Raw genomic sequence first — 115,343 nt, 5'->3', positions numbered from 1 at the left:
GTGCAAGCTTCTCAACGTTGGTTACAATTTTAGAGGTAACTAAGCCAAACTCATCACTCAGTTGTTCTTGTGTCCCTTTAATTGTTAATTGTACGCGATCAGCATGATTTAAAATGGCTATGCGTTCATTGCTCAATTCTTTAATTAACGTGTGAATGCGTGATTCATTTTCAGCATAGGCTTGTTCTAGATTATGAACTTCTCCTTGTATGATTGCTTCAAGCTCAACAGCACGCCCAAGAGTGCGTTCAATTCCCTCATTCATGGCTGCGACTTCTTCACGAATGGTCTGACCTATAGCGACAGCTTGTTTTTCAGATATATGTTGTGGTTCACTAAGGCGCTGTGCAGCATTGGTCATAAGTAGAGCGATATTATGCAATTCATTTGAACGTTTTGTTAATTGAGCGATTCCCCAAGATATAAGGATAGGGATCGCTGTTCCAGCTGCTACCGCTAGTCCCATTGGTGATGTAATAAAGGTAGTGATATTCGATAAGGAGTTGAGTCCAGTAGGGGCCAGCTTATGAGCAACAAAGGCACCTCCTGTTGCCCATAGAGCACTGAGTGCTGTTGTACACCAATAGATTCGAGAGGTAGAGCGCTGCTTTAATAAGCTAAAATTTGCAGGAGTTGTTACGTCATCGTTAGCAGGAAGAAGTTGTTTAGACAGCAATGTATTATGAACAGTTCCACCTGAAATGTCATATTCAGGTTTCGGGGCAAAAAGCTGTTCAACAACGGATTCATCAATCACAGCGTTATCATGAATATTGGAGACAAAAGTTGAAGTGCTATTTTCAGAGAAAATTTCTTCTTCTGCCATTGCAATTTTTTGAATTAAATCATCTACATTAACAACATTTTCAGAATTATCAGATGAGATCGTTTCAATTGTTGCGTCATCAAAATTAAAGTTCATAGCCTTTGAGAGAGCTTCTTCAACTTCAATTTCAAATGTTTGTAACTTGGTTCTGCGTGCCATACTCGCCTCGTACTCTTACAGATGGATAAAGGGATACGTCCTCCTCCAGATACGCTAATATACTAGCTGTTAATTATTTAGAAAGGAATATGTTCTGGGCAAAATTTTGAAAACTTATCAAGATAAAGTTAACGTGGTTCCTTTAACCTGTTCTAAAATGATATAAAATACAATAAAAACAACATATTATTTTATTATAGCAAAAATAAGAATACTGTTTACAACTTTTTTATAGGGGGCATTATGTGCTTACTTTATTTGAGTAAGGCCAATTTAACGGTAGTTATGCACAATATGAAAGAAATCTGTAGTGTACCAATGCAACCTGTCATATTTTTATAAGATGATGATTCATGAGTTATGCTATTATGAATGAGAATCAAGGAGAGGAGTTAACCTATACTTTCGAGATCTGCACTGTTAAGAAGTATCTGCAATGTTTTAAGAATGTAAACTGAAATGTCATGAATTTTATAAGTGAGGGTGTAAAGTTTCATATTTTCTAGTGGGTTTCCGCAAATTATTGTGTTCATTGCTTTGAATCACGTTTTTTGGGTATTGTGTTATCTTTTGCTAATTTTTAAAGCTCCTACGTTGACAATTGGATATTTTTCAGTCGATATGCATGCACGAATGTTTTATGTAATTCGAGATAAAGGTGTAAGAATAATGGCAGAACGATCACAACACCTGCAAGATGTATTTTTAAATACGGTGCGCAAGCAAAAAATTTCTCTTACAATTTTTCTTGTAAATGGCGTTAAATTAACGGGTATCGTAACCTCGTTTGATAGTTTTTGTGTTCTTTTGCGTCGTGACGGACATGCGCAATTGGTTTATAAACATGCTATTTCTACAATTATGCCGGGACAACCTGTACAAATGTTTGAAGGTGAAAGTTCTGAATAAACAAATTACCTTAATTTTAGACCTCTGATCCCATTTTATAAAGTGCTTAGGTCACCATGATAAATGAAAATGAGAGATTTAGGGGATTTTCTTCACAGATTGAAAAACAAGTGCGCGCACTTGTTTTGATGCCGATTTTTCAAAAAAATAGTGAGAGTGATTCAAAAGGTGGATCATTATCCTCTCGAGTTGAAGAGGCATTGGGGTTAGTCCGTGCTATTAGGTTAAAAGTTATTCATTATGAAACACTTCCTCTCTTTACGCTCCGTCCTGCAACGTTGTTTGGAAAGGGTAAAGTAGATGCGCTTGCCCATTACATAGGTGAAGAGAATATTGAGCTTACAATTGTAGATCATTTTTTAACACCAGTGCAGCAGCGTAATTTAGAGAAATTATGGAATTGCAAAGTTATTGATAGAACGGCTTTGATTCTTGAAATTTTTGGGGATCGTGCGCGAACAAAAGAAGGGGTTTTGCAAGTCGAATTGGCGCATTTATCTTATCAAAAAAGCAGGCTTGTGCGGAGTTGGACACACTTGGAAAGACAACGTGGTGGAGGTGGTTTTCTAGGTGGTCCTGGTGAAACTCAAATTGAAGCGGATAGGCGTCTTTTGCAAGAAAAAATTATTCGTATCCGACGCGAATTGGAGACAGTGATTAAAACACGTACTCTTCATAGAGCAAAAAGAAAAAAAACGTCCCATCCTGTTGTTGCTTTAGTAGGATATACCAATACAGGAAAATCAACTCTTTTTAACCGTTTAAGCGGTGCAAATGTATTAGCAAAGGATATGTTGTTTGCAACACTTGATCCAACTTTACGCAAAGTTGTTCTTCCCCACGGAAAAACTATTCTTTTATCTGATACTGTAGGTTTTATTTCTAACTTACCAACGCACTTGATTGCAGCTTTTCGAGCAACTCTTGAAGAAGTGGTTGAGGCTGATCTCATTCTTCATGTAAGGGATATATCAGATATTGATCATCGTGTGCATGCTCAAGATGTTTTGGAAGTGCTTTCGAGTCTTGGTATCGATATTGATGAGAGAGAGCATATCTTAGAAGTTTGGAATAAGGTTGATTTGTTGGATGAGCACGCATTAAATGTTTTGCAAACAAGCGCGAAAACACGATTAAATCCTGCAGTAATGGTATCAGGGCTCATGAGTAATGGACTTGATCAATTGTTAACGACAATTGAAAAGCGAATTTTTGGAGAACTGCAAAATGTTGAATGTCTTTTACGACCTCATGAAATGTCACTTATTAATTGGTTTTATGCAAACTCTGGTGAAATAGTACAGGAAGGGCATGAGGATGGTTCAGTTACCATTAGAGCAGTCCTTACCTCTGAAGCGAAAAAGCAGCTAGATTATATCAAGCAAAGTATGAATTAAATTTTTTCGAGATATTTCTCTCTCTTTTTTATTAATTTTTATATTTTTCTTCTCTCAAAATAATATGACTTCAAGTTAAGAGGATAGTTACTACTTTCTCTTAATAAAAAAATAATGAAGTTTTTTATTGGTTGAAATAAAAATGAGTCTTAAGTGTAAGAAAAGACTGTTTATACACACGGTCCTGCGAAATTTTTTATTCGTTTTTCTGTTAGCAGGGTTGTGTGCATTTTTAATTTGGTTGTATTACTTTACTCAACCACGGATATATCGAGCAACTTTGACTTTTTCGTTATCTGATTCTGTCGGAAAGCCATTGCCAACTGAGAAACAAAACAATATCCTTGCATTCCTATTTTCAAAGCCCATGTTTTTAGGCGAGTCAAGTTTACAGAATTTTTCTTTAGATTCTTCTCAGAAGCAAGATTTTCATGAAAATATTCGTTTGTTTCGTAAAGGAGATTTTATTGATCTTACTTTTGAAGCAGGAACGGCTGAAGCTGCTCAATATGGGGTGGAAACTTGGTTTTCTGCGCTTTCACAAGCAATCATAGAACAGAAAAAAAAGTTGTTATTGACACAGATGCAGGCTAATCAACAATATGGTAGCGTTGAGATACCTACTATAGTGCAAGAATTTCGTTCATCTGTTGATTCTTTTATTTATCACAATGTAAAACAAACAGAGCTTCATGATCTTTCTGTGCAATTAACACAAGCAACTTTAAAGCGTATTCATTTAACGAGTTTAAATTCAACTATTAATATGATGCGTGAAAATGGACAATCTTTGTTATCTTTATCATTTATTGCAGGGAATTCAGTGGTTTCTGCATTAGAATCTAAGCGTGATCTTTTGGAAACACAAAGAGCGCATATGGTTGCACAATTAGGTTGGACACATCCTCAAATTAAAGCAATGACTGCAGAATTAGAGGTGATTTCTCATCAATTAGAGAATAAAATTTTACAGATCATTCATCAAGTTCATTCAGATGAGGTTATTGCAACGGAATTTGAAAAACAGCTCAAAAAAAGGATTAGCTTTTTTGTAAAAGATCAGTCCGATTCTTTGAATCAAATGTTTCATGAATTTGAAAATAAAATAACAGCAGTCGTAGATGCACAAAATAAAGAGATGAGCAGAGTTTCTCCTTTGTTGGAAAACACAAAGATTCACGTGATTGCGCCAATAAGGTTAGTTCCCATTTCTTTTATGGAACTTTATGGAAAAAGTGTTATTATCGGTCTGTTTGCGAGCTTAGTCACTTTGTTGGGAGGGATATTGCTTTTTTATCGATGCTTTGAAGTAAAAAAAGATCAATCAGAAAAAAATGAGCTAAAAAGCAATGAAAATACTTTTGTATCTAAGAAAATAAAAGACTTTGAATCTTTCATTACCATAGAGGAGTTAACCGATTTTTTGAAGTGTTGTACTTCAACGGTTATTTCAATCATTGGAACAGAAGCGGCACGAACGGCAGCAAAACTCTCTCTCCATCTTATAAAAGAACATAAAACAATCCTGCTGGTTGATCTTTCTGGTCAACAAATAGAGAAAGTTATTGGTCCTCATCGCGGAATGAGTGATGTTTTGACGGGGAATGCCCAGTTGCATGATGTTGTTTATCGCGATTATGATACGGGAGTTGATATTCTTCCTCAAGGGTTAACAAGTTCTGTTCGTGCACAGAATTTTTCAAATGAAATTCCTCATATCTTACAGGAATTTAAAAAGGAGTACGATTTTATCATCTTAGAAATGGCGAGTGAGCCAAAATATGGATTTGAGCAATTTGCAGAACTCACAGACTATTATATTTGTAGTCTTGCTCTTAACGAACAGGATTGGATGACACAAATGGTAAGCCAGTTTCCGAAAGCTGTTTACCGTGTGATTGCATCGTAAACGTCGTAGACTATTTACATTTTGTAATGCTACACTTGCCTTCTCATAAAGTTGTAGTACATATTAAAATAGCTAAGATTTATAAGTTTAAATTTTAAAATGAATTGGTGGATGGAGAGAGACGTGGGGCAATCGGAAATGACAGTACAAAGATTTGATGATAGCGCTTTAATATCATTACAAAAGAAAAATCGAAAACAAATTCAGCTGTGGCTTTACTCCATTTTATTACTTTGTTTAGCGATTGTTTTAGTGGGGGGAGCTACGCGCTTGACGGGATCAGGATTGTCTATAACAGAATGGAAGCCAATACACGGTGTCATTCCACCGATTGGTGTAGATCAATGGCAAGAAGAATTTTCAAAATATCAACAAATAGCGCAATATAAGCTCCTTAATCGTGATATGACATTAAGTGCGTTTAAGGTTATTTTCTGGTGGGAATGGGCACATCGTATTCTGGGACGTCTTGTTGGTCTTGTGGCTTTATTCGGTCTCTTTTGGTTTTGGATGACAAAACGTATTGAAAAAAATATTTTGTTTCAACTTGCCGTTGTGCCAATTCTTATTGCCCTTCAAGGGTTTATTGGTTGGTGGATGGTAGCTTCGGGCATTGGTGAGAGTAATTTGACAAGTGTAAGCCAGTATCGTTTGGCATTTCATCTTATAACAGCATGTTTTGTTATTATTTTTGTTACTTATTTAGCGCGAGGACTGGCAGAATATTCAGAAAAACCAGCAAATCAAAAGGTTCAATATTTTTCTGGTTGGCTCGTCATTCTTATCTTGATTGAGATTTATTTGGGTGCTTTGGTTGCAGGGCTTCATGCAGGGAAAGTTTATAATACATGGCCACTTATGGATGGTCAGATCATTCCTGATGGATTATTCCAGCATAATCCTGTTTGGCTCAATTTATTTGAAAATCCTTTGACTGTTCAATTTATTCACCGCTTTTTTGCTTATTTTTTATTTTCTGTAGCGATTATTCATGCTTTATATGTGCAGACGAATGTTCCACACTCAACCCATTCTCGTCGTGCATTTTTTCTCTGCATTATGATAGCCATTCAAGCAATCTTGGGTGTTCTCACATTGTTACATGAAGTGCCTATAAGTTTGGGTCTTGTGCACCAAAGTGTTGCTTTAGTCGTATTGTGTTTTTCAGTTGCACATTGGCGTGCAACAAAAGGGGCTTATCGTGTTGTTGAATAAAAATCTTTCTCCAGAGAAGTTTAATGCTCTGCAAGCATTAAGTCGAGATTTTGAATTGCAGCAGCGGCAGCACCTTTTCCTAAATTATCAAATATGGCACAGAGGTTGAAAATTCCTTCGTGCTCATTGCCAAATACAAACAGTTTCATTTCACCTTTATGTGCTAAGGATTCTGGATTGAGTTTAGTGAGAGCATCAGTTTCTTCTTGGGATGCAACTGATATGATATTTTGTCCACTGTAATGATTTTCAAGAATCTCACGCAGATCAGAACAGTTTGCTGATTTTGTAAAGAGATGGCGATGGAGAGGAATATTTACAATCATTCCTTGAGGAAAATGCCCAACACTTGGTATAAAAATAGGTGTTTGGTTCAGTTGTCCATAGATTTTAATTTCTGGCACATGTTTATGTTGAAGATTGAGACCATAGATAAAATAATTTTCCCTAACCTGATTTTGTCGAGATTGGTTTTCCATTTGTGCAATGAGTTGTTTTCCGCCACCCGTATAGCCGGATATTGCGTTAATTGATATAGGATAGTAAGAATCTAGTAAACCTGCTTCACGGAGTGGACGAATTAAGCTAATTGCACCGGTAGGGTAACATCCGGGATTGGTCACGTAGTGAGCTGCTTGGATACGTTCTTTTTGTCCTGCAGTCATTTCAGGAAAACCGTAGATCCAGTTTGGCGCGACACGGTGGGCTGTGGAACTATCAATAATTCTAATTTTTTTATTGTTTTTAAGCCAGTTAACAGTTTCACGCGCGACATCATCTGGAAGACATAAAATGGCAATGTCGGCTTGATCAAGATAATCTCGCCGAAGATCAATGTTATGTCGTTCTGTATGAGCAAGAGAGAGTAACTTAAAATCCAAACGTTCCGCTAATTGTTTTTGTATTTGTAATCCGGTGGTTCCATGCTCACCATCAATAAAAACTTTTGTTGCCATTCTCTTTGCCTTGAATTATCTTCTTTTAGCATATTTCGCTTTTCATATTATCAATATTTTAAATTATTACCCATTGAAATGATAGTCATTAAATTATTGAATTTTCTAAGATTATAGATCTTTTTATTTGTAAAATTATGATGAGTAGGAGTGCGAGGAAAAAAATTCATCCCCACGGAGCTTCTTTTTTGAGCATGATTTTTTTGTTTATAGGGCAAAGAAATTAGGTAAATATTTGTACCATTTTCGGATGAGAGTGATTGAAAATATTTGGTTTGTGCGGTTTGCTGTGTTATCGTTTAATCACTTTATTTTTTAATGTTAGGAATGTGTTTTATGACTCAACAAGAAAACGACATACAAAAGCGCTTTTTTAATGATGAATTACAGACTGTTGATGGTGCAATTTTTGAGGCAATTAGAGGAGAATTTGAACGTCAGCAACATGAAATTGAGCTGATTGCTTCAGAAAATATTGTTTCAAGAGCCGTTCTTGAAGCACAGGGGTCAGTTTTAACCAATAAATATGCAGAAGGTTATCCAAGAAAGCGTTACTATGGGGGGTGTCAGTTTGTTGATGTTGTTGAAGATTTAGCAATTGAACGGGCAAAGGAGCTTTTTGGTGCTGCTTTTGCAAATGTTCAGCCTAATTCTGGTAGTCAGATGAATCAAGCTGTTTTTTTAGCTTTACTCCAGCCTGGTGATACATTTATGGGATTAGATCTAAATGCTGGTGGTCATCTCACACATGGTTCATCGGTCAATATGTCAGGAAAATGGTTTGATGTTGTTTCCTATGGTGTGCGTCAAGAAGATCAGATTCTTGATATGGAGGAAGTTGAACGACTTGCAAAAGAACGTAAGCCAAAACTTATTATAGCAGGTGGCTCGTCTTATCCTCGCCTATGGGATTGGAAAAGATTCCGTGAAATTGCAGATGAGATTGGTGCTTATTTTCTCGTTGATATGTCTCATATTGCTGGTTTGGTTGCTGGTGGTGTTCATCCTTCTCCTGTTCCGCATGCACATATTGTAACAACGACAACACATAAATCGCTGAGAGGTCCTCGTGGTGGTTTGATATTGACAAATGATGAAGTATTAGCCAGGAAAATCAATTCAGCGATTTTCCCTGGTCTTCAAGGTGGTCCTTTAATGCATGTCATTGCAGCTAAGGCTGTTGCCTTTGAGGAGGCTCTACAACCCTCTTTTAAGAGCTACAGCGCTCATGTTGTTGCCAATGCAAAAACTTTAGCAAAAACATTACAGAGTAATGGTTTTAATATTGTTTCTGGCGGTACAGACAATCATTTACTATTGGTTGATTTACGTTCCAAAAAATTGACAGGAAAACGTGCTGAGTTGGCTTTGGGACGAGCGCATATTACTTGTAATAAAAATGGTATTCCTTTTGATCCTGAAACACCATCTATAACGTCAGGAATTCGTTTAGGATCACCTGCTGCGACGACACGTGGTTTTGCAGAAAAAGAGTTTATTCAAGTTGGTGAGTTGATTTCAGAAGTTCTTGATGGTCTTAAGGAAACACAAAGTGATGAAGATAATAATGCTGTGGAAATGGCTGTTAAGAAAAAGGTGAGAGATGTAACAAATAAATTTCCTCTTTACTCTTATCTTACCACTTTTTAAGGGCACACAAGAGATGCGTTGTCCTTACTGTCAATATGAGGATACACAAGTTAGAGATTCGCGTCCTGCGGAAGAGGGGGCTGTCATTCGCCGTCGCCGTGTATGTTCTGCTTGCGGTGGTCGCTTTACAACTTTTGAACGTGTTCAGTTGCGTGAGCTTTTGGTTTCTAAAAAAAGTGGTCGATGTGAGCTCTTTGATCGTGATAAGTTAATGCGATCAGTTGATATAGCTGTACGTAAACGCAACATTAATCCAGATTATATTGAACGGGCAATTTCTGGTATTGTTCGTCAACTTGAGAGTTTAGGAGAACCAGAAATTTCTTCGAAAAAAATTGGACATCTTGTGATGGAAGCATTAAAAAGCATTGATGATATTGCCTATATTCGCTTCGCTTCTGTATATCGAGATTTTCGTAATGCGAGCGATTTTCACGATGTTATAGATGAGTTATCAAAGGGTGTGACGGATACAGAATCTCATTTTGATGAATAAAAAAATACAAGATGAACGGTTTATGGCTGCCGCTATCCGTTTAGCCGAACGTCATGTTGGTCTTACAGGTGAGAATCCTTCGGTTGGTACGTTAATTGTGCGAAACGATGATGCTGTAGGGGCATTTATTGTAGGTTATGGTGTAACAGCTATCAATGGAAGGCCTCATGCTGAGGTGCAAGCTTTGCGTATGGCTGGGACTTTAGCTCATGGTGCTACGGCTTATGTGACTTTAGAGCCTTGTTCGCATTATGGAAAAACTTCGCCCTGTGTGAATGCACTCATTAATTCAGGTATTTCACGTGTTGTCATTGCTTTGACTGATTTAGATGAGAGAGTTGATGGTCGTGGGATTGCTCTTTTACGTGCTGCGGGTATTGAAGTGGTTGAAGGCGTTCTGGCTGAAGAAGCTTTTGAAGCATTGTGTACACATTGGTGTGTAAGGAAGTTACAACGCTGTACTGTTACTTTTAAAATGGCGATTTCTGCTGATAATGGTGTGGGGAAAAAGGGGCAAGGGGGAATAAAAATTAGTGGAATGATTTCTCATACCCATACGCATATTCTACGTGCTCAAAATAATGCTATCCTCGTTGGGATTGGCACGATACTAGCGGATGATCCACAATTGAGTTGTCGTTTGCCAGGGATGGAGATGCGTTCGCCTATACGTATTATTTTGGATGCAGATTTATGTATCCCCCTTGATGCAAAAGTTGTCCAAACGGCGAACAGAATTCCTACATGGATTATTTGTGATGCAAGTTTTTCAAAGAAAAACAAAAAAAATGCACTGGAGCAATGTGGTGTCTCTGTGTATTCAGTAGAAATGAATGATGGTTGTATGCAACCTTTTGCTCTTTTACAGATGCTTTATCAACGGGGAATCAATAGTGTTTTACTTGAAGGAGGTGTAAAGACAGGGGAAAAATTTTTAAATTCTGGTTGTGTGGATCATTTGGTATGTTTTTATGCTCCCGTTATTTTGGGTAAAAACCGTATTGAAGCTCCTCATTTTGGAAATTATCTCTCGCAATTTCATAAGGTTGAAACAAGAATGTTTGGAAATGACCGTTTTTATAAATGGAGGCGTAAAACGTTATGTTCACAGGGATTATAACGGATATCGGTTGTGTTGAAGATGTTCAATCTTTGAAGAAAGGGGTGCGGTTAAATGTTTCTACACACTATGCACTGGAGAGTTTAGAAATTGGCTCATCAATTGCCTGTTCAGGAATTTGTTTGACAATTGTTGAGCGAGGATCAAACAAAACGAATACTAATTGGTTTGTTGTGGAAGCGTGGGAAGAAGCATTGCGTTTAACTAATCTAGCACAGTGGACAAAAGGAACCTATATTAACTTAGAGCGTTCTCTCCGATTAGGTGATGAACTGGGGGGACATTTGGTTTCTGGTCATGTTGATGGTTTGGCTGAGATTATTGACCAAAAAAATGAAGGAGATGCAGTTCGTTTTTTCTTAAAAGTTTCAACAAGATTTATGCCCTTTATTGTAAGCAAGGGTTCTATTGCACTCAATGGAACATCTTTAACTGTTAACAGTGTTAAGGCTTGTATTTTTGATGTTCTTATTATTCGTCATACACTTGCAATGACAACTTGGGGACAAGCTAAAATTGGAGACCAAGTCAATTTAGAAATCGATCAGTTGGCTCGTTATGCTGCAAAGTTTTCTGGTTTAATGGGTAGATGCGTAATTTGAAAGTTGATTGTCGTTCTCAAAATTTCGTACCCTATAAAGCCTAATTTTTTTGTTAATTTTTCTTATGGAATTCTGTTATGGTAAAAGAGAGACATGAAAAATTGCATCTATTGATTGTTGAAGCGCGATTTTATGATGGGATTTCTGATGCACTTCTTGCAGGTGCAGTGGATGCTTTGCAAAAAGCTGAAGCAAGTTATGATATTGTAACAGTTCCAGGGGCATTAGAGATACCGGCTGCAATCGCTTTTGCCGAGAAAAGTAAAGCACTTTACAGTGGTTATGTTGCTCTTGGCTGTGTTATCCGCGGTGAAACGTATCATTTTGAAATTGTTGCGAATGATTCTTGTCGTGCATTAATGGATTTAACTGTTCATAAGAATTTGGCTATTGGAAATGGTATTTTAACTGTTGAAAATAAAGGACAAGCATGGGCACGTGCAAAACAGGAAGAAAAAAATAAAGGTGGTTTTGCTGCTAAAGCTGCTTTATGTATGATCGCTCTAAAAAAAAGATTTGGAGATAATCATTAAAGATGGCTGATATAAAAGGAAGGCATTCTCCGCGTTCGGCCAATAAACGTGGAGCAGCAAGACTTGCTGCAGTTCAAGCGCTTTATCAAATGGATATCGTTGGTTCTGGTGTAATGGAAACAGCAGCTGAATATGAGACTTATCGTTTAGGAAAAGATATTGATGGAGATCAGTATCTTGATGCTGATTTTCAATGGTTTTTAGCTATTATAACTGGTGTTGTAAAAGATCAAAAACAGTTAGATCCTATGCTTCATCAACAGCTTTCTGCAGAGTGGTCACTTTCACGGCTTGATTCCATCCTACGAGCAATTTTGCGAGCAGGTTTATGGGAGTTGATTAATCGTGAAGATGTTCCTATTGCGGTTGTTATGAGTGAATATGTTGATATAGCAAAGGCATTTTTTGAAGGTGATGAGCCAAAGCTTGTTAATGCGGTTCTTGATAATATGGCGAAAAAAATTCGCTCCTAAAAGAAGTGCTGTAAGCCCAATGTTATCAGGATTGGTAATTCCCAGTCCTGATATTATGAGAATTGTTTGTAGGCTTTTATAAGCTAGTTATGCGTTGGCAAATTCGCAGGGCCTTTAATAATCTGAATCAAGAAAGGCTGTTCTTTTGTAGCAGTTGGAGTTGTTTGTGCGATAAAATCGAATATTTGTCCGTTTTGTAGACCATAATTAGCTATTTTAGCAACCTGATTATTTTTATTGAAATAAATAGCTAAAACTTTACGATCAATAATTTTCGTTTTCATAAATTGCATCGCACGATAGCGTGTTTGAGAGATATAATAGAAAACCTCATTATCATATTTTGTTTTTAGAGAAGGGGTTCCTAAACTTAAAATCACTTGCTCTTGACTTGATCCAACAGAGACAGAACTGAGAGCATTTTTATCGAGAATGTAACCCTCTTGATATACCTGACTTGAACCTGAAGAATCAAGAACACTACACCCAGAAACCGCTACTATGTTTGCTATTGAAAGACCAATGAATAATTTACGCTTGATTAAATCCGCTATGTGGGGCATTTGAAACAATGATATCTCCTATACTTAGATATACAAAAAAGGCAACCTCAAGTTTTTCCTCATTTTAGCTTAATCTGCCATAGCTTACATTGAGCTTCCCTGTTATAAAGTAAGTTATGCCATACGGAACTTCTTTAGAAAAGAAAAAAATGAATGAAATGTACTTTGGCTAAATAAAATTGCAGTATATTCCACCTTACATTCGGGAGTCTTTAATGAATGTGCAAAATATTTCTCAAATGACATTTGCTTTGACTTATCCAATATCAGTACGTTCTCTCCCTTCTAAGGGGATAAAGGTTGATATTTGTGCAAATCAGCAAGAATGCGCTCATTTAGCTGAGAATCACGATTTGGTTGAAGTAAAGTTTTGTGAAGGAAAATTTCATATTTTTCCGTGGAAAAAGCGTGGAATACGCATAAAAGGTCTATTGCGGGCGCATATAATACAGTTATGTGTTGTCACACTAGAGCCATTAGAAAATTTTCTTCGTGAAAATATTGAGGTTGTTTTTCTTCCTGAAGATTCAAATTTGATGAAGCCAAAAATATCGGATGATACAAGAGAATTGTTTTTAGATGCCGAGGGGCTGGATACGCCAGAAATATTTTATGGCGATAAAGTTGATATTGGTGCTGTTATGGAAGAATTTTTTGAGTTGTCCATTAATCATTATCCGCGCAAAGAGGGGGTAGAGATGCGTATGATTGAAAATTTAGAAAAAGTTGAACAAAAGGTATCACCATTTTCTGTTTTGAAAAGTTGGAAGTGATTATAAAAACATAAAATTATCTATTGTATAGCATTATAAAAACAGTATTTTTTGCAAAGCTTTTTTGCACGATGTGTTTTGTGGTCGTTCGATAGTGAAAATCGTAATGTGCGTTTAAAAACGCAAATAATAAAGATGTAGGATATGCAAGCGTGATTAGAATTTCTGTGGATGTAATGGGCGGTGATTATGGTCCAGAAGCAACTATTGCAGGAGCAGCAATTGTACAAAAAAATTTGTCAAATATTTATTTTCTATTTTATGGGGTAGAGGAGGCTGTTATACCGGTTTTAAAAAAATACCCTTGTTTAGCTTCTGTGTCGCGTTTCTATCCTACAGAAAGTTATACACGCATGGATGAAAAGCCAAGCCAAGCACTCCGCAATGGGCGTGGTAAATCATCAATGTGGTATGCAATTGAAGCGGTAAAAAATGGTGATGCTGATGCGTGTATTTCTGCGGGCAATACAGGTGCACTCATGGCAATGTCTTATTTTTGTTTAAAAATGATGGCAGAGGCTGAACGTCCTGGAATCGCAGGTATTTGGCCAACACTTCGCAGTGAGAGTATTGTTTTAGATATTGGAGCAACGATTGGTGCCTCTGCTAGTCAGTTGGTTGATTTGGCCGTTATGGGGGCGGGAATGTTTCGTGCTCTCTATCATACTGAAAAGCCAAGTGTTGGGCTTTTAAATGTGGGTGTTGAAGAGGTTAAAGGCCTTTATGAAATTAAAAAGGCTGCAATGATATTGCGTGAAGTGCAATTAGAAGGATTAGAGTATAAAGGATTTGTTGAAGGGAATGACATTGGTAAAGGCACGGTAGATGTCGTTGTAACAGAAGGGTTTTCTGGTAATATTGCTTTAAAAACCGCTGAAGGGACTGCGCGGCAAATAGCCGAAATCCTGAATTCAGCTATGCGCAGCTCTTTTTTTACGTCCCTCGGTTATTTTTTATCGCGAAGTGCTTTTCGTACATTAAAGAATAAAATGGATCCTGATAGGGTCAATGGCGGGGTGTTGTTGGGATTAAATGGTGTTGTAATCAAAAGCCATGGGAGTGCGAATGCCAAGGGTTTTGCTTCTGCTATTCGCGTTGGTTATGAGATGGTTCATAATGGGCTTTTGAAAAAAATAACTGCTGATTTGCGACGGTTTCATGAAAATAAAGAAACACTTTCTGATCAAGAAAGTGAAACAATGATAAATGAGAAGAGATTATGATAAGCTTTTGTAGTATAAGTAAAAAATATATAAAAAAAGGTAAGGGCGAATGATTCGATCTGTTGTGCGTGGTGTAGGAAGTGCCTTGCCAAAAAAAAGCTTATCGAATGATGAGATTGCAAAGTTTATTGAAACATCAGATTCATGGATTGTGCAACGTACAGGTATACACCGACGCTATATTGCCAATGAAAATGAAACAACTGTTTCTTTAGGAGTTGAAGCTGCGCAAGCAGCGCTTATAAATGCTGGACTCACAATAAGAGATATTGATTGTATTATCCTCGCAACTTCTACACCAAATCATACCTTTCCAGCTTCTGCTGTTGAAATTCAGCATGCTTTAGGCATGAGCCATGGATTTGCTTTTGATGTTCAGGCTGTTTGCTCTGGTTTTATTTTTGCCTTAGTAACGGGGGATGCTTATTTACGCAGCGGGACAGCTAAAAGAATTTTGGTTATTGGATCTGATACCTTTTCTCGCATTTTAGATTGGAAAGATCGTACTACATGTGTTTTATTTGGTGATGGTGCAGGTGCTGCTATTTTGGAAGCACAAGAAAGTGATATCGCTCTTGAGTGTGGAGTTTTGGCTACAAAATTGCGCTCTAATGGTGCATATATGGATAAGCTATATGTTGATGGTGGTCCTTCGACAACGCAAACAACGGGCTATTTACGTATGGAAGGACGAGAAGTTTTTAAATATGCTGTTGGTATGATAACTGATGTGGTGGATGATTGTTTTGCAATGGCTGGTATAGATTCTTCACGATTAGATTGGTTTGTGCCTCATCAGGCTAATAAACGTATTATTGAAGCTTCAGCTAAAAAATTGGGAATTTCTATAGATAAAGTTGTGATTACTGTTGATCAGCACGGTAATACATCTGCCGCATCAGTGCCATTGGCATTAACAATGGCTGTTCAAGATGGGAAAATTAAAAAAGGAGATCTCATTATGTTAGAAGCTATGGGAGGCGGATTTACGTGGGGAGCAATTCTTATTCGTTGGTAAATTATAGTCGCTTGACCATATTTGAATAAAACGTATAAGTCATTTTGTAATTTTTATTTTTTTAATAGGTGGTTATAATGACAAGTAAGACGGTAACGCGTGCAGATTTAGCGAGCGTAGTTTGTAGAAGGGTAGGCTTGTCACACACTGAATCAGCAGCATTGGTTGAGTTGGTTTTGGATGAAATTTGTAATTCACTTGTAAAAGGTGAGGTGGTTAAACTCTCTTCTTTTGCAACTTTTCAAGTTCGTAGTAAAAATGAACGCGTTGGACGCAATCCGAAGACCGGTATTGAAGCGCCTATCCCGCCAAGACGTGTCGTGACATTTAAGGCTGCAAATGTACTTAAAAAGAGAGTTTTAGATTCGCATCGTGTAAGACAAAAAAATAATATTATATAAATAAATGCTATTACAATATTTGGTATTTGTTAAAAAAGTTGTGTAGATTGGGTTTTGCATTTTTTTTAATAAAAGGCTTTTTACTTTAAAGTATGGCCTTATTTTTGGCTAATCTTGTTGAGAAATTAAAATTAATGAGTCGTTGTTGAATCATTCGTAGTATTTTAGATAAGGTATTGCAAAATGGATAAGAGCTCGGATGCTTTTCGCACAATTAGCGAAGTAGCCGATTTATTGGAGCTTCCGCAGCATGTCTTGCGATTCTGGGAAACGCGTTTTAGGCAGATAAAGCCAATGAAACGTGGTGGAGGGAGACGCTATTATCGTCCAACAGATATTGATTTGCTTAATGGTATTAAGCAGTTATTGTACGATCAAGGTTATACAATAAAAGGTGTACAGCGCCTTTTGAAGGAGAATGGTGTTGCTTTTGTTACTGCATTTGGCAATGGTGATTTAGATACTATGGACGTCGTGATAGAGAAGAAACATGCAGGACAATCTTTTGAAACTTCTAGTAATAAACCTAAAAAGTCTTCTTTTGGGCTTTTAAGTTTCATGAGGAATGAGGGAGAAGCATCGGTTGGTTCTGTTAATGCTCGTAAAGATAAAACCGATAAAGCATTATTGCAGGAAATACTGTTTGAGTTAATTGAATGTAAACGGGTACTTGATAGAGTACGATAACATTGATTCTTTTTGCTTTATAGTTGCTTTTATTTTTTAGTATGTTTTTAGATATTTATTAAACGGCGCAAATCTGGCGGTGTCGCTTCATCCGTGAGCTGTTTAACTGCTTCTTCTATAGACAAGGGAATTTGTTCTGTGCTTCCCAAGCGGCGCATGTTTACGCTATTTGTCTCAGATTCACGTTTGCCACATACCAAAATTATGGGAACTTTTTGTAAAGAATGTTCACGTATTTTATAGTTAATTTTTTCATTACGGAGATCTAATGTCGCTGAAAGTCCAACAGCTTTAAGTTTTGCTGTTATTTTTTTTGCATATTCATTTGCTTCAGATGTAATTGTTGCTACAACGATTTGCTCAGGAGCAAGCCAAAGCGGCATATGCCCAGCAAAATTTTCGATTAATATACCAAGGAAACGCTCCATTGAACCAAAAATGGCTCGGTGAATCATAACTGGTTGACGTTTTTCTGAATCCTTATCAATATAAAATGCACCAAAACGTTCCGGAAGATTAAAGTCTATTTGTGTTGTTCCGCATTGCCATTCACGACCAATAGCATCTTTTAATGTGTATTCAAATTTTGGACCATAAAATGCACCTTCACCTGGGAGGATACTTGTTTTAATCTGTCCTGAAAATTTTGTTTCAATGGTTTTAAGAACGGATTTCATAATGTTTTCCGCATGATCCCATAATGCGTCAGATCCAACACGTTTTTTGGGACGTGTTGAAAGCTTAAGACTGATTTCTTTAAAACCAAAGTCAGCATAAGTTGATAAAATTAAATCATTAATATTGAGGCATTCATCTTCTAACTGCTCATCTGTACAGAAAATGTGTGCATCATCTTGCGTGAAGCTGCGTACACGCATAAGACCATGGAGAGAGCCTGAAGGTTCATATCGATGGACAAGGCCGAATTCAGCAAGTCTTATAGGCAAATCGCGGTAAGATTTTAAACCATGTTTAAAAATTTGCACGTGTCCAGGACAATTCATCGGTTTAAGAGCATAAACAGTTTCATTATCCCAATCCTCAGCTGCTGGAATTGCTTTGAACATATTCTCTTGATACCATCCCCAATGACCAGAGATTTCCCAAAGTGATCTATCGAGAACTTGCGGTGCATTAACTTCGGCATAGTGATGATCATCAAGACGTCTACGCATATAGTTGATCAAATTTTGGAACATTTTCCAGCCTTTTTTATGCCAAAAAATCATTCCTGGTCCTTCTTCTTGGAAATGAAATAAATCCATTTCACGTCCCAAGCGACGATGATCACGTTTTTCAGCTTCTTCTAACATGGTTAGGTAGGCTTTTAGATCATTTTCATTGGCAAATGCTGTACCATAAATCCTTGTGAGCATTGGATTATTGGAATCACCACGCCAATAAGCTCCTGCGACTTTCATTAGTTTGAAGGCGTTTCCAATTTGTCCAGTAGATTGCATGTGTGGTCCACGGCAAAGATCAAACCAATCACCTTGATAATAAATTTTTAAATCTTGATTTTCTGGGATGCTATCAATAAGCTCTACCTTATAAAGTTCGCCTTTTTTAGAAAAAATCTCTCTCGCTTTTTCTCGAGACCAAATTTCTTTTTTAAAAGATTTATTGCGTTGAATAATTTCACGCATTCTTTTTTCAATAATGGCGAGATCATCCAATGTAAAAGGTTGTTGGCGTGCAAAATCGTAATAGAAACCATTTTCAATGACAGGGCCAATAGTCACTTGTGTTTCAGGAAAGAGTTCTTGTACTGCTTCAGCTAGCACATGTGCACAATCATGACGTATGAGCTCGAGCGCGCGTGGATCTTCTCGGGTAATAATCTCTATTTGACCAGATTGCTCTAATGGATCTGATAGATCTCGAGTTTCTCCGTTAAGGTTATAGGCGACTGCTTTTTTTGCAAGTGATTTAGAAATAGATGCGGCTAATTCTAAGCCAGTTATTTTTTTAGGATAATCATGTTTTGAACCATCAGGAAAAGAAAGAGAAACAGAGCAAGACATAAAATACCCCTTTAATCCAATTCCGCTAACGATTGCGGATGGTTTCGTGAAAACTGAGTTATCTTTAATTTAAAGCTTACAGACTGTTTTTTATCAATAGGCATGAAAAAAGAAAAGAACTATTTATCGTGTTTTGTAGAAATTTTCCAGTAAGTCCAAGGTTTATAAAAACAACAACTCTTTTTAAGAGAAGTAGGGACTGGATCAAATCCATATGTTCCAAATGGACCACAACGTATGAGACGAAAAAATCCTATCCATGCACCAGCCCATAGTCCATGACGTGCAATTGCTTCATAAATATATTCTGAACAGGTTGGGGCATGACGACATTGATTCCCTATAAGGCTGGAAAGTGTTATTTGATAGAACCGTATCAAGAAAATACCAAATAATCGTCCGGGTGTTTTTCGCCAAGGCCCCACGTAATTTCGAGTTTGTCTGTTTTTTGTACGAGATTGTGGTTTGAGCATTTATTTTTTTTCAATTTGTTCAATACAATCTATAACTGCATCGAAAGGAAGCAGAGTAGATGTATGACGTTCTCTATAGTTTTTAATGGGCTGCAAGCAAGAAAATACTTCAAATGGAGCTTGGGGAGGGGACCCATCTTTTGTTAACATCTGATAAATGATTTCACGGAGCATTTTAAGATCTTGTATTGTTTGTCCTACGATATGAGATGCTAAAAGGGAAGCTGAAGCTTGTCCTAGCACACATGCACGCACTTCATGAGCGAAATCTGTAACGATATCATTTTTCACTTTTAAATCTACAGTGATTGTTGAACCGCAAAGGCGTGCATGTTTTTTTGATGTTGCATCCGGATTATCAAGACGTCCAATTCTACTTATGTGGGCGGCATATTCAAGTATTTTATCACTATAGATATCGTCAATCATGAGCTATTACCTGAAATTTCAAGAGTTTTGATTGCTTAAGCTTTTAATTCGCTTATATAGAGATTATACAAAATGAAATAGGTATGCAGCAAATGCTTTGTATAGGGTAAACTTGGAGTTTTCAAATGCATGATGGTGTTAAAGGAGGTTCGGTAGATTCACTTTTATCTGAGAAGCGTCCTAGTTTAGAAGAGATAGAACAAGCGATTCGTACATTGCTGTTATGGGTGGGGGAAAATCCAAATCGAGAAGGGCTTGTAGATACTCCAAGACGTGTAGCTAAAGCGTATCGCGAGCTTTTTATTGGTTATAGAAAATCGGTTGAAGAAATTTTAGATACGGTTTTTGAAGAGGTTTCAGGGTACAATGAATCGATAATCGTAAAAAATATTCCTTTTTATTCACATTGTGAGCATCATATGATCCCAATTGTTGGCAAAGCTCATATCGGGTATCTTCCTGATACAAAGATTGTTGGACTTTCAAAAATTGCTCGTGTTGTAGACATTTTTGCTCGTCGTTTACAGACACAAGAGGCTATGACAGCTCAAATAGCTGATGCTTTGGAAATACATTTAAAGCCTCGTGGTGTTGCGGTGTTGATTGAGGCTGAGCATATGTGCATGGCTATGAGAGGAATTCAAAAGCAAGGTTCTACAACGATTACAACAAGTTTTCGTGGTTGTTATGAAGAAGATCAAAATCTACGGGATAACTTTATGAAGATGGTTTAAAGATTATAATTAACTCGCGCTTCGTATATTCTATAGAGCTATAATCATTCCTATAAAATAAATCGCGTAGAAAAGTGAAAATGGGCTTGTACGTCGCTTTATGATTTGTTAAAGCCAAGAAATCAATATATTTTTCTTCACTCCGTGCGGTCGTGGCGGAATTGGTAGACGCGCAGCGTTGAGGTCGCTGTGGGGCAACCCGTGGAAGTTCGAGTCTTCTCGACCGCACCATTTCAATTCTCTGGAGTGGATAGAATCGTCTTTAAGAGATATGCTGTTTTGTCCATTGTGGTCGGGGCTTTCTTTGTGTGTTATTTATAGTATATTCTTGGAAATGAATTTGTTTCAGGAAGGGTAGAGATTTTGTTTTTCCCTGTAGATTTGAAATTTCGATCTTTGATGGTGTTGTCGTGAGAAAAGCAGTCTTTTTAAAGTATTTGATATTCTTTATGTGTGTTTCTTTATTGACGGCATGTAGCGCGTCGCGTGCTGTACTGTGGCATGGGGTTCATGCAACACCATCTATGATTGCCGTTCAAAAGGAAGTTGAGGATAAACCGATTCTTCCAAAGACAGTTGTTCCAGTGTATGTTGCAACAAGTCGTATGATGCAAAAGAGTTATTCTCAGCCTTATGGCGCAGAGCGATCAAATAAAGTGCACTATAATCGCGTTGACGTAGGAATACCTCAACAACATGTAAAAGGTTTCGTTGAAATAAACGCTTATAAACCTACTCATGATAAGTATTTTGCAGCAGTGGCATTACAAAAATACGATAATAAAGAACAGTTTAAGCAGCAATTAAATGCTGCTTTAGCAAAAAAGCCAAAAGGAAAAAGAGAAATTTTTCTTTTTATTCACGGTTATAATAATAACTTTGCTGATGGCACATTCCGTACAGCGCAGTTTACACACGACTATTCTTTGGATGTTGTTACTGTGCACTATTCTTGGCCGTCTGCCGGGTCAGTCCCTCTTTATATTTATGATCGTGATAGCGCCAATTTTGCACGTGATGGACTTATAGAGCTTTTGAAAGTCATCAGTGAGACCAATGCTGATCAGATTTCGGTTATTGCTCATTCTATGGGAAATTTTGTTATAATGGAGGCATTTAGAACTTTAGCATTACAGAAAAACTATAAACCTATTCATCGTATTACAAGTTTCTTGATGGCAGCGCCGGACATTGATGTTGACGTATTTGAACGCCAACTTAATGATATTAAAAAATTACCTCAGCCTACAGCTATTTTAGTCTCTCGTGCGGATAAAGCACTTGCTGTTTCGGGGCGTCTTACGGGAGGACATCATCGTGTGGGGGATGGTTCAGATATTGAAATGTTGCGTAAAAATGGAATAGCTGTCCTTGATTTTTCAAATGTTGATGGTGGAGCACATAATGTCTTTGCATCTTCACCAACCTTGATGGCTCTTTCTCGAGAAGGTTCGTTAGCTTCAACAATTATGCAAGGTACAGAATTATCGCCTAGTCAGGCACTTCTTGCTGATAGTAGTACTGTGTTGGAGAAAACAACTCATCTTATTCTTTATACGCCTGTACGTTTCTTAACCCCTACAGCTCGACATTAAGTGTGAGAAAATAAAATTTTTTATCAAAAATCAATGAATTGAAAATAATATTTTTTAGCACTTTCTTTAGAATGACTTTGTAAAGTGAAATAAATAGCGGAATGAATGTAAACAATCATTAGGTGAGTTTATGATGGTTGCACGAAAACGTTATGCCGATCCACCTACATTAGTTGATTATTTATCTTATTCCGCAGTTAAATTATCAGATATTCATACTATGCTTTTGAAGGTGAGAAAAGGTCATATGGGGGAAAAACCAAATTTATTGCGTCAAATTGATTCCACAAAAAAACAGCTGGATGAAATGTGCCATGCTCTTATCTTAGAATATCGCAAACGCCAAGAAAATGAGCGCTTTTTAAAACAAATTTTGGTATCGATTTTCGATCAACTTTTTTCACTTAATAATGGCTGCAAGGAAACCGGACGTCTTTTCTTTCAAGAGATTAGAATGCTTCAATCTCAGTTGCAATGTTTTTATGAGGGAAGGGAAAAGTGTAATGGATTGGATAACCAAGGATCTTTTCATTCTCCATCAAAAATTGATGAAGTTATTAAGCAGTTACAAAAAGCGCGAAAAAAACTTACTCTTGAAAGCCCACACCTTTTTGAAAAAGAATATTCAAGCTCAGAAAAAATTGAATAAAAAACGCTGATGAAAATATTTTTAATTTTATAGAAAACAGTACAATAAATATATGATTAATTCATTATGAAAGACTGTAAATCGTGTTAATTGATAAAAATAAATTCTCATACAAACAGCGCCACCTTTTAAAGAGAATGAAGCCTCTGTTTATTGTGCAATCTTTACAATAAAAAATTCTAATCTTTTTAATCGTAAAATATTAGTCATTCGCTAATAATGTAAATATTTTTTCACAGTAGGCTTTAGAAGCATTTAGAAATATTAGAAGTGATTAAAACAAGAGAAAAGCAAAAAAATGCTACTGTTGCAGAGGAATGTTAGAAAATTCTATTCCCTTGCTTCTATTTGCGAGTCCCTCATTTAATAAAACATATGGAGAATAAATCAGTTAACCTTAAAAGCATATGGTGCCCCCAGAGGGTTTCTTAATTTCCCTATAATCATATTATCATCAAACATTCCTAAGCAATTTTGAGATTTTCTATCATCAACGGTTCTTATTTCAGCAGAACAGTAAAGAGTGATAAATTACTTTAGAATGGAAGTGCAATCTCTTCCTCTTCAAGCGATTGAGTTATAATTTCGGAATAAAAAGGCAAGCCATTAAGAAAAATAGCTTTGTTATTTTTTTGTAAAACCTGCTTTTTGTAAGAGCTTTCAAAATTTTTTCTATTGATTGATCAATATCTGTTCCACCTTTTTTAGGAATACACCAGCTTTCATCTATAACTTTAGGAAGAACTACATCAGGAGATAGGAATACTAAAAACGCTTCCCCTTTTTCACTTGTTGATTTTCCACTAGCTGAAAGGACAGATTTATCAAAATAACCTTTCATCATGATGTAGCTATTATTAACAAGATGATAATTTATCCATTTAAAATCAAAAAGAAGTGATAAAGATTACATTTATAGATAATACGTTTACTTAGATCAACAAGCAGAATGATATAGAGACCACTTCCTAGAATTTTATTTAACCTACTTTAATATCGTGATCTCGATTTTTTTGACAGATTCTGTCTGCTTCATATCGCGGTTAAATGGAGGATTTTCTTTATCTTTAAGAAGTTTTTTGTAAATAAAACATCTTCAACTGTTATAGAATTTTCACCTGAAAAGCATACTTTTGGATTAAGAAAAAAGAAATTTCAGTTGCTTTCTATTTAATTCAAATTTTTCTGCAAAAAGTTTATAAAATATAAAAGCTTTATAACGGGAACGCACCATCATTCTTTCGAAAATAAGATAAAAAAACCATTCATCAGAAAAAAGTCCTTTGGGAATTATTCTAAAGCTTTGGATGACAAATGGATTTAATCCATAAAATGTTTCAACTCTATTATAAGTAATTTTACCTTTTTAGCTTACAGTAGGGGATGCATAAAGAAAATATTCAAATTTATCTAATAATTTTGGAATCTTAATGTATTGGAATGCTTTTTTCTATAAGATTCTATAGTTTAAAAGAAGAATTATAAAAGTAAATAAAAGTTTAAAGTAATAACAATTATAGCATAATAGAAAAAGTTACTTTGATTATATTATATTGCAATATTTATTTTTTTATGCAATCTTATCCTATACCATTGCTCTAAGTTATTGTATGAATACATTTCAATAAAAGATTAGTATCATAAAAAGGGGGATTTTGTATATGTGTGCATAAAAGTTTTATTTGTTATTTTTAGCTTTTTTCCAAATTTGACTTTTCTCTTTATATTGAAGTAAAGAGAACAAAATTTAGTGTCATTTCATTGGTTTAATTTAATACACTTGATTGAAATTATATTTAATATTCCTAATGTTGGGGTTATTCTAAAAGCGCGTTGAAAGGATTCACTTAATCATGTCGCATAAAAATATCTATTCTGTTATCTCAGTATTGGCTGGAGCTGCAGCCCTTTTTCTTGCAAGCCACACTTCTGCGGGTGCGCAAACTTTGTCTCAAGGTTGGTATAAGGTTTGTAGCAAGCAGCATGATGTTGAAGTTTGTAATACAATGAATACTGTTGTATCAAACACTGGACAACCTTTGACGGCTTTTAATCTCGTTGAAATAAAAGGGAAACAAAACGAGAAACGTATAGGCATTCAAGTTCCTACAGGGCGTTTTTTGCCAGAAGGTGTTCATATTCAAATAGGAGATAACTTTTCTAAAAAAGTTCCTTATATTATCTGTAATGGGCCAAGTTGTATTGCCAATGATGTTTTAGATGATAAGCTTATCACGGCTATGAAAAGCGGTTCAAAAATGGTTGTAACCACAATTAATTTCCGTGGTGCTGCTAATCCTATTGAATTTTCTCTTAATGGATTTACCGCCGCATATACAGGTCCTGGTATGGAAGAAAAAGATTTCCAACAAGAACAAATAAAATTACAGCAAGCTATTCAATCAAACCAAAAAGAAATTGAAGACCGTATGCGGGCAGAGCAAGAAAAAGCTAAACAAAAGTAATCGATGTAAAAAACATTTTTAAAATCTTTTTTCTATGTTTAACTCTTAAAAACGCCACAAAATTTTGTGGCGTTTTTTTATGCTTAACTTTTAGAAAGAGTTCTCCGTTTCCACCAACCAGTACGCTCAGTTTTTGGAGCATCATCAGGTGTTGATGATATAACAACGGGATGAATAACTTTTTCCTCAATTTTGAAGGGAGTCTGTTCGACAGATTCCTCACTTACAGTTTTTTGCTCTGATGTTTTTTTTTCTGATATTGATTTTTTATATGTTCTACGTGGAGATTTTTTAGCAGCTGCAGGAGTTTTTTTCGCTATATCATGAGTCGATTCATCTGTTTCTTTTGTTTTAGCTTTATGTATTGAGTTAGCTGCAGGCTTCTTTTCCAAAGGTTTTAATGTTTCTACATTTTGGTTATTCTCAATGATTTGCTGATTTTCTTCTGTTTTTGAAGAACGTGTTTTACGTTTTTTAGGTTTTGCAACTGTATCAATTTTTAAAGTTTCATTTTGTTGTATGCTTAAGTGTTGTATATCATTTTTTTCTTCTTCAGATTGTATCGATTTAGCGGCTGGAGTATGACGTTTGTGATACGTTGTCTTAATTTCCTCCAAAGCCTGTTTAGCAAAATCGCCTACTGGTTCTGCATAAGGAATACGAGACTGATAAAAGCCATTATCTTGATTGCGACGCCCGCCACGACGTCCACGACGGCGTCCTCTACGACGAGAATCATTATTTAGCGTATTGTCTTTTTTATGAACGCTGGAAAGAGAATTATCATTAATCTCACCTTGGCGATTTTTATGCCGATGTTTTTGTTTCGTTTCACTCGGTGTTTTATCTTCGATAGATGCATTATCTGTTAAGATTGTCTCCTCAACGTCTTCCTCATTGTCATCTTGAAGTATCAATGGTTGCTGAGAAACCGCTTCTGCTATTGTGCCTTTAGAAATAATGAGATGTTGTGTCCCAATGCTATCATCTGCTTCAACACTAATATTAAGTTTAAAGCGTTCCTCTAGATTAACAAGAATATTGCGCTTGTTGTTTAATACATAAAGAGCTGTTGCGACAGGTGTGCGCACAATAATGTTATATTGTGAATTATGAAGAAGATATTCCTCAATTGAGCGCATGACATGTAAAGCAATTGATGATTCAGAACGGATATTTCCTGTACCAGAACAATGCGGGCAGGGTTGTGTTGTACTTTCTAAGACTGATACGCGAATACGTTGACGGCTCATTTCCAAAAGACCGAAATGCGAAATGTGGCCAACTTGAATACGAGCACGATCGCTTTTTAAGCAATCTTTTAATTTTTTTTCGACATGCCTTACATTACGCTCTTCAAGCATATCAATAAAATCAATTACAATCAAACCAGCAAGATCACGTAAGCGTAATTGACGCGCTATTTCTTCTGCAGCTTCAAGATTGGTTTGTAATGCTGTTTTTTCGACAGAGAGTTCTTTGGTAGAGCGACCAGAGTTTACATCAATAGCAACAAGTGCTTCTGTTTGATTAATAACAAGATAGCCACCGGATTTTAAAGAAACTTGCGGGTGCAACATTTTATCAAGCTGAATTTCGATATTGTTCCGTGCAAAAATAGGGATAGGATCACGATAAGGTTGCACAACTTTTGCATGACTTGGCATGAGCATACGCATAAAATCTTTCGCTTCACGATAGCCTTGATCACCCGAAACGAGAATTTCATTGATATTTTTATTGTAAAGATCCCTTATAGAGCGCTTGATGAGATTGCTTTCTTCATGCACAAGGCATGGTGCTGTAGATTTGAGTGTTAAAGTGCGAACAGTATCCCATAGCCGCGTGAGATATTCATAATCACGTTTAATCTCAGCTTTTGTTCTATTCGCTCCAGCAGTTCTTAGAATAACTCCCATCCCCTTGGGTACAGCTAATTCTTTTACAATCTCTTTAAGACGCTTACGATCTTGTATATTTGTAATTTTTCGTGAAATACCGCCGCCACGTGCTGTATTAGGCATTAAAACAGAATAACGACCTGCTAAGGATAAATATGTTGTGAGTGCAGCACCTTTATTACCACGTTCTTCCTTAATGACTTGCACCAGCAAAATTTGACGTCGTTTAATCACTTCTTGAATTTTATATTGACGTCCTTGTTTTCGTTGATAGGTAGGAAGTTCTTCTCGTACATCCTCTGCACCAACCATTTCGATATCATCATGAGAAACACTTTCATCAAACGTTTCTTCTGTATCATCAAGTGTTATTGTTTCAGATATCATGGCATTTTCAACATTCGTTGCCATAGTACTGTTACGCTGATCTTTTTTTGTTTTTCTGGAGCGTTTTTTATTTGTGTTTGTTTCTTCAGGAAGATTATCTGCATAATTCTCTCCTAAAGCAGCTTTTTCTTCTTCTTCAAGAAGAGCAAGACGATCAGCAAGAGGAATTTGATAATAATCAGGATGAATTTCAGAAAACGTCAAAAAACCATGACGGTTGCCACCATATTCAACAAAAGCAGCTTGGAGAGACGGCTCTACACGCGTAATACGTGCGAGATAAATATTTCCTTTAAGTTGCTTTTTATGTTCTGATTCAAAATCAAGTTCTTCAATTTTGTTGCCGTGAACAACAACAACACGTGTTTCCTCCGGATGGGAGGCATCTATAAGCATTTTGTTTGACATAAGTTAAAATCCTAAAGGCGACACGCACAACTATATTAGCACGAACAGCATAACTGTTTGCAAACATAAGAAGCTGTCTGCCATAAAAGGGAGGGACCGGAAAAACAGAACGGAATACTACGTGTAAATGCGTGATTGCATTTACATCATTTTTAATCATCTTCTCCGTTTGTTTTGTATGACTCATAATTTTGTAAGTCTCCGATAAAACAATCTTTAAAATAGTTCGGATATCCGAACCCGCGAATCTTAAATAACGCAATTCCAGCTTTTATGACATAAAAGAATTTTCATCCACAAAAAGCCTAAATGTATAATAGCGACAATTTTTTTAAAGACAACTTAATATGGACTACAGATAATTTAGATGATTACTATCGGCTAGAAAGCGTAAATGCTCTTTTATGTTGATATCATAGTTTTGGCAAGCAACAATTAAATAGGTACTATGATAATATCTTTATTGCCTTAATCTAGCTTTGTAATTATTTAAAATAGGTGAGTTCATTATTTGTTGGAAAATATGAGGTAAATTTGATTCTTGCTTTTATAAAATTGAGATTAGTTATAATTAATTTAGAATATAGAGTACTTTGCTGATGATTAGAGGGGGCTTTATCAAAAAACTGAAAGCATTTTATTGGAATATTATTTGGTATGTACCATGCTATTTATTGTTTTTTTTAATACTCCAAACAAATATTCAAGCTGCTAATACCCTAAAACTTATCAATTTACGAACCATTGGTGATAGTACACACACGCGTATTGTTGCACTTTTTAATGCTGAACCAAATGTTCGGTTGCAGATTTTGGACAAGCCTGCGCGTTTGATTATCAATTTGCCTGTCGTTGATTTTTCAGCACAAAATAGGTCTTTAAAGAAGCAGAATACAATATCGAAGATGTTATCAGATGTGCGTTATGGTTTTTCTGATACACGAACTTCACGCATTATTTTAACAAGTAAAACTGTTTTTGTTGTTGAAAAAACTGTAGTACAAAAATTGGACAATGGTTTATGGCAACTGCTTGTTGATATTAGTAAAAGCACACAAGAAAAATTTGATAACAGCTTGAAACAGCAGGCAAAAGATAATCATAAAACAAAAACACTGCTAAGTTCAAAGCGTAACTTTCGCGTTGTTCTTGATCCTGGTCATGGTGGAATTGACGGTGGTGCACGGGGTGTTACTGGAATTTTAGAAAAAAACATAACGCTCGCTTTTGCACGCGCATTGCGAGATGAATTAAAAAAGGACACTCATATCACTGTTGCGTTAACACGTGATTCTGATGTTTTTTTAAGATTGAACGAAAGAGTCAAAAAAGCGCAGGAATTTGATGCTGATCTTTTCATATCTATTCATGCAGACACCATTAATATGCATTCGCTTCGTGGAGCTACAGTCTATACCATATCAGAGAAGGCTTCTGATGCAATCGCAAAATCCTTAGCTGAAAGTGAAAATAAAGTTGATTTGCTTGATGGATTGCCTGCAGAAGAATCTCTTGAAATTACCGACATTTTAATTGATCTTACACGACGTGAAACCCATGCATTTTCAGTTAATTTTGCTGATCGTGTTGTTTTAAATTTGTCAAAAAGTAATATCAATCTGATAAATAACCCTCATCGATATGCCAATTTTCAAGTTTTAAAAGCTCCAGATGTACCTTCTGTGTTAATAGAGATAGGTTATTTATCAAATAAAGAGGATGAGAAATTGTTAAACAATCCTCAATGGAGAAAACAAATAGCTGCTTCTATCACTCATTCCATTCGTCAGTTTGCCGAATATAGGCAGAAAGTTATGCAGCCTCTTTAAATTTGTAACGAAATAGAGTAGTAATGTGCATTTATAAGTAAAAGGTAGAAGATATTTTCTTTATCTCAAATTTAGTGATGACACTCGTTATGTGCTGGTGAGAGCGTGTGTTTTTTGATCAATTCTAAAGAAAGTGATAACCGTTTTGATGATGATTTTTTTAAGATATCTTCTTAGTTTTGTTATTACAATTGGGGTTGGAAGAGCAGCGATACAAGGAGCAATAGCAAAGGAGCAAACAAACGCACTCCCTGATTATGAAGTTCTTTCGCTTTATGAACCAGCTGTGATGACTCGTGTTCATGCTTCTGATGGTAGACTTATGGCGGAATTTGCGACGAAACATCGCCTCTATTTACCAATTCAGTCAATACCAAAACTCCTGAAAGATGCTTTTATTTCAGCTGAAGATAAAAATTTTTATCGTCATTTTGGTTTAGATCCTGAAGGACTTTCTAGAGCCTTGATCAATAATATCCGTAATATTGGTTCTGGAAAACGTCCAGAGGGAGCATCAACTATTACGCAACAAGTCGCTAAAAACTTTCTTTTAAGTTCAGACGCAACGTTGGAACGTAAGTTTAAAGAAGCTATTTTAGCTATGCGTATTGAGAAGACTTATTCAAAAGATCATATTCTTGAACTTTATCTCAACGAAATTTATCTTGGTCGTAGTACTTATGGTATCGCAGCAGCATCTTTAACCTATTTTAATAAATCCGTTAATGAGCTTACTTTAGAGCAATGCGCTTATTTGGCTTCTCTTCCGAAAGGACCAGCAAATTATGATCCTTTCAAAAATGCACAACGCGCTATTAGTCGACGTAATTGGGTGATCGACCGGATGGTTGCCAATGGATATGTAACGCGTGAACAAGGTGAAAGAGCTAAGAAAAAGCCTTTAGGCGTGACCGTGCGTGGTAGCGATAGCTATGTTTTTGCTGCTGACTATTTTACAGAAGAAGTACGTCGTCGTTTAATGCGTCGATATGGAGCGAAAACACTTTATGAAGGTGGACTTTCCATTCGTACAACACTTGATCCTCATCTGCAACTTATTGCTCGGCGTGCTTTGCACAATGGATTAATTAAATTTGATCATTCGCAAGGATGGCGTGGGGCTTATAAACATCTTGATAAAAGTGATGATTGGGGCACAGAGCTTGCAAATATTACAGGATTGAGTGATGTTCCTGAATGGCGTTTAGCTATTGTTCTTTCTACTAATGCTAATAAAATAGAGATTGGTTTGCAACCACAACGCGAGGCTTCAGGCTTATTGTCAACAAAGCGGGAAATAGCACTTTTATCTGAAGCTGATTCGAAGTGGGCATTAAGTGTTGTTAGAGAAAATGGCACTCGAAAAACTGTTCGGGATTTATCTCATGTTCTGCAAGTTGGAGATGTTGTCTTTGTCGAAAAAGCATCAAATACAGATAATATTTACCACTTACAACAAATTCCAAAGGTTGAAGGTGCAATTGTTGCTATGGAGCCTCATACTGGACGTGTTCTTGCTATGGTAGGAGGATTTTCTTTTGCAGCTTCTGAATTTAATCGTGCAACACAAGCCTATCGTCAGCCCGGTTCTGCTTTCAAACCTTTTGTCTATGCAGCGGCACTTGATAATGGATATACACCAGCATCGGTTGTTTTAGATGGTCCCATTGAAATTCGTCAATATAATGGTGAGGTTTGGCAACCTAAAAATTATGGTGGTACATTCGCAGGACCTTCAACGCTGCGTTATGGCATTGAACATTCTCGCAACCTTATGACAATACGGCTTGCCTATGATATGGGAATGCCTCTTGTCGCTGAATATGCAGAACGTTTTGGTATTGTAGATAAGTTGCAACCTTATCTCCCCATGGCCCTAGGAGCTGGTGAAACAACAGTTTTAAGAATGGTTACAGCTTATTCAGTTATTGCCAATGGAGGACGCTCTATTCATCCCTCTCTGATAGACAGAATTCAAGATCGTTATGGGAAAACAATTTACCGCCATGATGATCGTATTTGTGAAAATTGTAATGCTCAGTCGTGGGATAATCAAAGTGAACCTACATTGATTGATGAGCGAGACCAAGTTCTTGATCCTATGACGGCTTATCAAATTACATCAATGATGGAAGGGGTTGTTCGGCGTGGTACAGCTGCACGCTTGCAATATCTTAATCGACATATCGCTGCAAAAACAGGAACAACAAATGATTCTAAAGACGTATGGTTTATGGGGTTTACCCCTGATCTTGTTGTTGGTATTTTCATTGGTTACGATCAACCAGCACCATTAGGATATAAAGGGACGGGAAGTTCATTGGCGGCGCCTATTTTTGGTGAATTTATGGCAACGGCTTTGAAAGGAAAACCAGATGTGCCATTTAAAATGCCAGAAGGGATGATTTTAATGCCAATTAATCGTAAGACAGGTATGCTTGCCGAGGCTGGAGACCATGATGTTATTATAGAAGCATTTAAACCAGGAACTGGACCTGCTGATATATATCAAGTAATTGGTAGTACAAATTCTTTTCAAGAAGGGATTCCTGCAGCAACAACTTCTCCACAAGTCAACAAAGCTCTTGAAAGTGGTGCAGATGGATTGTATTGATTAAAAAAATTCTCTTGTCATATGACTGACAACAGATGAAAGGCATTTTTGTCTATTTTTTTTGTAATATAGCTATAGTAAAGAGGTTAGTAAGGCTATGCTATCCCCTTAACTACGATCATTCAATTTGTATAAAATGTTAAAAAACGGAATGAAAGAGATTGTTAAAAAATAAAAACTACGGTGTTAAATTATGCGAGCAGAAATAGAAGAATTAGTCGATGAAATTCAAAAGGCAATTAAATTGCTAAGGGGGCATCTTTGACTGGGATCAGTCACTAAAACGTCTCGAATATCTTAATCAAAAGGCAGAGGATCCAACACTTTGGGATAATGCGCAACAAGCCCAAGATATGATGCGTGAACGTCAGCGTCTTGACGATTCGATCAGTGGTATTTTGTCATTTACAAAAATACTCGAAGAGTGTCTCGAATTAATCGAGATGGGTGAAGAAGAAAGTGATATTGAAATTATCACTGAAGCGGAGAATTCAATACGTAATCTTAAAAACGAGATAGATAAGAGACAAATAGATGTGCTTCTTTCAGGAGAAGCAGATCAAAATGATACTTATTTAGAAGTTCATGCTGGAGCAGGAGGAACGGAAAGCCAAGATTGGGCTTCTATGCTATTACGCATGTATACGCGCTGGGCTGAACAACATAAAATGAAAGTTGATCTACTAGAAATTCACGATGGAGAAGAAGCGGGAATTAAATCAGCGACTATCCTCGTAAAAGGGCATAATGCTTATGGTATGTTGAAAACAGAATCAGGTGTTCATCGTTTGGTACGCATTTCACCGTTTGATTCAAATGCAAAGCGCCATACTTCTTTCGCAAGTATTTGGGTTTATCCAGTCATTGATGATAATATTGAAGTTGATGTATCAGAGGCCGATGTTCGTATTGATACATATCGTGCATCAGGAGCTGGAGGACAACATGTCAATACGACAGATTCTGCAGTGCGCATTACACATATAAAAACGGGTATTGTTGTCCAGTGTCAAACGGAACGTTCTCAGCATAAAAATCGAGCAACTGCGTGGTCTATGTTACGTGCAAGACTTTATGAAGAAGAGCTCAAAAAAAGAGAAGAAGAAGCAAATGCTATTGAATCTTCTAAAACAGAAATCGGGTGGGGGCATCAGATTAGATCTTATGTTCTTCAACCCTATCAACTTGTCAAAGATTTACGCACAGGTGTTGAAAACACCGATCCACAATCTGTACTCAATGGAAATTTAGACGCATTTATAGAAGCAACACTCGCTCAACGCATTTATGGAAGAGCCCAAGAAATTGAAGAGATTAATTAGCTAAATATAATATTTTTCAAAAAATTACAAATCTCTTTCTTGGCTTATCATTTTCAGCTTTTCGATCTCAATTCACTAAAGCCAATAGATGAAAAAATTCACTTCTTATAGGTGCTTGAATAACAAAGCTTACAAACCATCATGATGTAAAAGTGCAGCGGCTGCTAACACCTCATCCGCATGTCCAGGTACGCTAACTTTGCGCCATTCTTCTACTACTTTTCCAGTTTCATCAATCAAAAAAGTACTTCGTTCAACGCCCATATATTTTCGCCCATACATGCTTTTTTCGACCCAAACACCATAAGCCTCAAGCGTCGTTTTTTCTTCATCAGAAACAAGGATGATATCAAGCTCATGTTTTATTTTAAATTTATCATGTTTTTTAACATTATCTGGAGACATTCCGATAATAATAACTCCAATTTCATCAAATTTTGCTTTCAATCGCGTAAAGTCAATCGCTTCACTCGTGCACCCACTCGTATCATCCTTTGGATAAAAATATAAAACGACAACTTTTCCCTGAAGGTCAGAAAGACATAATTTTTTTCCACCATCGCATGGTAAATTAAAATCAGGAGCAAGAGTGCCTTTTATTGGTCTTGTCATTGTGTTGCTCTTTCTTTTCTGTACATTAAGTATAAAGCATGAGAATACATAAAAGAAGTAAAGACTGAATTCTACAGAATTCTTATTCTATCATAAGGATGAAATTGAGAAAAGGAGAGAAAAATTATAAATGGATCATAGTGTTTTTATTAAAACATGTTTTTTCTTACCAAAAGAAAGTTTAATTATTCCTTCTGCGTTGCTGTCTTCTTCAATAATAAGATGCGTTTCATCCTCAATGATTTGATCATTGACACGGACCCCTCCACCTTGAACATGTCGGCGTGCCTCACTGTTAGATTTGGCGAGGCCTGCTTTTACTAAAAGAGTTAGCAATCCAACACCTTTTTTTAATTGTGTAGCATTAATTTGAACAGTTGGAAGATTTGTTCCAAGTGTTTTTTCTTCAAAAGTTTTACGAGCCGTTTCGGCGGCTTCATCAGCAACATTGCGCCCATGCAACATTGCTGTAATTTCTGTTGCAAGAATTTTCTTTGCTTCGTTAATTTCAGTTCCTTGTAAAGCAGACAGCTTAAGAATCTCATCCATTGGCAAAGTCGTATAAAGCTTTAAAAATCTTGTAACATCAGCATCTTCTGTATTGCGCCAATATTGCCAAAATTGATAAGGTGAAAGCATATCTGTATTAAGCCATACTGCACCATTCAATGTCTTACCCATTTTAGCACCGGAAGAAGTTGTCAATAATGGTGAAGTTAATGCATATAACTGTGCTGTCCCTAGACGATGCCCTAATTCAATACCGTTGATAATATTACCCCATTGATCAGAACCACCCATTTGCATACGCAATCCATAACGCTTATGAAGTTCAACGAAATCATAAGCTTGTAAGATCATATAATTAAATTCAAGGAATGATAAAGAATGTTCGCGTTCAAGTCTTAATCTGACAGAATCAAATGATAACATACGGTTAACAGAAAAATGTTTTCCTACATCACGTAAAAATTCTAAATAATTCAAATTGCATAACCACTCAGCATTGTTAACAATGCATGCATCAGTTTTACTATCACCAAATGTCAAATAGTTAGCGAATACTTTTTTAATACCTATGATGTTTGCAGCAATATCATCTTGTGTAAGAAGTCGCCGTGCCTCATCTTTGAAGGAAGGATCACCGATTAGTCCTGTTCCTCCCCCCATTAAAGCAATGGGACGATGACCGGTTTTTTGCAACCAATAAAGCATCATAATTTGCAGAAGGCTTCCGGCATGTAAACTTGATGCTGTAGGATCAAATCCAGTATAGGCACTGACAACTTCTTTTGAAAAAAGATTATCCAAACCTCTTTCATCCGAAATTTGGTGGATAAAACCACGTTCGTTCATAATATGTAAAAATTCAGATTTAAAGGTAGGCACGTACTTTATTTCCTAATTTAATATTGTATTCGTTTATATCATGAAATTGCTAATGTGGTCTCTCTACCACACATGATGCAAACCTCACAAGAGAATCAGAAATATTAATAATAAAAACAAATACCTTCTTGCTATATACTTTAGGAAAACATTCTTTTTATTGAAAGAAAAGGCATTGTTTTTTATTTTAAAACTCAAGCGGATGTAAGAGAGCTAGAAGATAATGCGAAAAACAAAATCCCTCTTTGATTATCAGAATGAATTTTTTATATTTTTAGTGTTCTAAGTAAGGGACAACATTTCAGGGGGAGGAGCGAGAAATTCACCCGTAATATGATCATCCAAATATTGAGCGCATCGTTCAATAAGTTCTTTATTGCATCCACTAAAAAAGTGGTTAGCACCTTCTAAGGTTTCTTGTGTAATGGTGATACCTTTTTGTGTCTTTAGTTTATCTACAAGAGTTTGAATATCTTTTGGGGGAGCAACTTTATCGATATCGCCATGAATGATAAGCCCAGAGGAAGGGCAGGGAGCAAGAAATGAAAAATCATAAACATTAGGTTGAGGAGCAACGGATATAAACCCCTCAATTTCTGGTCGGCGCATTAAAAGCTGCATACCAATCCAAGCACCAAATGAATATCCAGCTACCCAACAGTTTTTAGAATCAGGATGCTGTGTTTGCACCCAATCGAGAGCAGCAGCAGCGTCTGAAAGTTCTCCTATTCCATAATCAAATTCGCCTTGGCTGCGGCCAATACCACGAAAATTAAAACGTAATGTAGTAAAGCCACGTTGTTGGAACATATAGAAGAGATCATAAACAATTCTATTGTTCATTGTGCCACCAAATTGGGGATGAGGATGTAAAATAATAGCAATTGGTGCATTTCTTTGTTGTGAAGGTTGATAACGTCCTTCAAGTCGACCTGCGGGACCATTAAAAATAATTTCTGGCATTAAATGCTCCTTAAATGCTATAAAGGCTCTTATTGACCTTAATCGACTTTTACCATAGAATCTCTATTTAATTACTAGATATTCTTTTTTAAGTGCATTTTTCAAGAAAATTGCACTATTTTTTTAAATCAATTCATAAGATTAATGGTTGCGATGTAAAATGGTTGTAAGACGCCGATATTTTGATCACAATGCGACAACACCGCTCAAGAAAATTGCACGGGTGGCATTATTAGAATCTCTAGAGATATTTGGTAATCCATCATCCGTTCATGCGGAAGGGCGTGCTGCTAAAGCCTTATTGGGAAAAGCGCGCCGACAAATCGCTGAAAGCCTTAATACACATTCAGACCACGTTGTATTTACATCTGGTGCGACTGAAGCAGCGATGACTTTATTGACACCTTTTTATAGTATGGGAAGCTCTAAAGTTCAATTTTCTCATCTATATCTTGGAGCTACTGAACACCCATCTCTTGCAGAAGGAGGACGTTTTTCTAAAGAATTCATCAGTACAGTTTCTGTTGATCAAGATGGTCTTATTCAACAAGATAAATTAATTTCTCTCTTAACTGTTCACGACAACACGAAAGGTCTTCCTCTTGTTGCCATTCAAGCTGCCAATGGTGAAACCGGTGTTATTCAACCAATAGAAGAAATAGCCGCTATTGTTCACAGTTTTGGAGGCATTCTTATTGTTGATTTGACACAATACGTAGACAAAAATTTTGTTGATATTCATCAAATGGGAGGGGATTTTTTCATACTGTCTGCGCATAAAATTGGTGGACCTAAAGGAATCGGAGCTTTTGTTTCATGTGGAAATCTTTTGATGCCATATCCTCTTATTATAGGAGGAGGGCAAGAGAAAGGTTCGCGTGGAGGAACTGAAGCCCTGCCGCTTATCGCAGCTTTTGGGGCAGCAATAACTGATTGTTTTACTCAAGAAGAGAGAGAACAGTTAATATATTTACGCAATAAATTAGAAGATGGAATACAGACAATATCTAATGATGTTGAAATTTTTGGTAAAAGAGTTCAACGTTTGCCAAACACAACTTATTTCACGGTGCGTGATATAAAAGCTGAAACTATGCAAATTGGTTTTGATTTAGCAGGATTTTCTGTATCAGCAGGTTCTGCTTGTTCTTCAGGAAAAGTAAAGCAAAGCAAGGTCTTGACAGCAATGGGGCATCATGTTCCTAATGGAGCGATACGCATTTCAATAGGACAGAGCACAACATCCCAAGATGTTGATGATTTTTTATTGTTTTTTTCTCAATTTATCAGTAAGAGGAAGAGGTAGAATTTAATCATTTACATTTAACGCTTCTAAATTAAAATTATTTTGAAAATTAAGTAAGCTTTTAAGCTTGATTGAAATTTTTCCACTTTCCATATAACCTAGAAAACGAATTGCTTACTTCAATTCTATGAAAAAACAAGACTTTTAGTTACCGGTTCTTGATGCCAAAAAATGGAGAAAGTTTATGTCGCCGGCAGTACAAGAAACAATACGCCAAGTACGGGAAATAGATGTTGATCAATATAAATATGGGTTTGAAACCAATATTGAAACAGATAAAGCCCCAAAAGGTTTAAACGAAGATATTATCAGATTTATTTCTGCTAAAAAACATGAACCTGAATGGATGCTGACATGGCGTTTGCAAGCTTTTCGTCGTTGGTTAACAATGCAAGAGCCTAATTGGGCGCGCATTAAATACCCCAAAATTGATTTTCAAGAGCTCTATTATTACGCTGCTCCTAAGAATCATACAGGACCAAAGTCTTTAGAGGAAGTGGATCCTGAGTTGTTGGCAACTTATGAAAAACTTGGTATTCCTCTCAAAGAACAAGAAATTTTGGCAGGGGTAAGAAAACAGTCTGATCCTTCTACTTTTGATGATAATATTTATGCATCAGGACAGGTCGCTGTCGATGCAGTCTTTGACTCTGTTTCTGTTGTAACAACATTTAAAAAAGAGTTGGCACGTGCTGGTGTTATTTTTTGTTCTATTTCAGAAGCAATTACTGAACATTCCGCTCTTATTAAGGAATATTTAGGAACCGTTGTGCCTGTCGGTGATAATTATTACGCTGCTTTAAATGCAGCTGTTTTTACAGATGGTTCATTTGTTTATATTCCTAAAGGCGTTCGTTGTCCTATGGAGCTTTCAACCTATTTTAGAATTAATGAACGCAATACAGGGCAGTTTGAACGAACATTAATTATTGCTGATGAAGATTCTTATGTTTCTTATCTTGAAGGGTGTACAGCCCCCCAACGTGATGAAAACCAACTTCATGCTGCTGTTGTTGAGCTTATTGCTCTTAAAAATGCAGAAATTAAATATTCTACAGTACAAAATTGGTATCCCGGTGATAAAGATGGTAAGGGCGGTATTTATAATTTTGTAACAAAACGTGGAGATTGCCGAGGCGATAACGCTAAAATTTCATGGACACAAGTTGAAACGGGTTCTGCAATTACTTGGAAATACCCATCTTGCTTACTCCGTGGCGACAACTCGCGTGGAGAGTTTTATTCTATTGCCGTTGCAAATGGCTATCAGCAAATTGATTCTGGTACAAAAATGATTCATTTGGGAAAAAATACATCAAGCCGTATTGTTTCTAAAGGTATTTCTGCTGGTTTTTCAAATAACACTTATCGGGGGCAGGTTACAGCACAGAGAAAGGCGCAGAATGCACGCAACTTTACGCAATGTGATAGTTTATTAATTGGGAATGATTGTGGTGCTCATACAGTCCCCTATATTGAAGCAAAGAATGCGACAGCTCAATTTGAACATGAAGCAACGACATCAAAAATTTCTGATGATCAGCTTTTCTATGTTATGCAACGAGGGATTCCTGAAGAGGAAGCTATCGCATTAATTGTGAATGGTTTTGTCAAAGAAGTCATTCAAAAACTTCCAATGGAATTTGCTGTTGAAGCACAAAAACTTATTGGTATCAGCCTTGAAGGTAGTGTGGGATAATTATTAAATAAAGAGCACACTTGATATAAAATAGCCAGAACAGGATTACATTATGTTGGAGATAAAAAATTTGCGTGCTCGTATTGTTGGGACCGATACAGAAGTTATTCGTGGTTTAAATTTGACCGTTCAAGATGGTGAAGTTGCGGCTATTATGGGACAAAATGGAGCTGGAAAATCAACTTTATCTTATTTACTTGCTGGTCGTGATGATTATGAAGTGATAGAAGGTGATATTCTTTATAATGGACAATCACTTTTAGAAATGGATCCAGCAGAACGTGCTACCTATGGTGTTTTTCTTGCGTTTCAATATCCAATGGAAATTCCTGGAGTAGCAACGATGGAATTTTTAAAAGTTGCAATGAATTCTCAACGTAAAGCGCGTGGTAATGAAGAACTTAAAATTCCTGAGTTTATAAAATATGTTAAGGAGATTTCTTCAAAACTTGAAATAGATATGGACATGTTAAAACGTCCATTAAATGTAGGTTTTTCAGGTGGAGAAAAAAAACGTGCTGAAATTTTACAAATGGCGCTTCTTGAACCTAAGCTTTGCATTTTAGATGAAACAGATTCCGGTTTAGATATTGATGCGTTAAAAATTGTTGCAGATGGTGTTAATAAACTTCGGGATTCAAAGCGTTCATTTTTAGTTATTACCCATTACCAACGCCTACTTAATTATATTATTCCTGATACGGTACATGTTCTTTATAAAGGACGAATTATTAAAAGTGGAGACAAATCATTAGCGCTTTATTTAGAACAAAATGGATATGCTGATCTCATTAGTGAAGCGGCTTAAGGTCATCAAATATGAAAGCACAGCAAAAGTTGTTACCAGTTGAAAAAGATATACTCAATAATTTCAACCAATGTATAAGCAATTTACCTGGCGATAGAGCTATACAGGCAGTTCGCAAAAAAGCTATTGAACTGTTTCAAAAAAAACAACTTCCTTCACGTAAAATTGAAAGTTGGCATTATACGAATTTGCGCACGTTATTGAAATCTGTTAGTCATTTTTCAGAAACAAACAATGAGGAATTCGTTGAATCATTACTTTCACAAAGTGCTATTTTTTCCATTTTTAATGGAAAAACAGTTACACAATCGAAGATAACAAATATTACAGTAAAACGTCTTGCAGATGCATTAAAAGAAAATTCTATAAAAATAGATCACATTATTTCTGATGAAGATTTTATTGGACAATTAAATACAGCTTTTGTTACCGATGGTTGGCTTTTTCATATTCCTGAAAATACAAAATTAAATGTTCCTATTGAATTACAGTATATTCAAATGGGAGGACAATCTCATGTTTTTTCAGAGATAAAGATTGAGAAAAACTGTCAAGCTGTATTTGTTGAACATCAGATTGGGAATGATAAAGAGGCCTTCGCCAGTTCGATATCTTCCTTAGATGTGTCCGCATATAGTGATGTTACATGGATTATTATTTGCGATCGCAGTTTTAATTCTACGCAGTTTAGCCGATTTCGCACCCTTCTTGGTCAAGGAGCAAAACTCTCGCTTTATATAATTAATATAGGCAGTCAACTTAATCGTCAGGAAATTGATATTGAGTTACAAGAAGAAGAATCTAACTTTCAATTGCGAGTTATAAATTTGTTATCAGGACAAACGCATAGCGACCTCACGATGACTGTTCGTCACATTGAAGAAAAATCAACCTCAACCGAAATTATACGCAATGTTGTCACGGATAAGGCAGTCGGTGTTTTTCAAGGAACAATACGTGTTGCTCAAAAAGCTCAAAAAACAGATGCACGCATGGCTTGTAATAGCCTCATACTTTCAGATACTGCCGAATTTAATGCAAAGCCTGAACTAGAAATTTTTGCTGATGATGTTGCATGTGGTCACGGTGCGACAGTTGCCAATATTAACCATAATCATCTTTTTTATCTCATGGCGCGCGGTATTCCTTTTAAAACTGCTCGCGGACTTTTAATTAAAGGATTTGTCTTTGAACTTATTGAAGACATCAAACAAGATGATATTCAAGCTATTTTGAAAAATATTATTAGCAGATGGTTAGAAAAAAATGTTTAAGGGAAATAAATGGAAAATGACGGACAGACATTAAGTTATGATGTAGAAAAAATTCGGCGTGATTTTCCTCTTTTACAGCAGAGTGTTTATGGAAAACGATTAGTCTATCTCGATAATGGCGCCTCTGCTCAAAAACCACAATCAGTGCTTAATGCTATGAATAATTTCTATCAATGCAACTATGCTAATGTGCATAGGGGAATATATTTTTTAGCAAATGCGGCAACACAATCTTATGAAAATGCTCGTGAAACGGTTCGTGCATTTTTAAATGCTCAAACTGTTGAAGAAATTATTTTTATGAAAAATGCAACAGAGGCCATTAATGCTGTTGCTTATGGTTGGGGTATGTCCAAATTAAAGGAAGGTGATGAAGTCGTTCTCACTATTATGGAACATCATTCAAATATTATTCCTTGGCATTTCCTTCGTGAACAAAAGGGTATTAAGCTCACTTTTGTTCCGATTGATGAAAATGGTATTTTACATATTGAGGATTTGCAAAAAGTTTTAAGTGAACGAACAAAACTGATTGCTATTACGCACATGTCCAATATATTAGGAACTATTCCTCCTGTTAAAGAGATTGTTCAGCTAGCACATCAAAATGCCATTCCAGTTCTTGTTGATGGTTCTCAAGGTGCTGTACATTTAACAGTTGACGTGCAAAATCTTGATTGTGATTGGTATGTTTTTACGGGTCATAAGCTTTATGGTCCTACAGGTGTTGGTGTTCTTTATGGTAAAAAACATCGGCTAGAGGAAATGCGTCCTTTTCAAGGAGGAGGGGAGATGGTCGAGGATGTAACACCTGATAAGGTTTCTTATAATGCTCTCCCCTATCGCTTTGAAGCGGGAACGCCTCCCATAGTTCAAGCTATTGGATTGGCTGCAGCCATTGATTATATGCAAAAAAAGGGTAGAAATGCTATTCATGTCCATGAAACAGCACTGTTAGCTTATGCACATGAAAGGCTTGAAACGGTTAAGTCATTGCGTATTTACGGACGTTCTCCTCATAAAGGAGCTATTGTATCTTTTGAGATGGAAGGTATCCACGCACATGATATTGCTATGTTTATTGATAGAAAAGGAGTTGCTATACGTGCGGGAACACATTGTGCACAGCCTTTATTACAACGCTTTGGTTTAACATCTATTTGTCGTGCATCATTTGCTATGTATAATACCCACGAAGATATTGACCAATTAGTAGAAGCATTAGAAAAAGCAAGGACGTTTTTTAATGGCTAAAACAATTGAAGAGCATCATTCTACAGGACCTGTTGAATCTGTAAGTGAAAATGGAAAATCTTATATATCAGCCATTCCAGCAGATGAAATTGATCGTATGACGAATGATATTATTTCTGCTCTCAAAACAGTTTATGATCCAGAGATTCCTGCTGATATTTATGAGCTAGGATTAATTTATCGTATTGATATTGAAGATGATCGTTCAGTAAAAATTGAAATGACACTCACGGCACCGGGATGTCCCGTCGCCGGTGAAATGCCTAGTTGGGTAGAAAATGCTGTAAGCGCAGTTGAAGGTGTTTCGCATGTTGAAGTCTCCATGACTTTTGATCCCCCATGGACGCCTGATTGTATGTCAGAAGAAGCACAAATTGCTGTCGGATGGTACTAAGATATTGTTAAACAACTCTAATTTAGCCATTCATGAATAAGGTGTTTACTTTTCGCAAGCGTTTAAATTTAAGGACGATCATATGAGTTATAATAAACAAAAATTGGAACTCACTTGGATTGGAAAAGAGAAACGCCCAAAACTAGAACCTCGTATTTTATTAGAAGATCTTGAAAAATCTTACCACGCTCCACATCAAGTATCTTCTCAAGATATTTTTGATAATAAACTTATCTTTGGTGATAATTTACTTGCGCTCAAAGCGCTTGAACAAGCATATACAGGTAAGGTGAAATGTATCTATATTGACCCACCTTATAATACGGGCAATGCATTCGAACATTATGAAGACGGTTTAGAACATTCCATATGGCTAAGCCTTATGAGAGATAGATTAGAATTGTTACATCGTTTGCTTGCAGATGATGGAAGTATTTGGATATCCATTGACGACGATGAACAAGCTTATCTTAAAGTTATGATGGACGAAATTTTTGGTCGAAAAAATTTTGTAAATAATGTCATTTGGCAAAAGAAATATGCTCCACAAAATGATACAAAATGGCTTTCAGATAACCATGATTTTGTAATGGTTTATGCCAAAGATAAAACTATTTGGCGTCCTAATTTGCTTCCTCGTTCAGCTGATATGGATGCACGCTATAAAAATCCTGATAATGATCCTCGTGGATTATGGCAATCAGATAATTTATCTGCGAAAAGAGTAACACCTAAAGATATTTATGAAATCATTACGCCTTCTGGGCGTAAGGTGATGCCTCCAGCTGGAGCGAGTTGGCGCGTTAGTAAACAAAAATTTGTTAAGCTACTAGAAGATAATCGTATATGGTTTGGGTCAGATAATGGCGGAGTACCACGTATTAAACGTTTTTTATCAGAGGTGAAAAATGGTATGGTTTCAATGACTATTTGGCTCTATACAGAAGTTGGACACAATCAAGATGCTAAAAAAGAAGTCAAGGTCTTTAATTCTGATAATGTATTTGCAACCCCAAAACCTGAACGTCTTATCGAACGCATTATTCAACTTGCCTCCAATCCTGGTGATCTTGTACTGGACTCCTTTGCCGGTTCTGGTACCACTGGAGCGGTTGCTCACAAAATGGGCCGTCAGTGGATTATGATTGAACTTGGGGAACATTGTCATACGCATATTATTCCTCGTTTAAAACAAGTGATTGATGGCACTGATCAAGGTGGCATTTCTAAAAATGTAAATTGGCAAGGTGGTGGAGGATTCCGCTATTATCGTCTTGCACCTTCTTTGTTGCAAAAAGATCCATGGGGACAGTGGATTATTAGTCGTGAATATAATGCTGCTATGCTTTCAGAAGCTATGTGCAAACATATGGGATTTATCTATGCCCCCGATGAAAACCATTATTGGATGCAAGGATACTCAACCGAAACGGATTATATTTATGTTACAACCAATGCAATGACACATGAACAACTACGCGTTATCAGTGAAGAAGTTGGTCCTCATCGTACTTTACTTATTTGTTGTGCAGCTTTTGATACGAAACCAGAATCTTTTGAGAATCTCACGCTTACAAAAATACCCCGTGCCGTATTAGAAAAGTGTGAATGGGGGAGGGATGATTACAGTCTAAATGTAGCAAATCTTGAACCAATGGTGGTAGTGAAAAAAACTCAAAAAGATAAAGATATTGCACAAGTAGAATTAGATCTATTCGGATAAATAGAAAAAGCGGAGTTTTTCATGAACACTATTGAAAAAAGGATTTCTGCTCGCTTGTCATTGCGTTATCCTCAACAGGAAGCTTTAAATATTTTAGTGAAAATCCTAGACAATATTGAACTTTCTAAAAACACTGATTTAGTTGCAAATTTAGAAGGGATAAAAAAACTCTATCCTTCTATACAAGATTTTGAACGCGATTTTCCTTCTTTTTGTTTTGCTTTGGCGACCGGAGTTGGGAAAACACGTTTGATGGGCGCTTTCATTAGCTATCTTTATTTAACAGGCCACAGTCGCCACTTTTTTATATTGGCGCCTAATTTGACTATTTATGAAAAGTTAAAACAGGATTTCAGTCCTCAAAGTCCCAAATATGTATTCACTGGAATGAATGAGTTTATTGCAAATAGACCGGTCATTATTACCGGGGATGATTATGAAAGTGGTAAAGGAATTCACTCTACTGAACCAAAATTTTATGGACAAAAGCGTTTGTTTGAGGATGGGGATACAATTTTCATCAATATTTTTAATATTTCCAAAATTAACACAACCGATCATAAAAAAGGAACTGCAAAATCAAATATTCCACGGATTAAACGCTTACAAGAAACTATTGGAGAAAGTTATTTTGATTATCTTGCAAATCTTCCTGATCTAGTGCTTCTAATGGATGAAGCGCATCGTTATCGAGCTTCTGCGGGTGTTTCGGCGATTAATGAGTTAAGACCTATTTTAGGTTTAGAACTTACAGCAACACCGAAAACAATAGGGGCAAAACCCGTGGATTTTAAAAACGTTGTTTATGGCTATTCACTTGCAGAGGCTATGAGAGATGGGTTTGTAAAAGAGCCAGCTGTTGCTACACGTAAAGACTTTCAACCCCAAAACTATACGCTTGAACAATTAGAGTATATTAAACTACAAGATGCAATTCATGCACACGAAAAAGTAAAAGCAGATTTAGTTATCTATGCTAACGATTACAAAAAGAAATTCGTTAAGCCTTTTGTTTTGGTTGTCGCTCAAGATACAGAGCATGCGCAGAAATTACGTGATTTATTAGAAGCAGATGATTTTTTTGCGGGGGCTTATAAGGGAAAGGTTATAGAAATTCATTCAAAACAATCGAATACAGAAGAAGATAAAAATATTCAAAAGTTGATTGCAATTGAAGACCCTCGTGAGCCAACGGAAATTGTTATTCATGTTAATAAATTGAAAGAGGGATGGGATGTCACCAATCTCTATACCATTGTGCCGTTGCGCGCATCTACTTCAGAGATTTTAACTGAACAAACAATAGGTCGTGGATTACGTTTGCCTTATGGGAGTAAAACCGGCATAGAATCTATTGATCGTTTAACAATCATTGCACATGATCGTTTCCAAGATATTATTGATCGTGCTAATGAGCCAAACTCAATTATTAAAAAGCATATTGAGATTGGAATAGGCGGAGATATATCAACTGAAAAAACAGATATACTTACAGTACCAAGTTGTGCAGAAATAGAATTAACCAAGAAAACGATGACACGTCGCTCCAATATAAATGGAGCAGTTGATTTACAAGATGTCGTGTTGCATAATACGAATCCATCTATCACTCCCGAAGAGAAAAAAATTGCTGATATCACGTGGAATATTATCAAAAGATATGAAAATTTACCGAGTTCTCAGGCACTTTGCTCCACTGTAATCCAAGAAAAAATTAGTAATGAAGTTATAGCAACCATGCACGCATCAAAGGATGCTCTTATTTCTGATAGCAGAAAGGCAGAAGTTGAAGCTTTGGTGCCAAAAGTGGTTGCAGACCTAACAGAAAATTCAGCAAAGCTTATAATAGATATTCCTAATATTGTGCTTATTCCCACGAGTGAGGTTACTTATGGTTTTTCTGACTTTGACTTGAAGAACTTAGAAAGTTTAAATTTACAACCTGTGAGTAAAGAACTTTTAATTCGAGAATTACGCACACATAAAAGCATTTTCCTTACCTCTGAACATGAGTATCTCAAAGAACCTCATCTTGAGAATTATATCATTCGTGGTTTAATTGATAATGACTTTATCGATTATGACAACCATACACCACTATTACGAAAATTAGCGGGTCAGTTGGTGCAACATTTTCGATCTTATTTATCAAATGATGCTGCTATTGAGAATGTATTGATTCACTATCAGCATCAACTTAACAGTTTTATAGTTGCTCAATTAAAGTCACACCAGTGGAAAACACAACTGGATTATGAGATTAAAATCACGCGGGGGTTTACAACCTTAACACCTATTCACTACGTTCTACCAAAGGGTACATTACCCCTTAATTTTCGTTGTATTCCTTCCAATAAAAGCGACATTAGAACATTTGTATTCGAAGGATTTGAAAAATGCTGTTATCCTGTACAAAAATTTGATTCAGTGGAGGGAGAATTGCGGTTTGCCCAAATATTAGAGGATGATGTAAAAGTGTTAAAATGGATGAAGCCCGCACGAGGTTTTTTCAAGATAGAATATGATAAAGGATTGACATATGAACCGGATTTTGTTGTAGAAACGAAAGACGCAAAATATCTTTGCGAACCTAAAAAAGCATCTGAAATGCAAAATCCTATTGTTTTGAAAAAGAGAAATGCAGCGGTTCAGTGGTGTTATCATGCAACGAATTATGCTGTTACGCATGATGGAAAACCATGGCATTATGTTCTTATTCCACATGATACTATTAAGGCCAATCGTAGTTTTGAAGGTTTGTGCGCAGAGTTCACAATTTCAAGAGCTGAACCTAACGCAGAATAGCTCTTTTTCCAAACAATAATAACCTTAATGCGAAAAAAGAAGTTTATTTAAAATAAAAAAATATCCGGATTTCATTTAGCAAATTGAGTGATGTAAAAGAAATAAGCTCTTCTCAAAAAAGATAAAACTGTTTATTGCTCTTTTTCTTGTAAAACCTGACTATAGTGATCTACCTATAATAGACTATAAAAATGGATGATTTGATGTATGATGCTTCTAGATTTAACGAAAACTACTTTTAGCTTTTTAAAGCAAAATCCGACAAAAAAATTTACAGCTAGAGAAATCGCTCAATGGATATTCGAAAATTACCCAAAGGAATGTCATAAAAAACAAAAGCGTTCAACAGCAACAGTTACCCCCCTTAACAGTGAGGCTGCTCTTATTCAGCAAATTGTTGCTGAAATAGGATCTAGGCGCCCTCAATTGCAAAAACGTTATCCAGAAATTAAAACCACTGAGGGTCGACCACGACAATATTATTTTACACAATTAACAGATAAAGATGAAATTGACGAAGTAGAAAAAAGTGTATTGCATACAGCTTCTGAGACAGGTAGTTTTTCTATTAGAGAGCATGAACTGTATCCATTATTATCTCAATTTTTATGGTCAGAGCTTGAAGTGTATAGCAAGCGTATTGACGAGAAACGTTCTCGTAACAAACAAGGGCTTGGTGGAAATAAATGGCTTTATCCAGATCTTGTGGGGTTGCAAGATTTAAGTAACAAATGGCATCGTGAAATCAAAGATTGTGTTTTGCAATATTTTGATAAAAAAACAAAGCTCTGGTCTTTTGAAGTAAAAATTCTTATCAACCGCTCAAATTTACGGCAAGTCTTTTTTCAAACAGTTAGCAACTCCTCATGGGCTAATTTTAGTTATTTAGTAGCCAGTGAAATTGAGGGTATTGATACTTTAAAAGAGCTTCGGATACTTTCAAGTTTACATGGAATTGGATTTATAAGACTTAATAAGGAGAATACATCCGAGAGTCAGATTATGATTCCTGCTAAAGAACGCAGTGAAATTGACTGGAATACTGCTAATAGATTGGTAGAAGAAAACAAGGATTTCCTTGATTATATTAAACTCATTCGTCAATTTTACCAGACTGGTGAAATTCGCCCATCTGATTGGAATCAGATAAATCCATGAGCATAGTGATAAAGATTACTATCACTCTAAAATTTTTTAGTTTATTTCTTTTATTGTTTTTAGCTATTTGTTATCAAGATAAAGTCATCAACTATATCTTGAAAAAATCCTTGTTTACATTCCCTTGAATTAAGAAATATTATTTTTGCGAGTATTTCTATCATAGAAACAATTAATGACATTCGTAATCAATAGAAAAACTAACATTATTTATTGCTATGATAAAGTAAGCGAATATAAAAATATTCATCCTAAAAAATATAGTGTTGATGAACTATGGAAATGTACATTTTTTCCATAGTTTATCGCGATTTTAAGCTTATTCTTCGATAATACCACATGCCAAACGCGCTCCACCTCCGCCAAGCGGTAATGGCTTGTCAGAGTGGTTGTCTCCTCCTAAATGAATGATTAATGAGTGCCCTTTTAGCTCAGAAAGCTTTTTAATTCTTGGGGCAATAACACTCATTGTTGATTGCCCTTTATCATCAACATACAGCGCAGGTAAATCACCTAAGTGACCATTAACATTATAAGGTCCAAGATGTTTATTGGTATGCTGTGGGTCATAATGTCCACCTGCAGCACCACCAATTATACCCTCTTTCATATCACATGAAGGATTTACATGGACATGAAAACCGTGCAAACCTTCCGGTAAGTTGAACAAATTGGGCACGAAAATTAAACCATATGTATTTTCTTCAATTTTAATTGTACCAATAGATTTTTTTGTATTGTTATTTTCTATCTCATAAATCTTTACCTGCATAGATTTTGCTAAGGTTGTAGAATAATTAAATAAAAACATTAGTAAGGTCAAAAGGAGAAAGAAAGATCTATTCATATAACACCTCTTTATAGTTATTTGAAATAAATTTTATTAAAAAAAATAGAATAAAAATCATAATGATAAAAAATATTTTTTATAATTCTATGTAATTCCGTACTTTATATACTTGATAAATCATATTTTTTGAAATAACTTGCTTTACACATTTTTAAGCATATCCTAAAATAATATCACCTCTTAAATTATTGCTTTTACAGGCAGTTTAGTTATATTTTTTTAGGAGATAACTCCTAAAGCAGATTTCATAATTTTATAAAAAATTTATGTTTCTAAGAAAGATTAATTTACAAAAGTGCTTATTTATCATTAAATTTAAGCTATTGTAATGTATATATATCCAACAAAAGCACAAAATGCACCGATAAAAACACCCATTATTGATCCTATCATTGCACCAATTATCGTTCCGGTAAAAAATGCCATACTGATACCCATTGCAATAATTGGACCAAATCCTGGCAGTGAAATATAACCATAAGTTGCAAGAATCGCCGCAATTGCTCCTGATACACTACCATTTAAACTTCCAATAAAAGCAGGTTCTTTAATAGAATGATAGATTTTTTCGAAAAAAGTTTTCTCACAACTATTAGAATCGCTTTTGCTCAAATTAATCATATTTTTTTCTTTCGCTTTGAATACCAACTGTTCCAGAGTAATCAACTGATACAAGAAAATGGTGTTTTTTAAATTCTACTAAAGCGCGCCAAATGCCTTTATCGTCTAAACGCAATCGTTTAATATCCATAAAACCATTTTGCATAAGACAGTTTTTAATTTGCGAAGCTGTAAATGAATTTTGCCCTTGTTTAGTGATATCTTTCGTGGAAGTATACGTGGAAGTTTGACAATAGGGAGCATAAAAAAGCTTACTTATTGAAGCTGTAACTATAGATGAAAGACAGATAATCGTCATAAAAAGAATACCTGATCTTAAAATTTTACTTAATCTCATCTCTTCATCACCTGTTAAAACAACACTTCATTAACATCTGTATTACTAACAGGTTCCTCAAAATATTTTATTTTTACTATTATACTTAACGAAGAAATTTTTTTAAATTTATGTTAATTAACCAAAATCGTTTGAATCTTCTTATAAGAAAAATGGACGTAAGTTTCTGTTTGTAATAATTTTTTATACTTCTGAAACAACTAATATAAATAGAAAAGATATATGATGATAGATTTTATGCATTTATATTGTTATATGGATTATCATGTAATATTTTTTTGATTACAACTTATTAAAAAATCTTACTACTGTGATGATCTAGAAATAATATGGTATTTAATTTTAAATGTTTGATAAAAATCTGAAAACCAAAAATACTTCTTTTACCAGCATAAATATTCAGCGATCCTGTTTGTTCTCTTAATTACTATATATTTTGATTTCACTAAAAAAATCAAATGGGCGTGTTTGGTAGATTTTTTAGGAATGTTTGCATAATTTTTTTGAATCCGTAACTAGGATACATTCCTTCTCGCATAAATAAATTCCGTAACGGTGAGCAATTACGTAACAATCCAAGTCCAACACTTCGCACAATATGAACAGGCAACATATCGGAAAGTAAAGCAGAGTTAAGCGTATGAACAGCTCCACTTCTGATAAGTATATCAGGTGTTCGACATTTGTTATAACGCACAATAATCATTTCAGCGTTAGAATCGGATATTTGGTTGGGTAAAATATCAATCAAAGTTTGGACATCACGAAATCCTAAATTTAATCCCTGTGCTCCAATAGGAGGAAAAACATGGGCTGCTTCGCCTACTAATATTGTTCGGTTGGCAGCAAAACGATGAGCAATAAGTCCTGAAAGTGGCCATGCTTGAATTGGTGTTTCTAATGTCAGTGTTCCAAGCATAGACTGCATTTGATCTTCCATTATTTTTTCAATTGTTTTTGACCCTATTGTTAACAATTTCTCAGCACGAGAAGGACTAACAACCCATACAAGACTGGATTTTTTTCCTAGTAATGGAACCTGTGTAAATGGACCATTTTCTGTATGAAATTCAGTTGATGTATTTTGATGAGAAAACTCATGAGAAAAATTGAGAACAAGTGCTTTTTGCGGATAATTCCACTGCTTAACACCTATACCTGCTGCCGTTCGTGTTGGAGAGTGACATCCATCAGCAGCAATAACAAGAGAGGTTTGAATATCTCTACCATCTTCAAGAGTAATAGAGACATGTTTTTTTTGATAATGAAAAAATTTTGCTAAAGAAATAAATCTTATGATATTAGGTGTATGTGCAATTTTAGAGACTAAAGCATTGTTTAACTCTATATTAGGGATATTATAACCGAAAGCCTCTTCACCAATTTCAGCAGAAGAAAAATTTACAGTAGGGGCACGAACGCTTCTAGAGGTTATGTCTATAATTCTCATGAATGATAAAGGGGCGGCATGTTGTTTAAGAATACACCAAATGTTGAGTTTTTGAAGCATACGTATTGCCGGCATCATAAGAGCAGTTGTCCGTAACTCATTTGCACGAGTAGGTGGACCAATAAGACAAACAGAGCAGCCCTTATGTGCAAGACTAAGCGCTGCTAGCATACCCACTGGTCCCGCACCAATGACAGCAATATCTTTATGCTTGTTTTTCAATGTCACAGCGGATTGAGCCTTTTTCCATTTACCAAATATTTTAATGTTTCTAAAAAAATAATCTCTTTTTATTGTATGAAGATCTTCTATTATATTATGTAATAATAATGCGATATAAAAAAGTAACCTTTTTATGATTTTTGTACGGTAAGTCATATCATAAGTAAAAATGGCGTATTGGTATATTGATGAAAATTTTTGAAGCAAGGATAAGAAAACTTTGAAACGTAAGTTAACAAAAAAGATTAAAAAGAATGCCGATCTATTGCGCCATAAAAAAGTAACGATGCCACAAGCAAAGGCTTTTTCTGTCCATTTATTAACAGCTTCAGGTTCATTTTTAGCATTTCTTTCTCTAATATCGGCATCTCAAAAAGAATGGACTGCTATGTTTTGTTGGCTTGGATTTGCACTTCTTGTTGATGGTATTGATGGGCCAATTGCGCGCAAACTTGATGTCAAATACATTCTACCAACTTGGTCCGGAGAACTTTTAGATAACATTATTGATTACGTAACTTATGTTTTAATTCCAGCTTTTGCACTTTATCAAAGTGGTTTAATGGAGTCAGAACTATCGTTTTTATTGAGTGCTATCATTGTCATTTCATCCGCTATTTATTATGCAGACACTGGAATGAAAACCAAAGAAAACTTTTTTAAAGGTTTTCCTGTGGTTTGGAATATGATGGTTTTCGTGCTTTTTGTAGTAAAACCAGGGGAGTGGGTTACTTTTATCATTATTGTTTTGTCAGCAATTATATCTTTTTTACCAATTTATTTTATTCATCCAGTAAGAGTTATTCGTTTGCGGTGGCTTAATTTTCCAATTTTTCTTTTATGGTGCTCTTTTGGCCTAGCCGCATTTTTTTACAAACTAGATGCTCCATATTGGGTTAAACTAGGAATTTCAGTAACAGGCATTTATATATATTGTATTGGTGCTATCATGCAGCTATTTCCTAAATTGGGTGAAAAAAAACAAAAATAGATACTTTGGGAAAGGTATGAGATGCAGATTGATTTTGGGGCGGGTAATGATATTCTTTTTAAAAAAGAGGGACATGCTGGCATTATAAAGCTCACGCGTCCTTTAGCGTTAAATGCTCTTAATCATCGAATGGTTTACGCCTTAAAAAAAGCTCTCAACACTTGGGCAACAGATGATGGTATTTCTTGCATCTTAGTTGAAGGAGAGGGACGTGCTTTTTGCGCTGGTGGAGATGTTGTAGAAATCTATCATACGGATTCTTCTTACCAATATTTTAGCGACGAGTATCGTTTAAATGCTTATATTAAGCGTTTTCCAAAACCCTACATTTCTTTTTTAAACGGTATTTGGATGGGAGGAGGGGTAGGTATTTCCATATACGGTTCACACCGAATTGTTACAGAAAATGCGCTCTTTGCTATGCCAGAATGTGCTATTGGATTTTTTCCAGATGTTGGTGCAAGTTTTTTCTTACCATCTCTTCCTGATCATTTTGGTATTTACCTTGCATTGACTGGCGCGCGCATAAAATGGGGTGATTGCTTAAATTTAGGGTTAGCAACACATGCTGTTCCTGAAATTGATTTAGAGTACATTAAAAAAACTATTATTGAACAAGGAGATCTTAAATTAGCTTTAGAAGAACGAGCAATAACGAAAGACTATGAAACAAGTCATGAAATACGCTGTATTATCAACGCTTGTTTTGGTGCCGATACGTTGGAAGAATGTCTCGAATTGCTTGATAGAAAAAGCAAAGAAGGCATTTTATTTGCCAAAAAATGTTATGATATTTTGCGATCACGCTCTCCAATAAGTTTAAAAGTGACTTGGAAACAAATGAAACGAAATCTATCTCAAACTTTAGAAGATTGTATAAAAATTGAAAATCGCATCGCACATCATATGATAAGTTCGCATGATTTCCGTGAAGGTGTGCGTGCAATGTTAATTGATAAAGACAAAATACCTAAATGGCAGCCAAACAAACTTTCGTCAGTAACAGATGAAATGATAGATGCTTATTTTCAACCTGTTGAAAAAGAATTATTATTTTGAAAAAAGATTCTCAAAAACAGATCGCAAAAATCAATTTAATTTATAAGTGTTATTTGCGTTTTTTAGCGCTCATTTGCTTAGCTTTAAGCGTTTTTTATTGGGTGCGTCTCGTTGGTGTTCTGCCAGGTATTCTATGGCGTTTTGATCTCATGCCATGGCAGTGGCAATTTGCATCAGCCATATTAGCTATTGTTTATCCTATCGCCTTAATCGGACTTTGGATGTATTCACTATGGGGTGTTGTTTTATGGTGCATTGCTGCATTTACTGAAACAGTAATGATATATTATTCTGCTTCTGTTTCTATCGTACTGTTACTTTATGGGATGTTATTTCTAGCCTTTGTGATAATACAGATTATCAAAATTAATGTTTTAAAAAAGAAATCGTGATCATGATTAAGTGGCAATTTAAGTTTTCGGGCCAGAATGAACTGACCCGATTTTTAATCTTAATTAAGTCTTCTTAAACAAATTAAACAAAAGGTACCCACCACAAATCGAAAACACTATTGTATTTTGTTGAAAATATCCATAATAATGTTGAAACTGTTCCCCAAATTGCCATTGCTGCCATGTAATTTATATCCTTTCATTTTTAAAAGTTCCATAATATATATTATGCGATAATGTTATGATGTAGAAAAAATAAAGAGCCTAATCTATACGAAAACAGAGCAACCCTTACTTTAGACACGTATTGTTCATATTTATGTCGCATAATTCATCTTTTAAACAAAATTATGGCAAAATTTTGACAAAAATATTTTAGACAGTAAATAACATATTAAAAACTTGGCTTTAAGTAATATGACTTAAAGCCAAAAAAAATACATATGGTATAATAATGCGAAATTATTGTGGTAGTTTACAACGTTTCATATACGCAAGGTCACTTAAAACAGCATTACGGTTATTTAGAGCAGCAATTTCGTTACTCTCACTTGATTTTACATCTAGAAAAAACAAAGCAGGAACAAAGACAACACTTGCTGCTGTTAAAGCTACGTTTTTATTTCTTGCCTTAGATCGCTCTGCAGCTGTGTCATTAATCTGACGTCTATTAGCAAAAAACTCTCGTTGAATATCACCACAGCTCATTGCGCCATCGTGTAATGTTGTAACTGAAATGTTTTTTTCTACACGTCCCCCACATGCTGATAAGAAAATCGCTAAAATCACAATACATGTTACCCGCTTAAAATAGCTATACATAGAAACCTCATTCTAATATAAAAAGTAGACATAAATAAGTTGAAAATAAAACAAAATAAAGGCTATAATTTAAAAGAATTTTTTAGTTAACAGGAAATATTTGGTTGCTAGATCGGTACATCTATTTCAAAAACAAGCCCTTGATATGCAGGTGTAACATATGATGGGACATAGTTTACAACTTTACTGTAATCAAGAGATCTATCCATATGAGTGAGTATAGCTTGTTTTGGTTTTAAATATTTTATCCATTGTATTGCTTGATCAACGGAAAGATGACTTGGATGAGCTTCAAATTGCAGCGCCTCAATAATTAAAACATCCAAATTCATTAATTTTGGTAATGTTTTTTCAGGAAATTTACTCACATCTGTACAGTAAGCAACATTACCAATACGAAAACCTAAAGATTGAATTTTCCCATGACATTGCAAATGTGTATTAACGATTATTGCTCCTCCCCGCCCCTGAATTATGAACTGGCTCTCTTCGTTGATAAGATGCTCTTTTAAAATGGGTGAATAAGATGAACCTTTTAGATTTTGAAAACAATATCCGAAAGCATTTTTCAAATGCCCTAATGTGCAAGTGTCTGCATAAATATCGATTAAGCATTTTTGTGCAAGCGCATAACTGCGCAAGTCATCAATACCGTGAATATGATCTGCGTGAAAATGCGTATAGAGTGCAGCATCAAGATGGTTTACACAAGCCTCAATCATTTGTGATCTAAAATCTGGACCAGTGTCAATAACGATAGTTGTTTTTTTTCCGGATGTATGAACGCGTTCAACTAATAAAGAACTTCTATAGCGTTTATTTTTAGGATTATTGGGATCACAAGCTCCCCAATCACCATTAGGGCGTGGAACTCCTGGAGAGGAACCACAGCCTAATATTGTAAATCGGTATTTATCAAACATACCTTTTACCTTATTTCATTTTGCTAAATAAACGAAAAGCATTGCAGGTTGTTATCTGAACTGTTTTTTCAATGCTTAAGCCAATTGTTTCAGCTAAAATAGCTGCTGTATGACAAACAAAAGATGGCTCATTTCTTTTTCCTCGATGAGGCATAGGCGCTAAAAATGGTGCATCTGTTTCCACCAATAAATGTTCATGAGGCACAATTTTTGCTATTTTGCGGATTTCAAGCGCATTTTTAAAAGTAAGAATGCCTGAAAAAGAAATATAACCACCAAGTTCAATGCCAGCACGAGCAAGTTGCATTCCAGATGAATAACAATGAAGAACGAATGGAAAAGCACCTTCTTTTATTTGTTCGCGTAATATTTTTTCCATATCCAAATCGGCATTGCGTGAATGTATGACAAGAGGAAGCTGTGTTTCTCGAGAAGCAATGATATGTTCTTGAAAAACTTTCTTTTGTTTTTCTGGTGAAGAATAATTATAATGATAATCAAGACCAGCTTCTCCAAACGCAACAATTTTAGGATGCTGTGAGTATTGAATAAGCTCTTCGGCTGTAATATTCTGTTCTTCATGGACATGATTGGGATGCGTGCCAACGGAACAAAAGACTTGCTGATAAGTCTGCGCAATTGCTAAAAGCTTATCCAACTTATGAACATGTGTTGAAATTGTTATCATACGTTCAACGTTAGCATCTAAAGCCCGCTGGATAATATCATCCAAATCTTGTGAAAAATCTTCAAAATCAAGATGACAATGTGTATCAATGAGCATACTAAGTCTCGTCTTTCTTTAAAATATAACGGGGGAAAATGGGTTCTGGTGGTGGAAGATCAAGGCCTTCTTGAATTTTTGAATGATTAATATGATGCAATAACCGCTTGTCTTCTGCTATCGCAAGGCTATCAAGAAGTTTGGTCGCTGACTGTGGTATGAAAGGTAAGAGCATAATTCCTATTCGCCGTAGAATTTCTACAGTTACGTAAAGAACTGTAGAAAATCTTTCTGGATTACTTTTCCGTAAACTCCAAGGTTGTTCGCTAGCAAAATAGCGATTAGCATCTGCTATAACTAAAAAAATAGCTGAAAGTGCTAAATGCATCCCATGGCAAGACATGGCTTGGCGTACAATTTTAAGTGCTTGAAGAGATTGTTCTAAAAGCTGTTGATCTTGAACTAAAAATGCAGCTGGTATAGGAACTTTTGCCTCACAATTTTTGGCAATCATAGACAAAGAGCGCTGTGCTAAGTTACCAAGATCATTAGCAAGATCTGCGTTAATGCGATTCACAAAACTATCATGGCTATAACTACCATCTTGTCCAAATGGTACTTCACGAAGAAGGAAGTAACGTACCTGATCAAGACCATAGTGATCAACCATTTCAAAAGGATCAACGACATTTCCAATGGATTTTGACATTTTTGTACCGCGGTTAAGTAAAAAACCATGAGCAAAAATATGCTTAGGAAATTCAATTCCAGCAGACATTAAAAATGCTGGCCAATAGATTGCATGAAAACGAATAATATCTTTACCAATAATATGAGTATTTGCAGGCCAAAAATCTCGTTTATTCGCATTTTCATCGAAAAAGTTAATTGCTGAAAGATAATTTGTCAGTGCATCAACCCAAACATACATCACATGTTTTGGATTATTTGGAACAGGAACTCCCCAATTAAAACTTACACGTGAAATGGAAATATCCTTTAATCCCGATTTGACAAAACTTATAACTTCATTACGTCTTTCAAGCGGAGCAATAAAATCAGGGTGCTTTTCATAATATTCAAGAAGAGCTTTTTGATAACGAGAAAGTCTAAAAAAATAACTTTCTTCTTCGTTCCATTCAACTGGAGATCCTAACTCCTTTTCGCGACGAATGTTATCTTCTCCAACTACAGTATCTTTTTCTTCATAATAGGCTTCCTGACGAACCGAATACCAACCAGTATAACGGCTAAGATAAATATCACCGTTTTCTTCCATCTTTTTCCAAATTTTTTGACAAGCCTGATAATGGCGCTCTTCTGTGGTTCGAATAAAATCGTCATTAGAACAATTTAATACTGCAAGCATTTTTTGAAATGCTGTGCTATTACGGTCTGCAAGCTGTTTAGGTGTTATACCTAACGCTTCTGCTGTCTGTTGCATCTTCAAGCCGTGTTCATCTGTACCAGAGAGAAAAAATACTTTTTTGCCCTCCAGTCGTTGAAAACGGGCTAAAACATCGCTTGCAATTGCACTATAGGCGTGCCCAATATGTGGGGTACCATTAGGATAAAAAATTGGAGTTGTTATGTAATATGTGTCGCGCATGTCAGACTCGTTGCAAAATACAATAAAAGCTACAATGACATAACGTCTGTTAATCACATTGTCACGGAAAAAGCTCAGTCTCACGAATGATCTTATGAACTTTAAAAAGCAGGCTAATAATGAATTGCTTTTTATCGAGATTAAATGATTGCAATTCTAATATCTCTTGATGAATTTCCTGCCATGTTTGCGCACATTTTTTTGAGAGAGCTAAATTTCCCCTTTCGGCGAGTATGATAGCTTTTTTTTGAATTTTATCAAGAATTTCATCGCAAAATTGTTGAAATTGAATTCCTGAAGAAAGAGATGAAAGTGTTTGTGCAATTGTATGTACAACAGTTGGATTACAAACGGATTGCTCCAAGAGAGTATCAATGGTTTTAATAATTTCAAAACCACCATCGCAAATAAGTAAAGCAGCTTTTCGAAGACTTCCTTTGGATCTTTTAATAATCATTTCAACAGTTTTTTCATCAGGTAAATTCTGATTGGAAAAAATATGTGTAATGGCTTTTTTCATCTCATCATCACGCAAGGAACGCAAGGAAATTTGCTGGCATCGTGAGCGAATTGTTGGGAGCAATTTTCCCAAAGAATGCGTGATAAGAATGAACAAAGTCTTTGTAGGAGGTTCCTCAAGTGTTTTAAGAATGGCATTAGCTGCACTCTTATTCATATCATCTGCAGGATTAATGATAACAATGCGCCACCCATTATCTTGCGATGTTTGATTTAAAAAATGCATAACATCGCGGATATCATCAATGAGTATACCTGTTTTAAATTTTTGTGTTTTTAAATCAAAACGACGTGAAATATGTAAAAGGTTAGGATGACTACCCTGCATAATTTGCTTCCATGTAATAGAATTATACTCTGGTTGCAAAAAATCGTCCCGTTGAGAGCTTAAAATATTCCAAGCAAGGTGAAACGCCAATGTGGACTTGCCAATTCCGTACTCTCCTTCAAATAATAAGGCATGATGTAAATGCCCTCCCTTAAGCATTTGTGCCAAAAAGTGGCGAGCATCTTCATGACCAAAGATCATATTATTCGATAAAGGGGATAAAACTGTCTCGATATCATCATATTGGCGTAAAAAATCTACATTACTCATGAAAGCTGATCCAACATTGCTTGATAACAAATATCTCTTATTTGATGCGCAATAACTTCCACTGTATCTGTGGCATCAATTACGCGAAACCGATGAGGCTCCTGTTTAGCTAATTGCAAAAAGGCTTGCCGCCTTTGTTCTTGTATCTCTAAATTATCTTTTTCAAAATAATCTATTGTTTTTGTTATTTTTTTTCTTCGCAAATTTGCACGCTCCATACCATATATTGCTGGTATATCTAACAAAAATGTTAAATGAGGCATTGCCCCATTAAGTGCAACACATTCTAAAACAGTAAGAGTAGAATAATTCACGCGATCATTGAGTCCTTGATAAACGCGTGTGGAATCAATAAAACGATCACATAAAACAATTTTTCCTTTTTGTAATGCAGGTATAATAACTTCACTAACATGATCAGCACGCGCTGCTGTAAACAAAAGCGCTTCCATTAAAGGTCCATAATGTTGAGCCTTACCAGACAATAGAATATAGCGGATTGCTTCTGCACCTTGTGTCCCTCCTGGTTCTCGCGTTGTAACAACGTCATAACCTTGGCCAGAAAGATATTGAGAAAGCAAAGAAATTTGCACTGTTTTCCCCGCTCCCTCCCCTCCTTCGAATGTAATAAAATAACCTGACACGTATAAACCTTAATCTTATCTAGCTCGTATTATAAATATTTTCGTAACCATCCAATTGTTATTTCATAGAATGCATTTTTTGCTTTTATCAAAAAGCTTCCTTCCTGAACATTGTTTCCAGCAAAAACCGTTTTTTCAAGAAGAACTTTTTTATCTTCTAAAATTTGTAGAACACCAACAGGTTGCCCTAAAACAATCGGTGCCTTTAAAGGACCATGATATTTAATTTTTGCCTTAATATTCATTTTTTTTTCATTCGAGAGCATAAAGCTTATCGGTTCTTTAACAATAAGAGAAACAGAATTTTTTATTCCACCATAAACAGAAGCATGGCCAACCGTCTCTCCCTTTTTGAAAATTGTTTTAAGATCAAAAGCTGTCATTCCCCATTGAAGAATGCGTTCTACTTCCGTTGTACGCCTTTTAGCATCTTGCAAACCATTTATTGCTAAAAAAAGACGTCGTTGATTTTCATAAATGGTAACAACCATTGAACCTCCATCCTTTTCGCTATAGCCAGAACTAAATCCTTCAACGCCAATTTCTTTAGAAATAAGAGGATTTTTGTTCCGTTGAAAAATATTATTCCAAGTAAAGTGAGGTTCACGGTAAATCATGTAGTAATCAGGATACTCATGAACAATATGACGCACTAATGTAATCATATCATGTAATGTTACAAATTGCCCCTCTTCAGGAAGCCCTGTTGCGTTAACAAAATGACTATGTGATAATCCAAGTGTTTTAGCTCGCTGATTCATCAGTTTAGCAAAATCAGCCTCACTTCCTGATATTCCTTCAGCGAGAATAATAGCCGCATCATTACCATTAACAATAATTAAACCACGCAGAAGGTCAGAGATACTAATTTCTGTTTTTACTTTTGCAAACATAGTGGTTGTACCAGAAGGTGCTCCACCTTTACGCCAAGCATTTTCACTGACCTTAAATTTCTGTGTAGTGCTTAACGCTCCTTTTTTTAATTGATGAAAAACGACTTCAGCCGTCATCAATTTTGCTAATGAAGCAGGAAAAAAAACAATATCACTTTGTTTTTCAAAAAGTATTGTATCTGTGTTATCATCCAATAACAGTAATGACGACGTAGGAAATTGAAAATTCTGTGCTTTGCCCCCCCCATTTAACGTCAACATCCAAAGTAAGGTAAATAAAACTCTTAATGCTGTATGCATAGCTGCTTCTCCCATATCTAAAGAATCAGCATAAAGAATCTCCTTGTGTAAGAAAAGATTTGTTTTCTGCAAACTGTCATTACAAACTTAGAATAGCTTTCTCTTTTTGCTTATGACTATCAAAATAAACAACACACTATACTCTATTTTTCATTTTTCTTGTAGAATTTATTTTTGATATTTTAATGTACTCGTAAAATGCAAAAATGATACCAAAGTGCATTACTTTTTTATAGTAACACACAATTTTATTTGTTTTATTTAAGATGAAACATTATTACAATTAACCATTTCTAATTATCTATAATTTGATAATTATATAAAGGTCAGAAAAAACTTGTTTTTTATATGCAACAGCTGTAGCTAATTGACTCTTAGCTTTTTGTTTAACTTATTTATAAAAGCCACTTGATCAAACAGCGGTGGCTTATCAATCAAAACAGGACCAATTTCTGGCAATCTTATAAAAACAGCCTTATTAGGTTGCTTTTGATTATCTGTACTGAATCTTCTTTCTAATGCGGCACTTTCTTTTTCTTTAGACAAATTTGCCAATACCAATGAGGATGAGGCGTAATTTCCTGATATATAAGAAGCCATTAAATAAGCACCATCATAATGTCCAACTGGTGCTTCAGAGATGTATTCCACTTTAACATTTGCCACACCTGCATTTGCATAACCAAGAATTTCAGCAGCTTGCTTTGATAAATCAATAATTCTATCTTTCATAAAAGGACCACGATCATTAACTCTAACAATGATAGAAGATCCATTTGCTAGATTCGTAACACGAGCATAACTGGGTAAAGGCATTGTCGGATGAGCAGCAGTTAAGAGATTCATATCATAAACCTCACCATTTGCAGTTAAACGCCCATGAAAATCTGAACCATACCATGATGCTTCACCAACACGTTGATAAGTTGGATCATTTTGAGGATAGTACCACTTTCCTTTTATTTGATAAGGTTTACCAACAATGGCTTGCCCACTTCTCTTTTCTTTTGATTGATTTTTTTCACTTAAAGTTTTTTTAGGAAACACAGCAATTTTTACATCTGTTGGCTTATTATTATGATAATAACTCTTTACTCCAAAAAATGCTGTTTGGCTTGCACAGCAAGATACCAATAACTGAGAAACAGCTACTACAGAAACAAATTGAAATGTTGAATTAAGAATGGAAGTAAACTTCTCTTTGCTAATTAAAAGCATCTGTCAGCCCGCTTATTTTTATTACTATACTGCGAAAACCACATCGCACATTCGCGCAATAGGGAAATTCACATTTCTGGATGATTCCCCTCGCGCGCTTATAGTATCTTGAAAAAGCATCTGCTATCAAGAAATTAATACAACATTAATCTTTTTATGATTTTTCGCAGGAAAAAGATACAATACAATAGACATTGTGTTCAATTAAAAAATAAAAAAATCAATATATTAATAAAAAATATAATCACATAATATAAACTGTGAATAAATATGCTGATTCTGCAAGATAAGCGATAAAACTCTCTGATTAACGTAGAAAAACTATAATCACTGGAGCAATTTAATAATTACGTATCATTTTTCTGGAATTTTAAAATGCTGCTATTGGTGAGCGCGCAGGGATTCGAACCCTGGACCTACTGATTAAAAGTCAGTTGCTCTACCAGCTGAGCTACGCGCTCCCAAACAAGTCAAGTCGCTTGTAGAAAGTGAATGGAACATACGGTCGACTTTTCATTTGGTCAACACCTTTCGAAAAAAAATATTATATTTTGTTTAGTTATCAATACTTTTATGTTTCCCCCTATTCCTCATCACTGTAATAATATACAATTTTCTTCCTTCCGAATTTGAATAAAAGGAATAATTTTAAAATATAGGAAACGTATGTAGAAACAGGTAAATGAATTTTACAAATAATAAAAACGAACAATAAAAAAGTGATTCTACTGTCTTTAGATGTTTTTCCAACTTTCTAACATGAGCATGGCGTTGGTAAGGTTATAATTTCCATGGACTGGAAGCTTATTCTTATATAAAAATAGAGGAAACATAAAACAGAATTTCAGCATAACTAAAATGATGTTCTAAAATATCAGTCGTGGCGATAAAAAGATTATCGTTTAATGTTTTATAGAGTTATAAATACTTATCCTAAAAAGAGAAAAACTAAAATAATATATAAAATTATTCTAAATATACAAAGAATTTTCAATCTTTTTCAAATTTACAGGATGCTTTTTAACTGAAATATTTTATAATAGGATTTATTTTAAGGTAATTTATCTCACTTTATATAAGTAAATCATATAAAAATAATAGATTGCAAATATTTTATATTTATAAAATGAAATTTTAAATTATAGTATATTATATTATTAATATAAAAAATAAAGTAAATTTGTTTGATGCAGTTTCCAAAAAAATGTATAATATTTATAGATTAATATATCTTATTTTCCTTTTTTTCTCATATTTGATGTTTTTAACTGGAATATTGAATGTTAACATGTAAACAATATGAATTACTTTTGTTCATTCATAATCATATAAAAGAAACCGGTGTATCTCCTTCCTTCGAAGAAATGAAAATTGCATTGGAGCTTTCGTCAAAGTCTGGCGTTCATAAGCTTATTATAGCCTTAGCTCAACGAGGTTTTATACGCCGCTTGCCCAATCGTGTCCGCGCAATAGAAGTAATTCGACTTCCAGAAAAAATAACATTTAATCTTTCTTTAGCGCGTAAAATTTCTCCAATTATGATGGAAAAAAACAAAAGAAAAATATTTAAAAACTTAAATGATCTTGATAATTTTGAGATAGAAGAGAAAAAGAATATCACTATCCCTATTATGGGCCGTATTGCTGCAAGTATGCCTGTCTCCGCTATATCACAACAAATAAATACGCTTTCTTTACCACAAGAGATGATTAATTCGGGTGAGCACTATGCTTTAGAAGTTAAAGATAATTCTATGATTGAAGCTGGTATTCTTGATAAAGATACTATAATTGTTAAACGTCAAAATACTGCGATAACAGGTGAAATTGTTGTGGCGTTTATTGACAAAGAAGAAGCAACTTTAAAACGTTATCGACGCAATGGGGGTTCCATTGCACTGGAGGCAGCAAACCCTCATTACGAAACACGCATATATGAATCGGAGCGTATACAGATACAAGGTAAAATTATCGGACTTATTCGCAAATATTAAAAAACAAATTGCACACATATCAAAAATAAAGAAAATTTTTTATTCTTAATAATTTAAAAAATAATAAATAAAATTTAATCGTTATAAAATTGCAGGATATATCATGGCAGCACCTCGTATTAGTTTTGTCTCCCTCGGATGCCCAAAAGCACTCGTAGATTCTGAACGAATTATTACAAAACTACGCTCTGAAGGTTATGAAATTTCACGTAAGCATCAAGGTGCTGATCTCGTTATTGTGAATACCTGTGGTTTTCTTGATTCTGCTCGAAAGGAATCATTAGCTAATATTGATGAAGCCCTCAAAGAAAATGGAAAAGTTATTGTAACTGGATGTTTAGGTGCTGATCCTGATGTTATTCGTCAAGCACACCCTAATGTATTAGCTATTACAGGACCGCAGGACTATCAAAGTGTTATACAAGCTGTTCATTCAGTAATTCTTCCAGTTCATGATCCCTTTATCGATTTAGTTCCTCCGCAAGGTATTCGCTTAACTCCTCGCCATTATGCTTACTTAAAAATTTCTGAAGGATGTTCTAATCGCTGTAGCTTTTGTATTATCCCTACTCTACGTGGTGACCTTACTTCACGCCCCATCAATGATGTTCTTCGAGAAGCGGAAAAACTTGTACAGGCCGGTGTAAAAGAGCTTTTGGTTATCTCACAAGATACCAGTGCTTATGGCATTGATATGAAATATTCCGAAAGTTCTTGGAAAGATCGCACAATAAAAACTAAATTTTTTGATCTTTGTCGCGAACTAGGTAATATGGGTATTTGGATACGCATGCATTATGTTTATCCTTATCCTCATGTAGATGAAGTTATTGAGCTTATGGCAGAAAAAAAGCTTCTTCCTTATTTGGATATCCCTTTTCAGCACGCGTCACCAACCGTTTTACGCAATATGAAACGTCCTGCTCTTATGGAAAAAACTAATCGTAGAATTGAAAAGTGGAGAAAAATTTGTCCAGATCTCACTTTACGATCAACATTTATTGTAGGTTTTCCAGGCGAAACGAATGAAGATTTTAATATGCTTCTCGAATGGCTAGAGGAAGTAAAAATTGAACGTGCTGGCTGTTTTCAATACGAAGAAGTAAAAGGTGCTGCCGCAAATAATTTAGGATTAGAAAAAATTTCTGAAGAAGTAAAAAAAAGCCGCTGGCATCGTTTTATGGCCAAACAACAACAAATTTCTACCCACCTTTTAAAGAAAAAAATTGGAAGAAGACTTCAAGTTCTGATCGATGAAAGTCAAGGAAAAATTGCTAAAGGTCGAAGTCAATATGATGCTCCAGAAGTAGATGGTGTTGTGCATATATCATCACGACGACCATTACGTGTTGGTGAATTTGTCACCGTAAAAATTGAACAATCAGATGCTTATGATCTTTATGGTGTAGCGGTTTAAAGATAAGATTGGAACTCATCGTGCGTAATAATTAAATTTTATAACAAGTTTTGAAAATCAAAAAGTTTTTTATCAAGCAAATGACTTGGACGAACATTTGTTAAGGCGCGAATCATGGTATCTTTACGTTTAGGCATCCTTTTTTCAATATCTTTTAGCATTTCTTTCATTGCATTGCGTTGTAGACCATCTTGGCTGCCACAAAGATTGCAAGGAATGATAGGAAAGCGCATTGCTTGAGAGAATTTCTCCATATCTTCCTCAGCAGCGTAAACAAGAGGGCGCAAAACAAACAGATCTCCTTCATCATTTATCAGCTTTCCAGGTATAGCGGCTAATCGGCCACCATGAAATAAATTCATAAAAAACGTTTCTAAAACATCATCCCGATGATGACCAAGAACCAATGCAGAACATCCCTCTTCACGTGCGATACGATATAAATTACCACGTCGCAATCGAGAACAAAGTGAACAATATGTTTGTGTATCTGCCAATTTATCTGTGACAATAGAATAAGTATCCTGATATTCAATACGATATGGAATTTGATAAGAATTTAAAAAGTCTGGAAGAATATGTCTTGGAAATCCTGGTTGTCCCTGATCAAGATTACAAGCTAGAATTTCAACAGGTAAAAGTCCGCGCCATTTTAAATCGAGAAGAAGCGCTAAGAGTCCATAAGAATCCTTTCCGCCCGACAAAGCAATAAGCCATTTTTTTCCTGAAGAAAGCATAGAAAAATCATCAAACGCTTGCCGCACATGGCGAAGAAGTCGTTTACGCAATTTATTAAACTCGATAGTTGAAGGAGCAGACCGAAATATTGGATGACAATCATCAGCTTCTTTTGTCAAAGAATCATTTTTTTTTACATTCTTTTTCATTGCTTGATATTCGTCTGAAATATGATCCATAATGCCATATTCTGTATAATAAACAGCTTATTCTACTAAAATAACAGAAACAGACAAAGACTTAACGTTGCTTAAACAAATGCTTCGTTTATTTATCTGTGAAAAGAAACGGAGCTATACAAATTATGCTGTTGTAAAATACAACAACAAACTTTGATATAGCACCATTCACAAAAACACCTGTTAGCTTCAAAAACTATAAAGCAACATCATACCGTATAGAGAATGCTCTACTCTCTTTAGAGAACTTAACGAGAATAGAATTCAACAACCAAATTGGGTTCCATTTGTACAGCATAAGGAACATCCGCAAAAGCAGGAACACGCGTAAACGTTGCTTTCATCTGATTATGATCCGCTTCAATATATTCAGGCACATCACGCTCAGCTAACTGTACGGATTCTAAAACCAAAACAAGTTGTTTTGACTTTTCACGAACCTCAATAACATCACCTGGCTTACAACGATATGATTGAATATTGGTACGCCGCCCATTTACGTTAACATGTCCGTGATTGATAAATTGGCGAGAGGCAAAAATCGTAGGTACGAATTTCGCACGATAGATAACAGCATCCAAACGCGACTCTAAAAGTCCGATAAGATTTTCACCAGTATCACCACGCCGCCGAGCAGCTTCTTCATAAGTTTTACGGAATTGCTTTTCTGAGATATCACCGTAAAATCCTTTTAACTTCTGCTTAGCACGCAATTGGACACCATAATCAGAAAGCTTTCCTTTACGGCGTTGCCCATGTTGACCTGGTCCATAATCACGACGATTTACTGGAGATTTTGGACGCCCCCAAATGTTTTCTCCCATACGGCGGTCAATTTTATATTTCGTTGTTTCGCGTTTACTCATCGCATTTCCTTTAAAAATAGAACACAAGATCTCTTAGAAAGATCTTAAGGAAACGCGCCCTCCTCTGCCTTCAAACCAAAAGACTGACAGGACATCTTAACATAACATGCAAAGTCATCCACGGGACACGTCAATTAATATCATTTTCTCGAAAGAAAAAGCTAAAGAAACTTTATTGATATCAGCCCATAAAGTCAACTCCTTTCATAATATTTAAGTCAAACTCTTTTAATAAACGCTCTGTCGAGGAAGTTATATTTTGCGATGTAAATAATGCAAAATCTTTATGCTTCTTTATGATTTTTGGCTGCACTTTTGTTGATAATAATGATCTTGTGTGTTTGGCTATAGCTTTAGCTGAATCAATCCATTCAACGGGCCATAAAGCTTGTTCACGAAAAAAATCAATTAAAAAAGGATAATGTGTACAAGCTAAAACAATAATATCCGTATATTTGCCATCTTTCTCAACAAAACAGGGAAGAATTTCGTGACGTAACTGTTTTAAATCAATAGGTTTTCCACGTAAATAATCTTCAGCAAATTCGGCAAGTTTTTCACTTCCAACAAGTTTAACATCACATTGTGCAGCAAAACTATTGATTAATTCACGCGTATAAGCACGCTTAACTGTTCCAGGAGTGGCCAATACGGAAATAAAACCAGATTTTGTTTTTTCAGCTGCTGATTTAATTGCAGGAACCGTTCCTACAAAAAGGATATGGGAAAATTTCTTTCGCAAATTTGCCATCATCAATGTAGAAACGGTATTGCAAGCGATTACACATAAAGCAGGATTATAAAGTGTTAAAAGATTTGTAAAAACCTTTAAAATACGTTTTTTTAAGAGATTTTCTTCCCAATTTCCATAAGGAAATCCCCTATCATCAGCAACATAAATAAATTGCCTTTCAGGGATAAGAAAGCGCACTTCCTTCAACACTGTTAAACCGCCAATGCCACTATCAAAAAAAAGAATAGGCCGATCATCCATCAGTTTTCACACTTGTTTTTAATTTTTTACGTTCACGACCTGCAGGCGCCCCACTGCCTCGCGGAAATTTAGGTGAAAAATGATCCAATGAAGAGACAATTCCCCGTAGCAAGCGCACCTCAGATTCACTAAAATTAGCACGCGTAAAAACAGAGCGCAGATTTGCAAGCATCACCTCTTTGCGTTCTTGAGGTCTAAAATATCCACGGATCTCTAAAGCATCTTCTAACTGAGATAAAAAACCATGAAACGTTGCTTTATTTGCTGGCTCCATCTCTACCGCACGAAAAGCCGTATCATTCATATCTTTTAAACCTGATTTCATCCATTCATAAGACATAAGCAAAACCGCTTGTGCGATATTAAGTGAAGCGAAAGCAGGATTAACCGGAAAAGTAATAATTTCATCAACAAGACTTATTTCATCATTTTCTAATCCCCACCTTTCTCTTCCAAATAAAATGCCGGTTTTCTGTCCAATGTTTTCACGCTGACGTAATAGATTCGCTGCTTCAACAGCACTTTTTACAGTCTTAAAACCACATCTTTCACGTGCTGTTGTAGCAAAAACATAATGCAAATCTGCAATTGCATCACGCAACGTGTCAAAAGTAACAGTGTCATTAATAACATGATCTGCTTTACTCGCAGCAGCTATAGCTTTTTCATTTGGAAATCCTTCTCGAGGTTTAACTAATCGAAGCTTAGAGAGCCCAAAATTTGCCATTGCCCTTGCTACCATACCAATATTTTCAGGCAATTGCGGTTCGACCAAAATAATAATTGGACCCTTTGTTAAATTTTTACGATTCCTATTGGTTCCAGCCATTAATTTTTCCTAATTTCATACATTCTTAAGAGAACATTCTTCCAAATAACCTTTTAACAACAAAATAATATCAATATTGTTCTTTTATCCAGAAGTTATGGGGAAGTAACAACTTAAAAATTAAAAATGAATTATAAAAACAAATAAACTTCGTTTTTTTAATGACTTAGAGTGATTGAGTAAACTTTCATGACATTTTTGTGCATCAAAAATGCTTTAATGAAATATGCTATAAAGCTTATAGATAACAAACTGGGTTGAATTATCAAATCATAAATTCTAAAATAAGGAGCATGCTCTTTATTTCTAAACTTTTTCCTGCAAAACTTATCCGCCGTTATAAACGTTTTCTTGCTGATGTTAAACGAGAAGATCAGCACATTTTTACTGTGGCGGTCCCTAATACAGGATCGATGCTCGGTTTGACAACCCCGAACTCCAATATTTGGCTTTCATATAATAACAATTCCAAGCGAAAATATGCATATCAATTAGAAATTGTTGAAGCAAATGATACTTTAGTTGGCATCAATACGACTTTGCCTAACAAACTTGCCCTAGAAGCACTTCAAAATGATTTGTTACCAGAGTTAAACGGATACAAAACAATTTTGAAGGAACAATGCTATGGTACACAATCACGAATTGATTTTCTTCTGCGTGATGGCATCCGCCCTGACTGTTATCTAGAAATTAAAAATGTTCATTTTATTCGCCAAGAAGGATTAGCAGAATTTCCTGATACCGTAACAAAACGTGGCACACGTCATCTTGAAGAACTGATAAAAGTTGTGCAACAAGGAAAACGAGCTGCTATGCTTTATGTAATTCAACGGGAAGATTGCTCAGCTTTTAAAATCTGCCATGATCTTGATTCAGCTTATGGACGTAAATTTGATTTAGCATTAGAATCGGGAGTAGAATTTTATGCTGTAAAGTGTCACGTAAGTACAAAAGGTATTTTTCCGATTCATCGAGTGGAAATAGAAAACAGAAAAAATAATGACTGATTATATTGAATATAATAAAATCCCCTTAAAATTTAACGGGCAAATTCGCATTTTTGATGAGCACGCTTTTGCTAAAATGCGTGAAGTTGGTCGTATTGCTGCAGAATGCCTTGATGCACTTATGGATATTATTAAGCCTGGCGTTACTACACAAGAAATTGATGATTTTGTCTTCATTTTTGGAGCCGAAAGAGGAGCTCTTCCTGCTGATCTGAATTATCATGGATATGGACATTCATGCTGCACATCAATTAATCACGTTGTTTGCCATGGCATCCCGAATAAAAGACCCTTACAAGAAGGCGATATTGTTAATGTTGATGTAACCTTTATTCTCGATGGTTGGCATGGAGATTCAAGCCGCATGTACCCTGTTGGAAAAATCAGACGTGCTGCAGAACGTTTGCTAAAAATAACGCACGAGAGTCTTATGAGAGCAATCGCCATAGTCAAGCCTGGAGCTACCACAGGTGATATTGGATCCGCCATTCAACGCTACGCAGAATCTGAACGTTGCTCAATTGTAAGAGATTTTTGCGGACACGGAATCGGTCAACTTTTTCATGATGCGCCTAATATTTTACATTATGGAAATCCTAGAGAAGGAATAGAACTCAAACAAGGTATGATGTTTACAATTGAGCCAATGATTAATCTTGGAAAACCACAAGTTAAGATTTTATCTGATGGCTGGACTGCTGTTACACGTGATAGATCTCTTACTGCACAGTATGAGCACACAATTGGTATAACAAGTGAAGGATGTGAAGTTTTTACACAATCTCCTAAAAATATTTTTTATATTCCAAACTCAAGCGCTTAAATAAATGTAGAAATGTCATGGCTAAGAAGATAAGTAAAAAGAAAGATATCCAAAGTCATCATTTTGTATCGACATCACAATCTCCACTTACCCCAAAACCAGAAACAAAAAGTGAAAAAGTTCAGAGAAATTTACAGATAAATAAACATTACCAAGGACATCGTGAACGTCTCCGTAAACGCTATTTAAAATCAAAAGGAAGTGCACTTGAAGATTATGAATACCTTGAATTATTGCTTTTTCGCACGATTCCCCGCGCAAATACAAAACCAATAGCCAAAAATTTAATAGCACATTTTGGCTCACTAACAGACGTATTGAGAGCTGATATTCATCGACTTCAAGAAGTTCAAGGATGTGGTCCAGCAACTGCAATCGATTTAAAAATTATTTCAGATGTTGCTGGACGTCTTGCTCGCGCAGAATTGTATAAACGTGATATTTTTTCATCATGGGATAAAGTATTAGCTTATTGTAAAGCCGTCATGGCGCACGAAACACGCGAACAATTTCGTGTTCTCTTTCTTGATAAAAAAAATGGTTTACTTGCTGATGAAGTCCAACAAACTGGAACTATTGATCACACCCCTGTCTATCCCCGTGAAGTCATATCTCGAGCTTTAGAATTATCTGCATCAGGACTTATCTTAGTGCATAATCACCCCTCTGGGGACGCTAGACCTTCTCAAGCAGATGTAACGATGACATACAGATTAAAAGACGCAGCAAATGCGTTAGGGATTACTATTCATGACCATCTTATTATCGCACGAAATGAATATACAAGCTTTAAAGCATTAAAACTCATATGAATCTTACTCAATATTATTGAGGACGAATCAATTTCCTAAATCAATATCTAATATAGCCATTGAAAAATTGTATGATAACTCATCCTCATCGTCATCTCGATAGATAATACCTAAAAATTCATTACCAATATAAACTTCACAAGAATCAGTTTTTTTAGGCCGCGCTTTTACTTGCAATGCTGAATTTTGGAATATATTTTTAAAGTAATTATCAAGTTTTTTTATTTCATCAGCATTCACTATGCTCTCCTATTTTTTAAGACTCCTAAATTAACGCTTGTAAGGCGGGTAAAGCACTCCTAAGATTTCTGTAATGATAGTAAAAACTTTATTTTCAATTTTCTATATTAGCTATATTCGAAAAAGCACTCTCTTAACACATTCACTAAGAAACATTTACTAAAAGGTCTACCATTGTGAAATATATTCATATAACTGCAAAAGTAAAAAAACGGTTAGAAAACCGTAAATTTTAAATAATTTCTACTTTATCTCCAATTTTTAGCTTTTACGTTTATAAACACCCTCTGACGGAATATTGATCAATCACTTATAATTTTTTCTTTTTATCAAAATAAAGTTCTATAAAATAAAGAGATCTTTCATCCTTTCTAACTGCTTTTTTATAAAGAAATTCCTTTTGATAATGATAGACAAACAGCTAAATAAGTTTTTTACTTTTATCCAAGATAAAAAATATTGGATATTTTTGCAAACATATAAAATCCATGGGCATTTTATACGATAGGATAACGAGAAAGAAAATTAATGACACCCTCCTTATAGACCCTATCTCCAACAGCAAGCATATGGTCTCGATCAGGAATTGGTAACGCTTCACCACAAGGTAACAAAGCTGCCAACGGTTCTGCTTCACCGCCAATGTCATCTAATGAACCAACAGCAACGAGTGCAGGTTGTTTAAGTTTGTAGAGCTCAGCTGCTGTTAACTCCTGTTTTGATGTGATAATACAAGCTGCGAGAGCACGTCTATCGCTTTTCGTGTGGTCTGCAAATTTACGAAACATTAAGCCACGTGGATTGGTAATCGTGGAAATATCTTCTGCTAAAAGAGCCTCAGCGACAGGTTGCCAATCCCCTGCTCCCGTCACCATACCAATACCTAAACCACCAAAAATGATACTGTGTACATATGTTGGATACAAAAGAGCCATAAATGCGCTAATTCGAGCCCCCATAGAATATCCCATGACATGAGCTTTAGATAACTCCAAATGCTGCAACAAACTCATTGCATCTTCAGCCATGGCTTGAGGTGTGTAAAAGCAAGGATCGTAACTTTTAACAGAATCTCCATGACCACGATTATCAAGAGCAATAACACGATACCCTGCTTCAGTGAGGACACGAAACCAACCTGTAGCGTACCAATTCACACGTGCAGAAGATGCAAAGCCATGGATCAACAAAATAGGATCTCCCTGCCCTTCTTCTCGATAAGCAAATTGCAAACCGTTATATTCAAAAAAACGAAGATCCTCTGCTGTCATTTTTTATCACCTTCGCATTTTCCACAAATAGCAGGATGAATAACACGTTGTCCCTTCTGTATTTGTTTTTCGGAAACTTCACCGGCATTAACCTCAAGAGCAAAAGTTGCAGGAACTCTCGACGCAATAATATCCGTTGAAAACGGTAAAGTTTTCTCGACAATCGATACAATAACTCCCTCAGCATTTAAAAAAATCATATCTAAGGGCAGAGGTGTATTTGCCATCCACATAAAAAATTCCTGCGTATCCTTTAACTGCTCACTTTTCTGCTGTTTAAAGAGCATTGCCCGATCTCGGGGAAAATGAGTGCGATACATTAAACCAGCTGTTGCTTGAGACGGAGTAAAAGCAATCTCTACCTTGTAAGAGATTGTACCTTGCTTTGTTTGTATTTCTAAAGGAACTGGATCAACAGGAATCTCGATAGGTGTCTTTGCTACGACTAGGCTCACTTCTAAAAAGAAAAACAGCGTCACTATAACGATATACCCTTTTTCAAAAGGTTTTAACATTTTTATCTCCACGGCAAACAATTCTTTAATTTTGTTTTACAAAATAGAAACATCAAAATTTTTAAAGTAAAAAAAATACAAAAGTTCATCTTTTTATTGCATTCAATGCAACAGTTTAATTTGCTCTATTTGATTTATGACTTGTACAGATGAACTCTTTCTTGCAAATGCTGTTCACTTTAATACCTCTTATCGCTAGCGATCTTTCTATCAAAAAGAACAAGAGCAGAGTATATAGATTTAAGAAGGAGTTTAATGCGTAGCAAACGGAATCCCGATATCTGGATAAATTTCTGCTGTCATTAAGCCTTTTTCCCCTTTACCAAAACGTACAAGGACAACCTGACCAGAACGAAGCTCTGCTAAACCAAAACGACGCAATGTTTCCATATGAATAAAAATATCTTCTGTTCCCTGCCCACGGCTAAGGAAACCAAATCCCTTATCTCGATTAAACCATTTAACAATCGCACGCTCTAAACCGCTTTCTGGTGTCACAACAACATGTGTACGAGCCGGAATTTCTGACGGATGAACTGCTGAAGAGAAATCTATGGATTTCACTTGAACACATTTCAATCCCCGCTCAGTTTTCTCCACAGCACAGATCACTTTAGCACCCTCTAACGCTGTTTGAAAACCATCTCTCCGCATGACAGTAACATGTAATAATATATCGGGGAAATTAGGCAAATCAGGCACAATAAATCCATACCCCTTACTACTATCAAACCACTTAATGACACCACTGATTTCAATAATTTCACCATAAGCACCTACACTGCCCTCAGATAGGGAACAATCCTTTAATGCATCTTTACTGGTCATAATAAAACGTGATCCTGTAGCTTTAATTGTACGATATTGATTCTCTACATTTAAGTAAACATTGCTCTTGCATCAACACGCAAGCCCCAAGATAAGATTTCCCCATATTGTCGTACCTCCTCATGTGAATATCAACACGAATATTCACAAAAATGTTTGCTCATACGCCCTACATATCTTACAATTGAAAAAGAAGAGATTTTTCATCAGTAATATTTTCATGAATGTGTAACTTGCATGATGAAGAAGTTCACGATAAGGTGCAAAAACCTCAACTCATTCAAGGAAAGTGCATAATGCAATTGAAGAAAATCCTCACCAACCTCGCAGCTATCATGGCACTTGTAACAAATGTTTATGCGAATGAACCTATCAAAATTGGTGTTTACCTTCCATTAAGTGGTCAAAATGCATTTGGAGGACAACTTGAAATTGGAGGCATAGAATTGGCACATAAAAAAGTTCCAGAAATATTGGGACGTAAAGTAGAGCTTGTTATTATTGATAATAAATCTGATAAAGTAGAAGCTGCTAATGCTGTTATGCGTTTAACCGCCAGTGAACAAGTTAATGGAATTATTGGTAGTTATGGCTCTTCACTCTCGTTGGCTGGTGGAGAAATATCTGAAAAAGCAAAGACTCCAACCATTGCAACTTCTTCAACGAACCCACTTGTTACACAAGGTAAGAAATATTACTTTCGCGCTTGCTTCATAGATTCCTATCAAGGAATTGGAATTGCAACTTATGTGCGTCAAACTTTACATGCAAAAAAAGCGGCTATTCTGAAAGATATATCAAGTGATTACGCAATTGGCCTTGCAAGTTATTTCTCGCGTGCTTTCAAAAAGCTAGGTGGTGAGATTATCTCAAATTTAAACTACAATTCTGGAGATCAGGATTTTTCAGCTGTTCTTACACAGATTATAGCACAAAAACCTGATATCTTATTTATTCCATCCTACTTTTCTGAAGGTGCCATTATTATGAAACAAGCACGCGAGCTAGGTGCAAAGTTTCGGATTATGGGTGGAGATGCCATGGATAATCCAGAAACCATCACAATTGCAGGAGAAGCTGCAGAAGGTTTTTTACATACGACACTTCCCTATAGTGAAGACATGCCGAATATGTCAAAAGCTGCACAAGAATTCACAAATGAGTGGAAAGCAGCTTATCCTGGTAAAGAACCCAATATCAATTCTGTTTTGGGATACACGAGTTATATGATGTTTATGAAAGCCATTGAAAATGCTGGTAGTGCAGATCGTGAAAAGATCACTATAGCACTTAGCAAATTAAAAGATTTTCAAACCCCCTTTGGTGATATGTCTATGGACGAAAATCATAATCCTAAAATTCCTATTGGTATAATTGAAATAAAGGGTGGAAAACGTGTCTATTTAGATGAAGTTAAACCTGCTTTTTAAAAAATCAGCAATTTTTGTAGTCAAGATCTCAAGAGATAGTAGAGGGCTTTTCCTCAACTGAAATTTGATGATTTCTTATTTTATCCTGTATGAATTAACAAATGTGGAAGGATAATAGATGAGCACTGAAATGTTCATCCAGTATTTTTTTAATGCACTGGCATTGGGATCTCTTTATGGACTTATCGCTATTGGTTACACCATGGTCTACGGCATATTGAGGCTTATTAATTTTGCTCACGGTGACATCTTTATGCTAGGGGCATATTTTGTTTTCTTTTCTACAATTAGCTTTATGCCTGCTTGGACTGCAGTTCTTCTTTTTCTTCTAGCAATTCTTATTTATTATTCGGTATTTATAGGATACAAAAAGCGCCCTTCAACTTTTTGGATTGCTGTTTTTTTAGTCCTTATCTTAGGGTTTATTTACTATTTTAAAATTGCCCCACGAGATTTTACACCGATTTGGATATTGGCCTTGTGCTTTTCAATTTTTATTACAAGCGCCGTGGGTATTACTGTTGATCAATTCGCTTATAAACCTTTGCGTCATGCTCCTCGTATCTCAGCACTTATCGGCGCAATTGGAGTTTCCTTCTTTATTGAAAATCTCTCTACTGTACTCTTTAGTGGTGTCCCCAAAGGAGTAAAACAACCAGATTTTCTTGTAATACCGTTCCTATGGCATTTAAAGTCAGGAGTAGACGGAATCATTATAATTGCTCCAATGTCTCTAATTGTTCCTACTGTTTCGTTTATTCTTATCATTTTACTGTTATGGATTATCCATAAAACAAAACCTGGTCTTGCTATGCGTGCAATCTCACATGATATTGAAACGACCCGTTTGATGGGTGTTTCTGTCAATAAAGTTATTGCATTTACATTTGGCATAGGCTCAGCGCTTGCTGCTATTGCAGGGATTATGTGGTCGTTACGCTATCCTCAAATTCAACCTTATATGGGGGTTCTTCCTGGCCTCAAAGCATTTATCGCTGCCGTTATTGGAGGGATTGGCTCAATTCCAGGAGCAATGTTGGGGGGATTGTTATTAGGATTTATTGAAATTATGATTATTGCATTTTTTCCCGCATTATCTGGATATCGAGATGCTTTCGCTTTTATTTTATTAATTCTGATTTTATTGATAATGCCTACTGGATTAATGGGTAAAAAAAGTCAGGAGAAGATCTAATGGTAAAATCAGCTACAACTTTTCTATCCTGTATCAGTATTTTTATTCTTATCGGTTTTTTATTTTATGCTGACAACCATTTTAATGACTATACCCTTCGTATCATCAATCTTATTGCTATTAACGCAATATTGGCAATTTCGCTTAATTTGATTTACGGTTTTACCGGTATGTTTTCTCTAGGACATGCTGGCTTTATGGCTATTGGTGCTTATGTCTGTGCAATTTTACTTCTTTCTCCTGAACAAAAAGAAATGATGTGGATTCTTGATCCTATAGCTGAACCGTTGCATCATCTCCAATTTCCTTTTTTTATTGCCGTTGTTATAAGTGGTTTATCTGCTGCAGTTGTAGGTTTATTGATTGCTCTTCCTATATTACGGCTTGGTGGTGATTATCTTGGAATTGCAACATTGGGTTTTGCAGAAATTATTCGTATTGTCATTACGAATGCCTCATCCCTGACAAATGGTTCTTTGGGAATTAAAGGAATACCTCAAAAGGCGACATTATGGTGGAACTATGGTTGGTTAGCATTTACAATTCTCTTTATTATTCTCTTACTACGAAGCAATACTGGCAACGTATTACGTGCTATTCGTGATGATGAAATCGCCGCGAAAACAATGGGTGTTAACGCTTTTTTCTACCGGAGCTTTTCCTTCACTGTTGGTGCATTTTTTGCAGGTATAGGAGGAGCATTAATGGCTGCTCTCATTTCAACGATCGATCCAAAAATGTTTAATTTTCTCCTAACATTTAATATTTTAATGATTGTTGTTGCTGGTGGGCTTGGTTCAATTACAGGAAGCGTTCTTGGGAGCATTATTATTACAGTGATGCTTGAATGGCTTCGTATTATTGAAAGTCCTTTTGATTTGGGTTTTGTCCATATTCCAGAGACACCTGGGCTTCGTATGGTTGTTTTTTCTCTTTTATTGCTAGTCATTATCCTCTTTTGGAGAAAAGGGTTGTTGGGACAACATGAATTCTCATGGAATGGAATTTATAGCTTTTTGACACGTAAGAAACTCTCTAATACTGAGGGAAAGCTATGAACGACACCATCCTTTCACTCAACAATGTTTTGATGCGTTTTGGCGGCTTGGTTGCTGTAAATGACATTAATATGACAATTAAACGGGGAACAATTACTGGATTAATCGGTCCAAATGGAGCTGGAAAAACGACAGTTTTTAATATGATTTCTGGATTTTATGCTCCCACAAGTGGAACAATTCTTTTTGATGGTAAAAAAGTTTCTGGATCTTCTCCTTATATTATCTGCAGACGCCATATTGCACGAACATTTCAAAATATTCGCCTTTTTTCAGGATTGACAGTTTTGCAAAATGTTATGGTAGGAGCTCATGTTCGACAAAAATATCCGTGGTTTTCTTCAGCACTGTTTTTTCCAAAAGCAATAAAAGAAAAGCGAGAAGTCCATAAAAATTCAATGGAACTTCTTGAACGGCTTCAGCTTGATCATCTTGCGAATCAATCGGCAATGACTCTGCCCTATGGTGTACAACGACGTCTAGAAATTGCACGTGCTCTAGCGACAAAGCCAAAATTGCTGCTTCTTGATGAACCTGCTGCGGGTATGAATCCACAGGAAAGTGAGGATCTTAGAAAATTCATAGCAAAAGTGCAGAAAGACTTTGATCTTACAATTCTGCTTATAGAACACGATATGAAAGTTGTTATGGGGCTTTGCCAATATATTTGGGTAATGGAATATGGCTGTTGTATTGCCAATGGTACACCGGATGAAATTCGTAACAACCCTAAAGTTATTGAAGCTTATCTTGGCGGAGATGTTTATGGATATTCTTAAAATCAAAAATCTTCACGTTCATTATGGTGCCATTAAAGCTATCCAAAACCTTTCTATGTCTATAAAAAAGGGGAGTATAGTAACTTTAATTGGCGCCAATGGAGCAGGAAAAAGTAGCATTGTACGCTCTATTACAGGACTCAACCGATCTGTTTATGGAGAAATTACCTATAAAGGCGAATCAATTATTAAAAAATCACCAGAAAAAATTTTACGCTTAGGCATTGCTCTCAGTCCTGAAGGGCGGCGTATCATGCCCCACCTCACTGTTTTAGAAAATCTACACCTAGGTGCTTATATTCGCCATGATAAGCTAGCAATTGCTCGTGATATTGAATGGGTATTTGATCTCTTTCCACGTTTACGTGAAAGGGCAAAACAATTGGGTGGAACAATGTCTGGTGGTGAGCAGCAAATGCTTGCTGTAGGTCGTGCACTCATGAGTAATCCTGACATGGTAATATTAGACGAACCCTCTCTAGGTTTAGCACCACTTCTTGTAAAAGAACTTTTTTCAATTATCCGAAAAATTAATGATATGGGAAAAACCATTCTTCTTATTGAGCAAAATGCATTTGCTGCGCTTTCGATTGCTGACTATGCCTATATTTTAGAGGTAGGGCACATTTTATTTCATGGTGAAGGCAAAACGATGCTTTTTGATCCACGTGTTAAAGAAGCATATCTTGGTGGATAAAAACTACACAGCATTAAAAAGTCAACAGTGCCCCTTTTCAAAAAAACGCGCTATTTTAAGAGAACAATGTTTTTATGAAATTCTTTTCATAAAATTCCCGATTTCTTACAACCACCACTTCTCTGGGCTGAACACGCCTGCTGCTTGTTCTATAATGTACGCTATCTGAAAGATAACTTCCTCAGCAAAAGGTTTACCAATCAATTGCAACCCTAGTGGTAGTCCATTTTCTGAAAGACCAGCAGGAACAGAGATACCTGGTAGACCAGCCATATTAACGGGCACAGTAAAAATATCATTGAGATACATTGCTACAGTATCTTTTTTTATTTTTTCATCGGCAATACTAAAGGCGGGTGTTGGTGTTGCCGGTGTGAGGATAGCATCAATACCGGACGCAAAACATTGATCAAAATCACGCTTTACCAATGTTCGAACTTTTTGGGCTCTTAAATAATAAGCATCATAATAACCCGATGAGAGAACATAAGTACCAATCAAAATACGACGTTTAACTTCATCTCCAAAACCAGCTGAACGGGTATTTTCATACATTTCAATAACGTCTTTTCCTGGTATACGAAGACCAAAACGAACACCATCATAGCGTGCCAAATTAGAAGATGCTTCTGCAGGAGCGACAATGTAGTAAGCAGGCAAAGCATATTTTGTATGGGGTAATGAAATATCGCTTATTTCAGCACCCGCTTCTTTTAGCCAATTCATTCCTTTTTGCCAAAGATCAATAATTTCAGAAGACATTCCTTCCATATGATATTCTTTTGGAATTCCAATTTTCATTCCTTTGATTGATTGACCAAGATAGCTTTCATAATCAGGGACCGGTAAATTAACAGAAGTAGAATCTTTTTTATCAAAAGAAGCCATTGATTTAAGCAAAAGAGCACAATCGCGAACATCACGTCCGATAGGCCCAGCTTGATCAAGTGATGAAGCAAAAGCGATAGTACCCCATCGTGAACAACGCCCATAAGTTGGCTTAATTCCTACTGTTCCAGTAAATGCCGCTGGCTGGCGTATTGAACCGCCTGTATCTGTTGCTGTTGCACCAGCACAAATCCGCGCGGCAACAGCAGCTGCAGAACCACCAGATGAACCACCAGGCACCAGCTTCTCATGGGAGCCTTTTTTTCTCCATGGACTAATGACAGGACCATAATATGACGTCTCATTGGAAGACCCCATAGCAAACTCATCCATATTGAGCTTACCTAACATAACAGCTCCATCCTGCCATAAATTAGCAGATACCGTTGATTCATAATGCGGTTTAAAACCATCAAGAATATATGAGCAAGCTTGAGTATGAACCCCCTGTGTGGCAAAAAGATCCTTAATTCCCAACGGAATTCCTTCTAAAGCTCTCCCCTGCCCTCTAGCCAAACGGCACTCTGATTCAGCAGCCATTTTTCTTGCTTCTTCTGCTGTTATTGTCACATAAGCATTCAAAGTTGGATTAGCCAATTCAATTGCTTTTAAATAAGCTTCTGTTAATTCAGTTGCTTTGAACTCTTTCTTTATGAGAGAATCACGAGCTTGTGCAATGGTAAAGGTTGTTAAATCGGTCATATTGGTTCTCAAGTTCTTAAAATACAAAAATTACTCGACGACTTTTGAAACAAGAAAGAAGTTTTCTTCTGTAACAGGTGCATTTGCTACGATATCTTCTGCTAGATTACCATCTATGACACTATCTTCTCGCATTCGTAAAGCCATTGGTATCACAGATGTTAATGGTTCAACACTCCTAACATCGACTTCATCTAATTGTTTTACAAAACCTAAAATGACATTGAGTTCTTTTGTCATACGTTCTGCTTCATCGTCATGGACAGCAATACGCGCTAAATGCGCTACCCGCTTGACTGTTTCTTGATCAACAGACATACTGTGCCTTTCTGCTTTTTTATTTTTACATTTGCCTATTGGCTATACAAGGCTGCGTTTGCAAGCGCAAGAATATTGATAACCTGAAACACGAAAAGACTTAAATTATAAATCATATGGCTATTATTAATATCAATGAAGTTATGACACATCTTTTGCCTGGGCAAGTCATAGCAGGTTTAGATTTGGGAAAAAAAACGATTGGAATTGCAGTTTCTGATATAGGGCTAACTTTTGCAAATCCGCGTCCTGTAATTCAACGAAAAAAAATCATGGAAGATGCGCACAGCCTTATAAAAATTTTTGATCATGAAAATGTGGGGATTATTATCATTGGATTACCACTTAATATGAATGGAAGCTGCGGTCCTCGTGCTCAAGCAACCAGAACTTTTGTCAGCACTATGAAAGCATATATAAAAATTCCATTTGTTTTTTGGGACGAACGTTTATCAACAATTGCCGCAGAACGTTCTCTTCTAGAAATGGATGTATCACGCGCTAAAAGAGCAACAAGAATCGATTCGGCCGCTGCTGCTTTCATATTGCAAGGTGCACTCGATAGACTTCAAAGCCTTCATCATATGGAAGGATAAAGAACATTTAACAAATGTCCTGCATTATACCGTGCAATAAGCATTCCATAGGAAGATCTCCATTGTCCTCCAAGGCGGCTTTCCATATAAGCATTTGCCACATGTTCTATATCTATAGAACGTAATGACGCGGCGGCGGCGGCATACGCTACTTGTTCAACAAAAAATCTTCCAGCTCCCTCACTTGCCGATGCCATCTCAGCAGCAGACTTAATGATCTCGATTGCCCGTGGTCCAGCTGGTCCAATATCAACAGCAATTTTTTCTAACAATTTCTGAAATAATCCCGGTGCCCTTTCGGCGATGAGAATTGCATCTTTCACCAATTGATTCGCAGAGCTATTTCTCACAATCCGTGCAGGACCATTGTACAACATTTGTGATAATGGATTACCTTCTACAAAACTTTCGATGCCAAGCTGTGCAATAATCTCGCCAATAATAGGTATGACGAGTTGACTCACATGATAAGCAATAATAGGAGTCATAATTCTCGCAAAAGCTGCTTCAGAGCGATCATTTGCAGCATTATCAAAGGCTCGTGCTAAACGTAAAACCAATGCTTGTGCAGCAGCAACATCCAGTGCAATATCAGCAAAAATACGTTCTGTTAATGGGGGCAAAGGTTGATCTGGCATCTTTTGCCGAAAAAAATCGATACCAGATTGGAGTGCAGCGCGCAAAACACCTGCCGATACGACAGATTGATCAAAACGCATCATCGTTTCAATATCTTTAATGACTTTCAATCCCTCCCCCATATTTCCTAAAAGCCAACCATAACTCCCTTGAAATTCAACAACTCCCTCTGGAGTTAAAGATTCTCCAGGACGTTGTAGCAAATGACGAATCGATATAATGCCATTTAACGCTCCATTTTCTTGTATTCGTGGAACTAAAAAGCAACTTAAATGACCATCTGATTCTGCACTCACAAGATATCCATCAACTATAGGGTTAATAACATTCGTTTTTACAACATTTAAACGGTACAGATCACAGCCAACTTTTTCATCAAAAGAAATTTTTTTAACAATTGGGAAATTGAAAGAGTACTTTTCGTGTTGTTCAACATCATCAAAAGCACAGGTAAATGAAGCCGCCCTTTTGCTATTAATAGGTTTAGACGATGAATCATATTGTCGTGATAAAAGCACATTTTGCCATTTGTTAAAGAGCCCAACATCACTAATTAAGACTGCTATAGCTGCACTTGCTATAATTACCTCATTCAAATGCCCTGTTTCTAAACCAGCAGATAAAGCTAAGCGAATTGCACGAGCTTGGTAGCGTACTCCGTTTTCTGAAGTGGTATTCTCCCAAAGTGAAGTGACCAAGCCAGCGTGTCTAGAATATTGTTGAAGAGCTTGATAAGAAGAATGGATCTCTAATTTTTCTATTGGATGTCCCCATTCATCATTGTGACGCAATATGGGCCGATAACGATTCGCTAAAGAGGAAAGCTCCCATGCTTCACGACTCGCTACAAAATCTCCTATTTCTTCAAAACTTGCTAATAAAAATTTAGGCAACGTAGAAGCAATACGAAACATAAGCGTATCACTGAGAAACGCATTTTTTTTGCGGACATTTTGCGCAGATACAGCACTCATAGGCATATTCCTATTATTCAAATCATTCACATCATAGACTATTTGTCATTTTGCAATTAAAAAACATTTATTATATTCAAACAAATGCTTGTTTAATCTGTTTAGAGAGAGATAGAAAATAATGCTATGACTCAAAATACTTTTTTTCCCCTTTTTCCCCATCAACATCTTTTAGGCATTAAAGATTTGAGTGTAGAAGATCTCACCGTATTGCTGGATCGTGCAGATGCAAATGTTAATCTCTCTAAAAAAATTGATAAAATGAAATCTCCAGTGTGTGGATACACTCAAATTAATCTTTTCTTTGAGGCTTCCACGCGTACACAATCTTCTTTTGAATTAGCTGGAAAACGTTTAGGCGCAAACGTGATGAGTATGGCTATTGGCAATTCATCTGTAAAAAAAGGAGAAACATTAATTGATACAGCAACAACCCTCAATGCAATGAAACCAGATATACTTGTTATTCGTCATAATAGCGCTGGAGCTGCCGCTTTGTTAGCAAAAAAAGTGAATTGTTGTGTGATTAATGCAGGTGATGGTGCCCATGAACATCCAACACAAGCTTTATTAGACGCTCTGACAATTAAAAGGACAAAAGGCCGCATTGAAGGATTAACTGTTGCAATTTGCGGAGATATTTTGCATTCACGTGTCGCGCGTTCTAATATCCTCAGTCTCAACGCCTTGGGAGCTCGGGTTCGTGCTGTTGCGCCTTCTACACTCCTACCCACAGGAATTGCTGATATGAGTGTTGAGGTTTTTAACACGATGAAAGAAGGACTTAAAGGTGCTGATGTCATCATGATGCTCCGCTTACAACATGAACGTATGGCAGGTTCCTTTATTCCCTCCATTCGTGAATATTTTCATTATTTTGGTTTACATAAAGAAAATTTGTCTTATGCCAAAAGTGATTGCATTGTTTTGCACCCTGGTCCAATAAACCGTGGCATAGAAATAGCATCTGACATAGCAGATGGACCACAAAGTATGATTCATACACAAGTAGAAATGGGAATCGCTGTACGTATGGCTGTCATGGAGGCTTTATTGGATTCACGCCTTAAAGCAAGTGGAGAGAAAAAATGATAAAGCCAATTGTTTTTCAAAATGCCCGTGTTATTGATCCCTCACGCACAATGGATGAAGTTGGCACTGTCATTGTTGAAAATGGACTGATTGTAGCCGCTGGAAAAGAAGCATTAAATCAAGGAATCCCCGAAGGGGCAGAAATTATTAATGCACAAAACAAAGCAATCCTTCCAGGACTTGTTGATGCTCGTGTTTTTATTGGAGAGCCAGGAAATGAAAGTCGTGAAACAATTACATCAGCAAGCCAATCTGCAGCAGCCGGTGGTATTACTTCTTTTCTTATGATGCCAGACACAAATCCAATTATCGATACTGTAGCACTTGTTAAATTTATTAGGCATACAACACAAGAAATGTCATCGGTCAATATTTATCCTGTTGCTGCGATCACTCAAGGTTTTCAGGGACAAGAAATAACCGAGTTTGGTTTGCTAAAAGATGCAGGAGCTGTTGCTTTTTGTGAAGGAAAAAAAACACTTCAAAATTCATCTGTTATGCGGCGTGCTATGACATATGCACGTGATTTCGATGTTCCATTAATGCATGAAACACAAGACAAAGACCTCACAGGACAAGGCGTTATGAATGAAGGCCTCTTAGCGAGTTGGCTTGGTCTTTCTGGAATCCCTCGAGAAGCAGAAGTTATACCACTCGAAAGAGATTTGCGCTTAGCTGCATTGACACAAACACGCTATCATGCGGCACAAATATCGACAGCATTATCTGTTGAAGCATTGCGCTTAGGCAAACAACGCAGCGAAAAGATTTCAGCCGGTGTATCTATTAATCACTTGTCTCTTAATGAAAATGACATTGGTGAGTATTGTACATCCTTTCGTCTTATGCCTCCATTGCGCAGAGAAGAAGATCGCAGAACAATGATTGAAGCAATAAAAGATGGAACAGTAGATATTATTGTCTCTTCCCATGATCCTCAGACTGTTGATACAAAACATTTACCATTTAATGATGCAGCAACAGGTGCCATTGGTATGGAGACTTTATTGAGTGCAGCTTTACGCCTTTATCATGATGAAAGCATCTCTCTTTTACGATTAACAGACCTTTTATCAACAACACCTGCAAAACTCTTTGGTCTGAATGCAGGGACCCTCAAAAGAGGTTCTTATGCGGATCTCATTTTGGTTGATCTTGAAGAACCATGGGTGGTTTCTGCAAAGAAACTATATTCACGCTCAAAAAATACACCTTTTGAGAATGCACGCTTCCAAGGGCGTGTTATTCAAACTTTTGTTAAAGGACAATCAATTTTTAAACTTGATCAGTAAACTTAATGAGATTTTTAATGAATGAAAGTGAAATAGTTTTTCAGTTTTGTACTTGGTTTATCTTTCTGATGTCCTATCTCACCGGATCGATCCCATTTGGTTTGCTTTTTACGCGATTAGCTAAACTTGGTGATGTAAGAACAATTGGCTCTGGTAACATTGGAGCGACAAATGTTCTACGGACAGGAAATAAAAAAGTTGCTGCTTTCACACTTCTTTGCGATATGTTGAAGGGAACTGTTGTTATTCTTGTTATAAAATTTTTAGATGCTCCGATAGAAAATAGTCTCCTTGTTTCTTTAGTTGGTTTTTTTGCTTTCTTGGGGCATCTTTTTCCCATATGGTTGAGATTTAAAGGTGGCAAAGGTGTTGCTACCTATCTTGGTGTGTGCTTAGGAGTCTACTGGCCAGCAGCAATTATTTTCATTGTTGTATGGATGACGATTCTTTTACTCACACGCTACTCTTCATTATCCGCACTTATTGCTGTGATTATCACTCCGATATTTGTTTTTTACTTTTCCGATCCTTATTTCTCTTTTATGCTGTTTGTGATGAGCATATTTGTGTATATAAAACATTATGTAAATATTCGTAAATTATTAGTTGGAAAAGAAAGCAAGGTTGGTAAATAAAACGGGGATGAATAAAGGAATCTTGCTCACTGATCGTCAACGTCTCAATTGGTTACGGTTATTGCGAAGTGAGAATATTGGAGCAGTGAGTTTCCGCAATCTCATTGATCATTATAAAACAGCAGAAAATGCTTTAGCGGCACTTCCTGAGCTTGGTAGAAAAGGTGGGCTTTCTACTTCTATTCGAATAACAACGATAGAAGATGCAGAAAAAGAAATACAAGAAGCTGAAAAGTTAGGTGTTCGGTTTATCGGTGTCGGAGAACCGGATTATCCTGCTTTCCTTAAGGTAACGGAATCTCCCCCTCCTCTCATTGCCATAAAAGGAAATGTTTCAGTTTTCCAAAAACCTTCTGTTGGAATTGTAGGATCTCGCAATGCTTCAGCGGCTGGCAAAAAACTTGCTGCTCAATTTGCCAATTTTCTTGGAGATGCTGGTTTTACAACAATCTCCGGACTTGCTCGCGGAATTGATAGCATTGTACATCAATCAAGTTTATTAACAGGTACAGTCGCAGTAATGGCTGGTGGAATTGATCACATCTACCCTCCTGAAAATAAAAAACTCCATGAAGATATTATCGCCAATGGAGGAGCGATTATCAGTGAAATGCCGATTGGTTGGAAGCCACGCGCTATCGACTTTCCACGGAGAAACCGCATCATTGCAGGTCTCTCGCTCGGTCTCTTAGTTGTAGAAGCTGCTCTACGATCAGGTTCCTTAATCACCGCACGTCAAGCCGCAGAAATGGGACGATTAACTTTCGCCATTCCCGGCTCTCCACTTGATCCAAGATCTGTTGGTACAAACAACTTAATTAAAGATGGCACTCTGCTCACTACGCATCCCTCTGACATCATCGAAATGCTTACACCATTAACCCCAATTTCCGCACATTCCCAACTCAATTTTTTTGAGGAACCGTCCTCTCTACAACTTGAAGAGGATAGCTCCATCCTTCCTAATCAAAAAGCCAGCACCCCGTCTTCGGTTGTAGATGATGCAGAACGTGCGTCCGTTTTTTCTGCCCTTTCAACAACTCCAATCGATCTAGATACACTGAGCACTCACTCAGGTGTTTTACTGCCACACCTTTACCTTGTGCTTGTAGAGCTCGAGCTTGCTGGAAAGCTTATTCGACACTCTGGTGGTTATGTGTCATTGTCGAATTCGGATCTTCCCCAAGAGCCTCAGCACTATTAATAATGCTTTGCCCTTCTTTAGCAACCATATCCAAAAGCAACGCTAAAAGTGGGCTATGTGCTTGACGCGCCATCTGATTCATTTGTTCTGACATATCTGTAATATATTGGATAACTTTTAAATGATTTATAAACATAATTCTCTATCCTTGAGCATTTCCCCTCCTACTTCTCAATAGATGTTATCTTAGTAATTTTCCGTATGTTTTTGTATTAATAGTATAAAATAAACAGTGTAACTTTATATAGGGTGTATTTTAATAATAACAATCACAAGTTGTGCAATATTAATGTTTTTTATATGGCTAATATTTTTTTATGTGCTCTTAACGAATTGCCATTAGCTATTCCTATGAAAGAGGTTTATAAAAAAAATTTTTATTTCAACATTCGGGTAAAATTATGGATATCGTTATCGTTGAATCTCCAGCAAAAGCAAAAACAATTAATAAATACCTTGGTTCTCAATATAAAGTAGTCGCATCATTTGGACATGTTCGTGATTTACCGGCAAAAGATGGCTCTGTTCTACCCGATCAAGATTTTTCTATGAAATGGAGTGTAGATTCTGCTGCAGCTAAGCGTTTGAATGAAATAGCAAAGGCTGTCAAAGAGGCGGATAGCCTCATCTTAGCAACAGACCCTGATCGTGAAGGAGAAGCAATTTCATGGCATATTCTTGATGTGCTTCGTCAAAAAAAAGTTTTAAAGGATAAACCTGTTAAACGGGTTGTCTTTAATGCCATCACCAAAAAATCTGTTCTTGATGCCATGAGTAATCCACGTGATATTGATACATCACTTGTAGATGCATATCTCGCACGTCGTGCTCTTGATTATCTCGTTGGTTTTACACTCTCACCTGTTTTGTGGCGTAAACTTCCTGGTGCACGTTCAGCTGGTCGCGTTCAATCCGTTGCTCTACGTATTATTTGTGATCGAGAATCGGAAATAGAACATTTTATCAAAGAAGATTATTGGTCTATTACAACAAGCTTAAAAACCATCCGAAATGATGTTTTCCAAGCAAGATTAACAATGTTTAATCAAAAAAAGATTGGCAAACTTGATATTCAATCTCAAGAACAAGCAGATCAAATTCGTCTTATGTTGGAGGAAGCAAAATATCGTACACTCAATGTTGAAGCAAAGCCCACGAAGAGAAATCCTTCTCCTCCGTTTACAACATCTACTTTACAGCAAGCAGCTTCTTCAAAATTAGGATTTTCAGCCTCTCGCACTATGCAAGTTGCACAAAAACTTTATGAGGGCGTTGAAATCAACGGTGAAATGGCTGGACTTATTACTTATATGCGTACCGATGGTGTGCAAATAGCTCCAGAGGCCATTGATTCAGCAAGAAAAGTCATTCATACCTCCTTTGGCAGTGATTATGTTCCTGAAAAACCACGTTTTTATTCAACAAAAGCAAAGAATGCACAAGAAGCACACGAAGCTATTCGCCCAACCGATTTTCAACGAATACCAAAACAAGTACGAAGTTTTCTCGATAGTGATCAAGCAAAACTCTATGAACTGATATGGAAGCGCGCTATTGCTAGCCAGATGCGTTCTGCTGAAATTGAACGCACAACCGTTGAAATTGAAGCACAACAAGGAGAAAACTACGCGAATTTACGTGCGATAGGTTCTGTTATTCGTTTTGATGGCTTTATTTCTGTTTATACTGATCAACGAGAAGAAGAAAGCGATAATGAAGAAAATGAAACAACACGTTTACCGCAAATAAACACTGGTGAAGCACTTACAAAAGAAAAAGTTGAAACTGTACAACATACAACAGAGCCACCTCCCCGTTATTCTGAAGCTTCCTTAATTAAAAAGCTTGAAGAATTAGGAATCGGTCGCCCTTCGACTTATGCGTCTACATTATCCACACTTTGTGATCGTGGATATATTGTCATTGATAAACGGAAACTTATTCCTGATGCAAAAGGGCGTATTGTTACAGCTTTTCTTGAAAATTTCTTTAATCGCTATGTAGAATATGGTTTTACAGCAGATCTTGAGGAAAAACTGGATCTTATATCGGATGGCAAACTTTCTTGGAAAGATGTAATGCGTGATTTCTGGGATGGATTTAACACATCTATTACCAACATCAAAGAGCTGCGTATCACAAATGTCCTTGACGTTTTAAATGTGACATTAGCTCCTCTTGCTTTTCCTACACGTGAAGATGGAAGTGATGTCCGTTCTTGTCCTCTTTGTAAAAACGGTGAGTTATCATTAAAGCTAGGACGCTATGGTGCATTTGTTGGCTGCTCTAATTATCCTGAGTGCAAATACACACGCCAACTTGGAACAGAGACAGGAGAAGAACATGAAGCCATGCGTAATGATGAACCTATCATACTTGGTATTGATCCTCAAACAGGAAAAGATATTTCTCTTCGCAATGGTCGTTTTGGTCCCTATATTCAGCTTGGTGAAAGCAAAGAATCCAAACGTGCAGGACTACCAAAAGAATGGCAAGCAGAAAATGTAACTCTTGATAAAGCCTTGGACTTACTCTCCCTGCCTCGTGAAATTGGCACGCATCCTGAAACAGGAAAAATGATTACAGCAACTATCGGGCGTTATGGTCCCTACCTTACGCATAATGGCAAATCTGCTCCTCTTGTTCATGTGGATGAAGTTTTTGATATTGGCATCAATCGTGCCGTTACAGTACTTGCTGAAAAAAAAGAAAATAAAACAACGCGGAGTAGAACAACCTCAGCTGCACTCGCAACATTAGGGGAGCACCCAGATGGAGGAGCTGTCACCTTACGCGATGGGCGTTATGGCCCATATGTTAATTGGGGCAAAATTAACGCAACATTGCCAAAAGACAAAGAACCAATTAGTGTAACACTTTCAGAAGCATTAGAACTTATATCGGCTAAAGAATCTGGTAAAAAAGCAACAGGTAAAGTTTCCAATAAAAAAACAAAAAGAGCTCCTTCCAAAAGAAAAGAGACATAAAATTTGACTAAAGGTGCAAAAAAAACAAAATATTTCCAATCATTCAATATGGAACAGCTGCCCAACAAGGCGGAAATTCTTTCCTTTATTAAGGAGTATCCTGACCGATCCAGTAAACGGGAAATTGCCAAAGCTTTTAACTTAAAAGGTGATTCTCGTATCTGGTTGAGAGGTATATTACGTGAGCTGAAAGATGAAAAACTCATATCAAACCAACGTAAAAGGGCAATAAACAAAGAAAAATTACCACCTGTTGCTTTGGTGAAAATTAGTGGCCGAAATGAAGATGGCGGTTTAATTGCTCAACCTCTTAAATGGGAAGGTGATGCAAAACCAAATATCGAAATACACTCTTTTCATCACATAAAAGGAATAAACGTTGGCGTTGGAGATCACGTTCTTGTAAAAATTTTTCAAAATAAAACGTCTCAACACCCTCATTATACAGGGCGAATTATTCATAAAATTGATGCGTCCCCAAAGAGCGTATTTGGTGTTGTACAAAAATTAAAAACTAATCAATGGAAGTTTATCCCTATAGAACGCAAAACGAATGAACTCATTATTGAGATCGCCAAAACAGACTCAAAAATAAAGATAAAATCTGGTGACCTTGTTGAAGTTGAGATTAAAAAAAATACTGGTTATGGACTAAAAAGCGCACAAATCAAAAATATTTTAGGATATATTGAGAGTGAAAAAACACTATCGATGATTGCTCTTCTCTCAAAAGGAATTCCTTATATTTTTCCTGAAAATGTTCTTGAGCAAGTAAAGCATATAAAACCTGCTAACATAGAAAATCGTGAAGATTGGCGGCAATTACCACTTATTACAATTGATCCAGCAGATGCAAAAGACCATGATGATGCGGTTTATGCAACAAAAGATAAAGATCCTAAAAATCCTGGTGGTTGGATTATTGTTGTCGCGATTGCAGATGTTTCTTATTATGTTAAAACAGGAAGTTCTTTAGATCAAGAAGCATTAAAACGAGGGAATTCTATTTATTTTCCTGATCATGTTGTACCAATGTTGCCAGAACGCATTTCTAATAATTTATGTTCTCTACGTGAAGGAAAGGAAAGACCAGCTTTAGCCGTTCGTATGATTTTTGATGCGAATGGGAACAAACGAAAACATAGTTTTCATCGTGTTATGGTGCGTGTATTAGCTAAACTTTCTTATCAAGAAGTCCAATCAGCAATTGAGGGAAAAATAAATGAAAAAAGTTCTCCCTTTTTTAAGAGCATTTTGCTGCCCTTATGGGAATCTTATGAACTCCTCAAAATCGCGCGGAATCTTCGACAACCATTAGAATTAGAAATAACAGAAAAGAAGATTATACTTGATAAAAATGGGTGCATCAAAGATGTTGTGAATGAACCACACTTAGAAGCCCATCGTTTGATCGAAGAATTCATGATCCAAGCGAATATCTCAGCTTCTGAAACATTAAAAGAACATCATCAACCCCTCCTCTATCGTATCCATGATAAACCCTCTCTTGCAAAACAAGAAGTACTGCGAAATTTTCTTCAAAGTTTGGGGATATCACTCTCTCGAGGGGCAGAACTTACCTCAGCACGTCTTAATAGTATTTTAACAAAAGTGGCGAATACCCAACAACAAGAATTAGTCAATCAGGTTATTTTGCGCGCCCAATCTCAAGCTGAATATAATCCTAAAAACATTGGCCATTTTGGTTTAAACTTACAGAATTATACGCATTTTACATCACCAATTCGTCGATATGCTGATCTTATTATCCATCGCGCACTGATTAAAGTTTTAAAATTAGGGAATGATCAATCAACAGAAGCACAAGAGCAAAATCTTGAAGAAATAGCTACTCAGATTTCTTTATATGAACGTCGTGCAATGACAGCTGAAAGAGAGACCATTGATCGACTTGTCGCACACTACTTAACCAACAAAATCGGCCGTATTTTTACAGGCCGTATTTCTGGTGTTACAAAAGCAGGTCTTTTTATCTCACTTGATAGACTTAATACAGATGGTTTTGTACATATTTCTACACTTAAAGATGATTACTATTATTTTGATGAAGCGCAACATATTTTTGTAGGAAAGCATAGTCATAAAGGTTACCAACTGAGTGATAAAGTAGAAGTAAAACTTGTAACCGTACAGCCTTTTGCTGGTGCTTTAAGCTTTGAGCTCTTAACAGAACCTCGTCCAATAGCTTTTTCCTCTACTTCCTATCATAAACGCAAATTTATAAAAAAAAGAAAATACAATTTTATAAAAAAATATTAATATAAAAATATAAACTATAGAAAATTTTAAATTAGAAATTATTATGTAATTTACTATAAATTTTATCTTATTTACCTATAAAATAAAATTTATTCATTATACAATATTTTATATTTATAAAACATAAAAATAATACAAAATATTTATCATAATTTTTTATATTAAATTAATTATAAATTATACAATTTAATAGATTTGTTTTTTCATTCTAAATCAAATTTTTATAAATTGAATAACTAAAGATACAATTAAGCTATCTTAATAAGAGCTAAAAAGCTTTTAAAATTCAAAAATTGTTGGTATGCAATCGTTATAGAACTTACAATCATCAGTTCTATTAGCATAGCATGAAGAATATATTTTTAGCTTCTAATAACTGAGAAAAACATTTCGAAGAGTGCTATCAGCTATAGTAGAATGGTAGAATCGTTATAATGAATAGCGAAATTTTAAGCTTTTTAAGGTTATAACTTTTTTGACGCAATATGAAGTTTGTTCACTTTAAAATTTATAATTATATTTCATCATGACAGTTCTGTTTATCCTATCAAAGTTTTGAATAACAGTTGTGAAACAGCTAAAAAAAGGATTTTTTTCTTTTTTATGCGATCATACTAAGCTTAGTTGTTTGATGGATTCCATATTGTTAGCAAAAATAAAAATATAAGGATTTATATTTTTACTGGCTGCATCTTTGTTGTACTTGCTGCTATAAAAATTTTCATCACTTAGAAATTAAGTCCATAATAAAAAATATAGACGACTACTCCCTCTATCTTTTTCACGTTTTCAAGCTTAATGATGGCAGTGAGTCTGTATGATGTTATCTAAATGGAAGAATTACCTCTTATAATGCCTTCGCATATATATATATATATATTGGATAATGAAAATCAGGCAGGATACTTGATAGCAACATTCGTAATTGGTAACACTTTCTCTTGAGTGGTATATTAGTATTATAAGCAATTATGCCACAAATCGATGTTACTCTTTTAGAGCAATATCATATATTTAAGAGTTATTGGAAATTTTATGATATCATGAATAATAAAACATCTATAACTTTTGATGTTTTCTCTCTCTTTTTGGAAGCATATCTACAAGACCTTATACCGTCGGGCTTACACATTTAGAGGCACGTCTCAAAGGGTATGAACTTATTCCTACTTATTTTTCTTTTGTTTCGTTATGGAATCAGTACCTCATTAAGACAATCATTACTGGATAATTAGGATATCTTTAAATCATTTGTTTTTTAGCAATAAAAGGGAGCTATTACTTGATGGCTTGTTTCTTTGCTTATATTTTTATTTGACTAATTGTACAACGCATGAGGAAATTAATCAGCTCTTGACTTTTTTTAGAACATCCGTAGTGTTGCCGCAAAATTTAATTACATTAAAACAGATTTTAAGAGTAAATTGTTTTCAGTAAAATAAAGGATGCTTAAATTATGGCTAAAGCAGCAACCATTAAGATCAAGCTTTTATCAACTGCAGAGACTGGTTTTTTCTATGTAACAAAGAAAAATAGTCGTACGATGACAGATAAAATGAGTAAACGTAAATATGATCCAGTTGTAAAAAAACACGTTGAATTTAAAGAAACAAAAATTAAATAATTGATTACATATTTAACTGACAAGTTCTGCAGCGTAGAATAAAGGTAATTTTATTATTCTTTAGAAGAATTCTTCAAGGTGTGTTCTTAATATTTTTAAAGTTGAAGGTGTTAGTATACCTGTAACTTATATGTTGTGTATAGAGATTTGAAACGCTTTTTTTCTTTTTTGTTTATTTACATATGACAAAAATACTTATTATAAGATTGTGTTTTATTTTTTTACACGTGCATGAAATTGCAAAGCGTATTAAATATATAAGAATTTCTTAGTTATACTAGAATAATAAAGAACGAAATTTATGCAAAAATTGTAAGGGATTCTCAGTCAATAAAACGTATCACCGTAGCAGTTTATTTGTTTTATGAAAAAAGAGGCTTATTTTAAGATAAAAGATTTAAATCTAAAGGCTATTGGCTTTAGTATTTTTGTTATTTTTACTATTCTTGTCATTATAACATTTTATTTTAAATATACTGAAACACCCCCTAAAAAAGTAAATTTTTTCTCTAAAGAATCTGTCAAAGGTCATGCATTCATCATTGACGGTGATTCAATTATAATTTCTTCTGTTACGATTCGTCTTGCAGGAATAGATGCCCCTGAGCTCGGCCAATTTTGTGGTAATAAGAAAATGCGCTATCCATGTGGACTTGAAGCAAAAAAATATTTAGAACGACTCATAGCAAATCAACCTGTTACATGTTACTGGTCTAAAAAAGATAAATATCGCCGCATTCTTGCAACATGTGAGACCAAACAAGTCAGCAATATTAATGCGACCCTTGTGCGTGATGGTTTGGCAGTAAGCTACTATGATTACCCCGAAGAAGAGCAAAAAGCTAGAAAGAAAAAAAAAGGAATATGGCGATCATATTTTCAACGACCGAGAGAATGGCGAAAAACACATCCTCGAATAGAATAAAAGATATTCTTGACTCTTTCCATATTTATCAATGAAACAACCACAGCGTAGCCAAATTATCGAACTTGAAAAGAAAATTTATTCTTGTCGTATTTGTATCCAACGTCCTCATTATCTTCCTCCTCTTCCTCATGAACCAAAACCTGTCGTTTATTTATCCGATACAGCTTCTATTGCAATAGCGGGTCAAGCACCAGGATTGCGTGTACATGAAACTTCTATTCCTTTTAATGATCGTTCTGGTGAAAGATTGCGCAATTGGCTTGATGTTACGAAAGAAGAATTTTATAATAGATCTCTCTTTGCTATTGTTCCTATGGGATTTTGTTTTCCAGGCTATGATTCAAATAAATCTGATTTACCTCCAAGACGTGAATGTCGTGAAATATGGCATAAAGAAGTATTTCAAGCTATGCCCCAAATAAAGCTTGTCCTTGCTATTGGAAGTTATGCACAAAAGTGGCACATTACCGAATTAAAGCATAAAACTGTTTCAGAAACCGTCAAGGATTGGAGAAATATTCTTTCCATAAATCAACCTCGAGGCTATAATGTTATGCCTTTACCTCATCCATCATGGCGAAACACTTCTTGGTTACGCAAAAATCCATGGTTTAATGATGAGCTTATCGTATACCTACGAAATTTAATACGTAAACTTTTATAAATTGAATTGAGAAAAAACATGGATCGTCTGGATCGAAAAATTTTACATCTTTTACAAGAAAATGCGACACTCTCTGTTGCTGATATCGCTAAAAGAGTTGGACTTTCAACCACTCCTTGCTGGCGTAGAATTCAAAAACTTGAAGAAGAAGGTGTTATTCAGCGTCGTGTTGCCGTTCTTTCTCCAGAGAAAGTAAACGCGCATGTTACCGTTTTTGTTTCCATTCGTACAAACACCCATAGCCATGAATGGTTTAAGCGTTTTTCAAAAATTGTAGGAGAATTCCGTGAAGTAATCGAATTTTATCGAATGAGTGGAGATATTGACTATTTATTGCGCGTTGTCGTTCCCAATATAGAAGCCTATGATCTATTTTATAAGAAATTAATTGCACGAATTGATATTCGTGACGTTTCATCTTCTTTCGCAATGGAACAGATTAAATATACAACAGAACTTCCCCTCAATTACATAAAATTGCAAGAAAAAACGAACGAACAAAGTTCTTAAAGATTTATTTAAAGGCGCTATCACCCTTTATAGATAGTCAAATCATTTTATTCAAAAGTCGCCATTCGTGTGTGAGTCAAAATAGCAGCCTTAACAATACCAACCGCAATAGCCGCACCGGCCCCTTCACCAAGAGACATATTCAAATCTAAAAGTGGCTCTTTGTCAATTTCTTTTAAAAGTTTACGATGTGCAGATTCAGAGGAAACATGTCCAACAAGAGTATGATCTAGAGCTCTTGGATTCATTTTATAAAGAACAGCTGCTGCTGCCGTTGCAACAAAACCATCTAAAACAACAGGTACTTTTTCCATTCTTGCTGCTAAAATAGCACCAATCATAGCGGCAATTTCACGGCCTCCTAAGCGACGCATTATTTCAAAAGGATCATTTAAATGACCTTCATGTAAAGAAAGCGCTCTCTTGACTGCTACTATTTTACGCTGGTAAAATTCTTCCTCACCCTCCATACTGCTTCCTATCCATTCCTCCACTTTTCCACCAAACAAAGCTAAACATAGAGCTGAAGCTATTGTTGTATTTCCAATGCCCATTTCACCTATACACAAGAGATCTGTCCCACCCGCAATGGATTCCATTCCAAATGCCATTGTAGCAGCCGCACTCCGTTCGTCCATTGCTGCATCTTTAGTAATATTCATTGTGGGATATTCGAGTGCCAAATCAAAAATCTTCAATCCAAGATCATACGCTATGCAAATTTGATTAATAGCAGCACCACCAGAAGCAAAATTTTGCACCATCTGTTGTGTCATAGACTGTGGAAACGATGTAACATGTTCTTCTATAACACCATGATTTCCAGAAAAAATAGCGACCAAAGGTCGTTTGACAACAGGTTTTTCTGTTCCTCTCCATCCTGCATACCAAACAGCGATATCTCCAAGTTTCCCTAACGCTCCTTGAGTTTTCGTTAATTTTGCTTGCCGTCTTTTTGCCAACATCATAGAAAATGCGTCAGCAACAGGTAAATTCGCGAGTAAAGCACGAAAATCATCAAATGGACTAACGGTCATGAAAATACCTTTTCAAATCTAAAATGCTTAATGAGAATCTCGTCATATATACAGGATATGAATAATTTATTTGTTTTTTTAAAGCAGCTTTTAAAAACGTTAAATATTATGCGTAAAATTATTTTTGCACTTTATTTTTAATGAGATAACTATTTTAGTAATTTATATAATATCAATATATTACTCTATATTTTTAAATTATATTCTTAATAGAAATTTTCTCTTGCGTAACATTAGACCACCTATTTATAGGGAGTCCTCTCCATAATAAAAAGTAACAGTTTTTTGCAGTCTACGAATCTAAATTCATTCAAAATCTTCATAAAAAAATAAAGCTCTAGATTTCTTAAAGCTTTAACAAAAATCAATCTGTATCTGTTATTAAATGATAGCAGAAAAAGCTTTTTTCAAAACATGCACGCCTGCATCAACTTTTGTTGCATCATTTGATAATATTTGCCGCCATCGACGCGCCCCATCTCGACCATGAAATAATCCAATCATGTGACGCGTCACATGAGAAAGCCGTCCTCCTAATGCGATATATCGAGCAATATAATCACACATAGTTTCAATAAGATCACCATCACTCAGATTATTCTGCGATTCACCATATATTTCAAAATCAATATATTTTAAAAAAGCTGGATCGTGATAAACTTGCCGACCAATCATGGTAGCATCACACACCGTTAAATGTTTTTTGATTTCATCAATAGATTTAATTCCACCATTTATTCCAATGAATTTATGGTGATATTTACGTTTTAACTTATAAACTCTTTCATAATTCAGTGGCGGAATATTGCGATTTTCTTTAGGGCTTAATCCTTGTAACCATGCTTTACGTGCATGTACCCAGAGGGCATCACACCCAGCATTCCAAACTTGATGCGCTAAAATATCTAAAGCGAATTCTTCATCCTGCTCGTCCACACCAACACGACATTTAACAGTAACAGGAATGCTAACTACTTTTTTCATCGCTTCCACAGCACTTGCCACAATGTCAGGATGTAACATCAAACAAGCACCAAATACACCCGCTTGAACACGATTTGATGGACAACCAACATTGAGATTTATTTCGTCATAACCAAATCCTTCAGCAATTTGTGCGGCCTTTGCCAATTTTTCCGGATCAGCTCCTCCTAATTGTAAAGCAATTGGATGTTCTTTATCGTTCAAAGCCAATATTTGTTCGCAAACACCATGAATGACAGCATCGGCTACAATCATTTCGGTATAAAGAAGAGCTTTTTTCGTTAAAAGGCGATAAAAAAACCGGCAATGGCGATCTGTCCAGCCCAACATTGGAGCTACTGCAAATTTTACTGATGATGGAGAATTATAAAATATCATAGGAGCATCACTCTCTCATCTATTAACTGCCTCCTATTCATACATATAAGCCTTCAATTTTTTCTCCTTCACAAAAAAGCTTTATTATTTTCCCCCCCATATGATCCCCGTGATCCCCGCCGGCATTATCTAGGATAGTCTTTTAAAGTATTTTGATTTTGATAAACAATAAATGAAAGCACGATATAAGATACATCATTATGACTTATTTTCCTTCAATGCCTTTCATTCTATTGCACAAATGAAGTGACTATAAAGCTTGATTAGCATAAATTTTGTTCAATTTCTTTTTTGTCTTCCATATAAGCAGAGAGAGCATCAATTTCTTTCTTATTAAACAAAAGCCCAAGTTTTGAACGGCGCCATAACACATCTTCACATGTTTTAGCCCATTCCTTTTCCATTAACCATTTAACTTCAACTTCATAAAGCCCATGACCAAAATCTTTTCCTTTTTCTGCCATACCATTTGTAAATATCACCAGCGCCTCCGAACCATAAGAGCGTGCAAGTCTACGATATGTGAAAGCATCTAAACCTGGAATCAAAAGAGCAATCTTATTTTCAATTGTATCCAGCCTATCATATGGAAAATCACCTCCAGGAAGCGTTGACTTTTCTGTCCACGGAGCTCCTTTTCTTCCAAGAGCTTTTTCAACAAATTTCATGGCATCTTCAGCCAACTTGCGATAAGTTGTGATCTTACCACCATAGAGATTCAGAATCCGTGGCCCATTTTCTATCCCCATTTCTTTCAAAACATAATCACGTGTAATTTCTTGTGCTTTTGAAGCCCCATCGTTATAGAGTGGACGAACACCTGAATAAGTCCAAACAATATTTTCACGCAATACAGGTTGTATAAAATATTCGCTTGCTGCTGTACAAAGATAATCAATTTCTGTATCCGTAATATGAACATCAGCAGGATCACCTTGATAGTCACAATCTGTTGTTCCAAGGAGCGTAAACTCGTCCTGATACGGAATAGAAAATATAATACGCCCATCACCATTTTGAAAAATATAAGCCCGATCATGGGCATAAAGCTTAGGAACCAAAATATGAGACCCTCTAACAAGCCGTACAGGCGGATTCTTTTTACAGTCTAATATATTCGCCAAAATATGATTAATCCAAGGTCCCGTCATATTCGCAATATAGGAAGCTGTGACACAATATTCTGTACTGTTTAATTTATTTCGAAGAAATATAAGCCATTTTTCTTCTTCTCTCTTTATAGAGATAACTTCTGTCTGTACTTTTATATCAGCCCCCTGCTTTTCAGCATCACGAGCATTCACAATGACCAAACGCGCATCATCTACTCTAGCATCAGAATATTCAAATCCCCTCTGATACTCTTCTTTAAGTGTAGAGCAGAAATTTTTTGAAAAATTAACCATTTTACTGCGCCACAGTTTTTGATTCCAATTCCCTAAATAATCATAAATGAAAAGTCCCAAACGCAACATCCAAGCGGGGCGCAACTTTTTATGATAAGGAAGAAGAAAACGCAAAGGACGCACAATATGGGGAGCCATCCGTAAAATAATTTCGCGTTCTTTCAATGCTTCACGAACAAGTCTAAATTCATAATGTTCAAGATAACGAAGACCGCCATGAATAAGCTTTGTTGAAGCACTTGATGTGCCCGAGGCAAGATCATTCATCTCCGCCAATCCCACTTTAAATCCGCGTCCAGCTGCATCTCTTGCTAACCCACACCCATTTATCCCTCCACCAATGATAAATAGGTCATAATGTGTTATGGTTTTCATAATTTTACTTTTCATCATTCAAGTTAATTTGTTTTACTGTACGTAATAAGACAGTAGATAAAGAGAATATTAACGTGCTTAATTGAATTGTTAATGTCTTTTTTCTACAGTAAAAAAGGACGGAAATTTCATCTACTTTTAAAATAGCGCCTAGCAAAGTTATGCCTCATATAAAATCTTCTTATCTAAAGAAAAAGGATATTCTCTTCGTAACTCACTAACTATCGTTAAATACTTTATTGCATACAGGCAAGAGTTTTCATATAGTTTACTCAACATCACAATAGGAATATAAAGCCGTACAAATGACCCATAAGCCTCAATACTCAAAAACGACAATCCTTGCAAAATTTTCAGCAACAATTATGTTGAGTATTTTTATCTCTTCGTCCTTTTTATCAGATGCAATATCAGGCGGGAAAACAGAAAATCATTTTAGCTCAGAAAATCTTAAAACACAGCTTTTAGAAGATCCCGCGTTTTTATCTAAGCTTAAAGAAAAACTTATACCACTTATTGATGATCACACTATTCAAAAAATTGTAAGAGAATATTTACTCACTAACCCAGAAATCATGATTGAAATGCAGCTTATCCTCCAAGAGAAGCTGGAAGAGAAAAGCGAACAAAAATCTCAAAAACAAGCTTCAATCATTAATTTGTTTAAAAAGGAAATTTTTCAATCTTCTCACGATGCTGTCTTGGGAAACCCAAATGGTAAAAAAGTGCTTGTTGATTTTTTTGATTACAATTGCGGATATTGTAAAATCTCCTATTCATACATAGAAAATTTAATAAAAGAGTATCCAGATTTACAGGTTATTATAAAAGATTTACCAATTCTGGGTCCTGATTCTATGGCAGCACATAGTGTTGCCTATGCTTTTCGCAAACAACTTCCAGAAAAATATCCTCAGTTTCTTAAAGCACTTTTAACCAACAAAAGTCGTGCTAATGAGGCTAAAGCTATAAAAATAGCAGTTTCATTAGGAGCAAATGAAAAAAAACTGCACAATGCACTAAAAGATTCTAATCTTCAAAATTACTTTAAGGACAATATACAAATTGCCTCTGCACTCAATATTACAGGAACACCTTCTTATATCATTGGCAATAAAGTACTCATCGGAGCCGTGAGCCAAGATATTCTAAAAGAATCCATAGAAAATACAGAGTAAAATATCTTTCTTTACCTCATCGACTTTATAAACAACATCTTAAATGAAATGATTTTATCCTTTCTCTTTTCTGATAACCAGCTTATAAAAGCAATTCCATACAGCAGATACTGGGTTGAAATTGCAAATTATAATCTAAAAAGTAAAGAGCTTTTAATAGAAACCTCTAAAGAGAGATCATCCGTAGTCTAGAGATATTCGATCATAACAATTAAATAATGACGATCTTCATTGATCAAGGAGTGAAAAATAAAATGGCAACAAAAAAAATCGACGCGGAGCAACATACCGCTATTGATACGAAAATTATTCGTGACCTTGCTGAAATTTTAAATGATACAAATTTAACAAATATTGAACTTGAACAAGGTGGACTTCGTATTTGTGTATCGCGTCAATACACCTCATCTGCTTCTGAACAAACAATTTATGCTCCCATTCCTGCTCCCACTCTTTCTGTAACTTCCCCTCCCACCTCAACAACTGAAACTCCTATACAAGAAGACAAATCAAAAAATACAATAACATCTCCCATGGTTGGAACAGCCTATCTTGCACCTTCACCAGGTGCACAAGCTTTTGTAAAAATAGGGCAAAGTGTTTCTGAAGGACAAACATTACTTATCATTGAAGCAATGAAAACAATGAATCAAATTCCATCACCACGTTCAGGCACAGTGACCACAATTTTTGTTAAAGATGGGCAACCCGTTGAGTTTGGTGAACCACTAATTGTTGTTGAATAAAGCAAGGAGCAACTATGATTCGAAAAATCCTCATCGCTAATCGGGGAGAAATTGCTCTTCGCGTGCTACGAGCCTGCAAAGAGCTTGGAATAAAAGCCGTAGCCGTTCACTCCACTGCTGATGCCGATGCAATGCATGTTCGTCTTGCTGACGAAAGTGTCTGTATTGGCCCTCCTCCAGCACGTGATTCTTATTTAAGTGTTCAGCAAATTATCGCTGCGTGTGAAATTACAGGAGCAGATGCTGTTCATCCGGGCTATGGATTTCTTTCTGAGAATGCAAAATTTGCAGATGTTTTGGAAGCTCATAACATCACATTTATCGGCCCAACAGCTGCGCATATTCGGATCATGGGGGATAAAATCGAAGCAAAGAAAACCGCTAAAAAACTTGGAATTCCAGTAGTTCCTGGCTCAGATGGAGCTATTACTGAAGAAGATGAAGCTTTACGTATTGCTCATGAAATTGGTTATCCTGTTATTATTAAAGCTTCTGCAGGTGGTGGTGGACGTGGTATGAAAGTCGTTCATTCTGAACAAGAGTTTGCTATAGCACTTAAAACAACCCGTTCAGAAGCAGCCGCAGCTTTTGGAAATGATGCGGTTTATATCGAAAAATATTTAGAAAAGCCCCGTCATATTGAAATTCAAGTTATAGGTGATGGAGCGGGAAATGCTGTTCATTTAGGAGAACGCGATTGTTCACTTCAACGGCGTCATCAAAAGATATGGGAAGAAGCTACATCACCTGCGCTGAATGAAATTGAACGAAAAAAAATTGGTGACATTGTAGCAAATGCCTGTGCACAACTTGGATATCGTGGAGCAGGTACTATTGAGTTTCTTTATGAAAATGGCGAATTCTACTTTATTGAGATGAATACGCGTTTGCAAGTTGAGCATCCTGTAACTGAAGCGATTACAGGCATAGATTTAGTCCATGAACAAATTCATATTGCATCAGGCTATAAACTTTCTGTTACACAAGATGATATTTGCTTCTCTGGTCATGCTATTGAATGTCGTATTAATGCCGAAGACCCTATTAATTTTACACCATCACCAGGAACCATTACACACTTTCATACGCCTGGAGGTTTAGGAATTCGCGTTGATTCAGGTGCCTATTCAGGTTACCGTATCCCTCCTTATTATGATAGCATGATCGGAAAGCTCATTGTTCATGGACGTACACGTTTAGAATGCATGATGCGTTTACGACGTGCTTTAGATGAATTTGTAGTCGATGGAATCAAAACAACATTGCCTCTTTTTCGTGATCTCATTAACAATAAAGATATTGCAGACGGTAACTATAACATTCATTGGCTAGAAAAATATCTTTCTCATCAATCAACTTGCCCAGATTCATGATCTGATAACAAAATGGTAATGTTCATTAACACTTCTAAAAAATGGTAACACGGAAGAATATGAAAATTTCTATAAACAAGTATCAGAAAACAAAAAAGCTGATTATTTATAATTTATGATATAAGTCTTTAAAAATATGCACCAAAATTGATAATTTTCTGTTTTCCTTTTTGTAAGTTTGTGCTAGTTCTTATATTGTTATGCCCTTATAGCTCAGTTGGTAGAGCACCTGATTTGTAATCAGGGGGTCGGGAGTTCGAGTCTCTCTGGGGGCACCATTTTATTTCTTTAATATATTGAAATATATAATCTTTTTCTTTTAAAAGCTAATTTCAGACCACCTTTTAGACCACCTTCTACAATTTATACAACTTTATCTATATTGTTGTTATTTGCTCCTTATTTTTCTTTGGAGTGAATGCCAAAATCTCTTTCTTTCTCCATCTCACTGCTCTCCCTAGCTTATAGGGCTCAGGAAACACCCCTTGAAGAACCCAATTGCGAATCGTTGTGGTTGATACGCTAAAGAGTTGTGCACATTCGCGTGTTGTTACATATCTATCGCCATCATCAAATATCATCTCGTTACCTTTCACTCTTTTATATTACATAAATGGGTGGGGGTGCTGGGAGGAGAGAGCACCCCCATAGGGTTAAGCAGCTTTTGTCAAGATCTGTTTCATGTCTTGCTCTATCTCTGCTAAAAAGGCTTCAACTGCTTTATTAATCTCTTCAATTTGTTCATCATCACGGTGGATGCGTTGGATTTTCATGCGTAAGTGAGATGATTTCCCTACAAATTGTGGATTATAGCTAATGAAATCACACCATTTGCGCCCTGTGCAAGCCATTTGGAATTGCATCTGCGCTATGTATTCAGGTTTAATCTCGTCATACATAAAAAAACGAAGATGTGTCGTTGACTGTAGACATTTGACCTCAACTAAACCGTCTTCACCAATCAAGCCATCAGGACTAGCCCCCGCCATTTCTATGGTAGGATGTGGTATAAAACCGCATTTTATAACATCGGCATCATAAATGAATTCATATTCTTTCAGAGCATCCTCTTCATGTTCAATACCCCATTGCATAGACGGTGTTATATAAGATTGGCTTATTTCTCCTGTTAAGCGTTCTGTCATGAGTTTCATTTTGTAGTCTTCATATTTGCTTGTAGGCAAACCTTTTGCTGTCTTACTGAGTACATTATAAACATTAGAGGCTGTGACTTTCCCTAATCGCGCTTGAAACCATTCTGCTGTTCTTTGTTCCATATCAAACCGCCGTTTGTTGTTGTTGTGTTGATACCATTTGCTTATTCTGTTTATCTTTTAAAAGGTGCAAAATGGTTTGCGCGCTCTGATCAGAGATATCGTCAAGCTTTTCGACATTCGCATAAGAAAGTATCTTTTCTTCTTCTACCTTTGTTTGTAGCATAAGCCTTCTGATTTCATTGATCTGTTCTGGAAAAGCCGGTTTTTGAGGCATATTCCCATCTTTATCGTCTTCTTTACTTGCGACATTAAGAAGCATGCCTAAGAGATATCTGCGTGCATAAGTGATAGTAGAACCAAGAGATTGAATGTTATTTTTGCTTCCTTGTCCATCAATTGGAAATGTTCCTTCTGTTGAGATTTGATTGCCTGAAGGATGAGACAGAGTTATTTCTATGGTAATGTTTTTTTCTGTTTGATTTTTAATATGAGAAAACAAAGCGAAGCGGTGTTTTGCAAGAGTATCCTTTACAGCGTCAATATACTGATCAAGCGTTGCATATGCACTCTTTGTATGGTTGTTTTTAGCATTTTTGGTGATTATTTGATATTCGATTTGCATAGCCGAAAGATCATGGATAAAGCTCTGATGGTTCTGTCTTTTTATTTCTTTTTCTCTTAAATCAAGAAGACGCTCTAAGCGGTCCATGTCGACGTCACTTTCTAATGCTTTATTTAAAATGCGTTCCATAGCAGTTTGTTCGACGTCTAAATGTTGCGTTTTTTCAACTTCTGTTAGGTTCGTGTTTTGTTCACTCATCTTGATTTCCTCCATTGCGCGCAATTCACCTGTTGCGTGAATCACGCTTTTGTTAAAATGGTCGTTGTTTGTTGCTAGAAAGAGACCCTATTGATTATTGAATATTAGTACCTATAATCATGGATACGAATTGTTCCACATATAGTCGCTCTTCCGAAAATACGAGTGTTTCCATAAATTTTAGCGGCACCGTGTATATCTACACTTCCGTAAATTTGAGCATTATCGTAAATTACAGCGTTATATTCAATATGAGAATATCCATCAACTTTCGCATTTCCGTGAACGACAGCTCCTGTACCTATAACGGCATTCTCACAAATAACAGCATTGCCATAAACTAAGCCATTAATTATTGCGCTGCCACAAATGTATGCATTTTCCCAAATGCGTGCACTTGCTTCAACTACTGAATTTCCTTCAATTTTTGCATTACCATAAACCTCAGCATTACCCAAAACCTTGGCATAGCAATAAACCTTGGCATTCCCATAAACCTTAGCATTGCCATAAACCTTGGCGTCATCATCCACCCAACAATCACCCTCATGGGATAAGTTGCCCTCATGCTCTATAAAACCACCGAGGTCACCTACCTTTACATCTCCAAAGTCTCTCAATGCACGTATTCGGTAAAGCGTAAATCCATCAATCTTCATTGTTTCATCAGTAAGTTCGTATTTTTTCATATGGTTTTTTCTCCAGTTGAGATGGACTGATTGCCGCCAATACATGCGTTCCAACAGACACATGCATCACCATAAATCTTTCCAATAGCGTAAACCTCTGCCCTGCCCTTAACTTTTGCATTTTCATAAACTTCTGCATTATTATAGACATGTGCATTCTCATAAACCTTGGCTTGACCGTAAACACGTGCTTTGCCATAAATCTTGGCTTGGTCGTAAACACGTGCTTTGTTGTAAACTTGTGCATAACCATAAATATGAGACTTGCCGCAAACTACCGCATTACCGGAAACTTGTGCATTATCGTAAACCATGGCATTGTCACGAACTTCTGCTTTTCCGTAAACTTTCGCTTGATTGAAAATACATGCTTCAGATTCAACACAAGCATTTCCAAAAACATTTGCATCGCCACTAATATATGCTCTGTCTGCAATGCGGGCTTTTCCAAATACTCTTGCATTACCGCAAACTTTAGCACTATGAGAAACACAAGCATTGTCCCCAACCCAACAATTCCCCTCATGGCTTAAATTGCCCTCATGCTCTATAAAACCGCCTAAATCACCAGCTTTAATATCACCAAAGTTTTTCAAGGCACGGATACGGCGAACCTTACACTTGTAAACTATATCGATTTCATCAGTAAATTCGTATTTCTTTTCCATGATGGTCATCCCTTAATGCATGCTTTGTCTTTTAAGTTCTTGAGAAAGCACACCAATGCCTTTTGTTGTGATTTTTGCTGAAGGAATAACTTTATTTATTCCGCCAGAAGTTTGAATCGTGATGGTAGGACAATCCATCAGACCTTTTTTAATTTTGTCCTGATAAGGTAACAATGGAGTGGTTGGAACACGCCGATAGACCCAACCTTTTTGCTGTAAGAAGGCAATGAACTGTTTTGGTTGCATTTCGAGTATTTTAGCAGCCTCAGTAAGACCAAAAAGCCCATCATGGCGTTGTAAGCTTTCAAGAGCCATTGCCTTTGGTTTAAGTGTACTCACTTCGCTTTTTAAAGTCTCTAATTGTGTAACGCTTTCTAAAAGCAATTTCTTAACAAAGAGAGGGTCTTCTAAAGCATTTGCAAGATCTAAAGGTTTATTTGCACGCCGTTCACATTCGATAAAGTAAAGACGGGCTTGTTTACCTTTTTCATTACGCTCAACCATGGCAAGCTCTTTTGCCATATCTAATGTGAGATGATAGTCTATTACTGTAACAGCTCTAGATTTTGCGCTCCCCAATTTTGGGGACCGCAAATCTTGTGTTTTTATGAAATCATTTCCCTCTTCAAATGCGTATTGATTAATACGGTCCTTAATCCAAGTAGAAAAATCTTTTCCTATTTCCAAAAACGCATGCAATTCACGTGCGTTGACTGTTCGAACCCTTATGTTATTAACAGTGCTTTCTGATATTGTAATGAGATTACTCATAATCAATTCCGTTTCCTAGTGTGATGAGATTGTTTGCAAAGGGGCTTAAACACCCCCTTTTTTAAATCACGTCACAAAGACGTAAGCGGTGCTGTTCTTCATAAGTACCGTACATTTTATCTTCATATTCACGCTGTTCGATATCGTCTAAGAAAAAACCGTATGCTGTGCTATGTAGAATAAAATCATGAGGTATTATTCCGTAAAAACACTGTTCTTCACGTTCTCTAAGATAGGATTCTGCGATATCTTCAGAAATATCTTCACAACTGTTTTCAGAAGGATTTACACGAAAGATTTTTATGGCATCATCTGCCTCGTCAATCATTTCTAAAACTTGGCTTTCATCAAGTGGACCAGAATGCCCAATGTGTTCATCATCGCAGATAACTAATAAAATTTCATCGGAATTAATAAGAATTGGCTTATCCATAATTTCCCCTCCCTAACGCCTAATAGCGATTGTTTGTGTCAATGTAATTTAATCTACACCAGATCGGCTTTTGCTTCTTCGTGATATGTTGTTATAGAGAAATATACCGTAAAGGATTATTATAGTCAAGTCATTTTATGCTAAAATGGTTTTTTATAAATGAACTTTAATATTTATTACGAATCGGTTTGGGTATTGTAGCGTTCAGTGTAGAGGCATGATACTTCCTAGTATCCCGTAAAAAAATAAATCAGTTAGCTGTATTTGAAATTTATATGCAGGAAAAATTGGGGCAGTGTGCAGACAGAGCCAATCGATGGGTAGATAACGCCGTAGTTTTTTTATAAAAACTGCGGACGAACAAAAAAACCCCGCTTCAGCGGGGCACACATAGGTTGTTAGAATATCTTATAAATATTTTTTTGCTGTTTCTCTTATTCTGTCTGCAAAATCATAAATATTATCTAGCGTTTCAATACCGACTTTTTCATCAATATCAGTATCGAAAAGGGCTAGTTGCTTACGTTTTCTGTTAAAGTGCAGTCGAACCAACGGCTTTCTGTTATTATTGTCAATTAAAATGGCGCAGTACGACTTTGCATCTCTGATAACAATACGGTCGGCAGAAATAACTTCACGCGCAATTGCCTTGACAATCATGAAGCCTTCAACTTCCTCTTCGGTCGTTATTATGGCATGTTCATTACCAATAGATGTAGCAATATTATCTTGCTTGTCGGTTTCAGTTGTTGTTTGTAAAGCGCTAGAAAGCCGACTTTTTACCGCATCAGATATTACTTCGCGAAACGCATTTTTAGTAACACCTGTGAGCATTTCTAAGACATTAGCAGTCAGGCGCCCTTCATAAACATCCGCACAAGCAACACGAACAAAACCTTCGGACGGATTTTCTATTTCTTTTTGGATGTTTTGTTTTATTCCAGATACATATTTGAGCTGCTCGGCTGTCACCAATATATTTTCAATATTAAATGCTGAGCGTTCAAACTTTTTAAGCTCTGTAAGTACCACAGTATTGTATTCTATTACATCAAAAGTAAGGAATGGCCTATTATCGAGCTTGTTTGCAGCATCAAGATCTGTGTAAAAATGAAAAAATCGACCATTTGTCAAAATCGCGAATTTAGCATTCGTTACACTAAAGTATCGATATAATTGACTTAAATGCTTTGAACTCAATTCGCAAGATATCGGTTTGCACTCAAAAAGAATACGTATCTCACCGTCTATACGGATAGCATAGTCAACTTTTTCACCTTTTTTACCAACGGCATCAGCAGTAAACTCGGGAATGACTTCAAGTGGATCGAAAATATCATACCCAAGTGCGCGCAGAAAGGGTAAAACGACCGCTGTTTTGACCGCTTCTTCAGTTAACATAGTATCTGAATGATTTTTGACTTTATCAGCTATTATTTTTAAGCTCTCGTCTACTGTCCCCATTCCCGCTTCTCCTTTGTTTTCAGGGTTTTCTTAAAATCCAAAGAACTTTCCCAACTACACGAATCTCCTCTCCATCAGTTGCCCCATTTATTTTGATAGGTTCTTGATGATTGGGTTCAGTACTTTCAGGCCATAGTTCAAATCCACTAATAGTTTGACGTATACGTTTAGCTGTACGCTCAATCATTTGACCATTGAATCGGCTGCGTTCAACTATCACGAGATCGTTAGGTTCCACATTAATGCCGGCTTTTATTATGTCTACGCAAATAAGTTGATCACCATCACGAGCAATTTTGTTAAGGCAGTTTCCCTCGATTTTTAAAGCAAATTGAAAGTGAGCTGGGTATTTCGAGGTGCTGGGTACATATTCTATGTCATCAAATCCAAAATCCATATCTTCGACCGACATCCACGAGCTAGCAGCAACTTTTCCTATCACCGGTATCATTCCAATAGCATTAGATATGGGATGTATTTCCTTGTTTTCTGGGAAAAGGAGATTAAATGGCTTTACACCAAGATGTGGTGCTAACTTTTCCGCCCACTCTTTGGTTAATTTTCGCTCACCTTTTTCAAGCCGTTTTATTTGAGGTTGCGTGGTACCAGCTTTTTCAGCCAATTTCACCTGTGTGAGTCCCAAATCTTTCCTCAATTTTTTAATTATATGCATGCTCTAAACCTTACACCAAGACTGCTTATTTAACAAAGTCCATAAAGGTATTTTTTATTGACTAAAGAAGTCCTTTATGGTATTTATTTGAATCATGGAAAAATTGAAATCATATCTCACACGAAATAAACTATCTCAAGCCGAATTTGGGAAGCAAGTTGGCGTAGCACAGAGTACGATTAACAGGTATTTACGCGGCTTGCGGTTTCCTGAGCCTGAAATTGTCTTAAAGATTGAAAAGACAACCAATGGTATTGTTCGTCCCGTTGACTGGTATGTCGATTTATACCCACGCCCCTCTCTTGAAGAGGTAGGCGTGCCACTGACTACAGCTGATAACAAACACCCACAGCACCCTTCACACTCTTAAAGAAGAAAGATTAAGAGATGATAGATGAACCACATATCACTATAAGCAAAGTCCAGTTGATTGATCTTGTTAATAACATTGGAGAGGCAACCATATATTATGGTGTCCGTTCGCCTCAAGATGCACGTTTTGAAACAAGAATAGATCCCTCATCAACAGGTTATTTTGTCTATATGCTGTATAGTATCTTTGCGCGTGATGATAGAAATTATTTTCCGTTATTGCCATACAATGATTTTAATCAATGGTTTTCATCTGTGTTTACGCAAGCTTTTACAACTTGGTTTGATAATTATTTTTCTCAAGAGTTGTTATCTTTTTATCGCTTAAATGATCTGATCTTGTTTATGATCTTAGTCAAAGATAAGCTTGATATCTTAAGGCTTGATCTTTTAAGGGATGAAGTCATCAAAAAAAGAAATCAAATCAATAAATCGTAGCATAAAAACGTTTGCCTAAGTGAGTTAATCCACTCATTACACGCTCTGTCATGGCACACATATAAACACACAACAGTCTCTTAGGGGGGAATATGATCACTAACGCACCAACCATTCTTTGCCTTGATTTAGGCACCAAAACGGGATGGGCGATACGTGGTGCTGATGATCACATAACAAGTGGAACGGTCAATTTTCAATCACGCCGTTTTGAAGGCGGTGGGATGCGTTATTTGCGCTTTAAGCAATGGCTTACAGAAATGAAAGCAACAGCCGGTGGTATTGACGCCGTGTATTTTGAAGAGGTGCGCCGGCATGTTGGTACTGATGCGGCGCATGTTTACGGTGGTTTTCTAGGTCATTTAACCGCTTGGTGTGAACATCATCAGATACCTTACAAAGGCATTCCTGTTGGCACAATTAAGAAGGCAACGACAGGAAAAGGGAATGCCTCAAAAGAAGAGATAATACAAGCGATGTGTGCAAAGGGACACAAGCCTAAGGATGATAATGAAGCGGATGCTTTAGCAATTTTATATTTAATGAAAAAAGGGGATGCGCATGTCTAATGGTATGCCGTGGGTAAGATTTTATTTGTATGACTGGATCAGTGGTACAAATGGAATGACATCTGAACAACGAGGGGTTTATATAACCCTTCTCGTTTGCATGTATGAAAAAAAAGAACCACTTAAAACAGATTTTCAAACGCTTGCACGCGTTTGTCATTGTTCGCAGAAAAAATTTGTATCTATTGTCGAATATCTCGTGAGGAATAATAAACTTGTTGAGACAGATGATGGTTTGTGGAACACGCGTGTTGAAGAAGAGCTGAACAGCCTCAGTGAAGAGTTAGATAATTTTGCCTTTAATAATAATAAAGAAATGGAGGTGAAATATGTCAACTAAATTGCCATGGACCAGACTGTTTGCTGATAAATGGATACTTGACCTTGCTGGTTTATCCTCCATTGAGAGCAATGTTTATCTCAAGTTGCGATTGCAAATGCTTTATACTGGAGAGCCGCTTTTGAGTAATATTAAAGGCTGGGCTAATTACACTGGTTATACAGTAAAAACATTTGTGAACGCCTTAGAAGTTTTATTAAGTATGGGTCGTATCATACGTTTAGAAGATGGAAGCTTGTGGAATTTAGATGTCGAAGAAGAATTAAAAGAAGCGGCTTTTATTCGAGAGCAGGAGGGTAATTATGTCAAATAGATTACCTTGGGTTCGGAATTTTTATCAAGAGTGGATTATGGACTTTGCTGGTACTGATGCAGCAGAGAAAGCTACTTATAGTACACTCACTGCTCTTATGTACCGATCTTGTGAACCGATTTATGATGATACTGCTGCTTTGGCACGCATCGTTGGTTGTTCAGTGCAAACGTTTAAAAAATCATTAGAAAAACTCATTCGAAAAAAATTAATTCTTCGATTGGAAGATGGAAATTTGTGGAGTGCACAAGTTGAAGAAGAATTAAAAAATTGTAATGAGAATTTAAATAGGCTTTCAGAAAAGGCTATCAAAGCTGCAAATACTAGGAAAAATAAGCAGAAAGATAACGCATCAAAAGAATATGATACATCTATCATGACATCATCACAAGATCATCATGAAGTCATGACGAGTTCATCACGAGATCATGATGACATCATCATGACCTCATCACGACAACACATTAACAATAACATTAACATATATAATAAAAAAAATAACACTATCGTGTTATCAAAAAAAGAAAACGATATTGATTTTGAAAATATTGAAATTGTTGATGAGGGTTATGAACCATCAGAAGATCATGATTGCGAAAAGTTAGCAGATGCAATCGAAACGGTTGCAGAGGATCAACCTGCTATTCACGAGCAAGAAAGCGTTCCCAAAAAAGCAAAACGGGCAAGAACTGATCGTGGCTGTCGATTGCCTGCTAATTTCGAACCGGATTACGATTTCGCAATTGCAGAGGGCTTGCCTCCAGAGCGGGTGAAAGTCGAAATCGCAAAGTTTA

At 36.1% G+C, this 115,343-nt stretch carries 110 protein-coding genes, 3 tRNA genes and 1 pseudogene (1 of these 114 running past the window's edge); 66 read left to right on the top strand and 48 right to left on the bottom strand.

From position 1 onward, the window contains the following. Window positions 1–985: the 5' portion of a hypothetical protein gene (locus tag AC0QT4_RS04385; protein WP_473200504.1), read on the bottom strand. It extends 3,578 nt beyond the left edge of the window; 985 of the gene's 4,563 nt are visible here — the first part of the coding sequence; it begins with the start codon at window positions 983–985; its stop codon lies off the left edge, out of view. 669 nt (window positions 986–1,654) lie between these two features. On the opposite strand from AC0QT4_RS04385, the gene hfq reads away from it, so the two are divergent. From hfq to AC0QT4_RS04365, 4 genes are all read left to right on the top strand, one after another. Then, window positions 1,655–1,894, top strand: a complete 240-nt coding sequence (gene hfq / locus AC0QT4_RS04380; RefSeq protein WP_010705211.1) for an RNA chaperone Hfq — start codon at window positions 1,655–1,657, stop codon at window positions 1,892–1,894. Window positions 1,895–1,950: 56 nt separating this feature from the next. Beyond that, window positions 1,951–3,291, top strand: coding sequence for a GTPase HflX (gene hflX, locus AC0QT4_RS04375; protein WP_473200503.1), 1,341 nt, complete (start codon window positions 1,951–1,953; stop codon window positions 3,289–3,291). A gap of 142 nt (window positions 3,292–3,433) precedes the next feature. Beyond that, window positions 3,434–5,200: a GumC domain-containing protein gene (locus AC0QT4_RS04370; protein WP_473200502.1), complete on the top strand. Its 1,767-nt coding sequence runs from the start codon at window positions 3,434–3,436 to the stop codon at window positions 5,198–5,200. 123 nt (window positions 5,201–5,323) lie between these two features. Then, a complete protein-coding gene (locus AC0QT4_RS04365; protein WP_473200501.1) occupies window positions 5,324–6,415 on the top strand; it encodes a COX15/CtaA family protein in 1,092 nt (363 codons plus the stop codon). Window positions 6,416–6,435: 20 nt separating this feature from the next. On the opposite strand, the gene argC is transcribed toward AC0QT4_RS04365, so the two are convergent. Continuing rightward, window positions 6,436–7,371, bottom strand: coding sequence for an N-acetyl-gamma-glutamyl-phosphate reductase (gene argC, locus AC0QT4_RS04360; RefSeq protein ID WP_473200500.1), 936 nt, complete (start codon window positions 7,369–7,371; stop codon window positions 6,436–6,438). 336 nt (window positions 7,372–7,707) lie between these two features. Here argC and glyA point away from each other — a divergent pair, with 336 nt between their 5' ends. The 6 genes from glyA (at window position 7,708) to nusB (ending at window position 12,245) form a co-directional block, all read left to right on the top strand. Continuing rightward, window positions 7,708–9,021, top strand: coding sequence for a serine hydroxymethyltransferase (glyA, locus tag AC0QT4_RS04355; RefSeq protein ID WP_473200499.1), 1,314 nt, complete (start codon window positions 7,708–7,710; stop codon window positions 9,019–9,021). Window positions 9,022–9,034: 13 nt separating this feature from the next. Next, entirely contained in the window at window positions 9,035–9,517 is a 483-nt protein-coding gene (nrdR, locus tag AC0QT4_RS04350; protein WP_473200498.1) for a transcriptional regulator NrdR, read from the top strand. Continuing rightward, window positions 9,510–10,637 (top strand): bifunctional diaminohydroxyphosphoribosylaminopyrimidine deaminase/5-amino-6-(5-phosphoribosylamino)uracil reductase RibD, encoded by a 1,128-nt coding sequence (gene ribD / locus AC0QT4_RS04345; RefSeq protein WP_473200497.1) that lies wholly within the window; start codon window positions 9,510–9,512, stop codon window positions 10,635–10,637. The genes nrdR and ribD overlap by 8 nt, the downstream gene beginning before the upstream one ends. Beyond that, window positions 10,619–11,239 (top strand): riboflavin synthase, encoded by a 621-nt coding sequence (locus AC0QT4_RS04340; protein WP_473200496.1) that lies wholly within the window; start codon window positions 10,619–10,621, stop codon window positions 11,237–11,239. Before ribD ends, AC0QT4_RS04340 begins: the two co-directional genes overlap by 19 nt. Before the next feature lie 77 nt (window positions 11,240–11,316). Further along, complete coding sequence (locus AC0QT4_RS04335) at window positions 11,317–11,772, top strand: 6,7-dimethyl-8-ribityllumazine synthase (RefSeq protein ID WP_473200495.1); 456 nt, start codon at window positions 11,317–11,319, stop codon at window positions 11,770–11,772. 2 nt (window positions 11,773–11,774) lie between these two features. After that, window positions 11,775–12,245: a transcription antitermination factor NusB gene (gene nusB, locus AC0QT4_RS04330; protein ID WP_473200494.1), complete on the top strand. Its 471-nt coding sequence runs from the start codon at window positions 11,775–11,777 to the stop codon at window positions 12,243–12,245. Window positions 12,246–12,328: 83 nt separating this feature from the next. On the opposite strand, the gene AC0QT4_RS04325 is transcribed toward nusB, so the two are convergent. After that, window positions 12,329–12,808 carry an outer membrane protein assembly factor BamE gene (locus tag AC0QT4_RS04325; protein WP_473200559.1) on the bottom strand — a complete coding sequence of 160 codons (480 nt, stop codon included), beginning with the start codon at window positions 12,806–12,808 and terminating at the stop codon, window positions 12,329–12,331. 215 nt (window positions 12,809–13,023) lie between these two features. On the opposite strand from AC0QT4_RS04325, the gene AC0QT4_RS04320 reads away from it, so the two are divergent. The 5 genes from AC0QT4_RS04320 (at window position 13,024) to AC0QT4_RS04300 (ending at window position 16,910) form a co-directional block, all read left to right on the top strand. Beyond that, the gene (locus tag AC0QT4_RS04320; RefSeq protein ID WP_473200493.1) at window positions 13,024–13,581 is read left to right on the top strand and encodes a YceD family protein; all 558 of its coding nucleotides are present in this window, start codon (window positions 13,024–13,026) and stop codon (window positions 13,579–13,581) included. A 152-nt stretch (window positions 13,582–13,733) separates the two neighbouring features. Next, complete coding sequence (plsX, locus tag AC0QT4_RS04315; RefSeq protein WP_473200492.1) at window positions 13,734–14,804, top strand: phosphate acyltransferase PlsX; 1,071 nt, start codon at window positions 13,734–13,736, stop codon at window positions 14,802–14,804. A 49-nt stretch (window positions 14,805–14,853) separates the two neighbouring features. Then, entirely contained in the window at window positions 14,854–15,822 is a 969-nt protein-coding gene (locus AC0QT4_RS04310) for a beta-ketoacyl-ACP synthase III (RefSeq protein ID WP_473200491.1), read from the top strand. Window positions 15,823–15,899: 77 nt separating this feature from the next. Beyond that, a complete protein-coding gene (locus AC0QT4_RS04305; protein ID WP_473200490.1) occupies window positions 15,900–16,223 on the top strand; it encodes an integration host factor subunit alpha in 324 nt (107 codons plus the stop codon). 183 nt (window positions 16,224–16,406) lie between these two features. After that, a complete protein-coding gene (locus AC0QT4_RS04300) occupies window positions 16,407–16,910 on the top strand; it encodes a MerR family transcriptional regulator (protein WP_473200489.1) in 504 nt (167 codons plus the stop codon). A gap of 47 nt (window positions 16,911–16,957) precedes the next feature. Here the strand turns inward: AC0QT4_RS04300 and thrS are convergent, their stop codons facing one another. From thrS to AC0QT4_RS04285, 3 genes are all read right to left on the bottom strand, one after another. Further along, window positions 16,958–18,934, bottom strand: coding sequence for a threonine--tRNA ligase (gene thrS / locus AC0QT4_RS04295; RefSeq protein ID WP_473200488.1), 1,977 nt, complete (start codon window positions 18,932–18,934; stop codon window positions 16,958–16,960). 119 nt (window positions 18,935–19,053) lie between these two features. After that, window positions 19,054–19,407 (bottom strand): membrane protein insertion efficiency factor YidD, encoded by a 354-nt coding sequence (gene yidD / locus AC0QT4_RS04290; protein WP_473200487.1) that lies wholly within the window; start codon window positions 19,405–19,407, stop codon window positions 19,054–19,056. Next, on the bottom strand, window positions 19,408–19,836 hold the full coding sequence (locus tag AC0QT4_RS04285) for an iron-sulfur cluster assembly scaffold protein (RefSeq protein ID WP_473200486.1): 429 nt from the start codon (window positions 19,834–19,836) through the stop codon (window positions 19,408–19,410). A gap of 125 nt (window positions 19,837–19,961) precedes the next feature. On the opposite strand from AC0QT4_RS04285, the gene folE reads away from it, so the two are divergent. The 4 genes from folE (at window position 19,962) to AC0QT4_RS04265 (ending at window position 22,814) form a co-directional block, all read left to right on the top strand. After that, on the top strand, window positions 19,962–20,570 hold the full coding sequence (folE, locus tag AC0QT4_RS04280; RefSeq protein ID WP_473200485.1) for a GTP cyclohydrolase I FolE: 609 nt from the start codon (window positions 19,962–19,964) through the stop codon (window positions 20,568–20,570). A gap of 146 nt (window positions 20,571–20,716) precedes the next feature. Continuing rightward, window positions 20,717–20,801, top strand: a tRNA-Leu gene (locus tag AC0QT4_RS04275). A 179-nt stretch (window positions 20,802–20,980) separates the two neighbouring features. Further along, complete coding sequence (locus tag AC0QT4_RS04270) at window positions 20,981–22,165, top strand: alpha/beta hydrolase (protein ID WP_473200484.1); 1,185 nt, start codon at window positions 20,981–20,983, stop codon at window positions 22,163–22,165. A 133-nt stretch (window positions 22,166–22,298) separates the two neighbouring features. Continuing rightward, the gene (locus AC0QT4_RS04265; protein ID WP_473200558.1) at window positions 22,299–22,814 is read left to right on the top strand and encodes a hypothetical protein; all 516 of its coding nucleotides are present in this window, start codon (window positions 22,299–22,301) and stop codon (window positions 22,812–22,814) included. Between the two features lie 577 nt (window positions 22,815–23,391). Here the strand turns inward: AC0QT4_RS04265 and AC0QT4_RS04260 are convergent. Continuing rightward, window positions 23,392–23,658 (bottom strand): hypothetical protein, encoded by a 267-nt coding sequence (locus tag AC0QT4_RS04260; protein WP_473200483.1) that lies wholly within the window; start codon window positions 23,656–23,658, stop codon window positions 23,392–23,394. A 1,009-nt stretch (window positions 23,659–24,667) separates the two neighbouring features. Between AC0QT4_RS04260 and AC0QT4_RS04255 the strand changes: the two genes are divergently transcribed. Continuing rightward, entirely contained in the window at window positions 24,668–25,279 is a 612-nt protein-coding gene (locus tag AC0QT4_RS04255) for an invasion associated locus B family protein (RefSeq protein WP_473200482.1), read from the top strand. A gap of 83 nt (window positions 25,280–25,362) precedes the next feature. Here AC0QT4_RS04255 and AC0QT4_RS04250 read toward each other — a convergent pair whose 3' ends face one another. Next, window positions 25,363–27,975, bottom strand: coding sequence for an Rne/Rng family ribonuclease (locus tag AC0QT4_RS04250; protein ID WP_473200481.1), 2,613 nt, complete (start codon window positions 27,973–27,975; stop codon window positions 25,363–25,365). Window positions 27,976–28,574: 599 nt separating this feature from the next. On the opposite strand from AC0QT4_RS04250, the gene AC0QT4_RS04245 reads away from it, so the two are divergent. The 3 genes from AC0QT4_RS04245 (at window position 28,575) to prfB (ending at window position 33,740) form a co-directional block, all read left to right on the top strand. Beyond that, on the top strand, window positions 28,575–29,804 hold the full coding sequence (locus AC0QT4_RS04245; protein WP_473200480.1) for an N-acetylmuramoyl-L-alanine amidase: 1,230 nt from the start codon (window positions 28,575–28,577) through the stop codon (window positions 29,802–29,804). 148 nt (window positions 29,805–29,952) lie between these two features. Next, complete coding sequence (locus AC0QT4_RS04240; RefSeq protein ID WP_473200479.1) at window positions 29,953–32,418, top strand: penicillin-binding protein 1A; 2,466 nt, start codon at window positions 29,953–29,955, stop codon at window positions 32,416–32,418. A 193-nt stretch (window positions 32,419–32,611) separates the two neighbouring features. Further along, a protein-coding gene (prfB, locus tag AC0QT4_RS04235; RefSeq protein ID WP_473200478.1) for a peptide chain release factor 2 occupies window positions 32,612–33,740 on the top strand; the annotation gives its coding sequence in 2 pieces (ribosomal slippage) (window positions 32,612–32,680 and window positions 32,682–33,740; 1,128 coding nt in all). Between the two features lie 129 nt (window positions 33,741–33,869). Here the strand turns inward: prfB and AC0QT4_RS04230 are convergent. The 3 genes from AC0QT4_RS04230 to AC0QT4_RS04220 all read right to left on the bottom strand — a co-directional run bounded on the left by AC0QT4_RS04230 (window position 33,870) and on the right by AC0QT4_RS04220 (window position 36,704). After that, the gene (locus tag AC0QT4_RS04230) at window positions 33,870–34,352 is read right to left on the bottom strand and encodes a peroxiredoxin (protein ID WP_473200477.1); all 483 of its coding nucleotides are present in this window, start codon (window positions 34,350–34,352) and stop codon (window positions 33,870–33,872) included. Window positions 34,353–34,487: 135 nt separating this feature from the next. Beyond that, window positions 34,488–35,741, bottom strand: coding sequence for a tyrosine--tRNA ligase (gene tyrS, locus AC0QT4_RS04225; RefSeq protein ID WP_473200476.1), 1,254 nt, complete (start codon window positions 35,739–35,741; stop codon window positions 34,488–34,490). Between the two features lie 282 nt (window positions 35,742–36,023). After that, window positions 36,024–36,704 carry an alpha/beta hydrolase gene (locus AC0QT4_RS04220; protein ID WP_473200475.1) on the bottom strand — a complete coding sequence of 227 codons (681 nt, stop codon included), beginning with the start codon at window positions 36,702–36,704 and terminating at the stop codon, window positions 36,024–36,026. A gap of 160 nt (window positions 36,705–36,864) precedes the next feature. On the opposite strand from AC0QT4_RS04220, the gene AC0QT4_RS04215 reads away from it, so the two are divergent. The 9 genes from AC0QT4_RS04215 (at window position 36,865) to AC0QT4_RS04175 (ending at window position 49,125) form a co-directional block, all read left to right on the top strand. After that, window positions 36,865–38,010, top strand: coding sequence for a cysteine desulfurase family protein (locus AC0QT4_RS04215; RefSeq protein WP_473200474.1), 1,146 nt, complete (start codon window positions 36,865–36,867; stop codon window positions 38,008–38,010). Between the two features lie 184 nt (window positions 38,011–38,194). Then, the gene (gene sufB, locus AC0QT4_RS04210) at window positions 38,195–39,709 is read left to right on the top strand and encodes a Fe-S cluster assembly protein SufB (protein ID WP_473200473.1); all 1,515 of its coding nucleotides are present in this window, start codon (window positions 38,195–38,197) and stop codon (window positions 39,707–39,709) included. 52 nt (window positions 39,710–39,761) lie between these two features. Beyond that, window positions 39,762–40,517, top strand: a complete 756-nt coding sequence (gene sufC, locus AC0QT4_RS04205; protein WP_473200472.1) for a Fe-S cluster assembly ATPase SufC — start codon at window positions 39,762–39,764, stop codon at window positions 40,515–40,517. An 11-nt stretch (window positions 40,518–40,528) separates the two neighbouring features. Then, the gene (sufD, locus tag AC0QT4_RS04200; protein ID WP_473200471.1) at window positions 40,529–41,791 is read left to right on the top strand and encodes a Fe-S cluster assembly protein SufD; all 1,263 of its coding nucleotides are present in this window, start codon (window positions 40,529–40,531) and stop codon (window positions 41,789–41,791) included. 9 nt (window positions 41,792–41,800) lie between these two features. After that, a complete protein-coding gene (locus AC0QT4_RS04195) occupies window positions 41,801–43,045 on the top strand; it encodes a cysteine desulfurase (protein WP_473200470.1) in 1,245 nt (414 codons plus the stop codon). Continuing rightward, window positions 43,038–43,439 carry an SUF system Fe-S cluster assembly protein gene (locus tag AC0QT4_RS04190; RefSeq protein WP_473200469.1) on the top strand — a complete coding sequence of 134 codons (402 nt, stop codon included), beginning with the start codon at window positions 43,038–43,040 and terminating at the stop codon, window positions 43,437–43,439. Before AC0QT4_RS04195 ends, AC0QT4_RS04190 begins: the two co-directional genes overlap by 8 nt. A gap of 82 nt (window positions 43,440–43,521) precedes the next feature. Then, a complete protein-coding gene (locus tag AC0QT4_RS04185; protein ID WP_473200468.1) occupies window positions 43,522–45,162 on the top strand; it encodes a site-specific DNA-methyltransferase in 1,641 nt (546 codons plus the stop codon). A 21-nt stretch (window positions 45,163–45,183) separates the two neighbouring features. Next, entirely contained in the window at window positions 45,184–47,967 is a 2,784-nt protein-coding gene (locus tag AC0QT4_RS04180) for a DEAD/DEAH box helicase (protein ID WP_473200467.1), read from the top strand. A 207-nt stretch (window positions 47,968–48,174) separates the two neighbouring features. Further along, window positions 48,175–49,125 (top strand): COG2958 family protein, encoded by a 951-nt coding sequence (locus AC0QT4_RS04175; RefSeq protein WP_473200466.1) that lies wholly within the window; start codon window positions 48,175–48,177, stop codon window positions 49,123–49,125. 319 nt (window positions 49,126–49,444) lie between these two features. Here AC0QT4_RS04175 and sodC read toward each other — a convergent pair whose 3' ends face one another. From sodC to AC0QT4_RS04155, 4 genes are all read right to left on the bottom strand, one after another. Continuing rightward, entirely contained in the window at window positions 49,445–49,972 is a 528-nt protein-coding gene (sodC, locus tag AC0QT4_RS04170) for a superoxide dismutase [Cu-Zn] SodC (RefSeq protein ID WP_473200465.1), read from the bottom strand. A gap of 318 nt (window positions 49,973–50,290) precedes the next feature. Beyond that, window positions 50,291–50,596, bottom strand: coding sequence for a hypothetical protein (locus AC0QT4_RS04165; RefSeq protein ID WP_473200464.1), 306 nt, complete (start codon window positions 50,594–50,596; stop codon window positions 50,291–50,293). Then, window positions 50,589–50,933: a hypothetical protein gene (locus AC0QT4_RS04160; protein ID WP_473200463.1), complete on the bottom strand. Its 345-nt coding sequence runs from the start codon at window positions 50,931–50,933 to the stop codon at window positions 50,589–50,591. The genes AC0QT4_RS04165 and AC0QT4_RS04160 overlap by 8 nt, the downstream gene beginning before the upstream one ends. A gap of 454 nt (window positions 50,934–51,387) precedes the next feature. Further along, window positions 51,388–52,554: a UbiH/UbiF family hydroxylase gene (locus AC0QT4_RS04155; protein WP_473200557.1), complete on the bottom strand. Its 1,167-nt coding sequence runs from the start codon at window positions 52,552–52,554 to the stop codon at window positions 51,388–51,390. A gap of 271 nt (window positions 52,555–52,825) precedes the next feature. On the opposite strand from AC0QT4_RS04155, the gene pcsA reads away from it, so the two are divergent. From pcsA to AC0QT4_RS04140, 3 genes are read left to right on the top strand one after another with little or no spacing between them, the layout of a single operon-like run. Further along, window positions 52,826–53,596 carry a phosphatidylcholine synthase gene (pcsA, locus tag AC0QT4_RS04150; protein WP_473200462.1) on the top strand — a complete coding sequence of 257 codons (771 nt, stop codon included), beginning with the start codon at window positions 52,826–52,828 and terminating at the stop codon, window positions 53,594–53,596. A 21-nt stretch (window positions 53,597–53,617) separates the two neighbouring features. Beyond that, the gene (locus AC0QT4_RS04145) at window positions 53,618–54,655 is read left to right on the top strand and encodes an enoyl-CoA hydratase/isomerase family protein (RefSeq protein ID WP_473200461.1); all 1,038 of its coding nucleotides are present in this window, start codon (window positions 53,618–53,620) and stop codon (window positions 54,653–54,655) included. Then, a complete protein-coding gene (locus AC0QT4_RS04140) occupies window positions 54,652–55,047 on the top strand; it encodes a DUF6163 family protein (protein WP_473200460.1) in 396 nt (131 codons plus the stop codon). The genes AC0QT4_RS04145 and AC0QT4_RS04140 overlap by 4 nt, the downstream gene beginning before the upstream one ends. Before the next feature lie 462 nt (window positions 55,048–55,509). On the opposite strand, the gene AC0QT4_RS04135 is transcribed toward AC0QT4_RS04140, so the two are convergent. The 9 genes from AC0QT4_RS04135 to AC0QT4_RS04095 form a co-directional block, all read right to left on the bottom strand. Further along, on the bottom strand, window positions 55,510–55,869 hold the full coding sequence (locus AC0QT4_RS04135) for a hypothetical protein (RefSeq protein WP_473200459.1): 360 nt from the start codon (window positions 55,867–55,869) through the stop codon (window positions 55,510–55,512). Window positions 55,870–55,976: 107 nt separating this feature from the next. Then, entirely contained in the window at window positions 55,977–56,792 is an 816-nt protein-coding gene (locus tag AC0QT4_RS04130) for an MBL fold metallo-hydrolase (RefSeq protein ID WP_473200458.1), read from the bottom strand. A gap of 10 nt (window positions 56,793–56,802) precedes the next feature. Further along, window positions 56,803–57,576 carry a TatD family hydrolase gene (locus AC0QT4_RS04125; protein WP_473200457.1) on the bottom strand — a complete coding sequence of 258 codons (774 nt, stop codon included), beginning with the start codon at window positions 57,574–57,576 and terminating at the stop codon, window positions 56,803–56,805. 1 nt (window position 57,577) lies between these two features. Continuing rightward, window positions 57,578–59,125 (bottom strand): methionine--tRNA ligase, encoded by a 1,548-nt coding sequence (metG, locus tag AC0QT4_RS04120; protein WP_473200456.1) that lies wholly within the window; start codon window positions 59,123–59,125, stop codon window positions 57,578–57,580. A gap of 61 nt (window positions 59,126–59,186) precedes the next feature. Continuing rightward, window positions 59,187–60,242, bottom strand: coding sequence for a DNA polymerase III subunit delta' (locus AC0QT4_RS04115; protein WP_473200455.1), 1,056 nt, complete (start codon window positions 60,240–60,242; stop codon window positions 59,187–59,189). Next, complete coding sequence (gene tmk, locus AC0QT4_RS04110) at window positions 60,239–60,886, bottom strand: dTMP kinase (protein WP_473200454.1); 648 nt, start codon at window positions 60,884–60,886, stop codon at window positions 60,239–60,241. The genes AC0QT4_RS04115 and tmk overlap by 4 nt, the downstream gene beginning before the upstream one ends. 29 nt (window positions 60,887–60,915) lie before the next feature. After that, entirely contained in the window at window positions 60,916–62,079 is a 1,164-nt protein-coding gene (locus tag AC0QT4_RS04105) for a D-alanyl-D-alanine carboxypeptidase family protein (RefSeq protein ID WP_473200453.1), read from the bottom strand. A 363-nt stretch (window positions 62,080–62,442) separates the two neighbouring features. Continuing rightward, on the bottom strand, window positions 62,443–63,297 hold the full coding sequence (locus AC0QT4_RS04100) for a septal ring lytic transglycosylase RlpA family protein (protein WP_473200452.1): 855 nt from the start codon (window positions 63,295–63,297) through the stop codon (window positions 62,443–62,445). A gap of 385 nt (window positions 63,298–63,682) precedes the next feature. Next, a tRNA-Lys gene (locus AC0QT4_RS04095) sits at window positions 63,683–63,758 on the bottom strand. 819 nt (window positions 63,759–64,577) lie between these two features. Between AC0QT4_RS04095 and lexA the strand changes: the two genes are divergently transcribed. Then, window positions 64,578–65,291, top strand: a complete 714-nt coding sequence (lexA, locus tag AC0QT4_RS04090; RefSeq protein WP_473200451.1) for a transcriptional repressor LexA — start codon at window positions 64,578–64,580, stop codon at window positions 65,289–65,291. A 103-nt stretch (window positions 65,292–65,394) separates the two neighbouring features. Then, on the top strand, window positions 65,395–66,708 hold the full coding sequence (gene rimO / locus AC0QT4_RS04085) for a 30S ribosomal protein S12 methylthiotransferase RimO (RefSeq protein WP_473200450.1): 1,314 nt from the start codon (window positions 65,395–65,397) through the stop codon (window positions 66,706–66,708). Between the two features lie 38 nt (window positions 66,709–66,746). On the opposite strand, the gene ttcA is transcribed toward rimO, so the two are convergent. The 4 genes from ttcA to AC0QT4_RS04065 form a co-directional block, all read right to left on the bottom strand. After that, the gene (gene ttcA / locus AC0QT4_RS04080; protein ID WP_473200449.1) at window positions 66,747–67,625 is read right to left on the bottom strand and encodes a tRNA 2-thiocytidine(32) synthetase TtcA; all 879 of its coding nucleotides are present in this window, start codon (window positions 67,623–67,625) and stop codon (window positions 66,747–66,749) included. A gap of 248 nt (window positions 67,626–67,873) precedes the next feature. After that, complete coding sequence (rpsD, locus tag AC0QT4_RS04075; RefSeq protein WP_473200448.1) at window positions 67,874–68,491, bottom strand: 30S ribosomal protein S4; 618 nt, start codon at window positions 68,489–68,491, stop codon at window positions 67,874–67,876. Window positions 68,492–68,672: 181 nt separating this feature from the next. Beyond that, window positions 68,673–69,485, bottom strand: a complete 813-nt coding sequence (gene murI, locus AC0QT4_RS04070) for a glutamate racemase (protein ID WP_473200447.1) — start codon at window positions 69,483–69,485, stop codon at window positions 68,673–68,675. Further along, a complete protein-coding gene (locus tag AC0QT4_RS04065) occupies window positions 69,478–70,314 on the bottom strand; it encodes an RNA methyltransferase (protein ID WP_473200446.1) in 837 nt (278 codons plus the stop codon). The genes murI and AC0QT4_RS04065 overlap by 8 nt, the downstream gene beginning before the upstream one ends. Window positions 70,315–70,607: 293 nt before the next feature. Here AC0QT4_RS04065 and sfsA point away from each other — a divergent pair, with 293 nt between their 5' ends. Genes sfsA through radC form a run of 3 tightly spaced genes read left to right on the top strand, consistent with a single transcriptional unit; the run spans window position 70,608 to window position 72,959 of the window. After that, on the top strand, window positions 70,608–71,324 hold the full coding sequence (gene sfsA / locus AC0QT4_RS04060) for a DNA/RNA nuclease SfsA (protein ID WP_473200445.1): 717 nt from the start codon (window positions 70,608–70,610) through the stop codon (window positions 71,322–71,324). Continuing rightward, window positions 71,317–72,147 carry a type I methionyl aminopeptidase gene (gene map, locus AC0QT4_RS04055; RefSeq protein ID WP_473200444.1) on the top strand — a complete coding sequence of 277 codons (831 nt, stop codon included), beginning with the start codon at window positions 71,317–71,319 and terminating at the stop codon, window positions 72,145–72,147. The genes sfsA and map overlap by 8 nt, the downstream gene beginning before the upstream one ends. Before the next feature lie 17 nt (window positions 72,148–72,164). Then, window positions 72,165–72,959, top strand: coding sequence for a RadC family protein (gene radC / locus AC0QT4_RS04050; protein ID WP_473200443.1), 795 nt, complete (start codon window positions 72,165–72,167; stop codon window positions 72,957–72,959). 27 nt (window positions 72,960–72,986) lie between these two features. Here radC and AC0QT4_RS04045 read toward each other — a convergent pair whose 3' ends face one another. The 4 genes from AC0QT4_RS04045 to AC0QT4_RS04030 form a co-directional block, all read right to left on the bottom strand. Then, window positions 72,987–73,199 carry a DUF3126 family protein gene (locus AC0QT4_RS04045; RefSeq protein WP_473200442.1) on the bottom strand — a complete coding sequence of 71 codons (213 nt, stop codon included), beginning with the start codon at window positions 73,197–73,199 and terminating at the stop codon, window positions 72,987–72,989. Between the two features lie 497 nt (window positions 73,200–73,696). After that, a complete protein-coding gene (locus tag AC0QT4_RS04040) occupies window positions 73,697–74,470 on the bottom strand; it encodes an alpha/beta fold hydrolase (protein ID WP_473200441.1) in 774 nt (257 codons plus the stop codon). Next, window positions 74,467–74,985, bottom strand: coding sequence for a DUF192 domain-containing protein (locus AC0QT4_RS04035; RefSeq protein ID WP_473200440.1), 519 nt, complete (start codon window positions 74,983–74,985; stop codon window positions 74,467–74,469). The genes AC0QT4_RS04040 and AC0QT4_RS04035 overlap by 4 nt, the downstream gene beginning before the upstream one ends. A 252-nt stretch (window positions 74,986–75,237) precedes the next feature. Beyond that, complete coding sequence (locus AC0QT4_RS04030) at window positions 75,238–75,813, bottom strand: cold-shock protein (protein WP_473200439.1); 576 nt, start codon at window positions 75,811–75,813, stop codon at window positions 75,238–75,240. 296 nt (window positions 75,814–76,109) lie between these two features. Between AC0QT4_RS04030 and AC0QT4_RS04025 the strand changes: the two genes are divergently transcribed. The 5 genes from AC0QT4_RS04025 to AC0QT4_RS04005 all read left to right on the top strand — a co-directional run bounded on the left by AC0QT4_RS04025 (window position 76,110) and on the right by AC0QT4_RS04005 (window position 80,972). Beyond that, window positions 76,110–77,243 carry an ABC transporter substrate-binding protein gene (locus AC0QT4_RS04025; protein WP_473200438.1) on the top strand — a complete coding sequence of 378 codons (1,134 nt, stop codon included), beginning with the start codon at window positions 76,110–76,112 and terminating at the stop codon, window positions 77,241–77,243. Window positions 77,244–77,361: 118 nt separating this feature from the next. Then, window positions 77,362–78,438 carry a branched-chain amino acid ABC transporter permease gene (locus tag AC0QT4_RS04020; protein WP_473200437.1) on the top strand — a complete coding sequence of 359 codons (1,077 nt, stop codon included), beginning with the start codon at window positions 77,362–77,364 and terminating at the stop codon, window positions 78,436–78,438. Continuing rightward, window positions 78,438–79,496, top strand: a complete 1,059-nt coding sequence (locus tag AC0QT4_RS04015; RefSeq protein WP_473200436.1) for a branched-chain amino acid ABC transporter permease — start codon at window positions 78,438–78,440, stop codon at window positions 79,494–79,496. The genes AC0QT4_RS04020 and AC0QT4_RS04015 overlap by 1 nt, the downstream gene beginning before the upstream one ends. After that, entirely contained in the window at window positions 79,493–80,275 is a 783-nt protein-coding gene (locus AC0QT4_RS04010) for an ABC transporter ATP-binding protein (protein ID WP_473200435.1), read from the top strand. The genes AC0QT4_RS04015 and AC0QT4_RS04010 overlap by 4 nt, the downstream gene beginning before the upstream one ends. After that, window positions 80,262–80,972 (top strand): ABC transporter ATP-binding protein, encoded by a 711-nt coding sequence (locus AC0QT4_RS04005; protein WP_473200434.1) that lies wholly within the window; start codon window positions 80,262–80,264, stop codon window positions 80,970–80,972. Before AC0QT4_RS04010 ends, AC0QT4_RS04005 begins: the two co-directional genes overlap by 14 nt. Window positions 80,973–81,077: 105 nt before the next feature. On the opposite strand, the gene gatA is transcribed toward AC0QT4_RS04005, so the two are convergent. After that, window positions 81,078–82,562 (bottom strand): Asp-tRNA(Asn)/Glu-tRNA(Gln) amidotransferase subunit GatA, encoded by a 1,485-nt coding sequence (gene gatA, locus AC0QT4_RS04000; protein ID WP_473200433.1) that lies wholly within the window; start codon window positions 82,560–82,562, stop codon window positions 81,078–81,080. A 30-nt stretch (window positions 82,563–82,592) separates the two neighbouring features. After that, window positions 82,593–82,880 (bottom strand): Asp-tRNA(Asn)/Glu-tRNA(Gln) amidotransferase subunit GatC, encoded by a 288-nt coding sequence (gatC, locus tag AC0QT4_RS03995; protein ID WP_473200432.1) that lies wholly within the window; start codon window positions 82,878–82,880, stop codon window positions 82,593–82,595. A 116-nt stretch (window positions 82,881–82,996) separates the two neighbouring features. Here gatC and ruvX point away from each other — a divergent pair, with 116 nt between their 5' ends. Further along, on the top strand, window positions 82,997–83,476 hold the full coding sequence (ruvX, locus tag AC0QT4_RS03990) for a Holliday junction resolvase RuvX (RefSeq protein ID WP_473200431.1): 480 nt from the start codon (window positions 82,997–82,999) through the stop codon (window positions 83,474–83,476). On the opposite strand, the gene AC0QT4_RS03985 is transcribed toward ruvX, so the two are convergent. Beyond that, window positions 83,461–85,089 (bottom strand): acyl-CoA dehydrogenase family protein, encoded by a 1,629-nt coding sequence (locus AC0QT4_RS03985; RefSeq protein ID WP_473200430.1) that lies wholly within the window; start codon window positions 85,087–85,089, stop codon window positions 83,461–83,463. The two genes, ruvX and AC0QT4_RS03985, sit on opposite strands and share 16 nt — an antisense overlap. Before the next feature lie 126 nt (window positions 85,090–85,215). Here AC0QT4_RS03985 and AC0QT4_RS03980 point away from each other — a divergent pair, with 126 nt between their 5' ends. The 4 genes from AC0QT4_RS03980 to dprA are packed head-to-tail and all read left to right on the top strand — an operon-like array spanning window position 85,216 to window position 89,312. After that, the gene (locus AC0QT4_RS03980) at window positions 85,216–86,181 is read left to right on the top strand and encodes an aspartate carbamoyltransferase catalytic subunit (protein ID WP_473200429.1); all 966 of its coding nucleotides are present in this window, start codon (window positions 85,216–85,218) and stop codon (window positions 86,179–86,181) included. Further along, entirely contained in the window at window positions 86,178–87,473 is a 1,296-nt protein-coding gene (locus AC0QT4_RS03975) for a dihydroorotase (protein WP_473200428.1), read from the top strand. The genes AC0QT4_RS03980 and AC0QT4_RS03975 overlap by 4 nt, the downstream gene beginning before the upstream one ends. A gap of 17 nt (window positions 87,474–87,490) precedes the next feature. Beyond that, on the top strand, window positions 87,491–88,108 hold the full coding sequence (plsY, locus tag AC0QT4_RS03970; protein WP_473200427.1) for a glycerol-3-phosphate 1-O-acyltransferase PlsY: 618 nt from the start codon (window positions 87,491–87,493) through the stop codon (window positions 88,106–88,108). Then, entirely contained in the window at window positions 88,098–89,312 is a 1,215-nt protein-coding gene (gene dprA, locus AC0QT4_RS03965; protein WP_473200426.1) for a DNA-processing protein DprA, read from the top strand. Before plsY ends, dprA begins: the two co-directional genes overlap by 11 nt. Here dprA and AC0QT4_RS03960 read toward each other — a convergent pair. Continuing rightward, window positions 89,242–89,448: a hypothetical protein gene (locus AC0QT4_RS03960; RefSeq protein WP_254771059.1), complete on the bottom strand. Its 207-nt coding sequence runs from the start codon at window positions 89,446–89,448 to the stop codon at window positions 89,242–89,244. The genes dprA and AC0QT4_RS03960 overlap by 71 nt on opposite strands. Window positions 89,449–89,713: 265 nt before the next feature. Here AC0QT4_RS03960 and topA point away from each other — a divergent pair, with 265 nt between their 5' ends. The 6 genes from topA to AC0QT4_RS03930 all read left to right on the top strand — a co-directional run bounded on the left by topA (window position 89,714) and on the right by AC0QT4_RS03930 (window position 98,305). Beyond that, the gene (gene topA / locus AC0QT4_RS03955; protein WP_473200425.1) at window positions 89,714–92,299 is read left to right on the top strand and encodes a type I DNA topoisomerase; all 2,586 of its coding nucleotides are present in this window, start codon (window positions 89,714–89,716) and stop codon (window positions 92,297–92,299) included. A gap of 3 nt (window positions 92,300–92,302) precedes the next feature. Beyond that, window positions 92,303–94,579, top strand: a complete 2,277-nt coding sequence (gene rnr / locus AC0QT4_RS03950) for a ribonuclease R (protein ID WP_473200424.1) — start codon at window positions 92,303–92,305, stop codon at window positions 94,577–94,579. 1,456 nt (window positions 94,580–96,035) lie between these two features. Further along, complete coding sequence (gene rpmG / locus AC0QT4_RS03945) at window positions 96,036–96,203, top strand: 50S ribosomal protein L33 (RefSeq protein ID WP_473200423.1); 168 nt, start codon at window positions 96,036–96,038, stop codon at window positions 96,201–96,203. 364 nt (window positions 96,204–96,567) lie between these two features. Next, window positions 96,568–97,128, top strand: coding sequence for a thermonuclease family protein (locus AC0QT4_RS03940; protein ID WP_473200422.1), 561 nt, complete (start codon window positions 96,568–96,570; stop codon window positions 97,126–97,128). A gap of 31 nt (window positions 97,129–97,159) precedes the next feature. Then, complete coding sequence (locus AC0QT4_RS03935; protein WP_473200421.1) at window positions 97,160–97,795, top strand: uracil-DNA glycosylase family protein; 636 nt, start codon at window positions 97,160–97,162, stop codon at window positions 97,793–97,795. Window positions 97,796–97,813: 18 nt separating this feature from the next. Beyond that, window positions 97,814–98,305: an Lrp/AsnC family transcriptional regulator gene (locus tag AC0QT4_RS03930; RefSeq protein WP_473200420.1), complete on the top strand. Its 492-nt coding sequence runs from the start codon at window positions 97,814–97,816 to the stop codon at window positions 98,303–98,305. Window positions 98,306–98,352: 47 nt separating this feature from the next. Here AC0QT4_RS03930 and cobT read toward each other — a convergent pair whose 3' ends face one another. The 3 genes from cobT to glpD form a co-directional block, all read right to left on the bottom strand. After that, window positions 98,353–99,342, bottom strand: a complete 990-nt coding sequence (cobT, locus tag AC0QT4_RS03925) for a nicotinate-nucleotide--dimethylbenzimidazole phosphoribosyltransferase (protein WP_473200419.1) — start codon at window positions 99,340–99,342, stop codon at window positions 98,353–98,355. Window positions 99,343–99,723: 381 nt separating this feature from the next. Then, on the bottom strand, window positions 99,724–100,704 hold the full coding sequence (dusA, locus tag AC0QT4_RS03920; protein WP_473200418.1) for a tRNA dihydrouridine(20/20a) synthase DusA: 981 nt from the start codon (window positions 100,702–100,704) through the stop codon (window positions 99,724–99,726). A gap of 263 nt (window positions 100,705–100,967) precedes the next feature. Further along, window positions 100,968–102,503, bottom strand: coding sequence for a glycerol-3-phosphate dehydrogenase (glpD, locus tag AC0QT4_RS03915; RefSeq protein WP_473200417.1), 1,536 nt, complete (start codon window positions 102,501–102,503; stop codon window positions 100,968–100,970). Between the two features lie 287 nt (window positions 102,504–102,790). Between glpD and AC0QT4_RS03910 the strand changes: the two genes are divergently transcribed. From AC0QT4_RS03910 to AC0QT4_RS03895, 4 genes are all read left to right on the top strand, one after another. Then, window positions 102,791–103,663 carry a DsbA family protein gene (locus AC0QT4_RS03910; protein ID WP_473200416.1) on the top strand — a complete coding sequence of 291 codons (873 nt, stop codon included), beginning with the start codon at window positions 102,791–102,793 and terminating at the stop codon, window positions 103,661–103,663. Window positions 103,664–103,917: 254 nt separating this feature from the next. Beyond that, window positions 103,918–104,409, top strand: a complete 492-nt coding sequence (accB, locus tag AC0QT4_RS03905; RefSeq protein ID WP_473200415.1) for an acetyl-CoA carboxylase biotin carboxyl carrier protein — start codon at window positions 103,918–103,920, stop codon at window positions 104,407–104,409. 14 nt (window positions 104,410–104,423) lie between these two features. After that, window positions 104,424–105,782 carry an acetyl-CoA carboxylase biotin carboxylase subunit gene (accC, locus tag AC0QT4_RS03900; protein ID WP_473200414.1) on the top strand — a complete coding sequence of 453 codons (1,359 nt, stop codon included), beginning with the start codon at window positions 104,424–104,426 and terminating at the stop codon, window positions 105,780–105,782. Between the two features lie 202 nt (window positions 105,783–105,984). Then, a tRNA-Thr gene (locus tag AC0QT4_RS03895) sits at window positions 105,985–106,060 on the top strand. A 99-nt stretch (window positions 106,061–106,159) separates the two neighbouring features. Here AC0QT4_RS03895 and AC0QT4_RS03890 read toward each other — a convergent pair. The 9 genes from AC0QT4_RS03890 to AC0QT4_RS03850 all read right to left on the bottom strand — a co-directional run bounded on the left by AC0QT4_RS03890 (window position 106,160) and on the right by AC0QT4_RS03850 (window position 112,517). Next, window positions 106,160–106,363, bottom strand: a complete 204-nt coding sequence (locus tag AC0QT4_RS03890; protein WP_473200413.1) for a helix-turn-helix transcriptional regulator — start codon at window positions 106,361–106,363, stop codon at window positions 106,160–106,162. Window positions 106,364–106,435: 72 nt separating this feature from the next. Beyond that, the gene (locus AC0QT4_RS03885; RefSeq protein ID WP_473200412.1) at window positions 106,436–107,059 is read right to left on the bottom strand and encodes a lambda exonuclease family protein; all 624 of its coding nucleotides are present in this window, start codon (window positions 107,057–107,059) and stop codon (window positions 106,436–106,438) included. Between the two features lies 1 nt (window position 107,060). After that, window positions 107,061–107,819, bottom strand: a complete 759-nt coding sequence (locus AC0QT4_RS03880) for an ERF family protein (RefSeq protein ID WP_473200411.1) — start codon at window positions 107,817–107,819, stop codon at window positions 107,061–107,063. A gap of 104 nt (window positions 107,820–107,923) precedes the next feature. Further along, entirely contained in the window at window positions 107,924–108,508 is a 585-nt protein-coding gene (locus tag AC0QT4_RS03875; RefSeq protein WP_473200410.1) for a hypothetical protein, read from the bottom strand. Then, on the bottom strand, window positions 108,505–109,176 hold the full coding sequence (locus AC0QT4_RS03870; protein WP_473200409.1) for a hypothetical protein: 672 nt from the start codon (window positions 109,174–109,176) through the stop codon (window positions 108,505–108,507). The genes AC0QT4_RS03875 and AC0QT4_RS03870 overlap by 4 nt, the downstream gene beginning before the upstream one ends. Before the next feature lie 12 nt (window positions 109,177–109,188). After that, the gene (locus AC0QT4_RS03865) at window positions 109,189–109,947 is read right to left on the bottom strand and encodes an antA/AntB antirepressor family protein (RefSeq protein ID WP_473200408.1); all 759 of its coding nucleotides are present in this window, start codon (window positions 109,945–109,947) and stop codon (window positions 109,189–109,191) included. Window positions 109,948–110,008: 61 nt separating this feature from the next. Next, window positions 110,009–110,380, bottom strand: a complete 372-nt coding sequence (locus tag AC0QT4_RS03860) for a hypothetical protein (RefSeq protein ID WP_473200407.1) — start codon at window positions 110,378–110,380, stop codon at window positions 110,009–110,011. A gap of 408 nt (window positions 110,381–110,788) precedes the next feature. Further along, entirely contained in the window at window positions 110,789–111,844 is a 1,056-nt protein-coding gene (locus AC0QT4_RS03855; RefSeq protein ID WP_126603683.1) for a type I restriction endonuclease, read from the bottom strand. 19 nt (window positions 111,845–111,863) lie between these two features. Further along, entirely contained in the window at window positions 111,864–112,517 is a 654-nt protein-coding gene (locus AC0QT4_RS03850) for a LexA family protein (RefSeq protein ID WP_473200406.1), read from the bottom strand. Window positions 112,518–112,611: 94 nt separating this feature from the next. Here AC0QT4_RS03850 and AC0QT4_RS03845 point away from each other — a divergent pair, with 94 nt between their 5' ends. From AC0QT4_RS03845 to AC0QT4_RS03820, 6 genes and pseudogenes are all read left to right on the top strand, one after another. Further along, window positions 112,612–112,887, top strand: a complete 276-nt coding sequence (locus tag AC0QT4_RS03845; RefSeq protein ID WP_473200405.1) for a helix-turn-helix domain-containing protein — start codon at window positions 112,612–112,614, stop codon at window positions 112,885–112,887. A 17-nt stretch (window positions 112,888–112,904) separates the two neighbouring features. Continuing rightward, a complete protein-coding gene (locus AC0QT4_RS03840; protein WP_473200404.1) occupies window positions 112,905–113,327 on the top strand; it encodes a hypothetical protein in 423 nt (140 codons plus the stop codon). 92 nt (window positions 113,328–113,419) lie between these two features. After that, window positions 113,420–113,896: a crossover junction endodeoxyribonuclease RuvC gene (locus tag AC0QT4_RS03835; protein WP_473200403.1), complete on the top strand. Its 477-nt coding sequence runs from the start codon at window positions 113,420–113,422 to the stop codon at window positions 113,894–113,896. Further along, the gene (locus AC0QT4_RS03830) at window positions 113,889–114,236 is read left to right on the top strand and encodes a DUF1376 domain-containing protein (RefSeq protein WP_473200402.1); all 348 of its coding nucleotides are present in this window, start codon (window positions 113,889–113,891) and stop codon (window positions 114,234–114,236) included. Before AC0QT4_RS03835 ends, AC0QT4_RS03830 begins: the two co-directional genes overlap by 8 nt. After that, window positions 114,226–114,510, top strand: a pseudogene (locus tag AC0QT4_RS03825) (hypothetical protein); the annotation flags it as partial. The gene AC0QT4_RS03830 and the pseudogene AC0QT4_RS03825, both read left to right, overlap by 11 nt. A gap of 28 nt (window positions 114,511–114,538) precedes the next feature. Then, a partial coding sequence (locus tag AC0QT4_RS03820; RefSeq protein ID WP_473200401.1) for a DUF1376 domain-containing protein occupies window positions 114,539–115,343 on the top strand: 805 nt, incomplete at its 3' end.

It is taken from the genome of Bartonella sp. EBT8 (assembly GCF_055796165.1).
Note: the sequence above shows the minus strand (reverse complement) of the source record. Positions and strands in the feature narration are given on the sequence as shown.

What these genes read in the sequence shown, in the direction of transcription:
- metG (WP_473200456.1), bottom strand. Translation starts at nt 59,125, where the DNA reads ATGCGCGACACATATTACATAACAACTCCAATTTTTTATCCTAATGGT.
- AC0QT4_RS03910 (WP_473200416.1), top strand. Translation starts at nt 102,791, where the DNA reads ATGACCCATAAGCCTCAATACTCAAAAACGACAATCCTTGCAAAATTT.
- AC0QT4_RS04155 (WP_473200557.1), bottom strand. Translation starts at nt 52,554, where the DNA reads ATGCTAGCAGCGCTTAGTCTTGCACATAAGGGCTGCTCTGTTTGTCTT.
- sodC (WP_473200465.1), bottom strand. Translation starts at nt 49,972, where the DNA reads ATGAATAGATCTTTCTTTCTCCTTTTGACCTTACTAATGTTTTTATTT.
- nrdR (WP_473200498.1), top strand. Translation starts at nt 9,035, where the DNA reads ATGCGTTGTCCTTACTGTCAATATGAGGATACACAAGTTAGAGATTCG.
- AC0QT4_RS04255 (WP_473200482.1), top strand. Translation starts at nt 24,668, where the DNA reads ATGTCGCATAAAAATATCTATTCTGTTATCTCAGTATTGGCTGGAGCT.
- AC0QT4_RS04285 (WP_473200486.1), bottom strand. Translation starts at nt 19,836, where the DNA reads ATGATTGACGATATCTATAGTGATAAAATACTTGAATATGCCGCCCAC.
- AC0QT4_RS04010 (WP_473200435.1), top strand. Translation starts at nt 79,493, where the DNA reads ATGAACGACACCATCCTTTCACTCAACAATGTTTTGATGCGTTTTGGC.
- AC0QT4_RS04325 (WP_473200559.1), bottom strand. Translation starts at nt 12,808, where the DNA reads ATGCCCCACATAGCGGATTTAATCAAGCGTAAATTATTCATTGGTCTT.
- topA (WP_473200425.1), top strand. Translation starts at nt 89,714, where the DNA reads ATGGATATCGTTATCGTTGAATCTCCAGCAAAAGCAAAAACAATTAAT.
- AC0QT4_RS03865 (WP_473200408.1), bottom strand. Translation starts at nt 109,947, where the DNA reads ATGAGTAATCTCATTACAATATCAGAAAGCACTGTTAATAACATAAGG.
- AC0QT4_RS04305 (WP_473200490.1), top strand. Translation starts at nt 15,900, where the DNA reads ATGACAAGTAAGACGGTAACGCGTGCAGATTTAGCGAGCGTAGTTTGT.
- AC0QT4_RS04245 (WP_473200480.1), top strand. Translation starts at nt 28,575, where the DNA reads ATGATTAGAGGGGGCTTTATCAAAAAACTGAAAGCATTTTATTGGAAT.
- AC0QT4_RS03830 (WP_473200402.1), top strand. Translation starts at nt 113,889, where the DNA reads ATGTCTAATGGTATGCCGTGGGTAAGATTTTATTTGTATGACTGGATC.
- AC0QT4_RS03935 (WP_473200421.1), top strand. Translation starts at nt 97,160, where the DNA reads ATGAAACAACCACAGCGTAGCCAAATTATCGAACTTGAAAAGAAAATT.
- lexA (WP_473200451.1), top strand. Translation starts at nt 64,578, where the DNA reads ATGTTAACATGTAAACAATATGAATTACTTTTGTTCATTCATAATCAT.
- radC (WP_473200443.1), top strand. Translation starts at nt 72,165, where the DNA reads ATGGCTAAGAAGATAAGTAAAAAGAAAGATATCCAAAGTCATCATTTT.
- AC0QT4_RS04265 (WP_473200558.1), top strand. Translation starts at nt 22,299, where the DNA reads ATGGTTGCACGAAAACGTTATGCCGATCCACCTACATTAGTTGATTAT.
- AC0QT4_RS04180 (WP_473200467.1), top strand. Translation starts at nt 45,184, where the DNA reads ATGAACACTATTGAAAAAAGGATTTCTGCTCGCTTGTCATTGCGTTAT.
- AC0QT4_RS03850 (WP_473200406.1), bottom strand. Translation starts at nt 112,517, where the DNA reads ATGCATATAATTAAAAAATTGAGGAAAGATTTGGGACTCACACAGGTG.
- AC0QT4_RS03855 (WP_126603683.1), bottom strand. Translation starts at nt 111,844, where the DNA reads ATGGGGACAGTAGACGAGAGCTTAAAAATAATAGCTGATAAAGTCAAA.
- AC0QT4_RS04215 (WP_473200474.1), top strand. Translation starts at nt 36,865, where the DNA reads ATGGTTGTAAGACGCCGATATTTTGATCACAATGCGACAACACCGCTC.
- sfsA (WP_473200445.1), top strand. Translation starts at nt 70,608, where the DNA reads ATGCTCTTTATTTCTAAACTTTTTCCTGCAAAACTTATCCGCCGTTAT.
- folE (WP_473200485.1), top strand. Translation starts at nt 19,962, where the DNA reads ATGCATGATGGTGTTAAAGGAGGTTCGGTAGATTCACTTTTATCTGAG.
- AC0QT4_RS04340 (WP_473200496.1), top strand. Translation starts at nt 10,619, where the DNA reads ATGTTCACAGGGATTATAACGGATATCGGTTGTGTTGAAGATGTTCAA.
- AC0QT4_RS03975 (WP_473200428.1), top strand. Translation starts at nt 86,178, where the DNA reads ATGATAAAGCCAATTGTTTTTCAAAATGCCCGTGTTATTGATCCCTCA.
- ruvX (WP_473200431.1), top strand. Translation starts at nt 82,997, where the DNA reads ATGGCTATTATTAATATCAATGAAGTTATGACACATCTTTTGCCTGGG.
- thrS (WP_473200488.1), bottom strand. Translation starts at nt 18,934, where the DNA reads ATGTCTTGCTCTGTTTCTCTTTCTTTTCCTGATGGTTCAAAACATGAT.
- AC0QT4_RS04230 (WP_473200477.1), bottom strand. Translation starts at nt 34,352, where the DNA reads ATGACAAGACCAATAAAAGGCACTCTTGCTCCTGATTTTAATTTACCA.
- AC0QT4_RS04035 (WP_473200440.1), bottom strand. Translation starts at nt 74,985, where the DNA reads ATGTTAAAACCTTTTGAAAAAGGGTATATCGTTATAGTGACGCTGTTT.
- gatC (WP_473200432.1), bottom strand. Translation starts at nt 82,880, where the DNA reads ATGTCTGTTGATCAAGAAACAGTCAAGCGGGTAGCGCATTTAGCGCGT.
- AC0QT4_RS04015 (WP_473200436.1), top strand. Translation starts at nt 78,438, where the DNA reads ATGGTAAAATCAGCTACAACTTTTCTATCCTGTATCAGTATTTTTATT.
- AC0QT4_RS04240 (WP_473200479.1), top strand. Translation starts at nt 29,953, where the DNA reads ATGATGATTTTTTTAAGATATCTTCTTAGTTTTGTTATTACAATTGGG.
- accC (WP_473200414.1), top strand. Translation starts at nt 104,424, where the DNA reads ATGATTCGAAAAATCCTCATCGCTAATCGGGGAGAAATTGCTCTTCGC.
- AC0QT4_RS04065 (WP_473200446.1), bottom strand. Translation starts at nt 70,314, where the DNA reads ATGGCTGGAACCAATAGGAATCGTAAAAATTTAACAAAGGGTCCAATT.
- argC (WP_473200500.1), bottom strand. Translation starts at nt 7,371, where the DNA reads ATGGCAACAAAAGTTTTTATTGATGGTGAGCATGGAACCACCGGATTA.
- AC0QT4_RS03860 (WP_473200407.1), bottom strand. Translation starts at nt 110,380, where the DNA reads ATGGATAAGCCAATTCTTATTAATTCCGATGAAATTTTATTAGTTATC.
- glpD (WP_473200417.1), bottom strand. Translation starts at nt 102,503, where the DNA reads ATGATGAAAAGTAAAATTATGAAAACCATAACACATTATGACCTATTT.
- AC0QT4_RS04145 (WP_473200461.1), top strand. Translation starts at nt 53,618, where the DNA reads ATGCAGATTGATTTTGGGGCGGGTAATGATATTCTTTTTAAAAAAGAG.
- yidD (WP_473200487.1), bottom strand. Translation starts at nt 19,407, where the DNA reads ATGCTCAAACCACAATCTCGTACAAAAAACAGACAAACTCGAAATTAC.
- AC0QT4_RS04195 (WP_473200470.1), top strand. Translation starts at nt 41,801, where the DNA reads ATGGAAAATGACGGACAGACATTAAGTTATGATGTAGAAAAAATTCGG.
- AC0QT4_RS04320 (WP_473200493.1), top strand. Translation starts at nt 13,024, where the DNA reads ATGAATGTGCAAAATATTTCTCAAATGACATTTGCTTTGACTTATCCA.
- AC0QT4_RS04310 (WP_473200491.1), top strand. Translation starts at nt 14,854, where the DNA reads ATGATTCGATCTGTTGTGCGTGGTGTAGGAAGTGCCTTGCCAAAAAAA.
- AC0QT4_RS04190 (WP_473200469.1), top strand. Translation starts at nt 43,038, where the DNA reads ATGGCTAAAACAATTGAAGAGCATCATTCTACAGGACCTGTTGAATCT.
- AC0QT4_RS04025 (WP_473200438.1), top strand. Translation starts at nt 76,110, where the DNA reads ATGCAATTGAAGAAAATCCTCACCAACCTCGCAGCTATCATGGCACTT.
- AC0QT4_RS03930 (WP_473200420.1), top strand. Translation starts at nt 97,814, where the DNA reads ATGGATCGTCTGGATCGAAAAATTTTACATCTTTTACAAGAAAATGCG.
- rimO (WP_473200450.1), top strand. Translation starts at nt 65,395, where the DNA reads ATGGCAGCACCTCGTATTAGTTTTGTCTCCCTCGGATGCCCAAAAGCA.
- AC0QT4_RS03960 (WP_254771059.1), bottom strand. Translation starts at nt 89,448, where the DNA reads ATGTTTATAAATCATTTAAAAGTTATCCAATATATTACAGATATGTCA.
- AC0QT4_RS04020 (WP_473200437.1), top strand. Translation starts at nt 77,362, where the DNA reads ATGAGCACTGAAATGTTCATCCAGTATTTTTTTAATGCACTGGCATTG.
- glyA (WP_473200499.1), top strand. Translation starts at nt 7,708, where the DNA reads ATGACTCAACAAGAAAACGACATACAAAAGCGCTTTTTTAATGATGAA.
- AC0QT4_RS04300 (WP_473200489.1), top strand. Translation starts at nt 16,407, where the DNA reads ATGGATAAGAGCTCGGATGCTTTTCGCACAATTAGCGAAGTAGCCGAT.
- AC0QT4_RS04175 (WP_473200466.1), top strand. Translation starts at nt 48,175, where the DNA reads ATGATGCTTCTAGATTTAACGAAAACTACTTTTAGCTTTTTAAAGCAA.
- AC0QT4_RS03940 (WP_473200422.1), top strand. Translation starts at nt 96,568, where the DNA reads ATGAAAAAAGAGGCTTATTTTAAGATAAAAGATTTAAATCTAAAGGCT.
- AC0QT4_RS03890 (WP_473200413.1), bottom strand. Translation starts at nt 106,363, where the DNA reads ATGATATTTGATGATGGCGATAGATATGTAACAACACGCGAATGTGCA.
- ribD (WP_473200497.1), top strand. Translation starts at nt 9,510, where the DNA reads ATGAATAAAAAAATACAAGATGAACGGTTTATGGCTGCCGCTATCCGT.
- AC0QT4_RS03880 (WP_473200411.1), bottom strand. Translation starts at nt 107,819, where the DNA reads ATGAGTGAACAAAACACGAACCTAACAGAAGTTGAAAAAACGCAACAT.
- map (WP_473200444.1), top strand. Translation starts at nt 71,317, where the DNA reads ATGACTGATTATATTGAATATAATAAAATCCCCTTAAAATTTAACGGG.
- AC0QT4_RS03875 (WP_473200410.1), bottom strand. Translation starts at nt 108,508, where the DNA reads ATGAAAAAATACGAACTTACTGATGAAACAATGAAGATTGATGGATTT.
- sufB (WP_473200473.1), top strand. Translation starts at nt 38,195, where the DNA reads ATGTCGCCGGCAGTACAAGAAACAATACGCCAAGTACGGGAAATAGAT.
- accB (WP_473200415.1), top strand. Translation starts at nt 103,918, where the DNA reads ATGGCAACAAAAAAAATCGACGCGGAGCAACATACCGCTATTGATACG.
- rpmG (WP_473200423.1), top strand. Translation starts at nt 96,036, where the DNA reads ATGGCTAAAGCAGCAACCATTAAGATCAAGCTTTTATCAACTGCAGAG.
- AC0QT4_RS04115 (WP_473200455.1), bottom strand. Translation starts at nt 60,242, where the DNA reads ATGAGTAATGTAGATTTTTTACGCCAATATGATGATATCGAGACAGTT.
- plsY (WP_473200427.1), top strand. Translation starts at nt 87,491, where the DNA reads ATGAATGAAAGTGAAATAGTTTTTCAGTTTTGTACTTGGTTTATCTTT.
- AC0QT4_RS03835 (WP_473200403.1), top strand. Translation starts at nt 113,420, where the DNA reads ATGATCACTAACGCACCAACCATTCTTTGCCTTGATTTAGGCACCAAA.
- dusA (WP_473200418.1), bottom strand. Translation starts at nt 100,704, where the DNA reads ATGATATTTTATAATTCTCCATCATCAGTAAAATTTGCAGTAGCTCCA.
- AC0QT4_RS03840 (WP_473200404.1), top strand. Translation starts at nt 112,905, where the DNA reads ATGATAGATGAACCACATATCACTATAAGCAAAGTCCAGTTGATTGAT.
- AC0QT4_RS04370 (WP_473200502.1), top strand. Translation starts at nt 3,434, where the DNA reads ATGAGTCTTAAGTGTAAGAAAAGACTGTTTATACACACGGTCCTGCGA.
- AC0QT4_RS04005 (WP_473200434.1), top strand. Translation starts at nt 80,262, where the DNA reads ATGGATATTCTTAAAATCAAAAATCTTCACGTTCATTATGGTGCCATT.
- murI (WP_473200447.1), bottom strand. Translation starts at nt 69,485, where the DNA reads ATGGATGATCGGCCTATTCTTTTTTTTGATAGTGGCATTGGCGGTTTA.
- AC0QT4_RS04135 (WP_473200459.1), bottom strand. Translation starts at nt 55,869, where the DNA reads ATGTATAGCTATTTTAAGCGGGTAACATGTATTGTGATTTTAGCGATT.
- AC0QT4_RS03870 (WP_473200409.1), bottom strand. Translation starts at nt 109,176, where the DNA reads ATGGAAAAGAAATACGAATTTACTGATGAAATCGATATAGTTTACAAG.
- AC0QT4_RS04030 (WP_473200439.1), bottom strand. Translation starts at nt 75,813, where the DNA reads ATGACCAGTAAAGATGCATTAAAGGATTGTTCCCTATCTGAGGGCAGT.
- AC0QT4_RS03980 (WP_473200429.1), top strand. Translation starts at nt 85,216, where the DNA reads ATGACTCAAAATACTTTTTTTCCCCTTTTTCCCCATCAACATCTTTTA.
- AC0QT4_RS04160 (WP_473200463.1), bottom strand. Translation starts at nt 50,933, where the DNA reads ATGAGATTAAGTAAAATTTTAAGATCAGGTATTCTTTTTATGACGATT.
- AC0QT4_RS04130 (WP_473200458.1), bottom strand. Translation starts at nt 56,792, where the DNA reads ATGTTTGATAAATACCGATTTACAATATTAGGCTGTGGTTCCTCTCCA.
- rpsD (WP_473200448.1), bottom strand. Translation starts at nt 68,491, where the DNA reads ATGAGTAAACGCGAAACAACGAAATATAAAATTGACCGCCGTATGGGA.
- AC0QT4_RS04335 (WP_473200495.1), top strand. Translation starts at nt 11,317, where the DNA reads ATGGTAAAAGAGAGACATGAAAAATTGCATCTATTGATTGTTGAAGCG.
- AC0QT4_RS04220 (WP_473200475.1), bottom strand. Translation starts at nt 36,704, where the DNA reads ATGCCAGAAATTATTTTTAATGGTCCCGCAGGTCGACTTGAAGGACGT.
- sufD (WP_473200471.1), top strand. Translation starts at nt 40,529, where the DNA reads ATGAAAGCACAGCAAAAGTTGTTACCAGTTGAAAAAGATATACTCAAT.
- AC0QT4_RS04125 (WP_473200457.1), bottom strand. Translation starts at nt 57,576, where the DNA reads ATGCTCATTGATACACATTGTCATCTTGATTTTGAAGATTTTTCACAA.
- AC0QT4_RS03985 (WP_473200430.1), bottom strand. Translation starts at nt 85,089, where the DNA reads ATGAGTGCTGTATCTGCGCAAAATGTCCGCAAAAAAAATGCGTTTCTC.
- hflX (WP_473200503.1), top strand. Translation starts at nt 1,951, where the DNA reads ATGATAAATGAAAATGAGAGATTTAGGGGATTTTCTTCACAGATTGAA.
- AC0QT4_RS04260 (WP_473200483.1), bottom strand. Translation starts at nt 23,658, where the DNA reads ATGATGAAAGGTTATTTTGATAAATCTGTCCTTTCAGCTAGTGGAAAA.
- AC0QT4_RS04100 (WP_473200452.1), bottom strand. Translation starts at nt 63,297, where the DNA reads ATGCTTTTAATTAGCAAAGAGAAGTTTACTTCCATTCTTAATTCAACA.
- AC0QT4_RS04250 (WP_473200481.1), bottom strand. Translation starts at nt 27,975, where the DNA reads ATGTCAAACAAAATGCTTATAGATGCCTCCCATCCGGAGGAAACACGT.
- AC0QT4_RS04105 (WP_473200453.1), bottom strand. Translation starts at nt 62,079, where the DNA reads ATGCATACAGCATTAAGAGTTTTATTTACCTTACTTTGGATGTTGACG.
- gatA (WP_473200433.1), bottom strand. Translation starts at nt 82,562, where the DNA reads ATGACCGATTTAACAACCTTTACCATTGCACAAGCTCGTGATTCTCTC.
- ttcA (WP_473200449.1), bottom strand. Translation starts at nt 67,625, where the DNA reads ATGGATCATATTTCAGACGAATATCAAGCAATGAAAAAGAATGTAAAA.
- cobT (WP_473200419.1), bottom strand. Translation starts at nt 99,342, where the DNA reads ATGACCGTTAGTCCATTTGATGATTTTCGTGCTTTACTCGCGAATTTA.
- AC0QT4_RS03885 (WP_473200412.1), bottom strand. Translation starts at nt 107,059, where the DNA reads ATGGAACAAAGAACAGCAGAATGGTTTCAAGCGCGATTAGGGAAAGTC.
- AC0QT4_RS03845 (WP_473200405.1), top strand. Translation starts at nt 112,612, where the DNA reads ATGGAAAAATTGAAATCATATCTCACACGAAATAAACTATCTCAAGCC.
- sufC (WP_473200472.1), top strand. Translation starts at nt 39,762, where the DNA reads ATGTTGGAGATAAAAAATTTGCGTGCTCGTATTGTTGGGACCGATACA.
- AC0QT4_RS04040 (WP_473200441.1), bottom strand. Translation starts at nt 74,470, where the DNA reads ATGACAGCAGAGGATCTTCGTTTTTTTGAATATAACGGTTTGCAATTT.
- nusB (WP_473200494.1), top strand. Translation starts at nt 11,775, where the DNA reads ATGGCTGATATAAAAGGAAGGCATTCTCCGCGTTCGGCCAATAAACGT.
- hfq (WP_010705211.1), top strand. Translation starts at nt 1,655, where the DNA reads ATGGCAGAACGATCACAACACCTGCAAGATGTATTTTTAAATACGGTG.
- AC0QT4_RS04165 (WP_473200464.1), bottom strand. Translation starts at nt 50,596, where the DNA reads ATGATTAATTTGAGCAAAAGCGATTCTAATAGTTGTGAGAAAACTTTT.
- AC0QT4_RS04185 (WP_473200468.1), top strand. Translation starts at nt 43,522, where the DNA reads ATGAGTTATAATAAACAAAAATTGGAACTCACTTGGATTGGAAAAGAG.